Source organism: Pontimicrobium aquaticum (assembly GCF_005047595.1).
GTDB lineage: Bacteria > Bacteroidota > Bacteroidia > Flavobacteriales > Flavobacteriaceae > Pontimicrobium > Pontimicrobium aquaticum.
Map to the genome: position 1 here is coordinate 57,672 of NZ_SUPL01000004.1, position 115,343 is coordinate 173,014.

At 31.9% G+C, this 115,343-nt stretch carries 113 protein-coding genes, 2 tRNA genes and 1 pseudogene (2 of these 116 cut by a window edge); 66 read left to right on the forward strand and 50 right to left on the reverse strand.

Annotation, left to right across the window (positions count from 1 at the left end):
* Positions 1 to 1,272, forward strand: partial view of a M28 family peptidase gene (locus E5167_RS08040; RefSeq protein ID WP_136842892.1) — the 3' portion only. The gene continues 282 nt to the left of window position 1, outside the view; only the last 1,272 of its 1,554 coding nucleotides appear in the window; its start codon lies beyond the left edge, outside the window; it ends in the stop codon at positions 1,270 to 1,272.
* 152 nt (positions 1,273 to 1,424) lie between these two features.
* On the opposite strand, the gene E5167_RS08045 is transcribed toward E5167_RS08040, so the two are convergent.
* From E5167_RS08045 to E5167_RS08055, 3 genes are all read right to left on the reverse strand, one after another.
* Positions 1,425 to 1,500, reverse strand: a tRNA-His gene (locus E5167_RS08045).
* 72 nt (positions 1,501 to 1,572) lie between these two features.
* Positions 1,573 to 2,295 carry a bacillithiol biosynthesis deacetylase BshB1 gene (gene bshB1 / locus E5167_RS08050; RefSeq protein ID WP_136842894.1) on the reverse strand — a complete coding sequence of 241 codons (723 nt, stop codon included), beginning with the start codon at positions 2,293 to 2,295 and terminating at the stop codon, positions 1,573 to 1,575.
* Positions 2,296 to 2,389: 94 nt separating this feature from the next.
* On the reverse strand, positions 2,390 to 3,544 hold the full coding sequence (locus E5167_RS08055) for a trans-sulfuration enzyme family protein (protein WP_136842896.1): 1,155 nt from the start codon (positions 3,542 to 3,544) through the stop codon (positions 2,390 to 2,392).
* Positions 3,545 to 3,601: 57 nt separating this feature from the next.
* Here E5167_RS08055 and E5167_RS08060 point away from each other — a divergent pair, with 57 nt between their 5' ends.
* Positions 3,602 to 4,177, forward strand: coding sequence for a pseudouridine synthase (locus E5167_RS08060; RefSeq protein ID WP_136842898.1), 576 nt, complete (start codon positions 3,602 to 3,604; stop codon positions 4,175 to 4,177).
* Here the strand turns inward: E5167_RS08060 and E5167_RS15395 are convergent.
* From E5167_RS15395 to E5167_RS08085, 6 genes are all read right to left on the reverse strand, one after another.
* On the reverse strand, positions 4,172 to 4,318 hold the full coding sequence (locus E5167_RS15395) for a hypothetical protein (protein ID WP_169301401.1): 147 nt from the start codon (positions 4,316 to 4,318) through the stop codon (positions 4,172 to 4,174). The genes E5167_RS08060 and E5167_RS15395 overlap by 6 nt on opposite strands.
* A gap of 42 nt (positions 4,319 to 4,360) precedes the next feature.
* Positions 4,361 to 5,767 (reverse strand): MATE family efflux transporter, encoded by a 1,407-nt coding sequence (locus E5167_RS08065; protein ID WP_136842899.1) that lies wholly within the window; start codon positions 5,765 to 5,767, stop codon positions 4,361 to 4,363.
* A gap of 140 nt (positions 5,768 to 5,907) precedes the next feature.
* A complete protein-coding gene (locus tag E5167_RS08070) occupies positions 5,908 to 6,852 on the reverse strand; it encodes a tetratricopeptide repeat protein (protein ID WP_136842901.1) in 945 nt (314 codons plus the stop codon).
* 71 nt (positions 6,853 to 6,923) lie between these two features.
* The gene (locus E5167_RS08075) at positions 6,924 to 7,112 is read right to left on the reverse strand and encodes a hypothetical protein (RefSeq protein ID WP_136842903.1); all 189 of its coding nucleotides are present in this window, start codon (positions 7,110 to 7,112) and stop codon (positions 6,924 to 6,926) included.
* 67 nt (positions 7,113 to 7,179) lie between these two features.
* On the reverse strand, positions 7,180 to 10,374 hold the full coding sequence (gene ccsA / locus E5167_RS08080) for a cytochrome c biogenesis protein (protein WP_136842904.1): 3,195 nt from the start codon (positions 10,372 to 10,374) through the stop codon (positions 7,180 to 7,182).
* Between the two features lie 89 nt (positions 10,375 to 10,463).
* Positions 10,464 to 10,853 carry a group III truncated hemoglobin gene (locus E5167_RS08085; protein ID WP_136842906.1) on the reverse strand — a complete coding sequence of 130 codons (390 nt, stop codon included), beginning with the start codon at positions 10,851 to 10,853 and terminating at the stop codon, positions 10,464 to 10,466.
* A 60-nt stretch (positions 10,854 to 10,913) separates the two neighbouring features.
* Here E5167_RS08085 and E5167_RS08090 point away from each other — a divergent pair, with 60 nt between their 5' ends.
* From E5167_RS08090 to E5167_RS08130, 9 genes are all read left to right on the forward strand, one after another.
* Complete coding sequence (locus tag E5167_RS08090; RefSeq protein WP_136842907.1) at positions 10,914 to 11,678, forward strand: Rossmann-like and DUF2520 domain-containing protein; 765 nt, start codon at positions 10,914 to 10,916, stop codon at positions 11,676 to 11,678.
* Positions 11,662 to 12,189 (forward strand): KdsC family phosphatase, encoded by a 528-nt coding sequence (locus tag E5167_RS08095; RefSeq protein WP_136842909.1) that lies wholly within the window; start codon positions 11,662 to 11,664, stop codon positions 12,187 to 12,189. Before E5167_RS08090 ends, E5167_RS08095 begins: the two co-directional genes overlap by 17 nt.
* A gap of 38 nt (positions 12,190 to 12,227) precedes the next feature.
* Positions 12,228 to 13,142: a geranylgeranylglycerol-phosphate geranylgeranyltransferase gene (locus E5167_RS08100; RefSeq protein WP_136842911.1), complete on the forward strand. Its 915-nt coding sequence runs from the start codon at positions 12,228 to 12,230 to the stop codon at positions 13,140 to 13,142.
* 10 nt (positions 13,143 to 13,152) lie between these two features.
* The gene (locus E5167_RS08105) at positions 13,153 to 13,746 is read left to right on the forward strand and encodes a Maf-like protein (protein WP_136842913.1); all 594 of its coding nucleotides are present in this window, start codon (positions 13,153 to 13,155) and stop codon (positions 13,744 to 13,746) included.
* Positions 13,747 to 13,751: 5 nt separating this feature from the next.
* Positions 13,752 to 14,654: a septum formation inhibitor Maf gene (locus tag E5167_RS08110; protein ID WP_136842915.1), complete on the forward strand. Its 903-nt coding sequence runs from the start codon at positions 13,752 to 13,754 to the stop codon at positions 14,652 to 14,654.
* Positions 14,655 to 14,699: 45 nt separating this feature from the next.
* Positions 14,700 to 15,236: a mechanosensitive ion channel domain-containing protein gene (locus E5167_RS08115; RefSeq protein ID WP_136842917.1), complete on the forward strand. Its 537-nt coding sequence runs from the start codon at positions 14,700 to 14,702 to the stop codon at positions 15,234 to 15,236.
* Between the two features lie 2 nt (positions 15,237 to 15,238).
* A complete protein-coding gene (gene corA / locus E5167_RS08120; RefSeq protein WP_136842919.1) occupies positions 15,239 to 16,303 on the forward strand; it encodes a magnesium/cobalt transporter CorA in 1,065 nt (354 codons plus the stop codon).
* A gap of 76 nt (positions 16,304 to 16,379) precedes the next feature.
* Positions 16,380 to 18,908, forward strand: coding sequence for a PIG-L family deacetylase (locus E5167_RS08125; RefSeq protein ID WP_136842921.1), 2,529 nt, complete (start codon positions 16,380 to 16,382; stop codon positions 18,906 to 18,908).
* A 116-nt stretch (positions 18,909 to 19,024) separates the two neighbouring features.
* Complete coding sequence (locus E5167_RS08130; RefSeq protein ID WP_136842922.1) at positions 19,025 to 20,761, forward strand: sodium:solute symporter; 1,737 nt, start codon at positions 19,025 to 19,027, stop codon at positions 20,759 to 20,761.
* A gap of 168 nt (positions 20,762 to 20,929) precedes the next feature.
* Here the strand turns inward: E5167_RS08130 and E5167_RS08135 are convergent, their stop codons facing one another.
* On the reverse strand, positions 20,930 to 21,883 hold the full coding sequence (locus tag E5167_RS08135) for a hypothetical protein (RefSeq protein ID WP_136842924.1): 954 nt from the start codon (positions 21,881 to 21,883) through the stop codon (positions 20,930 to 20,932).
* A 184-nt stretch (positions 21,884 to 22,067) separates the two neighbouring features.
* Here E5167_RS08135 and E5167_RS08140 point away from each other — a divergent pair, with 184 nt between their 5' ends.
* A complete protein-coding gene (locus E5167_RS08140) occupies positions 22,068 to 22,619 on the forward strand; it encodes a hypothetical protein (protein ID WP_136842926.1) in 552 nt (183 codons plus the stop codon).
* Between the two features lie 55 nt (positions 22,620 to 22,674).
* Here the strand turns inward: E5167_RS08140 and E5167_RS08145 are convergent, their stop codons facing one another.
* The 4 genes from E5167_RS08145 to E5167_RS08160 form a co-directional block, all read right to left on the reverse strand.
* Positions 22,675 to 23,517 (reverse strand): DUF2911 domain-containing protein, encoded by an 843-nt coding sequence (locus tag E5167_RS08145; RefSeq protein WP_136842928.1) that lies wholly within the window; start codon positions 23,515 to 23,517, stop codon positions 22,675 to 22,677.
* An 84-nt stretch (positions 23,518 to 23,601) separates the two neighbouring features.
* Positions 23,602 to 24,645, reverse strand: a complete 1,044-nt coding sequence (gene arsB / locus E5167_RS08150; protein WP_136842929.1) for an ACR3 family arsenite efflux transporter — start codon at positions 24,643 to 24,645, stop codon at positions 23,602 to 23,604.
* Between the two features lie 5 nt (positions 24,646 to 24,650).
* Entirely contained in the window at positions 24,651 to 25,265 is a 615-nt protein-coding gene (locus E5167_RS08155; protein WP_136842931.1) for an arsenate-mycothiol transferase ArsC, read from the reverse strand.
* Between the two features lie 21 nt (positions 25,266 to 25,286).
* Positions 25,287 to 25,619, reverse strand: coding sequence for an ArsR/SmtB family transcription factor (locus E5167_RS08160; protein WP_136842933.1), 333 nt, complete (start codon positions 25,617 to 25,619; stop codon positions 25,287 to 25,289).
* Positions 25,620 to 25,762: 143 nt separating this feature from the next.
* Between E5167_RS08160 and E5167_RS08165 the strand changes: the two genes are divergently transcribed.
* The 14 genes and pseudogenes from E5167_RS08165 to E5167_RS08230 all read left to right on the forward strand — a co-directional run bounded on the left by E5167_RS08165 (position 25,763) and on the right by E5167_RS08230 (position 36,078).
* Positions 25,763 to 26,419 (forward strand): TetR family transcriptional regulator C-terminal domain-containing protein, encoded by a 657-nt coding sequence (locus E5167_RS08165; RefSeq protein ID WP_136842935.1) that lies wholly within the window; start codon positions 25,763 to 25,765, stop codon positions 26,417 to 26,419.
* Complete coding sequence (locus tag E5167_RS08170) at positions 26,420 to 27,730, forward strand: ABC1 kinase family protein (protein WP_136842937.1); 1,311 nt, start codon at positions 26,420 to 26,422, stop codon at positions 27,728 to 27,730.
* 137 nt (positions 27,731 to 27,867) lie between these two features.
* A complete protein-coding gene (locus tag E5167_RS08175; RefSeq protein ID WP_136842939.1) occupies positions 27,868 to 29,289 on the forward strand; it encodes an SDR family oxidoreductase in 1,422 nt (473 codons plus the stop codon).
* A gap of 109 nt (positions 29,290 to 29,398) precedes the next feature.
* A pseudogene (locus E5167_RS08180) lies at positions 29,399 to 29,670 on the forward strand (TIGR03643 family protein).
* Between the two features lie 54 nt (positions 29,671 to 29,724).
* Positions 29,725 to 30,423, forward strand: coding sequence for a GTP cyclohydrolase I FolE (gene folE, locus E5167_RS08185; protein WP_394347691.1), 699 nt, complete (start codon positions 29,725 to 29,727; stop codon positions 30,421 to 30,423).
* A gap of 3 nt (positions 30,424 to 30,426) precedes the next feature.
* Positions 30,427 to 30,657 carry a hypothetical protein gene (locus E5167_RS08190; protein WP_136842943.1) on the forward strand — a complete coding sequence of 77 codons (231 nt, stop codon included), beginning with the start codon at positions 30,427 to 30,429 and terminating at the stop codon, positions 30,655 to 30,657.
* Complete coding sequence (locus E5167_RS08195; protein WP_136842945.1) at positions 30,658 to 31,341, forward strand: SDR family NAD(P)-dependent oxidoreductase; 684 nt, start codon at positions 30,658 to 30,660, stop codon at positions 31,339 to 31,341. It begins immediately after the preceding gene.
* Between the two features lie 50 nt (positions 31,342 to 31,391).
* On the forward strand, positions 31,392 to 31,871 hold the full coding sequence (locus E5167_RS08200; protein WP_239021974.1) for a glutathione peroxidase: 480 nt from the start codon (positions 31,392 to 31,394) through the stop codon (positions 31,869 to 31,871).
* Between the two features lie 2 nt (positions 31,872 to 31,873).
* On the forward strand, positions 31,874 to 32,044 hold the full coding sequence (locus tag E5167_RS08205) for a Lacal_2735 family protein (RefSeq protein WP_136842949.1): 171 nt from the start codon (positions 31,874 to 31,876) through the stop codon (positions 32,042 to 32,044).
* Positions 32,045 to 32,509 (forward strand): TspO/MBR family protein, encoded by a 465-nt coding sequence (locus E5167_RS08210; RefSeq protein WP_136842950.1) that lies wholly within the window; start codon positions 32,045 to 32,047, stop codon positions 32,507 to 32,509.
* Positions 32,510 to 32,974, forward strand: a complete 465-nt coding sequence (locus E5167_RS08215) for an SRPBCC family protein (RefSeq protein ID WP_136842952.1) — start codon at positions 32,510 to 32,512, stop codon at positions 32,972 to 32,974.
* Positions 32,971 to 34,281: a cryptochrome/photolyase family protein gene (locus tag E5167_RS08220; protein WP_136842954.1), complete on the forward strand. Its 1,311-nt coding sequence runs from the start codon at positions 32,971 to 32,973 to the stop codon at positions 34,279 to 34,281. The genes E5167_RS08215 and E5167_RS08220 overlap by 4 nt, the downstream gene beginning before the upstream one ends.
* A gap of 67 nt (positions 34,282 to 34,348) precedes the next feature.
* Positions 34,349 to 34,708 (forward strand): nuclear transport factor 2 family protein, encoded by a 360-nt coding sequence (locus tag E5167_RS08225; protein ID WP_136842956.1) that lies wholly within the window; start codon positions 34,349 to 34,351, stop codon positions 34,706 to 34,708.
* Positions 34,709 to 34,833: 125 nt separating this feature from the next.
* Complete coding sequence (locus E5167_RS08230; RefSeq protein WP_136842958.1) at positions 34,834 to 36,078, forward strand: coiled-coil domain-containing protein; 1,245 nt, start codon at positions 34,834 to 34,836, stop codon at positions 36,076 to 36,078.
* A 5-nt stretch (positions 36,079 to 36,083) separates the two neighbouring features.
* Here the strand turns inward: E5167_RS08230 and murA are convergent, their stop codons facing one another.
* The 3 genes from murA to E5167_RS08245 all read right to left on the reverse strand — a co-directional run bounded on the left by murA (position 36,084) and on the right by E5167_RS08245 (position 38,439).
* Positions 36,084 to 37,391 (reverse strand): UDP-N-acetylglucosamine 1-carboxyvinyltransferase, encoded by a 1,308-nt coding sequence (murA, locus tag E5167_RS08235; protein ID WP_136842959.1) that lies wholly within the window; start codon positions 37,389 to 37,391, stop codon positions 36,084 to 36,086.
* Between the two features lie 6 nt (positions 37,392 to 37,397).
* On the reverse strand, positions 37,398 to 38,033 hold the full coding sequence (locus E5167_RS08240) for a DUF4290 domain-containing protein (RefSeq protein WP_136842962.1): 636 nt from the start codon (positions 38,031 to 38,033) through the stop codon (positions 37,398 to 37,400).
* A gap of 115 nt (positions 38,034 to 38,148) precedes the next feature.
* Positions 38,149 to 38,439, reverse strand: coding sequence for a DUF493 family protein (locus E5167_RS08245; RefSeq protein ID WP_136842964.1), 291 nt, complete (start codon positions 38,437 to 38,439; stop codon positions 38,149 to 38,151).
* A gap of 91 nt (positions 38,440 to 38,530) precedes the next feature.
* On the opposite strand from E5167_RS08245, the gene E5167_RS08250 reads away from it, so the two are divergent.
* The 5 genes from E5167_RS08250 (at position 38,531) to E5167_RS08270 (ending at position 43,069) form a co-directional block, all read left to right on the forward strand.
* Positions 38,531 to 39,073, forward strand: a complete 543-nt coding sequence (locus tag E5167_RS08250) for an AAA family ATPase (protein WP_136842966.1) — start codon at positions 38,531 to 38,533, stop codon at positions 39,071 to 39,073.
* Positions 39,073 to 40,971 carry a RecQ family ATP-dependent DNA helicase gene (locus tag E5167_RS08255; RefSeq protein WP_136842968.1) on the forward strand — a complete coding sequence of 633 codons (1,899 nt, stop codon included), beginning with the start codon at positions 39,073 to 39,075 and terminating at the stop codon, positions 40,969 to 40,971. The genes E5167_RS08250 and E5167_RS08255 overlap by 1 nt, the downstream gene beginning before the upstream one ends.
* 1 nt (position 40,972) lies before the next feature.
* Complete coding sequence (gene fmt / locus E5167_RS08260; protein WP_136842970.1) at positions 40,973 to 41,923, forward strand: methionyl-tRNA formyltransferase; 951 nt, start codon at positions 40,973 to 40,975, stop codon at positions 41,921 to 41,923.
* Positions 41,924 to 42,112: 189 nt separating this feature from the next.
* Complete coding sequence (locus tag E5167_RS08265; RefSeq protein ID WP_136842971.1) at positions 42,113 to 42,385, forward strand: HU family DNA-binding protein; 273 nt, start codon at positions 42,113 to 42,115, stop codon at positions 42,383 to 42,385.
* A gap of 123 nt (positions 42,386 to 42,508) precedes the next feature.
* Positions 42,509 to 43,069: a YqgE/AlgH family protein gene (locus E5167_RS08270; protein ID WP_136842973.1), complete on the forward strand. Its 561-nt coding sequence runs from the start codon at positions 42,509 to 42,511 to the stop codon at positions 43,067 to 43,069.
* On the opposite strand, the gene E5167_RS08275 is transcribed toward E5167_RS08270, so the two are convergent.
* Both E5167_RS08275 and E5167_RS08280 read right to left on the reverse strand, forming a co-directional pair.
* Positions 43,066 to 43,911 (reverse strand): aminotransferase class IV, encoded by an 846-nt coding sequence (locus E5167_RS08275; protein ID WP_136842974.1) that lies wholly within the window; start codon positions 43,909 to 43,911, stop codon positions 43,066 to 43,068. The two genes, E5167_RS08270 and E5167_RS08275, sit on opposite strands and share 4 nt — an antisense overlap.
* Positions 43,912 to 43,963: 52 nt before the next feature.
* Positions 43,964 to 44,350 (reverse strand): START-like domain-containing protein, encoded by a 387-nt coding sequence (locus E5167_RS08280; protein ID WP_136842976.1) that lies wholly within the window; start codon positions 44,348 to 44,350, stop codon positions 43,964 to 43,966.
* Between the two features lie 204 nt (positions 44,351 to 44,554).
* Here E5167_RS08280 and E5167_RS08285 point away from each other — a divergent pair, with 204 nt between their 5' ends.
* The 4 genes from E5167_RS08285 (at position 44,555) to E5167_RS08300 (ending at position 52,370) form a co-directional block, all read left to right on the forward strand.
* Positions 44,555 to 44,797, forward strand: a complete 243-nt coding sequence (locus E5167_RS08285; RefSeq protein ID WP_136843503.1) for a GIY-YIG nuclease family protein — start codon at positions 44,555 to 44,557, stop codon at positions 44,795 to 44,797.
* Positions 44,788 to 44,861 (forward strand) — tRNA-Met (locus E5167_RS08290). The genes E5167_RS08285 and E5167_RS08290 overlap by 10 nt, the downstream gene beginning before the upstream one ends.
* Before the next feature lie 435 nt (positions 44,862 to 45,296).
* Entirely contained in the window at positions 45,297 to 46,907 is a 1,611-nt protein-coding gene (locus E5167_RS08295; protein ID WP_136842977.1) for a PQQ-dependent sugar dehydrogenase, read from the forward strand.
* 138 nt (positions 46,908 to 47,045) lie between these two features.
* Positions 47,046 to 52,370, forward strand: a complete 5,325-nt coding sequence (locus E5167_RS08300) for a choice-of-anchor D domain-containing protein (RefSeq protein WP_136842979.1) — start codon at positions 47,046 to 47,048, stop codon at positions 52,368 to 52,370.
* 80 nt (positions 52,371 to 52,450) lie between these two features.
* Here E5167_RS08300 and hisS read toward each other — a convergent pair whose 3' ends face one another.
* The 6 genes from hisS to rpsF form a co-directional block, all read right to left on the reverse strand.
* The gene (gene hisS / locus E5167_RS08305; RefSeq protein ID WP_136842981.1) at positions 52,451 to 53,821 is read right to left on the reverse strand and encodes a histidine--tRNA ligase; all 1,371 of its coding nucleotides are present in this window, start codon (positions 53,819 to 53,821) and stop codon (positions 52,451 to 52,453) included.
* Positions 53,822 to 53,985: 164 nt separating this feature from the next.
* Positions 53,986 to 54,456, reverse strand: coding sequence for a DUF6495 family protein (locus E5167_RS08310; RefSeq protein WP_136842983.1), 471 nt, complete (start codon positions 54,454 to 54,456; stop codon positions 53,986 to 53,988).
* A 24-nt stretch (positions 54,457 to 54,480) separates the two neighbouring features.
* Positions 54,481 to 55,365, reverse strand: coding sequence for a glycerophosphodiester phosphodiesterase family protein (locus E5167_RS08315; RefSeq protein ID WP_169301402.1), 885 nt, complete (start codon positions 55,363 to 55,365; stop codon positions 54,481 to 54,483).
* A gap of 74 nt (positions 55,366 to 55,439) precedes the next feature.
* Positions 55,440 to 55,901, reverse strand: a complete 462-nt coding sequence (rplI, locus tag E5167_RS08320) for a 50S ribosomal protein L9 (RefSeq protein ID WP_136842985.1) — start codon at positions 55,899 to 55,901, stop codon at positions 55,440 to 55,442.
* 13 nt (positions 55,902 to 55,914) lie between these two features.
* Entirely contained in the window at positions 55,915 to 56,211 is a 297-nt protein-coding gene (gene rpsR, locus E5167_RS08325; RefSeq protein ID WP_136842987.1) for a 30S ribosomal protein S18, read from the reverse strand.
* A 2-nt stretch (positions 56,212 to 56,213) separates the two neighbouring features.
* Positions 56,214 to 56,552, reverse strand: a complete 339-nt coding sequence (gene rpsF / locus E5167_RS08330; RefSeq protein ID WP_136842989.1) for a 30S ribosomal protein S6 — start codon at positions 56,550 to 56,552, stop codon at positions 56,214 to 56,216.
* Positions 56,553 to 56,750: 198 nt separating this feature from the next.
* Here rpsF and E5167_RS08335 point away from each other — a divergent pair, with 198 nt between their 5' ends.
* Positions 56,751 to 57,446, forward strand: a complete 696-nt coding sequence (locus E5167_RS08335) for a LytR/AlgR family response regulator transcription factor (protein ID WP_136842991.1) — start codon at positions 56,751 to 56,753, stop codon at positions 57,444 to 57,446.
* Positions 57,447 to 57,449: 3 nt separating this feature from the next.
* On the opposite strand, the gene priA is transcribed toward E5167_RS08335, so the two are convergent.
* Genes priA through nadC form a run of 3 tightly spaced genes read right to left on the reverse strand, consistent with a single transcriptional unit; the run spans position 57,450 to position 61,722 of the window.
* A complete protein-coding gene (priA, locus tag E5167_RS08340; protein ID WP_136842993.1) occupies positions 57,450 to 59,921 on the reverse strand; it encodes a replication restart helicase PriA in 2,472 nt (823 codons plus the stop codon).
* Position 59,922: 1 nt separating this feature from the next.
* Entirely contained in the window at positions 59,923 to 60,864 is a 942-nt protein-coding gene (locus E5167_RS08345) for a YihY/virulence factor BrkB family protein (RefSeq protein WP_136842995.1), read from the reverse strand.
* On the reverse strand, positions 60,865 to 61,722 hold the full coding sequence (gene nadC, locus E5167_RS08350) for a carboxylating nicotinate-nucleotide diphosphorylase (protein WP_136843507.1): 858 nt from the start codon (positions 61,720 to 61,722) through the stop codon (positions 60,865 to 60,867). It lies immediately after the preceding gene.
* A 98-nt stretch (positions 61,723 to 61,820) separates the two neighbouring features.
* Between nadC and E5167_RS08355 the strand changes: the two genes are divergently transcribed.
* Together E5167_RS08355 and rlmH are read left to right on the forward strand one after the other, a co-directional pair.
* Positions 61,821 to 62,261, forward strand: a complete 441-nt coding sequence (locus E5167_RS08355) for a hypothetical protein (protein ID WP_136842997.1) — start codon at positions 61,821 to 61,823, stop codon at positions 62,259 to 62,261.
* A gap of 9 nt (positions 62,262 to 62,270) precedes the next feature.
* Positions 62,271 to 62,744 carry a 23S rRNA (pseudouridine(1915)-N(3))-methyltransferase RlmH gene (rlmH, locus tag E5167_RS08360; protein ID WP_136842999.1) on the forward strand — a complete coding sequence of 158 codons (474 nt, stop codon included), beginning with the start codon at positions 62,271 to 62,273 and terminating at the stop codon, positions 62,742 to 62,744.
* A gap of 37 nt (positions 62,745 to 62,781) precedes the next feature.
* Here rlmH and hpf read toward each other — a convergent pair whose 3' ends face one another.
* The 4 genes from hpf to E5167_RS08380 form a co-directional block, all read right to left on the reverse strand.
* Positions 62,782 to 63,081, reverse strand: a complete 300-nt coding sequence (gene hpf / locus E5167_RS08365) for a ribosome hibernation-promoting factor, HPF/YfiA family (protein WP_136843001.1) — start codon at positions 63,079 to 63,081, stop codon at positions 62,782 to 62,784.
* A gap of 98 nt (positions 63,082 to 63,179) precedes the next feature.
* Positions 63,180 to 64,823: an AMP-binding protein gene (locus E5167_RS08370; RefSeq protein ID WP_136843003.1), complete on the reverse strand. Its 1,644-nt coding sequence runs from the start codon at positions 64,821 to 64,823 to the stop codon at positions 63,180 to 63,182.
* A gap of 70 nt (positions 64,824 to 64,893) precedes the next feature.
* Positions 64,894 to 66,075 carry an NAD-dependent epimerase/dehydratase family protein gene (locus tag E5167_RS08375; protein ID WP_136843005.1) on the reverse strand — a complete coding sequence of 394 codons (1,182 nt, stop codon included), beginning with the start codon at positions 66,073 to 66,075 and terminating at the stop codon, positions 64,894 to 64,896.
* Between the two features lie 8 nt (positions 66,076 to 66,083).
* Positions 66,084 to 66,971 carry a dienelactone hydrolase family protein gene (locus E5167_RS08380; RefSeq protein WP_136843007.1) on the reverse strand — a complete coding sequence of 296 codons (888 nt, stop codon included), beginning with the start codon at positions 66,969 to 66,971 and terminating at the stop codon, positions 66,084 to 66,086.
* A gap of 82 nt (positions 66,972 to 67,053) precedes the next feature.
* On the opposite strand from E5167_RS08380, the gene E5167_RS08385 reads away from it, so the two are divergent.
* The 8 genes from E5167_RS08385 (at position 67,054) to E5167_RS08420 (ending at position 74,487) form a co-directional block, all read left to right on the forward strand.
* Positions 67,054 to 67,635 (forward strand): non-canonical purine NTP diphosphatase, encoded by a 582-nt coding sequence (locus E5167_RS08385; protein WP_136843008.1) that lies wholly within the window; start codon positions 67,054 to 67,056, stop codon positions 67,633 to 67,635.
* Positions 67,636 to 67,734: 99 nt separating this feature from the next.
* Entirely contained in the window at positions 67,735 to 68,931 is a 1,197-nt protein-coding gene (locus E5167_RS08390) for an alpha/beta fold hydrolase (RefSeq protein ID WP_136843010.1), read from the forward strand.
* 110 nt (positions 68,932 to 69,041) lie between these two features.
* Positions 69,042 to 69,527: a YybH family protein gene (locus E5167_RS08395; RefSeq protein WP_136843011.1), complete on the forward strand. Its 486-nt coding sequence runs from the start codon at positions 69,042 to 69,044 to the stop codon at positions 69,525 to 69,527.
* A gap of 176 nt (positions 69,528 to 69,703) precedes the next feature.
* The gene (locus tag E5167_RS08400; RefSeq protein ID WP_136843013.1) at positions 69,704 to 70,180 is read left to right on the forward strand and encodes a YybH family protein; all 477 of its coding nucleotides are present in this window, start codon (positions 69,704 to 69,706) and stop codon (positions 70,178 to 70,180) included.
* A 1-nt stretch (position 70,181) separates the two neighbouring features.
* Complete coding sequence (locus E5167_RS08405; protein WP_136843014.1) at positions 70,182 to 71,090, forward strand: alpha/beta hydrolase; 909 nt, start codon at positions 70,182 to 70,184, stop codon at positions 71,088 to 71,090.
* Positions 71,091 to 71,107: 17 nt separating this feature from the next.
* Positions 71,108 to 71,440 (forward strand): antibiotic biosynthesis monooxygenase, encoded by a 333-nt coding sequence (locus tag E5167_RS08410; RefSeq protein WP_136843016.1) that lies wholly within the window; start codon positions 71,108 to 71,110, stop codon positions 71,438 to 71,440.
* Positions 71,441 to 71,634: 194 nt separating this feature from the next.
* Complete coding sequence (locus tag E5167_RS08415) at positions 71,635 to 73,446, forward strand: DEAD/DEAH box helicase (RefSeq protein WP_136843017.1); 1,812 nt, start codon at positions 71,635 to 71,637, stop codon at positions 73,444 to 73,446.
* 264 nt (positions 73,447 to 73,710) lie between these two features.
* Positions 73,711 to 74,487, forward strand: a complete 777-nt coding sequence (locus tag E5167_RS08420) for a carboxypeptidase-like regulatory domain-containing protein (RefSeq protein WP_136843019.1) — start codon at positions 73,711 to 73,713, stop codon at positions 74,485 to 74,487.
* Here the strand turns inward: E5167_RS08420 and E5167_RS08425 are convergent.
* From E5167_RS08425 to E5167_RS08435, 3 genes are read right to left on the reverse strand one after another with little or no spacing between them, the layout of a single operon-like run.
* Complete coding sequence (locus tag E5167_RS08425) at positions 74,484 to 74,861, reverse strand: VOC family protein (RefSeq protein WP_136843021.1); 378 nt, start codon at positions 74,859 to 74,861, stop codon at positions 74,484 to 74,486. The genes E5167_RS08420 and E5167_RS08425 overlap by 4 nt on opposite strands.
* Positions 74,862 to 74,868: 7 nt before the next feature.
* Positions 74,869 to 75,399 (reverse strand): SRPBCC family protein, encoded by a 531-nt coding sequence (locus tag E5167_RS08430; RefSeq protein WP_136843022.1) that lies wholly within the window; start codon positions 75,397 to 75,399, stop codon positions 74,869 to 74,871.
* Between the two features lie 51 nt (positions 75,400 to 75,450).
* Positions 75,451 to 76,128, reverse strand: a complete 678-nt coding sequence (locus E5167_RS08435; protein WP_136843023.1) for a TrmH family RNA methyltransferase — start codon at positions 76,126 to 76,128, stop codon at positions 75,451 to 75,453.
* Positions 76,129 to 76,351: 223 nt separating this feature from the next.
* On the opposite strand from E5167_RS08435, the gene E5167_RS08440 reads away from it, so the two are divergent.
* The 3 genes from E5167_RS08440 to E5167_RS08450 all read left to right on the forward strand — a co-directional run bounded on the left by E5167_RS08440 (position 76,352) and on the right by E5167_RS08450 (position 82,088).
* A complete protein-coding gene (locus tag E5167_RS08440; protein WP_136843025.1) occupies positions 76,352 to 78,097 on the forward strand; it encodes a recombinase family protein in 1,746 nt (581 codons plus the stop codon).
* 60 nt (positions 78,098 to 78,157) lie between these two features.
* Entirely contained in the window at positions 78,158 to 81,553 is a 3,396-nt protein-coding gene (locus E5167_RS08445) for a UvrD-helicase domain-containing protein (RefSeq protein ID WP_136843028.1), read from the forward strand.
* Positions 81,554 to 81,638: 85 nt separating this feature from the next.
* Entirely contained in the window at positions 81,639 to 82,088 is a 450-nt protein-coding gene (locus E5167_RS08450) for a LexA family protein (protein WP_136843030.1), read from the forward strand.
* On the opposite strand, the gene E5167_RS08455 is transcribed toward E5167_RS08450, so the two are convergent.
* A complete protein-coding gene (locus tag E5167_RS08455) occupies positions 82,075 to 82,689 on the reverse strand; it encodes a hypothetical protein (RefSeq protein ID WP_136843032.1) in 615 nt (204 codons plus the stop codon). The genes E5167_RS08450 and E5167_RS08455 overlap by 14 nt on opposite strands.
* A gap of 42 nt (positions 82,690 to 82,731) precedes the next feature.
* Complete coding sequence (locus tag E5167_RS08460; protein WP_136843034.1) at positions 82,732 to 84,486, reverse strand: DUF262 domain-containing protein; 1,755 nt, start codon at positions 84,484 to 84,486, stop codon at positions 82,732 to 82,734.
* Positions 84,487 to 84,635: 149 nt separating this feature from the next.
* Here E5167_RS08460 and E5167_RS08465 point away from each other — a divergent pair, with 149 nt between their 5' ends.
* From E5167_RS08465 to E5167_RS08480, 4 genes are read left to right on the forward strand one after another with little or no spacing between them, the layout of a single operon-like run.
* Positions 84,636 to 85,895, forward strand: coding sequence for a Y-family DNA polymerase (locus tag E5167_RS08465; protein ID WP_136843036.1), 1,260 nt, complete (start codon positions 84,636 to 84,638; stop codon positions 85,893 to 85,895).
* A gap of 47 nt (positions 85,896 to 85,942) precedes the next feature.
* Positions 85,943 to 86,680, forward strand: a complete 738-nt coding sequence (locus tag E5167_RS08470) for a Cthe_2314 family HEPN domain-containing protein (protein WP_136843038.1) — start codon at positions 85,943 to 85,945, stop codon at positions 86,678 to 86,680.
* A 14-nt stretch (positions 86,681 to 86,694) separates the two neighbouring features.
* On the forward strand, positions 86,695 to 86,931 hold the full coding sequence (locus tag E5167_RS08475; protein WP_136843040.1) for a hypothetical protein: 237 nt from the start codon (positions 86,695 to 86,697) through the stop codon (positions 86,929 to 86,931).
* Between the two features lie 2 nt (positions 86,932 to 86,933).
* Positions 86,934 to 87,665, forward strand: coding sequence for an SOS response-associated peptidase (locus E5167_RS08480; protein WP_136843042.1), 732 nt, complete (start codon positions 86,934 to 86,936; stop codon positions 87,663 to 87,665).
* A gap of 67 nt (positions 87,666 to 87,732) precedes the next feature.
* Here the strand turns inward: E5167_RS08480 and E5167_RS08485 are convergent, their stop codons facing one another.
* Together E5167_RS08485 and E5167_RS08490 are read right to left on the reverse strand one after the other, a co-directional pair.
* On the reverse strand, positions 87,733 to 90,414 hold the full coding sequence (locus E5167_RS08485; protein ID WP_136843043.1) for a hypothetical protein: 2,682 nt from the start codon (positions 90,412 to 90,414) through the stop codon (positions 87,733 to 87,735).
* A gap of 80 nt (positions 90,415 to 90,494) precedes the next feature.
* Complete coding sequence (locus tag E5167_RS08490) at positions 90,495 to 90,737, reverse strand: helix-turn-helix domain-containing protein (RefSeq protein ID WP_169301403.1); 243 nt, start codon at positions 90,735 to 90,737, stop codon at positions 90,495 to 90,497.
* A gap of 144 nt (positions 90,738 to 90,881) precedes the next feature.
* Between E5167_RS08490 and E5167_RS08495 the strand changes: the two genes are divergently transcribed.
* From E5167_RS08495 to E5167_RS08510, 4 genes are all read left to right on the forward strand, one after another.
* The gene (locus tag E5167_RS08495) at positions 90,882 to 91,643 is read left to right on the forward strand and encodes a hypothetical protein (protein ID WP_136843047.1); all 762 of its coding nucleotides are present in this window, start codon (positions 90,882 to 90,884) and stop codon (positions 91,641 to 91,643) included.
* A 35-nt stretch (positions 91,644 to 91,678) separates the two neighbouring features.
* Positions 91,679 to 92,107 carry a hypothetical protein gene (locus E5167_RS08500; protein ID WP_136843049.1) on the forward strand — a complete coding sequence of 143 codons (429 nt, stop codon included), beginning with the start codon at positions 91,679 to 91,681 and terminating at the stop codon, positions 92,105 to 92,107.
* A 31-nt stretch (positions 92,108 to 92,138) separates the two neighbouring features.
* Entirely contained in the window at positions 92,139 to 92,522 is a 384-nt protein-coding gene (locus E5167_RS08505) for a nuclear transport factor 2-like protein (protein WP_136843051.1), read from the forward strand.
* 933 nt (positions 92,523 to 93,455) lie between these two features.
* Positions 93,456 to 94,052: a recombinase family protein gene (locus E5167_RS08510; RefSeq protein ID WP_136843053.1), complete on the forward strand. Its 597-nt coding sequence runs from the start codon at positions 93,456 to 93,458 to the stop codon at positions 94,050 to 94,052.
* A 5-nt stretch (positions 94,053 to 94,057) separates the two neighbouring features.
* Here the strand turns inward: E5167_RS08510 and E5167_RS08515 are convergent, their stop codons facing one another.
* Positions 94,058 to 94,795 (reverse strand): hypothetical protein, encoded by a 738-nt coding sequence (locus E5167_RS08515; protein WP_136843055.1) that lies wholly within the window; start codon positions 94,793 to 94,795, stop codon positions 94,058 to 94,060.
* 642 nt (positions 94,796 to 95,437) lie between these two features.
* On the opposite strand from E5167_RS08515, the gene E5167_RS08520 reads away from it, so the two are divergent.
* The gene (locus E5167_RS08520) at positions 95,438 to 96,079 is read left to right on the forward strand and encodes a Sir2 family NAD-dependent protein deacetylase (RefSeq protein ID WP_136843509.1); all 642 of its coding nucleotides are present in this window, start codon (positions 95,438 to 95,440) and stop codon (positions 96,077 to 96,079) included.
* A 203-nt stretch (positions 96,080 to 96,282) separates the two neighbouring features.
* Positions 96,283 to 97,458: a DUF4062 domain-containing protein gene (locus E5167_RS08525; RefSeq protein WP_136843058.1), complete on the forward strand. Its 1,176-nt coding sequence runs from the start codon at positions 96,283 to 96,285 to the stop codon at positions 97,456 to 97,458.
* A gap of 204 nt (positions 97,459 to 97,662) precedes the next feature.
* On the opposite strand, the gene E5167_RS08530 is transcribed toward E5167_RS08525, so the two are convergent.
* Together E5167_RS08530 and E5167_RS08535 are read right to left on the reverse strand one after the other, a co-directional pair.
* Complete coding sequence (locus tag E5167_RS08530; protein ID WP_136843059.1) at positions 97,663 to 98,616, reverse strand: phosphoribosylaminoimidazolesuccinocarboxamide synthase; 954 nt, start codon at positions 98,614 to 98,616, stop codon at positions 97,663 to 97,665.
* Between the two features lie 138 nt (positions 98,617 to 98,754).
* On the reverse strand, positions 98,755 to 99,708 hold the full coding sequence (locus tag E5167_RS08535) for a PhoH family protein (RefSeq protein ID WP_136843061.1): 954 nt from the start codon (positions 99,706 to 99,708) through the stop codon (positions 98,755 to 98,757).
* A gap of 111 nt (positions 99,709 to 99,819) precedes the next feature.
* Here E5167_RS08535 and E5167_RS08540 point away from each other — a divergent pair, with 111 nt between their 5' ends.
* From E5167_RS08540 to dnaN, 5 genes are all read left to right on the forward strand, one after another.
* Positions 99,820 to 100,656 (forward strand): SAM hydrolase/SAM-dependent halogenase family protein, encoded by an 837-nt coding sequence (locus E5167_RS08540; RefSeq protein ID WP_136843063.1) that lies wholly within the window; start codon positions 99,820 to 99,822, stop codon positions 100,654 to 100,656.
* A 1-nt stretch (position 100,657) separates the two neighbouring features.
* The gene (locus tag E5167_RS08545) at positions 100,658 to 100,954 is read left to right on the forward strand and encodes a putative quinol monooxygenase (RefSeq protein WP_136843065.1); all 297 of its coding nucleotides are present in this window, start codon (positions 100,658 to 100,660) and stop codon (positions 100,952 to 100,954) included.
* An 8-nt stretch (positions 100,955 to 100,962) separates the two neighbouring features.
* Positions 100,963 to 101,802, forward strand: a complete 840-nt coding sequence (locus E5167_RS08550; RefSeq protein WP_136843067.1) for a class I SAM-dependent methyltransferase — start codon at positions 100,963 to 100,965, stop codon at positions 101,800 to 101,802.
* Complete coding sequence (gene gldG, locus E5167_RS08555; protein WP_136843069.1) at positions 101,786 to 104,170, forward strand: gliding motility-associated ABC transporter substrate-binding protein GldG; 2,385 nt, start codon at positions 101,786 to 101,788, stop codon at positions 104,168 to 104,170. The genes E5167_RS08550 and gldG overlap by 17 nt, the downstream gene beginning before the upstream one ends.
* A 74-nt stretch (positions 104,171 to 104,244) precedes the next feature.
* Entirely contained in the window at positions 104,245 to 105,363 is a 1,119-nt protein-coding gene (gene dnaN / locus E5167_RS08560) for a DNA polymerase III subunit beta (RefSeq protein ID WP_136843071.1), read from the forward strand.
* A 115-nt stretch (positions 105,364 to 105,478) separates the two neighbouring features.
* Here the strand turns inward: dnaN and E5167_RS08565 are convergent, their stop codons facing one another.
* A complete protein-coding gene (locus tag E5167_RS08565) occupies positions 105,479 to 105,817 on the reverse strand; it encodes a DUF4870 domain-containing protein (RefSeq protein ID WP_136843511.1) in 339 nt (112 codons plus the stop codon).
* A 217-nt stretch (positions 105,818 to 106,034) separates the two neighbouring features.
* Here E5167_RS08565 and E5167_RS08570 point away from each other — a divergent pair, with 217 nt between their 5' ends.
* Positions 106,035 to 106,352: a hypothetical protein gene (locus E5167_RS08570; protein WP_136843073.1), complete on the forward strand. Its 318-nt coding sequence runs from the start codon at positions 106,035 to 106,037 to the stop codon at positions 106,350 to 106,352.
* Between the two features lie 69 nt (positions 106,353 to 106,421).
* Positions 106,422 to 108,518: a TonB-dependent receptor domain-containing protein gene (locus tag E5167_RS08575; protein WP_239021965.1), complete on the forward strand. Its 2,097-nt coding sequence runs from the start codon at positions 106,422 to 106,424 to the stop codon at positions 108,516 to 108,518.
* A gap of 55 nt (positions 108,519 to 108,573) precedes the next feature.
* Here E5167_RS08575 and E5167_RS15400 read toward each other — a convergent pair whose 3' ends face one another.
* From E5167_RS15400 to E5167_RS08605, 7 genes are all read right to left on the reverse strand, one after another.
* Complete coding sequence (locus E5167_RS15400; protein ID WP_169301398.1) at positions 108,574 to 108,726, reverse strand: hypothetical protein; 153 nt, start codon at positions 108,724 to 108,726, stop codon at positions 108,574 to 108,576.
* Between the two features lie 206 nt (positions 108,727 to 108,932).
* The gene (locus E5167_RS08580) at positions 108,933 to 110,243 is read right to left on the reverse strand and encodes an NAD(P)/FAD-dependent oxidoreductase (protein WP_136843075.1); all 1,311 of its coding nucleotides are present in this window, start codon (positions 110,241 to 110,243) and stop codon (positions 108,933 to 108,935) included.
* A 147-nt stretch (positions 110,244 to 110,390) separates the two neighbouring features.
* Positions 110,391 to 110,687 (reverse strand): thioredoxin, encoded by a 297-nt coding sequence (gene trxA / locus E5167_RS08585; protein WP_136843077.1) that lies wholly within the window; start codon positions 110,685 to 110,687, stop codon positions 110,391 to 110,393.
* Entirely contained in the window at positions 110,687 to 111,175 is a 489-nt protein-coding gene (locus tag E5167_RS08590; RefSeq protein WP_136843079.1) for a cytochrome c, read from the reverse strand. The genes trxA and E5167_RS08590 overlap by 1 nt, the downstream gene beginning before the upstream one ends.
* Before the next feature lie 148 nt (positions 111,176 to 111,323).
* On the reverse strand, positions 111,324 to 112,745 hold the full coding sequence (locus E5167_RS08595; RefSeq protein ID WP_136843081.1) for an MBL fold metallo-hydrolase: 1,422 nt from the start codon (positions 112,743 to 112,745) through the stop codon (positions 111,324 to 111,326).
* Between the two features lie 92 nt (positions 112,746 to 112,837).
* Complete coding sequence (locus E5167_RS08600; RefSeq protein WP_136843083.1) at positions 112,838 to 114,562, reverse strand: SulP family inorganic anion transporter; 1,725 nt, start codon at positions 114,560 to 114,562, stop codon at positions 112,838 to 112,840.
* A 74-nt stretch (positions 114,563 to 114,636) separates the two neighbouring features.
* Positions 114,637 to 115,343, reverse strand: partial view of a SulP family inorganic anion transporter gene (locus E5167_RS08605; protein WP_136843085.1) — the 3' end only. It continues 1,012 nt past the right edge of the window; the window shows 707 of its 1,719 coding nt (coding positions 1,013–1,719); its start codon lies beyond the right edge, outside the window; its stop codon occupies positions 114,637 to 114,639.

Here is a 115,343-nt window from a genome sequence, read left to right on the forward strand (position 1 = left end):
ACACCTAATGTAAGTATTTCTGTTAATGGCGAGTCTTTTAATTACTTTGAAGATTTTATTTCGCAAACTGCTGCCGCAACAGGAACGTTGTCTGCTTCAGAAATAGTATATGCAGGTTTTGGAATTGATGATGAAAAGTATAGTGATTACGAAAACCTTGATGTAAAAGGAAAAGTAGTAGTTGTTAAAGGTGGAGAGCCTAAAGATAAAGCAGGAAATAACATTCTTAGTGGTGGAAAAGAAGCTTCAAAATGGTCTAACGGTCGTCAAGCACTTTCATCTAAAAGAACGGCTGCTAAGGAGAATGGAGCAAAGGCTATTTTCTTTATGGATGCTGAATTATTTAACCGTTATTCAACTTTTTACAAAGAACGTGAAGCTAGTGGTGGAAGCAATAGATTGTCGTTACCTGTAAAAGAAGGTGCTGACCCAGAAATTTACGATTTCTTAATTAGTGAAAAAATGGGTAAAGCTTTAGTAAGTAATATAAACGAAACAACTGAAACAGCTTCAGTACCAACAAAACTAGATATCAACTACGAAAGCATTACTGAATCTCGTCCTTCAGAGAATGTAGCAGCAATGATTACAGGATCTGAAAAGCCAGACGAATATATTGTTATTTCATCTCACTTAGATCATATTGGTATAAACAGTAAAGGTGAAATAAATAATGGTGCTGATGATGACGGATCTGGTACCGTTTCATTATTAGAAATTGCTGAAGCATTTAAAACAGCAGCCGACAAAGGACATGGTCCAAAACGTTCGGTTATCTTTTTACACGTAACTGGTGAAGAAAAAGGATTATTAGGTTCTAGATATTATACTGATTACGAACCGTTAAAACCTCTTGCAAACACAGTTGCTAACTTAAATATTGATATGGTTGGTCGTATTGATCCAAAACGTGAAGGTGACAGAAACTACATCTACTTAATTGGAGCAGATAAGCTAAGTACTGAATTACACGAAATTTCAGAAGAAGTAAATAAAACTTTTACGAATATTGAGTTAGATTATACGTATAATGATGAGAACGACCCTAACCGTTTCTATTATCGTTCAGATCATTACAACTTTGCAAAAAATAACATTCCAATCATTTTTTATTTTAATGGTACTCATGATGACTATCACAGACATACAGATACGCCAGATAAAATTAATTATGACTTATTAGAAAATAGATCACGCTTGGTATTCCATACAGCATGGGAATTAGCAAATCGTGCAGAACGTATTGTAGTTGATAAAACTACTGAAGAATAAAAAAAGTATTCAAAATTATATAATAAGAAGCCTCCCAAAAAGGGAGGCTTTTTTGTTTGTTATGCTACCAACAACTATTGCTTTGTTAAATCAAAAAAAATAAATTAAAACCACAAAAAAAGCCCCTCATTTCTGAGAGACTTTGTCTTTCTGGGTGGAAGACGGGATTCGAACCCGCGACCCTTGGTACCACAAACCAATGCTCTAACCAGCTGAGCTACAACCACCATGTTAATAATGCCTTTAAAGGCGAGTGCAAATGTAAATTATTTCCTTTTTTTTACAAAGAGTTTTTTGCAATTATTTTAAATCGTATAAACTACCTACTGCAACATAGCGTTCTACTGTAAAACCTTCACCATGCTCCACTCCTATTAAACGCCCTAAATCTCTCGCTCTGTATTCTATACTGTCAGTGAAATTTTTGCTGGAAATTGGTGTTTCTGGCTCATTGCTTTTAGGATCGAAAAACTGTGTTTTATAAGCTAAAACAGCTTCCATTTTTTTATCTATAAACCCAGTAACATCTACTACAAAATCTGGTTCAATATTTTTCCACTGAATATAATGATATACATGCTTTGGTCGCCAAGGTTCTTGCCAACCATCTTCATCTGGACATTTGGTATCAATTTTTAACAAACCGCTTAAAAAACAGGCATCACTTACTAATTTACTTCCTTTACCATGATCTATATGTCTGTCGTCAATAGCGTTACATAACACAATCTCTGGACGATACTTTCGTATCATTTTAATAAGTTCTAGTTGATGGGTTTTATCATTAACAAAAAACCCATCAGCAAACTCCATATTTGTTCTTACGGAAACCCCTAAAATCTTAGCTGCTTGTAAAGATTCTTCGTCTCTTGTTTCTGCAGTACCTCGCGTACCTAATTCACCTCTGGTTAAATCAATGATACCTACTTTTTTTCCATTGGCAATCTCTTTTGCTAGCGTTGCACCACAACCTAATTCTACATCATCAGGATGTGCTCCTATAGCTAATATATCTAATTTCATCTTTTATATTTAATTATCGTTTATCTATCGTAATTCGTCATTGTATATTTTTATACTTTTAAAAAAAATACTATGGTTCACTTTTTATTACTTTTTAGCTAATTATTACTTTAAGGGCTTGTTTTATATCATTTATTAAATCATCAACTTCTTCTAACCCTACTGAAAAACGAATGAGTCCATCTTTAATACCTTGTACTGCTCTATCTTCTGGAGATAATAATGCATGCGAGGTTAACGCTGGTAAAATCATAGTACTCTCTACACCTGCTAAACTCATTGAGGGTTTAATAAGTTTTAGCGATTTTAAAAATAGCTCAGCATCTAAGCCTTCAGCTAAATCAAACGACAACATCGCTCCAAAACCTTTCATTTGCTTCTTTGCGAGTTTATAATCTGGATGACTTTTTAAACCAGGATAATATACCTTACTAATTGCTTCATTTTTATTTAAAATTTTTGCCATTTTTTTAGCATTTTTTTGTTGTGCCTTAACTCGAATGCTTAATGTTTTCATACTACGCTCAAGCATCCATACGGTAAAGTCACTTAAATTCCCTCCTAGATTTTTCGCTAAAGTCCAAATAGTATCTATATGCTCTTGTGTAGTTGCTACTGCTCCTGCACTAATATCACTATGACCTCCAAAATATTTAGTTGCACTATGCAGTACAATATCAATTCCTAAATCAATTGGCTTTTGAATAATTGGAGTGGCAAACGTATTATCTATAATAGAGATCATATTTTTTGATTTTGCTAACTTAGCAACTGCTTCAATATCCACTAATTTTAATAAAGGATTTGAAGGTGATTCTAAATAAATAAGCTTTGTGTTTGGTTTTATACATGCTTCAAAATCATCTACATGCAAACCATTAGTAAAGCTATACTCTATGTTATATCTATCAAAATGTGCCTCAATTAAATTACGAGTACCACCGTAAATATCATTTTGCAAAACTAAATGGTCGCCAGAATTTAAAAAAGCTAACAAGGTGGTGCTAATAACTGCCATCCCAGACGTAAAAATCATTGCTGCTTCGGCGTGTTCAAGTGCTGCAATTTTTTTTGCTAAATATTCTTGGTTTGGGGTATTAAAATAACGTGGATAACGACCAATTTCAACATCCATAAACTCATAAGAGGTTGACATGTATATTGGTGATACCGCACCTTTAAAAGTTTTATCCTCTAGTTCTCCTGTATGGGTACAAATGGTGTTTTCACCTAACTTATTTTTTGACATATTAGTAATTTTATAGTGAGATAAAGTTAGAAAAAAAGCAATACATTGCAGCTTAATATGCAACAAGAAATTCATAGCCATTACGTATTACATAAACCTTATGGTTATTTGAGTCAGTTTATAAATAATCAAAACAAACGTAAAAACAAAAAATTACTTGGTGAACTCTATAATTTTCACAAGAACACTATGGCTATTGGTCGTTTAGACGAAAAGTCTGAAGGCTTACTATTACTTACCACAAATGGAAAAGTTAGTACTAGAATTACTAGTCATAAATTTGAAAAAGAATATTATGTACAAGTAGATGGTGTTATTACAGATAATGCTATTAATAAATTGCAAAAAGGTGTAACAATTACTATACATGGTAAGCCTTACCATACAAAACCATGTGTCGTTTTTCGTGTTCATGACCTTTCTGATTATCCCATTAAACAACGACATGTTCGTGATGAACGCCATGGCCCAACGTCTTGGATTTCCATAACACTTACTGAAGGTAAATTTAGGCAAGTGCGAAAAATGACTGCTATAGTTGGCTTTCCAACTTTAAGATTAGTACGTGTTAGAATTGGTGATATTAAGCTAGATATAAATATAGGTATGGTTAGAGAGGTTAAGCAACTATAATCCTTTTGATTTAGCAATAATTGCCTTTAATCGCTCTTTACGTATTTCTTTTTCAGTTTTAAGCTTGTTCTTTTTACGAGTCATTAATTTGCTATGCTTTGCCTTATTCTTAGTGTTTTTCTCACGTCCCTGCTTTGCCATAGTGTCCTTTTAATAGCTCTAAATTAAAAATAAATATGTTTACTATACTTTTATTAACTTCCATTTCCCTTTTTTAAACCAAATAACACCAATAATGGCAATTAAAATTTCAGCTAAGGTAATGGCTGCAAATACGCCAACTGGTCCATAATCTAAAGTAATAGCCATAAGGTAGGCAAAAGGTAGTTGAAACAGCCAAAAGCATACAAAGTTAATGTATGTTGGTGTTTTAGTATCGCCCGAACCATTAAAAGCATTAATGATTACCATACCATAACCATAAAACACATAGCCAGCTGCAATCACTCTTAAACATAAACTTCCATATTTAATCACTTCGGCTTCAGCAGTAAATAAAGCGATTATTTGTGGTGAGAATACTAAATACACAATAGACACTAATAGCATAAAAATTGCACTATACTTTCCAGTAACCCAAACAGAGGTTTCGGCACGTTCTGGTTGTTTGGCTCCTAAATTTTGTCCAACTAAAGTTGCAGCAGCATTACTCATTCCCCAAGCTGGCATTAAAGTAAACATCATCACACGAATGGCAATGGTATAACCTGCTAGTACTTCGCTACCGAACTCACTCATAATGCGCATTAAGAACACCCAACTACTTGTACCAATTAAAAACTGACCAATGCCACCAAGCGATACTTTTATTAAATTAAACATGACACCTTCTTGAAGCACTAGATCTTTAACAGCGACTTTAATTTTGCTGTAACCAAAGAATAATATTCCTAATTGAAACACTACAGCACTACCGCGACCTATTGTAGTTGCAATGGCTGCACCTTCTACACCATAGGCTTCTACAGGCCCAAATCCAAAGATAAAAATTGGATCTAATATAATATTAAGTCCATTAGACAAAATAAGCGTCCACATAGCAATAGATGCATTGCCAGCACCTCTAAAAATTGCATTGATTAAAAACAGTAACATAATGGTAATGTTACCACCTAATAGTACTTGGGTATAACCGTAACCCTCTTCAATAAGATCGGTTTCAGCTCCCATAATGCTTAAAATTTCTTTAGGATACATAATACCAATAACACTAATACCAATAGCCACAGCTGTTCCTAAAAAAATAACTTGGACTGCAGCTTGTGATGCGCCTTTTAAATCGTTTTCTCCCACACGACGAGCCACAATAGCTGTAGCAGCCATACTTAAACCTATAGCAATAGCATAGACCAATGTAATGACCGATTCGGTTAATCCAATAGTTGCTACTGCATTAACACTTACTTGTGAGACATAAAAAATATCGACAATAGCGAAAATAGACTCCATAAGCATCTCTAAAATCATTGGAATAGAGAGCATGAAAATAGCACGACGAATACTACCTGTTGTAAAGCTTTCTTCTTTACCAGAGACAGCAATTTTAAAGTACTTAAAAAATTGTTTTATTGAAATATTTTTGGATGACATGTTGATATGATTAAATATAGACAAAGCAAAAAACTAAAGGTTTTTTGCAAAAAGGGTCGAACAAAATCGACAATACGGAAAGTGGGTTTATCCAATCATAATGCCGCAAATATTAGCATTTATTTTTAACCTGGCAAATTTTATTTCATTCTACTAACATCTGCTTCGGCTGCGATGTAGCCAAATCCAGACCAATTTCCGCTTTTAATAATGTCGTTAAACATCTTATTAGCCTTTTCTATATTGCCATTGTGGTAATGCCAATTAGCAATACCATATTGTGTTGCTTCGTTTGCTCCAATAGAGCCATTTTCTAGTTTTAGCAACTGGCTTTCTGTACGTTCTCCTTTATAAAAGAGTAATAAATCATGGTAGGCTACATTTTCGATAATAGTCATGTCATTAGAAATAGGTTCTAATATAGACGCAGCTTCGTCCTTCATATCCATTCGTTGTAAAATCATATACAACCAATGTCTGGTAGCCACTTGCATATCGTCATTTTTAGAAGTATCTAAACAGTCAGTAAATGCTATTAATGCATTTTTTAGGTCATTTTTCAAATAATATGCTAGTCCTAAATGATAGTAGATATTATTATGTAAAGTTGAAACAGGTTGGTTAAGTCTATTAGGAATACCATCTGGCTCAACTTGATCTTCAGTGTTTTTGATTAATGATTTAGCTTTTTCGAAGTCCTTAATAGCTTTGTCAAGTTGTCGTGTACTAATATACCTATGACCTCTGTGTCTTAAAAAACGAGCATCTTCGGGAAATTTATTGACACCTTCTGTAAATAGTTCAATAGCACGCTTATAATCTCCTAAATAAGCCATTCTTCTACCTAACCAAATAATGTTATCTGGCCAATCTTTATTGTTTTGGTAATTACTTAAAGCTTCCAGATATTTTACTATTTGTAAAGAATCTCGCTTAACATCTACCTGAGCTCTAATTAATGGCGTATTTAATAACGACATGCCTTGAGACGTATTAATTTTTATAGCTTCTAACTCGTGATTTTTGCAACCAAAAATTACTAAACAAACAATTAATAGAAAATTAATCTTTACCAATCTTATCATAAGCTCTAATTATTACAATTGCCCAAATAGCAACTAACACTGCTACAATTATTGAAAAATATAATACAATGTTATTTGCTTCCATTATTTACCATTTTAAATAAAATTAATAACCCAAGAAGCATTGGTGCCCACAAGCCAACAAAAATACCATGTAGCTCTTCACCGGAAAGAAATAAGTATTCGGCAACAATTATTATTACTAGACACAGTCCTAACATAAAAGCATTAGCAATGCCTAGTTTTTTAAAAAAATTCATACTCTATATTTTGATTTCTAAGTTACTAAAATTTAGTCACCAAATTATTTGTATGAATTAATAATTACTATTTTCTATAGTATTTAGCATATTTTTGGTAGGCAAAAATGGCAAGTAGTGCCACGATTCCTATTACAACCGCAATAGTACTTAAACTGTCTAATTGTTGTCCTGATTGATAAGAATGTAATCCTGCTAAATAAAAATTAACACCAAAATATGTAAAAATAATACTTGAAAATGCTATAATGGATGCTAAATTAAATCCAAAACGCCCTCTTAGTCCTGGTACTAACCGCATGTGAATTACAAACGCATACACCATAATACTAATAAGTGCCCAAGTTTCTTTTGGATCCCATCCCCAATAACGTCCCCAGCTTTCGTTTGCCCACATACCACCAAGAAAGTTTCCAATAGTTAGCATTACTAAACCAACTGTTAAAGCCATTTCATTAACAATGGTTAACTCTTTAATGTTTAGACTCATTTTTGCTTTATTCTCCTTATTAGTAAATATCATAAGTAATAATGATACAACTCCTAAAATCATACCTAATGTAAATGGTCCATAACTCCCTACAATTACAGCAACATGAATCATTAACCAATAGCTATTTAAAACTGGTTGTAAAGTACCTATGGATGGATCCATCCAATTCCAGTGTGCAATCATTAATATCATGGCTGTCACAAAAGCAGTTGAAGCCAATGTAATATCGCTTTTACGACCAAATAGCAAGCCAAACAACATAGTTGCCCAAGCTACATATATCATTGATTCGTAAGCATCGCTCCAAGGTGCATGACCAGATATATACCATCTTACTATAAGTCCAGCTGTATGCAACAAGAATAAACCTATAATAATAAATTTAAAAACAGTTACAGCAACATTAACACCTCTGCTTTTATCTTTAAATATTTGTACTATGAGCAGTACAAACATTAATGTTCCTGCATACATATACCAACTAAATAGGTTCTTGAAAATATCCCATTCATTATAAGTAATTTCAGCATTAATCTTTTTATCACTTATCATAACCTCAGCACCATAGTTTTTTTGCGTTTTTTTAATGGCAGCTAATAATTTATCGCTTTCAGCAAAATCGCCTGTTCTTTTACCTTCGTTTAGCATAAACAGATATGCTTTAAAACCAGTGTTTATAAAGTTTCCATACAGCGAATCTTTTAACTGAATCTTTTCATTTTGATATTCATAAGGTGAAATCCATCTATTATTATCATCTTCTGGAAGAGGGTAAATCTTTAATGTATTACCATTTAAAGTGCTATATAATAAATTAACCCGCTGATTAGCTTCTATAAACTCCTTTTGAATGGCCGTTGGTACTTGTGCAGTGGAAGCTTCATACATATAAGGGTCTAACTTATATTCACCTCTTTCAGTAAAAAAATGAGCAAAAGTTGCATACTTCTCTCCTTTTTCTAAACCAATAATACTTCTAATAGTATCGGCCTTTTTGAGCTTTAAATATATGATTGGCACGTTATACCATAAAAACGGACTTTCTTGCATGGATAGAAACACCTGATTAGCATCAAAGCCTTCATAAGTATCATGTTTAGTTAGTTTACGTAACAACTCCGAAGCATATGTGTTTATAGGCTTCATACGTCCATCAAAATCTTGAATTACCAATCGTCCTAACTTGTCTGCTTGCTCTTTAGGTGCAATATTCGCTCCTAAGATAGAGTCCACTTGAACCTTTGTTAGTGCTTGTTGCGTATGTTCATGACCATCATCTTCTGTATGCGTTTCTTGTGCGCTTGCTCCAAGTGTCGTCGCCAAAAATAAAGCTATAATTGTAGCTGCTTTTTTAGCTTTAATTTTTTGAAGGTTTCTACGTAAATCATCAAAACGCGTATGCTTAGCAAATAATATTGCCATCAATCCTAAATACAATAAAATATAGCCTAAATAGGTGATATTAGTTCCCCAAAAATCATGGTTTACAGATAAGATAGTTCCTTTTTCGTCAGGATCGAACGATGCTTGAAAAAACCTATATCCACGATGATTCAATATATTATTCATATAAATATGGAAATCGAAATCGCCTTCTTGCTCGTCCAACACTGTAATTTTACTTTCGTAGGCAGAATAACTATTGTCTGTTCCTGGAAATCGTTTTGCAATAAAATCGTTTAACTTAATACTAAATGGTAATTCAATAACTTTTGAACCATACTTAAAAGCAAAATCTAAACCACCTATAGTTACTTGTTTAAAAGCACTGTTAGTACCTTTTCCTCCTAGCAGTTTTACGGTTTTTGTTTCGTCGTTGGCTGTTACTTTTAACACTAAACCATCTTCGTCATTTCTTAGTATTTCTGACTTTTTCACAACATCAAACACCCCTTTTATTACAGGTTTAGGAAATACTAATGTTTGATTGCCTATAATATATCTAGAACGTAAAGCCAAAGGTTGAATACTATCCTTAACCAATTTTCCTTGTGCTTGTGTTGCCATAGTTAAGTATTCGCCCTCGTATGGAGATTGGATCGTTAAGGTACTATCTGTATAGGTAATATTTACTGCACCATCAGTTGGCTTATTTAGTGTATATAATACATTGTGTATGCTTTGAACTTGACCTTCTTTTAAAAAGTGGTTATGAGAGCCTCCCATACCAGCTTCCACTATTTTTAAATAATTTTCTCCAGATTCATCTGGAATAATATCTTCTTCTGCGCTTTGAATAAACTCTTCAAGTTCAACAGTAACTGGTTGACCGTTATAACTTTCTTTCTTAATAAAGGAATTATTAAGCCTATGTGAAAAATCCGTTTCATATTCTCCAGGCAAACGCATTTGTTGTCCATTAACCACATAATCACCATCAATGTACATGGTTAAATATGTTTTTTGAGAAAGAAACGTATTTTCGGTGGCACCTTCTCGAATGGCCATCATTCCTTCAAAACTGATATATCTAGTGATAAACGCACCAATAAAAATAAAGATAAAGGCTAAGTGTAATACTAAAGTTGCCCATTTTTCTTTTCTTAAAAGACGATACCTAAAAATATTTCCAATAAAATTTATGGTAAATAACACCATAATGGTTTCGAACCACCAAGCATTATAAATAAGCGTTCTGGAATATGGTGTTGGCGAGGTTTCTTGTCCTGCATCCATAAAAGTTCCAATAATCATTGCAACTGCAAAAGCTATAAATAAAAAGGCTGTAAGTCTTGTAGAAAACAGAATGTTGGAGAGTTTTTTTAACATAACGAAAGTCGTCTATTTTGAGTGGTGCAAATTTAGTGTTTTTCTTTATAAAGCATAAAGAATAGCTAATATTTAACAAGGATAAAATTTTAGCTGTTTTGCCTAGCTTGAAAAATTTGTAAGTATAGAAATGTTCCCATTTTTCTGGCACGTCTTTTGGCGTTCTCAGCTGTTTCTCCAGCAAACAATTCATCTATAGTTTGAAACCATAAATTTAGCCATACACCAAAATGAAATTCAGATATTTTATTACCATGTTCATTATCTGCCTTTACATGAGCCTCTAAAGGATTTCCGTAATATTTTGTTTGCAAAAACAGACTTGATTCCCAAAAGGTTGTTAACCTATCTAAGTGTTCATCCCAATCGTTTATTCTATCAAAAAAAGGATCTAAAGTATCATCTTTTCTAACTTTTTTATAAAACGATGACACTAAGAGATAAACGTCGTCTCTAGTTTTTATATCTTTTTTTCCCATTGTTTACAAAGATAGTTCATCAAACTTTCAAATCATATTTTACTTGTCTATTTTAGCAACATGATTTCAGTAACACTCATTGGCGCTGGAAATGTGGCAACACATTTATACAAAGCTTTAAAAAGAGCTAAGGATACAACCGTTATACAATGGTATAGCAGAAATATGTCTTCAATATCGTCTTTTAAAAACGAAGTAGAAATTACTAATGATATTAACAGCCTAAAAACTGCTGATGTATATATTATTGCAGTTTCCGATAGTGCCATAAGTACGCTATCCTCTCAATTACCTTTTTCTAATGAATTGGTAGTACACACTTCTGGAAGTGTGAGTTTACACGATTTAGATAAAAAACATCATCGTGGTGTATTTTACCCTTTGCAAACATTTACTAAAGGTGCAGATTTAAACTTTACAGAAGTACCTATTTGCATAGAAGTTGAAAATAAGGTGCATTTACAAACTCTTAAAAATTTATCGGAAGCTTTAGGCTGCAAGCATTACAGAGTAAATTCAGACCAGCGTGCTGCATTACATTTAGCTGCGGTGTTTGTAAATAATTTTACCAATCAGTTGTATCGTGTTGCACATGAAATTACCGAATCTAAAAGTGTTGATTTTAATATTTTAAAGCCATTAATAAAGGAAACTGCTAGTAAAATAGACACCTTATCGCCTTACATGGCACAGACAGGTCCAGCTGTTCGCAACGATAATAAAACCATAAAAAAACACTTAAAATCTCTAGATAAAGACATTCATAAACAGATTTATGAATTACTAACAAAATCAATTAAACTAACCCATGGGAAAAAGCTATAAAGAATATTTAAACAATATAACTACTTTTATTTTTGATGTTGATGGCGTACTTACTGATGGTACCGTCACCATTACTACCAATGGTGACATGTTAAGAAATATGAATATTAAAGATGGTTACGCCATTAAAACTGCGGTTGATAGAGGTTATAATATATGTGTTATTTCTGGTGGCTCTAACGAAGGAGTTCGTTTGCGATTACAAGGGCTAGGTGTAACAAATATTTATTTAGGTGCAAACAACAAAATTGACCAAATGAGTAAATTCTTGCACATATATAATATAGACTTAAAAAATGTATTATATATGGGAGACGATATTCCAGATTTACCAGCGATGAAATTAGCTGGTTTACCGTGTTGTCCTCAAGATGCTGCACCAGAAATTAAAGATATTTCAAGTTATATATCACATAAAAATGGTGGCAAAGGTGCTGTTCGAGATGTGATTGAACAAGTACTAAAAGTTCAAGGAAAATGGGCAGCCAATTTTGATGCGAAATACGACTAGTTTGCAGTTTTCAGCATGCAAACTTGATAACGCACTATATGACTAATATTCTAAACCTCATCCGTTGGAACAACCTTGTACTCATTACTTTAGTACAAGTATTGGTTAAATATGCATTGTTCGAGTCTTTTAATATTCAGCTTACTTTAAATACCGCTCAGTTTATCATGCTTATTTTATCAACAATAAGTATTGCTGCTGCAGGTAATGTTATTAATGATATCTATGATATAGAAACCGATTTGGTGAACAAACCCCAAAAAGTGATTATAGGCAAAAGTATTTCAGAAAAAAAAGCCTTATACCTGTTTATTATCTTGAATGTAATGGGTGTTGGTTTGGGGTTTTATGTATCAAACATTATAGACAGAAGTGGTTTTGCAGTCATTTTCATAATAATTTCAGCATTGCTTTACATATATGCTTCCTACTTAAAGCAAACATTGTTAATAGGAAATATAGTCATTTCAATATTGGTTGGTTTAAGCATTTTAATCGTTCCTGTGTTTGATTTAATTCCTTCTATTACAAACTCCAATAGAGAATTATATGTAGATATTTTTAAAATCACTTTCAACTATGCTGTATTTGCTTTTATGATTAATCTTCTTCGTGAAATCATTAAGGATATTGAAGATATTAATGGCGACTATAAGGCACAAATGAAAACACTCCCAATACTAATTGGCAGAGATAGAACGACCTTGTTTGTATTTGCGCTGTCGTTTGTTCCTTTAATAGCTATTGTGCACTACATTATATCGTATTTATACAATTACCTGTTTGCGACTGTTTATTTTCTGTTGCTTATTGTTGGTCCAATGCTGTATTTTACGATTAAAATGTTTTCTGCGGAACAAAAAAAAGACTATCAGCATTTATCTAAGGTATTAAAACTTATTATGTTGTTTGGTGTGTTATCTTTGTTATTATATCCATTAATACTCAAATAATGCTCAATCAATGCTCAACGAAAAACTAAAAGATTATCGTATTATTTTAGCGTCAGGTTCGCCTAGGCGTAAGCAGTTTTTTAAAGATCTTGGTTTAGAGTTCGATATCATTTTAAAGCCTATAAAAGAAGAATATCCTAACCGCTTACGCCATTTTGAAATTAGTAACTATTTAGCACAGCTAAAATCGTTACCTTTTGAAAAAGACCTAAAACCAAACGATATTTTAATAACCAGCGATACCATTGTTTGGCATAATGAAACTGCACTTGGTAAACCAAGACATAATGAAGAGGCTTTTAGCATGTTACAATCACTAAGTGGCAAAACACATGAGGTCATTACCTCTGTTTGTATAAAAACCACTAAAACCGAAAAAACCATCCATAGTATAACCAAAGTAACTTTTAAAGTACTAACTGATGACGAAATTTGGTATTATATTCATAATTTTTCGCCATTAGATAAAGCTGGTGCGTATGGCATACAAGAATGGATTGGACAAATAGGTGTTACCAAGCTAGAAGGATCTTACTTTAACGTTATGGGATTACCTGTACATATGGTATATCAAACACTAAATGAAATTGTAGAACGCAAATAATAAATATGAACAGATTTAAGTATTACAGTGTATTATTGCTAACCTTACTTTTAACAAACACTTCCTGCAAAAACAACAACACAAAACAGGGAAGTACAATTACAACCGAAAATATAACATACCGTAATCTTAGTCAAGAATTTAAAGAGTATTGGTATGTAGGCGAAGCCGAAATAACTTCATATACATTACAGCAAGCTCGTTATGGTGAAATTAGAAACGGACATGCTGCTTTAATTTATGTCACTGAAGATTTTCTACCCGAAGAACAAGTAAAAGCAAATGCTCAAGATTCAGATAACATCTCTGTATTAAAACTCAATGCTACTAAAAAATTTAATACAGGAATTTATCCGTATTCCATTATGCAAAGCACCTTCTACCCTCTCTCAACTGTAGAGCATGCTACTAAAATATCTTGTTCAGTGCAGGAATGGTGTGGACAAACCTACACACAACTTAATACTAGAAAAGCGTTTGAAATTAACTCACACTCTTATTTTCAGGGTGAAGCTGATAAAAGCTATACGATAGAAAAGGCTATTTTAGAAAACGAACTTTGGACACAACTACGCGTTAATCCTAAAGAGCTTCCAGTGGGAGATGTAGAAATAATTCCTTCTTTTGAGTTTCTTAGCTTAAAGCATATTGAACTTAAACCATATCAAGCAAATACAAGTTTAACAGCAACATCCTACACTATTGAATATCCTGAGTTAGATAGAACCTTAACTATTAATTTCAATAAAAACACCCCTTTTGAAGTGTTGGGCTGGACAGAAACATTTAAAAGTGGAACAGAAATACTTACAACAAAAGCTACCAAACTAAACACTATTAAGTCGCCTTACTGGAATAAGAACAGCAACAGGGATAGTATTTTAAGAGAAACTCTCAAACTTAAATAGTTGTTTGTAAACCTAACTCTTTATCTTTGTGTAAATACTTAATCAATGACTCAGTTTTTTGCAACATACAAAGACGAGCTAATACAAACCTTAATTGTTTTAGCCATACTTCTTTTACTCAGGTTTATTGTTCAAACCCTTGTTAGAAAAATAGGACGAAAAAGCAATATTAACGATGCGCGTATCAACCTTATAAATAGGTATGTAACGGTTACTTTATTGTTTGTAGTTCTACTCATAGAAGCTTTTATATTTGGAGCAGAACCTGATGAATTATCATTAGTGTTTTCATCTGTTTTCGCTGTTATAGGTATTGCACTTTTTGCTATTTGGTCTATACTTAGTAACATCACTTCTGGCGTTATTATGTTTTTTTCGTTCCCATATAAAGTTGGCGATAAAATTGAAATACATGATAAAGATTATCCCATTAAAGCTATTATTGAAGATATTGGAGCATTTCAATTACATTTACGGCAGGATAATGGCGATTTAGTTACGTATCCTAATAATCTAATTTTACAAAGAGCTGTAACTTTAGTCAAGAAAGATGCCATCGATGATGATAGTGAAGCATTATAAATATGGGCAAAAAAAGAACTTCAAAATATAAAAAACACGTAGGACAAATCCCTGGAGCCCTTGTATATACAGGTGATAAGTCTTCGAAGCTTTTTATTGAATCTTTCGATTATACTGCCGATAGTATTGAAGAAAAGGAACTCACAAATATTGATGACGTACTTCATTACAAAACTACAGATTCGATTACCTGGATAAATATTAATGGGCTTAACAATATTAATGAGATTGAAAAAATTGGTATTAATTATAATATTCACCCATTAACGCTTGAAGACATTGTAAACACTTCTCAACGACCAAAAATAGATGAATATGAAAACTATTTGTTTGTGGTTGTAAAAATGTTGTATTACGATAAAGATGAACGTGTGGTTTCAGAACAAGTAAGTTTCATTCTAGGCTCCAATTATGTACTCTCATTTCAAGAAGCCGAAGGCGATGTATTTGATTCAGTTAGAGATAGAATTAGAGCGAAAAAAGGACGCATTCGTAATTTAGGAGCCGATTATTTACTCTACGCACTTATAGATTCAGTAGTAGATCACTATTTCGAAATTATCGAAACTATGGGAAATAAAATTGAAGAGCTTGAAGATCATCTCTTTAGTGGCAACCCAAAAGAAGAAATAACAACCCAAATCCAGTCGCTAAAACGAGAGGTATTAAAAGTGAGACGTGCTATTTTTCCTTTAAGAGAAATTATTAATCGGATTGAAAAAGTAGAACATAAACTCATTCAAAAAAAAACCATTCATTTTTTCCGTGACATCTACGATCATATCATACAAGTATCTGAAAACATTGATATTTACAGAGAAATGATTTGGGGATTAATGGACATGTACATGACTACCATTAGCAATAAAATGAATGAAGTCATGAAAGTACTAACCATTATTGCTACTATTTTTATCCCATTAACCTTTATCGCTGGTATCTATGGAATGAATTTCGAAAATATTCCAGAACTCAGTTATAAATATGGTTATTTTGTTTTATGGGGAATTATGATTATGTTGTTTATAGGTATGCTTTTTTACTTTAAACGAAAAAAGTGGTTATAACCGTTAAAGAAAGATTAAAACCAAGCTTCACACATGCTTTCTTTTATATATTTGGTTTCAGCAAACCACTATAACCATGCAAAGATTTAAATTAGCAACACTTCTTGCTCTTTTTTCAATACTAATTTCTTACAGTCAGCAACCGCAAAAACCTAATGCTACAGAAATTTATGAAGCTGTACAAAAGTTAAATGTTTTAGGCTCTGTTTTGTATGTAGCTGCACATCCTGACGATGAAAACACACGACTAATATCATATATGTCAAACCACGTAAAAGCTAGAACTGCTTATCTTTCTATTACTCGTGGTGATGGTGGACAAAATTTAATTGGCCCAGAAATTAGAGCATTGTTAGGGGTCATTCGTACGCAAGAATTACTAGCTGCGCGACGTGTAGATGGTGGTGAGCAACGCTTTACAAGAGCAAACGATTTTGGCTATTCTAAACATCCAGATGAAACCTTTGCCATTTGGGATAAAGAAAAAGTATTAGGCGATGTTATTTGGGCCATTAGACAGTTTAAACCTGACGTTATTATAAATCGTTTTGACCACAGAACTCCAGGAACTACACATGGTCACCATACAGGATCTGCCATGTTAAGTATGGAAGCTTTTGATTTGGTTAACGATAAAAACAGCTATCCAAACCAATTAGAATATGTAGATACGTGGCAACCTAAACGCTTGTTTTATAACACATCTTGGTGGCGTTATGGTTCTCAAGAAAATTTTGATAAAATAGATAAAAGCAACATGTTAGGCTTTGATGTTGGTGTGTATTATCCGTTAAAAGGAATGTCTAACAATGAAATAGCATCCTTAGCTAGCAGCCAACATCTGTGTCAAGGATTTGGTAGGTTAAGTACTCGTGGCTCACAAGAAGAATACATAGAATTTTTAAAAGGCGAGTCTCCAGAAAACAAAGATGATGTCTTTTCTGGAATTGATATCTCCTGGAATCGTATTAAAGGTGGAAAAGCCATTGGAGATATTCTATACAAGGTAGAACAAAACTTTAATTTTAGAAATCCTTCAGCGCATTTAAACGATTTAATGAAAGCGTATGCTCTTCTACAAAACATTGAAGACAAGCATTGGAGAACCATAAAAACCAAAGAGTTACAAAATATTATTAAAGCATGTTTAGGGTTGTATTTAGAAGTTTCGGCTAATACACCTACTACAAGTGCTGGAAGTGATATTACATTAAACTTTGAAACCTTAAACCGTAGTAATACTAGTGTTAATTTAGTATCATATAAAGTATCTTCCGAAAATAATTCAGTTGAAAAAAATCAAGTGTTGGTATCAAATAAAAAAGAAACTTTTAAACAAGATATTACACTTCCAAAAAACATTAAAACCACAACACCTTATTGGCTAGAAGAAAAAGGTTCATTAGGAATGTATAAAGTGGATGACCAAACCTTAATTGGAAATCCAGAAACACCTAGAGAGTTAAGTGTGGATTTTAATCTTTCAATAAATAACAGACCAATCACAATTACAAAAAATGTGGTGTATCGTTACTCTAAACCAGACAAAGGTGAGCTTTACAGACCTTTCGAAATTATTCCAGAGGTATCTGTAAGCATAAGCGATAAAGTATTCATTTTCGAAAATGACAAGCAAAAAGATATTGAAGTAACTGTGAAAGCTGGAAGAGATAATATTGAAGGTGCTATTTCACTTGAACATCCAAAAGATTGGAATGTATATCCTGCGCAGCAAAAAATAACTTTAGCTAACAAAGGAGAAACACAAACCTTAGTATTTACGGTTATTCCACCCAAATTTCAAAGTGAAGGAACGTTGGTACCAAAAGTATCAGTGAATGGAAACACCTACTCCAAAGAACTAATAGAAATAGACTATAGCCATATTCCGTTTCAAACCGTATTATTACCAAGTGAAAATAAAATTGTGCGCTTAGATATTCAAAAACGAGGCGAAAACATTGGCTATATAGAAGGTGCTGGCGATGTCGTTCCTGAAAGTTTACAACAAATAGGTTATAACGTTATAAAAGTAAAACCAGAAGATATTACCGCTGAAAATCTGGCACGCTTTGATGCTGTAGTAGTTGGCATTAGAGCTTATAACATTGTAGATGAATTAAAGTTTAAGCAAGATATTCTATTTGATTTTGTGGAGAAAGGTGGTAATATGATTGTGCAATACAACACTAGCAGAGGTGTTAAAGTCGATAACATTGCGCCTTACCCTTTAAATCTATCAAGAGATAGAGTGACTGATGAATACGCAGACGTAAGAATACTAAATCCAGAGCACGAGCTTTTAAATTTTCCTAACAAAATCACCTCAAAAGATTTTGATGGTTGGACACAAGAACGTGGCTTGTATTTTCCTAACGAATGGAGTAAAGAATTTACACCACTTATCTCTATGAATGATAAAGGCGAATCGCCAAAAGAAGGTAGTTTATTGGTGGCAAAGCATGGTAAAGGCCATTACATCTATACAGGATTGAGCTTTTTTAGGGAGTTCCCTGCTGGTGTTTCTGGAGCGTACAGACTTTTTTCCAACATGCTTTCTATTGGAAAAGAAAATATTAATTTAAAGAAAAAACTAACCGATTAACATGGAAGGACATACATACCAAAAAGCAAAATGGAAACACTGGTACACTTTAGTATTGGTTGCTAATGCCATTTATATCATCATTTTCTATTTTATAACAGTATCACTTTCATAGTATGAATCATTTTACAAAATTAGCCACACTAGATTGGACTATCCTTATATTCACACTCGTTTCTATTGTAGCGTATGGTACCTGGATAACTAGAAAAAATAGAGACGTAAAAGACTACTTAAAAGGCGGAAGCACCTCAAAATGGTGGACCATTGGTTTATCAGTCATGGCAACACAAGCCAGTGCTATTACCTTCCTTTCTACGCCTGGGCAAGCATTTAACGATGGTATGGGCTTTGTGCAATTTTATTTTGGATTGCCAATAGCTATGGTCGTGATTTGTATGGTGTTTATTCCATTATACCATCGCTTAAATGTCTATACAGCCTACGAATTTTTAGAAAAACGCTTCGATTTAAAAACAAGAACCTTAACTGCTATCTTGTTTTTAATACAACGCGGATTGGCAGCAGGAATCACCATTTTTGCGCCTGCCATTATTTTATCAGTCGTATTAGGCTGGAACTTGTTATTGCTTAATATCATCATTGGAATTCTCGTGATTATCTACACGGTTTCTGGAGGTACCAAAGCGGTAAGTGTCACTCAAAAACACCAAATGATTGTAATTTTTACTGGAATGGTGGTCGCGTTTATCATTATAGTCAATAAGCTACCAGCAGACATCACTTTCTCTAAAGCTTTGGAAATTGCTGGTGCTAGTGGTAAAATGGAAGTGCTCGATTTTTCATTCGATTTAAATAATCGCTACACCTTTTGGAGCGGCATTATAGGTGGTACCTTTTTAATGCTCTCCTATTTTGGGACCGACCAAAGTCAGGTACAACGCTATCTCTCAGGAAAATCGGTTAAAGAAATGCAATTAGGCTTGTTATTTAATGGCCTATTTAAAGTACCAATGCAGTTCTTTATTTTGTTGGTTGGTGTGATGGTATTCGTGTTTTATCAATTTAACGAAGCACCTTTAAACTTTAATCCCGATGCAACTAAAACGGTTTTAAACTCACAATATGCTGAGGAATACAAAGCCTTACAGGAACAACAAGCGGCAATTTTTAATGATAAGCAAACTTATATTGTTGACTTTATCAATGATAATAATGAAACCACAAAAACCAAAATTGCTGAAGCGAATAAGGCTTACGAAGCCCTTAGGGAAGAAGGTAGAACATTAATTGAAAAAGCAGCTGATGCACAGCAACTAAAAGTAGAGAAAAACGATAAAGATTATGTGTTTATCAACTTTATATTAAACAATTTACCAAGAGGCTTAATAGGCTTATTATTAGCGGTAATTTTAAGTGCAGCTATGTCGAGTACCTCTAGTGAATTAAATGCCTTAGCCTCTACCACCACAATCGATTTATACAAACGAAATACTGGAAAACACACAGAAGAAGACATGGTAAAAGCCTCAAAATTGTTTACCCTTGGTTGGGGAATTTTAGCCATTGGTATTGCCTGTGTCGCTAACCTCGCTGAAAATTTAATACAACTGGTAAATATTATTGGCTCTATTTTTTACGGAAACGTGTTAGGTATCTTTTTACTCGCCTTTTTTATAAAATGGGTAAAAGGAAATGCCGTGTTTACTGCTGCCCTCATTACACAAGTGATTGTGATTGGACTGTTTTTACTAAACGAATACGAGTTTATAAACCTCCCATTTTTATGGTTGAATTTTGTAGGCTGTGTGATTGTGATGGTGATTGCCATGTTATTACAATCTATGAGTAAAAATACACCTAGTGAAGGTTTAGAAGCTGTTGGTGAGTAAAAAAAGTAACCACAATTTGTATTGTGCTTATCGGTATTGACTATGGCTTCGTTACGAAATGGTACGTGAGTATCATTCCATCGTAACCATAAATTTAGCAAAAACACTTGAAATAAATTCCTAATAGAAATTTCAGCCGTAATGAACTATAGCAGTTGTTATACGCAGTTATTTTATTCTCAATTCGTGAATTTTTTTCTTTACTCGGTCAGAGACTGGTATTGCAAATAGTTTCATAGATTTATCCATATTTGAAGTTGAAAGACAGAAAAAATTTCCACTTGAAAACTGCATTATTGCAGCTCCTATATCAAAGCTGTCATCATCTATTTTAGATAGTACTTTAAATTCAACATCACTCTTTAGAATCTCGTATTTAGCCTTAAAAATTATTTGCGCTCCATTTACTTTTAATAGCTCTTCACCTAATTTTATTGCAACACTATCTGTAAAATTTATATTCATGTTTAAGTCAACCTCTTGACCATTTGCTGCATCTAATTTCTCATTTGCATTATCACTATTAAAAACATTCGTTATCACATTATTGGTTAAATGATTAACAGTTAGCGTATTGGGGATTAATTCTAAATTTTCTCTGTAGACTTCACTTTTATGATTTAATAGTAATTCTAGTTCTGTAGTCAGATTTTTATCAAACAAATATGTGATGCTTGGCTTCGTAGTCAGAATAGGCTTTTTTTCTTCAAATACAAATTCTTTTGGAAATTGCATATGTTCAAGAACTGACGAATGACGATTCCATACTTTAATCTCGTACAAGTCAATTCCGTGATATTTAGCTTTCCTAATGCCAGGTTTTGTATATCCACTTGCTGAAATTATTCCACCTTTTTGAATTGAAGGTGTGTCTTTAAAATGTAGGCATAGTTGTTCAACTTCTGGGGAACCTAATGGTCTTGTATGGTCTTTAACATGAAGTCCTACGAATGTAATTTCTTCATCGTGTTCATTTATATATTTTACAGATATATCAATATCTCTTTTACGTTCAGAAGCTTCATCATACATCATATTACCTAAAACTATTTCAACACTTTCTGGTGATGTAAGTTTGGTAAGAATTCCTGCTAGTAAATGTGTGTCAGTAGGTGTGAGCATAATTGTGTACAACTTTATTGATATGAGTCTGTTTTAATGACTTATACCTGTTAATCATTTGCTAAGTTACTACCTAATAGTAATTTACTAAAACAAACTTATAAAGAGTTCTAAACAATATTTATACAATATTTTAACCATATGACTATATTTTATAAATTGTGTGCTTATAAACTTTTTACCAATGGCTAAGAAAAAATTTCAATGGAACAGTGATAAACTATTAGGCATCTCTGCAATGAGTATCAGCTTTATTACGTTGGTTATTTTTATTTACCAGACCAACTTAATGAGCAAACAAAACTATTTGTCCATACTGCCTTACTTATCTATTTCCACGTCTGATAATTCTGCAAATAATACTTTTGCAATCTCTTTAGATAATTATGGTGTTGGTCCAGCGATTATTGAAAGTACAATCTTAAGTTACCAAGGTAAAAACGAAGATTTAATCGATTACGACAATGAGTTTTTAAAGTACTTAAAAGCAAAAGCTCCTATTTTAGATAGTATTACAGCTATTTCATACTCTACTTTAGATAAAGGTTTGGCAATTCCAGCTGGCACCAAGTACAACATACTTACTGTTTTTTCTGAAAAAGATTATAAGCTTTATAAAACCACTTTGAAAGAGTTGGTAGATAAAGGACTGTATTTTGAAATAAATTATAAGTCCATACAAGATGAACACTGGAAAATAAATAACTTAACTAAAGGGCCAGAAAAGCTGGATTAATTAAAAAAGCGAGCCAGTGGGCTCGCTTTTTTTAATACATAGTTTTTATAAAAAGTTACTTTTGCCACTCTGCAAGAGATTCTTTGTTCATTTTAACATAATCGGCATTTCCAGCTTTTTCGGCTGCTGCCAATGATTGTTTTGCCAATGCTATGGCACCTTTTTTGTCACCAGTGGCTGCATAGATCAATGATTGCTGACGTAATTGCCAGAATTGAGGTGAATCGGTCATGCTCATAGCTTTATCAATCCATTTTTTAGCGGTGTCTAAGTTTTTTCCTTCACTGTAGTAATATGAAGCTGCACCATAATAATCGTTAAACCCTGGTCCGCTCATAACGCTTTCAATACCTGCTGATACTTTAGCATCTGTTGGGACTGTAAAAGGGATGGCAACATATGTTTTTTCCCAAATCATATCTATTGTTGCGCTACTATTTGAAAGGTTATTGATATCAAAAGAAAATGTTTGCACATCAAAAGGAATAGCGTGCACATCAACCGTAGTTCTGGCTGCTATTTTACTTTCATCTAATGTTTGTGGTGCACCAGCTCCTTGATGTTCTGTATAGAATATAACATCCCATGTGTCAGCATTTGGAATTGTAAAAATAGCATATGAACCAGCTTTTACAGTTGTTCCTGCAATGGTAACATCGTCACTAAAAGAAATTTTGGTTCTTGCATTGGCGCCTGTTCTCCATATTTTACCAAAAGGAACAAGATCGCCAAAAATAACACGCCCTTTCATTGATGGTCTGGAGTACTCAATAGTCACATCGGTCAAGCCTACCTTCTGCTCTATTTTAGATGCTGGACTTGGTGCAGGTGTTTGTATTTGTGCATTTACAGCATAAGACGTAGTAAACGCAAGCATTATTAATAGTAATTTTTTCATGTGTGTTTCATTTAATGTTAAATTGTTAGACACACAAATTTACAAAATCTAACTAAGAATGGTAGCTTCTTATATAAAGCATCATTACTTCTTTAAATAATACTTTTTTCTTAACCAGAACGCTACTCTAACAAGCAAAATCAAAGCAGGAACTTCAACCAAAGGCCCAATGACACCTGCAAATGCTTGTCCTGAATTTAACCCAAAAACAGCTATAGATACAGCTATAGCCAATTCAAAATTATTTCCGGCAGCAGTAAAGGAAATAGCTGCATTTTTATCATACGATGCTCCTAGTGCCTTTGACACAAAAAAGCCAATAAGAAACATAATCGCAAAATAAATAAGTAACGGAATGGCTATGGTCACCACATCCATTGGAATTTCAACAATGAGCTCTCCCTTTAATGAAAACATCACTACGATGGTAAACAACAATGCTATTAAGGTGATTGGGGAAATGGTTGGTATATATTTTTGAGTGTACCACGCCTCGCCTTTTAATTTCACCAAAATAAGTCTGCTCAACAATCCTGCTAAAAATGGAATTCCCAAATATATGGACACGCTTTCAGCTATAGTAACAATTGAAATATCAACAATAGCACCTTCAAAACCGAAAAGTGGCGGAAGCTTGGTAATGAACAACCATGCATAAAAACTATAACCAAACACTTGGAAAATACTGTTTAAAGCTACCAAACCAGCACCATATTCACTACTCCCTTCAGCTAAATCATTCCAAACCAATACCATAGCAATACAACGTGCTAAGCCTATTAAAATCAATCCAACCATATAATCTGGGTGCTCTTGCAAAAATATTAAGGCCAAAGCAAACATTAAAATTGGGCCTACAATCCAATTTAAAAACAAAGAGATAGATAACACCTTAACATTCTTAAAAACTTTTGGCAGCAAGCTATAATCAACTTTTGCCAAAGGTGGATACATCATTAATATTAAGCCAATAGCTATTGGAATATTAGTGGTGCCACTACTGTATGAATCTATATATGTTGTAATAGAAGGGAAAAAATAACCTAAAGCGACACCTAAACCCATGGCTATAAAAATCCATAAGGTAAGATAGCTATCTAGAAAACTTAATTTTTTGTGAGTTGCCATATTAATTATTTTATTTGAGAGAATACATAAAACATTTCAGTAGCAATTTGTATACTGCGTTCGTTATATTTTTCTTCCTGTTGAGGCGTATTATCAAATACCTTAGGATCTTCATATGTTACAGGAATTCGTTTTTCTGCACCAGCAATAAATGGACAACCTGCATCAGCTTGTGAACATGTTAATACTGCTGCGAAATTTGACACTGGATTAAAACTATCATCAAATGTCTTAGAAAAAGCAATTATTGGGCTACAATTATCTTCATACTTGATTAAGTAAATAGGATTATTACCTTGAGAAATAGTATTTACCTTAAAGCCAGTGTTTTGTAATGTTTTTACTACTACTGGAAAAAGTGCAGTTGCTTCTGTACCTCCAGAATAACATACTACTTTACCAACTTGAAAATAAGCAGCCATGGTTTGTGCCCAAATTTGTGAAAGGTGACTACGACGTGAATTGTGGGTGCAAATAAAATTTATATTTGCAGCCTCATTTTTATCACGCTTATCTTGTATAAAATCTACAAGAGGTTGTAACACCGCTTTTCGTTCAATAGGAACACTATTTACATCAAGTGTTGAAATTAATTTTTCAATAGTAGAAAAAGCACTCATTTTAATATGAAATTTTAATGTTTAACAGCAAGTGTCTTGGTTTTTAATATCATGGTCTAAAAAAGTGTTGAGTAACGTTTTCATATGCTTCCAAACCGCTTCGTCAATACAATAACAAACACTTGTACCTTCAACTTTACCTTTAATCAATCCCAAGAGCTTAAGTTCTTTAAGGTGTTGTGAAATGGTTGCTTGTGCCAACCCTATTTCTTTTACTAAATCACCGCAAACACAAGTATCTTTCTCAAATAAATTTTGAAGAATAGAAATTCGTGCTGGATGTGAAAATGCTTTCATAAACACTGCTATTTCATTTTGTTGCTTAGTAAATATTTCAGTTTTTGATACACCCATAATTCAACTTAATTGTTTCATTGCAATAATACGATAAATATAAATAACAAAACAACAAAAATATCTATAGTGTTAATTATTGTTTAATCTTTACTTTAATATGTTAAACATTTTGTATTTTTGAGCTATCAATAAATTATATGATGAGAAAAAAGAAATCAAAATCAAGTTCAGACATAATTGATAACTATATGGATTATGTACTAGAACATAACACACAACCAAAATCTGTTTACAGTTTTGCTAAAGCAAATAATTTTGAAGAAACAGAGTTTTACAAGTACTTTGGAAACTTTGAAGCATTAGAACAATCAGTATTTAAAGCTTTTTTTGATAATGCTCTTACTGTTTTAGATAAAAGCGAAGAGTATAAGCTGTTTGATACAAGAAACAAATTACTAAGTTTTTATTATACCTTTTTTGAAATATTAACCGCAAACAGAAGTTATGTGGTTAATGTATTAAGCAATAAAACAGATAAGCTTAAAACATTACGCACACTTATAAAACTCAAGCAAAGTTTTACAGCTTATATTGAAACTTTAGAAATTTCTCGTCTTGAAGTCAAGCAAGAAACATTAGAGAAAGTACAAGATAAGACGCTTAAGGAATCTGCATGGATACAATTAATGATTACCATGAAATTTTGGATAGAAGATACTTCGCCTTCATTTGAAAAAACTGACATATTTATTGAAAAAGCTGTTAATACAAGTTTTGATTTAATTGATATTAAACCTCTAAAAAGCATAATTGACCTTGGCAAGTTTTTATACAAGGAAAAAATGCACATAAACTAAATGAAAACCATAGACAAAATACCTACTACAAAAATTCAACGTGCATCAAAGTTAGTTCAAACTGGTGCTAAAGTTGGTGTAAATTATATTAAGTATTATGGTGATAAATTGGTAAACTCTAATGAAGAAGCTAAAGAGCGCCTTAACCAAAATAACGCTGAAGATATTTACGATGGTTTAAAAAGCTTAAAAGGCAGTGCTCTAAAAGTAGCTCAAATGTTAAGTATGGAGAAAAGCATTTTACCACAAGCCTATGTTGAAAAATTTTCTCTTGCGCAATTTTCAGTACCACCTTTATCTCCTCCTCTAGTACTTAAAACATTTAAAAAGTATTTTGGAATGCTACCAAATGAATTATATGATACATTCAACGCAACTTCTGTAAATGCTGCTAGTATTGGTCAAGTACATAAAGCATTTAAAGATGGGAAAAAACTTGCTGTGAAAATTCAATATCCAGGAGTTGCAGAAAGTATCAGTTCAGATTTAGCTTTAGTAAAACCCATGGCTATTAAAATGTTTAATATCAAAGGCAAAGATTCTGATAAATATTTCAAAGAAGTTGAAGACAAATTAATTGAAGAAACAAATTACATTTTAGAAGTTTCACAGAGCAAAGCAATAGCAGAAGCTTGTAAACATATTCCAAACTTAGAGTTTCCTCAGTATTACGAAGACCAATCCTCAGAGCGCATTATTACAATGGATTGGATGCATGGTGAACATTTATCTGAATTTGTAGCACACAACACAAATCAAGAGTTATCAAACAAAATCGGACAAGCGCTATGGGATTTTTACATGTTTCAAATGCATAACTTAAGAAAAGTACATGCCGATCCTCATCCAGGAAATTTTCTAGTATCAAAACAAGGCAATTTAATTGCTCTTGATTTTGGCTGTATGAAAGCAGTCCCAGAAGAATTCTACATTCCATATTTCGAATTAGCCAAAAAAGAGAACATAAATAATCCAAAAGTATTCAGAGACAAAATGTTTGAACTTGAAATTTTACGTCCTGATGATTCAAATGAAGAGCTAGAGTTTTTCTCTAACATGTTTCATGAAATGTTGAGTTTATTTACACAACCTTTCCATGTGGATACGTTTGATTTCTCAGATGCAGAATTCTTTGGAAAAATTGCTGAATTGGGGGAAAAATATAGTAAGAATACTGAATTACGTAAAATGAATGGCAATAGAGGTTCAAAGCATTTTATTTATATCAACAGAACCTTTTTTGGATTGTATAATTTAATGTTTGATTTAAAAGCGAAAGATATTGAAATCAACAATTTCAAAACTTTATAAAACCTACATTAGTTATTAAGTACATATAAATCAATTATACTATTCTAGTAATTGGAAATATTATTAGAATTAGATAATTATCCTATACCATATTTAAATAAACGCATTAACTATCAAAGGCCTAAATAATAAACGAAATGAAAATTCTTGTAACAGGAGCAACAGGTTATATTGGCAAACGGCTAATTCCACTATTAATCAATGATGATCATAATGTTGTTTGTGCAGTTAGAGACAAGTTGCGAGCAGATAAAAGTTATGTAGAAGAGGACTTAATTGATATTGTTGAAGCCGATTTTTTAAAACCTGAAACACTTAATAACATTCCTAAAGACATTGATGTTGCTTTCTACCTAATACACTCCATGTCTAATTCTTCTAAAGACTTTGAATCTCTTGAAGAAAAGTGTGCTATCAATTTTAAAAATCAAATAGAAAAAACTAACGCAAAACAAGTTATATACCTTAGTGGAATTACCAACGAAGATAATTTATCTAAACATTTACAATCTCGTAAAAATGTAGAAGACCTACTCGAATCAAACGGCTATGGATTAACTATTTTCAAGGCTGGAATTATTGTGGGTTCAGGAAGCTCATCTTTTGAGATTATAAGAGATTTGGTTGAAAAATTACCATTTATGATTGCTCCAAAGTGGCTAAATACAAAAACACAACCACTTGCCGTTAGAGATGTATTGACCTTTCTACATCGAAGTGTTGGGCGCAAAGAATTATATAACAAATCATTTGATGTTTTCGGTCCTGAAGTTTTAACCTATAAGCAAATGTTATTACAGTTTGCAAAAGTTAGAGGCTTAAAACGATATATTCTAACCGTTCCAGTGATGACGCCAAAGTTATCATCTTATTGGCTGTACTTTGTAACCTCTACATCATACAAACTAGCCACAACTTTAGTAGATAGTATGGGAGTTCAAATTATTGGCAAACCAAGTGATATAAACCAATTATTAAATGTAAAACCAAAATCCTACAAAGAAGCAGTTGCCTTAGCATTCGAGAAAATCGAACAAAACAGTATTATCTCTAGCTGGAAAGACTCAATGATTAGTAGCGGACGATTGAGAAAAAATTTACACAAGTATATCAATGTACCAACTTTTGGTTGCTTTACAGACTATAAAGAGAGACAGGTTCATGATACAAAAAAAACACTAGACAAAATCTGGAGTATTGGAGGAGCAACTGGTTGGTATTATGGCAATTTTCTTTGGAAAATAAGAGGTTATATTGATAAACTTTTTGGAGGTATTGGTCTACGTCGCGGAAGAACAAGTCCTACAGATCTAGATGCAGGAGATGCTCTCGATTTTTGGAGAGTCATTTATGCCGACAAAGCACAACAAAAGCTTCTTCTCTATGCTGAAATGCGTCTTCCTGGAGAAGCTTGGTTAGAATTTAAAATTGAAGATGGTTTACTTAAGCAAACTGCAACATTTAGACCTCGTGGTCTTTGGGGAAGACTCTATTGGTATAGTGTTTTGCCGTTTCATGGGTTTATTTTTAAAGGAATGATTAAAAATCTAGCCAACTAACCTCCTTTTTCATTATTAAAATTATTAAATAGGATTTAATTAAAATCTTATATGTTAAATTTTGTTTAATCTTAATATTAAATTATTAAACATTTTTTATATTTGAATAATGAAGATTAAAATCATAGATATAGACAGAATAATAGAAATGGCTTGGGAAGATCGTACCACTTTGAAGCTATAAAATTACAATTTGGTCTTAATGAGCAAGACGTGATCAACTTAATGAGACGAGAAATGAAACCTAGCAGTTTCAAAATGTGGAGAGCAAAAGTACAAGGAAGAAAAACAAAGCATCAAAAACTGCGTGAATTTGAGAAAGGACGATTCAAATGTTCACGACAGAGACAAATATCAAATAACTCTATTTCAAAACGCTAACGTGCTTTGTTTTAAGTTTAGAGTACTTAAAAACAGCACACTAAAAAGATGAATATGAATACAACAGATGTAACTAAAAATAAAAGAATTGGCCATAAACTAAATGGTTTTACTATTGATGACATTGGTAATGATCATTTATATACTGGACTTGAAACTCCAATGAAATCAAACGCTTTCAAAATATCTGATGAAGAAAAAAAGCAAAAAATAGCCATTTTGTTCGAAGAAATTATGGATGTAATGGGTTTAGATCTCACTGATGATTCATTAAGAGGCACTCCTGAACGTGTTGCTAAAATGTACATTGATGAAATATTTTCAGGGTTAAATCCAAAAAACAAACCAAAAGTCGCCTTATTTGATAATAAGTATCAATACAATCAGATGTTGGTTGAAAAGAATATCACTTTGTATTCCAATTGCGAACATCATTTTGTACCAATTATTGGAAAAGCACACGTGGCTTACATATCTTCAGGAAAAGTCATAGGACTATCAAAATTAAACAGAATTGTTCAGTATTATGCTAAACGCCCACAAGTACAGGAGCGTTTAACAAATCAAATAGCAAATGAGCTAAAAACCATTCTAGAAACCGAAGATGTGGCTGTAATTATTGATGCTAAACATTTATGCGTGTCTTCAAGAGGCATTAAAGATGATACATCAGCAACAGTAACTACATATTATGGTGGACACTTTAATACTGTCGAAAAAATAAACGAATTACATAACTATATAAACAATTAAATTATGGACTTAATAAACAAAGCCCTAGAATTTGAAAAGCAAAAAAGGCGTAGCTTATCTACAAGCGATAGAGTTAAAATTTCAAGAGAAGCCAAATCATTAATATTAGGTTTAAACGAAATTTATAAAGAGAAAAAAGATGCAAAAATCATGGATATCATGAAGCGTTTAACTGTTATTAAAAGAAAGATAGAAAAGCGCCTTAAAGGACGTCTACTTACTGAGGCTTACTAAATGAAAACGATTATTGTTGTAGGAGGAAGTAAAGGTATTGGTAATGCACTAGTTAAGATACTATTACATGAACATAAAGTGATTAATATTAGTAGAACTAAACCAGAAATAACATATGAAAATTTAGAACATTTTTCTTGTGATGTTATTGCTGATGATTTACCTAACATTGAAAAAGCAGATGGCTTGGTATATTGCCCTGGGAGTATTAATTTAAAACCAATATCAAGACTTAGCATTGATGATTTTAAGAACGATTTTGAAATCAATGTTCTAGGTGCTGTGAAGGTAATTCAAAAATACCTTAACACACTAAAACAAGGTGATAAACCATCTATTGTTTTGTTTAGTACAGTTGCTTCAAAACTTGGTATGCCATTTCATGCAAGTGTTGCTACAGCAAAATCAGGTGTTGAAGGCTTAGTAAAATCGTTAGGAGCAGAATTAGCGCCAACAATTAGAATTAATGCTATTGCACCAACAGTAACAGATACTGAATTGGCTTCAAAACTGTTACGTAACGATAGAATGATTGAAAACATAACCGAGCGACACCCTTTGAAAAAATATTTAAACCCAGAAGAAGTAGCCGAAATGGTTAGCTTCTTATTATCTGACAAAACAGCATCAATTTCTGGTCAAGTATTTGAAATGGACTGTGGTATTGTAAGTTTTAAACTATAAATTTTATGAGTATATTAAACGTATTTAATAACAAAGATTCTAAAACTTATATGAATCCAGAATATCCTATTTATGATATAAAAATAAATAGTTTACAAGGTAAACCAGTACATTTTTCTGATTTTAAAGGCAAATACATTTTATTTGTTAATGTAGCTTCAAAATGTGGCTTTACACCTCAATATAAAGAGCTTCAAAAACTTCATGATACTTATAAAAATAAGCTTTTGGTTATTGGTGTACCCTGTAACCAGTTTGGAAGTCAAGAACCTGGAAGCGCTTTTGAAATTCAAGAATTTTGTGAAGTGAATTATGGTGTTAATTTCTTAATTACAGAAAAAATTGATGTAAAAGGGAGCGCACAGCATCCACTATATAAATGGCTAACCGATAAAAGTTTAAATGGTTTTAAAAGTTCATCTGTTAAATGGAATTTTCAAAAATACCTTGTGAATCCTAAAGGTAATCTGGTTGACTATTTTTACTCAACAACAAAACCTTTAAGCAAAAAAATAACGAAATATCTATAATTATGTTTGGACTTTTTAGATCGAAATCAAAACTGGACACTTTACAAAAACAGTATGAAAAACTAATGAGCGAATGGCATAAGCTATCTTCTATTGATAGAGCTAAGAGTGATGAAAAATATGCTGAAGCTCAGAAAATACTGGACCAAATAGACGTTTTAAAACAAAAATAGATGAAATTTTACCAGCTTATAATTTTATTTTTAATCATAAACTTTGGAGGTTTATACATTGGTAATTTACTAATGAACAATGGTCCAACCTCTAGTTGGTACATGAGTCAAAATCTAGCGCCTTGGACACCTCCAGGTTGGGTGTTTGGTGTTGCATGGGCAACCACTATGGTGTGTTTTTCCATCTACTTAGCATATCTCTTCAATTGGCAAAATTCGAAATTTTTATGGTTGCTATTCGCGTTTCAAGTCGTGTTAAATGTGAGTTGGAATTACATATTTTTCAATCAGCATATGACCCTTTTTGCATTAATAATTATTGTTTTATTGCTAATTGTAATTCTGTATTACTTCTTAACATTTAGAGCAGAGTCTTTACAAACAATAAGATTTCTATTACTGCCTTACATTCTCTGGCTTTGTATTGCCATATCTTTAAACTTATACGTTGTTATTCATAACTAGATGAAACTTTATCAATTACATAAAAAACAAAATCTTCCAATCTCAATAGATGAAGCTTGGGAGTTTTTATCGAGTCCTGCTAATTTAAAAACCATAACACCAGATTATATGAGTTTTGATATTCTTTCAGGAGCAGAAAGGCCAATGTATCCAGGACAGATCATTCAATACATTGTCACACCAGTTTTAGGGATTAAAACTAAATGGGTAACCGAAATTACTCATGTCATGGACAAGCAATATTTTGTTGACGAACAACGCTTTGGACCATATGCATTATGGCATCATAAACATTTTATAAAAGAAATTGAAGGTGGTGTTGAAATGGAGGATATTATAGATTATAAAGTACCTTTCGGGTTTTTAGGGCAATTAGTACAACCCATATTAGTGAAGCCAAAATTGGAAGAAATTTTTGCATACCGAACCAAAAAACTAGAAGAACTTTTTGGTACATATAAATGAAAGACACTATAAACATATTCTGGTTTAGGCGCGATTTGCGCTTAGAAGATAATGTTGGACTTTTCCATGCATTAAATACTAAACACAATGTTTTGCCAATATTCATCTTTGATAAAAATATTCTAGAATCACTTCCTAAGGATGATGCACGTGTCACTTTTATACACAAAACTTTAAGTGATATTAATGACACATTAAAAGAGAAATTTGAAAGTTCCTTAGCTATTTTTCATAATAAACCTTTAGAAGTTTTCAAACAGTTAGCTACCAACTACGTTATTGACACCGTATTTACCAATCACGATTATGAGCCTTATGCAATAAGGCGAGATAACGATGTGAAAGCTTTTTTAGAAACAAAAAATATAGATTTTAAAAGCTATAAAGACCAAGTCATTTTTGAAACCAATGACGTTGTTAAAGATGATGGCACACCTTACAAAGTATATACACCATATTCCAAAAAGTGGCTTGAGACTCTTAAAAATAATTCGATTAAAAATTTTAATTCTGATGAACTTTTATCAAATCTAGTAAGTGATACAAATCTTCCCTTTTTATCATTAGATGCTATAGGTTTTAAAACCTCAAAACAAACCATTGAACCTTATCATGTATCCGAAGCAATTATTAATCATTACGAAGCCACGAGAAACTTTCCATCGAAAAAAGGCACCTCAAAATTGGGTCCTCATCTGCGCTTTGGAACGGTTAGCGTTAGAGAAATGGTACAAAAAGCTTTAAAGAGTCATAATAACACTTTTTTGAAAGAACTCATTTGGCGTGAGTTTTTTATGCAAATATTATGGCATTTTCCGCATACCATTACTAAAAGCTTCAAACCACAATACGATGCTATACAATGGCGAAATAATAAAGAAGAATTTAAAGCTTGGTGCGAAGGAAAAACAGGTTATCCGTTAGTGGATGCTGGAATGCGTGAGCTGAACGAAACAGGTTTTATGCACAATCGTGTACGCATGCTAGTTAGTAGTTTTTTATGCAAACATTTATTGATTGATTGGCGCTTAGGTGAAGCTTATTTTGCTGAAAAATTACACGATTACGAAATGTCTAGCAATATTGGTAATTGGCAATGGATCGCAGGTTGTGGAGTTGATGCAGCACCTTATTTTAGGATTTTTAATCCTACTACTCAAATTCAGAAATTTGATAAAGACCATACTTACATTAAACAATGGGTGCCAGAATATCAAGAACTTACATATACCCAACCCATTGTTGAACATAAATTTGCTAGAGAACGCTGCTTAAAGACTTATAAAGAAGCTTTAGATCAATTCTAAGACACTATTTGTAAATAGTATCCTAACTTTTTGCTAAATTTAAGTCTAACATAAAACTATTGTAAACATGACAACACAAGAAGTAGCAAACAAATGGGCAGAAATGTGCAGAAAAGGTGAGAATTTAGAATGCATAGAACAACTCTATGCAGATGATGTTACAAGTAAAGAGATGCCTGGATTTCCTGAAGCAATAGTTACTGGAAAGAACAATGTAATGAACAAAAGCAAAATATGGCTAGATAATGTAGAAGAGTTTCATAAAGGAGGGATTAGCAATCCTGTTGTTGCTGGTAATCATTTTACTGCTAAAATGGATTATGATGTCACTTTTAAAGAAAAAGGACGAATGCAAATGGAAGAAGTTGGTGTCTTTGAAGTTAAAGACGGAAAAATTATAAACGAGCAATTTTTCTATGATATGTAATACCTATTAATAAAAAAGCTCCTAATTATAGGAGTTTTTTTTCGTTTATAACATGTTGAAAAATAAACACTTAATTATCGTCTCTCAGAGTTTTTATTTTTGTATTATTGAGTATAATTAAGAACATGGCTAAACAAAAAACCCTAAAACAAAGTAGGCAAGAAGCCGAATTATTGGTTTCGGAATTAGAAAAAGAAATTGCTAAAGTAAAAAAAGCTATCAAAATCGGTCTAACAGATTTAAATAGTGCAAAAGAAGTAAAAAGAGACTTTAACAAACTAATCCCACAAATAAATAATATTTCTACTAAAGTTGAAAATTCACTTTCTAGTTTTAAAACTGATAGAGATAGACTCAAAAGACTGCTTAGAACTGTAGATAAATTTTATGAAAACAAATACCTTCCTTTACATAATAAAATAAATAATAAAGAAACTGGTTTAAGTAAGACTATAGTAAAAGGAAGACAAATAGAAAGACAGTTTAATAATTTAAAACTTAGCCACCAGAAGCAGGTTACGGAAATTAAAAAATTAGTCACAGAATCAAGACAAAAAAACAATGAATTAAAAAGAATTGAAGCTAAGCTACGTACAATAAATAGTAGTATTCTTGATACTGAAAAAACAGTAAATGAAAAAAGAAAAATTATTACTGAAGCAGACGTTGTTATTGAAGCTTCAAAAAATAAGATACTAAAGTATGAGAAAGATATTCAAGAAAAAGCAAATCTAATAAATCAAGTTCATAAAAAATCTGAAGAAGCATTTGAAGATATAACAAGTTGGCATGAAGAAGCTAGTACTACTCTTAAAAAAATAAAAAATATTTACCAAATAGCTGGTAATACTGGGTTAGGCGGAGAATTTGATAAAAAACGAACAGTTTTAAGAAGTGAATTACAAAAGTGGGAAAAGCACATATTCTATTCTACATTATTACTACTCCTAATTATATTAGGCTTATTTCTACTTCAACTAATGATTGTAGAATGGGAAATGAGTAACTTAAAATTTGACGCAAACTTTTTTGTTAGGTTTTTAATTACATCACCTTTAATTTTTTATATCATTTTTGCCGCAAAAGAATATAATAAAACTAAGTCTCTACTTGAAAAATACTCTTTTAAAACGGCAATAGCACTATCTATTGATGCACACATAAACTTATTAACTGGAATTGAAGAATTCAAAACCAATGAAAATAGTGTAGATAGAATTATGGACTTTGTTATGAGTGGGTTTAATAAACTATACAATGAACCATATACTGATGAAAGTTATCGTATGAAGTTAAAAATGGCTAAAACTGAGCTCGAATTAGATAAAAAGATTTTAACTTATATAGACAAAATAAAAAATGAAAGATAGTTAGTTTATATCCTTTCAATTTTAGCGCCAATAGCTCTTAAGCGTTCATCAATGCGTTCATAACCACGGTCTATTTGCTCAATATTATGTATTGTAGATGTTCCTTTTGCTGATAAAGCAGCAATTAACAATGAAATACCTGCTCTAATATCAGGTGAGGTCATAGTTGTTGCTTTTAAACTAGACTTGAAGTCATGACCAATAACATTTGCCCTATGAGGATCACATAAAATAATTTTTGCTCCCATATCGATTAGCTTATCTACAAAGAACAAACGACTTTCAAACATTTTTTGATGTATTAGAACACTTCCTCTTGCTTGTGTAGCAACCACTAAAACAATGCTTAATAAATCTGGCGTAAATCCAGGCCAAGGCGCATCACTTACGGTTAAAATAGAACCGTCAATATAACTTTGTATTTCGTAACCATCAGTATGCGCAGGAATATGAATATCGTCTCCTTGTCGCTCTACAATAATTCCTAATTTTCTAAATACATTAGGTATCAACCCTAAATCATCCCAGCTTACATTTTTAATAGTAAGTTCGCTTTTGGTCATTGCTGCTAAGCCAATCCAACTACCAATTTCAATCATATCTGGAAGCATGGTGTGTTCTGTACCTCCTAAACTATCAACACCTTCAATAATCAACATATTAGAACCAACACCAGAGATTTTAGCTCCCATTCTATTTAGCATCTTACAAAGCTGTTGCAAGTAAGGTTCACAGGCTGCGTTATAAATAGTAGTCGTACCTTCCGCCAAAACCGCAGCCATGACAATATTTGCAGTTCCAGTTACAGAGGCTTCATCTAAAAGCATATAAGTCCCTTTTAATTTATCTGCTTCTACACCATAAAAATGTTCTTCACGATTATATCTAAAATTAGCTCCAAGATTAATAAATCCTTGAAAATGGGTATCTAATCTACGTCTGCCAATTTTATCTCCTCCAGGTTTAGGTATAAATCCTTGGCCAAATCGTGCTAATAATGGTCCAACAATCATGATAGAGCCTCGTAAACCGCGACCATCAATTTTAAATTGCTCTGTTTTTAAATATGGTAAATTAATCTCATCAGCTTGAAAAGTGTATGAACCATGAGCTAATTTATTGACTTTAACACCTAATTTCTCTAAAAGCTTAATAAGTTTGTTAACATCAACAATATCTGGAATATTATGAATGGTTACTTTTTCTGGAGTTAAAAGAACTGCACATAAAATTTGAAGTGCTTCATTTTTTGCGCCTTGTGGTTGTATTTCTCCTTTTAACTGGTGACCACCTTCAATTTTAAATGTACTCATTTAGTATTAATAGCGTTTACGACCTCGGTTGTGTTTTTTATTTGATGGTTTCTTGTTGGAATACTTCTTTTTAGAACGCATTAAACTTGTAGAATCGCTTAAATCTTCTTCGCTTCTTCGTAAGTCAATTTCCCCATTAGATAACTCAAAAAGGTGATCGAAAATCACGACATCCTCAACCGTGTCTTTATTCCAATTCAAGAAACATTTTTTCATGTGGTTGGCAATTGTATATAGCAGTGCTTCTTTCATTTCTCCTTCTTCCCATGTATTAGCAACATCAATCATTGTTTTAATATTATTTCCGTAGAAACGATATTTTGGATGGTTTTGAGGGTATTTTAAAGGTTCAGGTCGTGCTTCTAGTACTTCTCGTGAAGGCTTTTCGAAAGGAGAATCGGCATCTAATTCAAAATCAGCCATAATAAATAATTGATCCCAAAGTTTATGCTGAAAATCGGGAACATCACGTAAATGAGGCTGTAAATTTCCCATTACCGCAATAATAGCATTTGCTAGTTTGTTACGCTCTTCTTTAGTTTCTCTTGATTTAGCATAATTTACCATTTTTTGAATATGGCGTCCATACTCTGGTATTATTAAATGCTCGCGTTCTGTGTTGTACTCTAATTGATCTATCAAAATTATTGTTATATGTATGTAGAATTAATAAGTTACTACGAAGTTTACTATGGTGCCAAAATACAAAAAAAATAAGCAATAGCTTAAGCTATTAAGTAATTTTCGAAGTAAAAATTTATAACGAAATTACTCCTTCAACATTGTGTGTTACTTCTATATACTTAGAAATAACCGCATCTGGATCTTTCATTACCACATTAATTGAAATACTTGTATATTTTCCGTTTTTAGATTCTATGGTATGTATTACTGCTCCTGTATTATCAAAAATGGCTTCTACTTCAGCTATTTTTTCTATTTCAGACTTCACAATAAACTTATATAAATACTCCGAAGGCCATTCAGTTGTTTCTAAAAGCTGAGTCTTTAATTTTTTATAAAATTCTTCTGGATTTGGTACACTCATATCCTTTTTTTTAAGCGTGACAAATATACACTTTTAAATATTTTTTATTTCTGTATTTAATTCCGATTTTTACTGAGAAAATCAAAAGACTTTGGGTATAAAAAAAATTGTCATAACTGGTGGTCCTGGTACTGGTAAAACGTCTATTATTAAGGAATTATTACGTAGAGATTTTGTGTGTCTTGAAGAGATTTCGAGACAAGTTATTTTAGATGCTCAAAAACAAGGTATTGAGCAATTGTTTTTAACGAAGCCTTTATTGTTTAGTGATATGCTTTTAGAGGGAAGAAAAAAACAGTTTTTTGAAGCCGATGCATATACCTGCAAACTCACCTTTTTAGACAGAGGCATACCTGATGTAGTTGCATATATGGACTATTTAGGAACAAATTATCCTGAACGTTTTGTTGAAGCTTGCAAAAATTATTCTTACGATCATGTGTTTATCTTAGCGCCTTGGCAACAAATTTATGTAAGTGATAATGAGCGTTATGAAAATTTTGACCAAGCAGTAAAGATTCACGACCATTTAGTAAATGCTTATACTGAATATGGTTACGACCTTCACGATGTACCATTTGGCTCTGTTGAGAGTCGTGCAGATTTTATTTTAAATATTGTGGATAATTTATAGTGTCGCATCCTATAAACATATTAGAAAAGTATTGGAGCCACACAAGTTTCCGACCTTTACAAGAAGATATTATTAATGCTGTACTTAATGGTGAAGATACGTTTGCTTTATTACCAACAGGAGGCGGAAAATCTATTTGCTTTCAAATTCCATCGCTCATAAAAGAAGGTATTTGCATTGTTATTTCTCCTTTAATTGCTTTAATGAAAGACCAAGTAAGAGCTTTAAAAGAAAAGGATATTAAAGCCATGGCATTAACAAGCGAATATAACTATGAAGAGCTAAACACTATGCTTGATAATTGTATTTATGGTAATTATAAATTTTTATACTTATCTCCTGAACGCTTACAACAAGATATTGTAAAAGACAGAATAAGGCAGATGAATGTTAATCTTATAGCTGTAGATGAAGCACATTGTATTAGCCAATGGGGAAACAATTTTAGACCAGCTTATAAAAATATTATTACACTTAGAGAGTTACAACCTACGGTAAATATTATAGCCTTAACAGCCACTGCACGTGCAAAAGTCGTTGATGATATTATAGACAATCTAGATTTTATCGATCCAAAAATATTTAAGCAAAGTTTTAAAAGAGAACACTTAGCTTTTATGGTATTTGAAGTTGAAGATAAACTTTATAAAATAGAACAAATTTTAAAAAAGAACCCTCAGTCTTCCATTATATATGTTAGAAGTAGAAAACACACTTTTGAGATTAATTCTTTTTTAGAAAAAAAAGGATTTTCTAGTACCTATTATCATGGTGGATTAACTAATAATGAAAAGGAACAACATCTTAACCAATGGTTTAACAACCAAAAACAAGTAATGGTAGCTACAAATGCTTTTGGAATGGGTATAGACAAACCAGATGTAAAAACAGTAATTCATGTAAATCTTCCAGAAAGTTTAGAGAGCTATTTTCAAGAAGCAGGACGTGCTGGCCGTAATGAAAAAAAGGCTTTTGCAATAATTTTAAAAGATAAGGGAGATGAGCAACATGTTAAAAATCAGTTTTTATCTGTTTTACCTACTATAGATTTTATAAAGCAAGTATATAGAAAGCTATGTAATTACTTTCAAATATCTTATGGTGAAGGAGCCTTTACTACCTATGATTTTAATTTTAACGCCTTTTGTAAAACCTACAACTTTAATACACATACTACCTATAATGCATTACAAGCATTAGATAGAACAAGCATAATTAATATGTCGCAACAGTACAGAAACAGCTCTCGAATAATGTTTCATGTAAGCAGTAATTATGTGTTCAAATATCTAGAGAAGCATCAGGATATTAGTATGATTATAAAATCTATTTTAAGAACCTATGGAGGTATTTTTGATCAAGAAGTTAAAATTAACACTGCTATTATTGCGAAGAAGCTATCCCTAAAAGAAGATACTGTTGTTGAAGCTTTAATACAGTTACATAAAGACGAAGTCATTTCTCTTAAACTGCAAAAAACGGATGCAGAAATTACCTTTTTAGAGCCAAGAGAAGATGACAAAACCATAAATAGAATAGCAAGAACAATAAAACAACAAAACCAACTAAAACAAGAACAGGTAAATGCAGTAATAAACTATATTAACAATGATACTATCTGTAAGAGCTCACAGCTACTCTCCTATTTTGGTGAAAAAGATATGACTGATTGTGGTATCTGTTCGGTTTGTATAGAAAAAAACAACAACAGCTCTAAGGCAACTCAAGCATTAGATATTAAAACCGTTATTTCGGTTTTAAAAGAAAAACCCTTATCATCTAGAGAGATTGTACAATTAACAAACATTAAAGAACATCATATCTCTAAACTATTAAGACATATGTTAGAATGTAACCTAATTGAGCTAACCAATACAAATACTTATAAAATAAAGTAGCATGACAAAAGATTTAAGAATTGTATTTATGGGAACGCCAGATTTTGCAGTAACCATATTAAAAACACTAGTCGAAAATGATTATAATATAGTTGGTGTTATTACTGCACCAGACAAGCCAGCCGGAAGAGGTAGAAAATTACATGAAAGTGCTGTAAAAGTATATGCAAAATCTGTTGGTTTAAACATTCTACAGCCAACAAATCTTAAAAACGATGATTTTGTAACAGAATTAGAGAATTTAAAAGCCAATCTACAAATTGTAGTAGCCTTTAGAATGTTACCTAAAGTAGTCTGGCAAATGCCTGAATATGGTACTTTTAACCTTCATGCCTCCTTACTACCAAATTATAGAGGAGCAGCACCAATTAATTGGGCTATTATTAATGGCGAAACAAAAACTGGCGTGTCAACATTTTTTATAGACGAACATATAGACACTGGTGAAATGATTTTACAGCAAGAAGTAGATATATTACCAAACGAAACAGCAGGTGAATTACATGACAAATTAATGTACTTAGGAAGCGAATTGGTTTTAAAAACAGTAGAGTTAATTAAAAAAGGACCTATAAAAACCATTCCACAACCAACAAATATTGAAATAAAAACGGCTTACAAATTAAATAAAGACAATTGTAAAATAGATTGGTTAGATTCTATTGAAAACATTTATAATAAAGTAAGAGGACTTAATCCTTATCCAGCAGCATGGAGTATCCTAATAAATGGGAATGAACAGTTAAATGTAAAAATTTATAAAGTTGACATGCTAAAAGAAAAACACAACTTATGTATTGGGACAATTATAAGCACCAAAAAAACTATAATGGTAGCTGTAAAACAAGGCTATATAAATCTAAAGGAAATTAAGCTTCCTGGAAAGCGAAAAATGGATGCAGTTTCATTACTTAATGGCTTTACATTTCATGATGATGCTAAACTGCTCTAAACCCTTGTCATCATTGATATTACAATAATTAGCTAAAAAACAGTTCTCTTTATTAACAATTAAGTTAAGTTATCAACAAAAACAGGTATTTCCCTTGCTATTACTTGCGTGAATGGATTATACGTATAATTTTGTGTAGGATTTAACAAAAACGTTAACCCAAATAATAACAATTTAAAACTTAATTTTATGAACAAAACAGATTTAATCAATGGAATGGCAGAAAACGCTGGAATTACTAAAGCTGCTGCTAAAAAAGCATTAGATGGTCTATTAATTGACATTGAAGGAGCATTACAAAAAGGAAACAGAGTTTCTTTAGTAGGTTTTGGATCATGGTCAGTTACAAGAAGAGCTGCTAGAGAAGGAAGAAATCCACAAACTGGAAAAACTATAAAGATTAAAGCAAAAAATGTAGTAAAGTTTAAAGCTGGATCTGATTTAAGTGACGCTGTAAACTAAAAATAAACTTACGTTTTATATTAAAAGGCTCGCTAATAGCGAGTCTTTTTTTGTTTCATACATATTAAAAATGTTGTTTTTTAAATAAATATGTCTTAGATTGTAGTTATAAACTAACCAATTATGGTCAACCAAAACCCAAAAAAAGGCCATTTGCTCATTGCAGAGCCATCCATATTAGGAGATGTATCTTTTAATAGGTCAGTAATTTTATTAGCCGATCATAATGAGGAAGGTTCTATTGGCTTTATTCTAAACAAACCTCTTGACTATACCATTAATGACTTAATCCCTGAAATTGAAGGCTCCTTTAAAATATACAATGGAGGACCAGTAGAACAAGACAACCTTTACTTTATTCATAAAATACCAGAGTTAATCCCAAATAGTATCGAGATATCGCATGGTATTTATTGGGGAGGGGATTTTAAAAAAGTAACACAGCTCATAAACGACAAGGCACTAAACAATAATGATATTAGGTTTTTTCTTGGCTATACAGGTTGGGAAAATAAACAGTTAGCCAATGAGTTATTATCAAATGCTTGGATAGTAGCAGCAAATATTTACAAAAAGTCTATTATTGAAAAAAACGACGTAAGTTTTTGGAAAGAAAAAATGTTAGAACTTGGTGGCGAATACAGTATTTGGTCTAACGCTCCTGAAGATCCAAGTTACAACTAAGACAACCTTACCTTTACATTTAATTTTGCTAAAATATTCTTTGAAAAAGTAGCTGAAAATTTCTTCTTTCTATAATTACTAATAGGTTGAATTCCTGTAATGACATTTGTTAAAAACAACTCGTCGGCTTTTTGAAGTTCGAATGGAGAAATTGAAGATTCTTCAATTGTATATTCAGGCATTAGTTTAATTATTTCAATAATTTGCTTGCGCATAATTCCTTTAACACAACCATCACTAAGCGGTGGTGTTTTTATGGTATTATCCTTTACTAAAAAAACATTTGAGTTAAGTGCTTCAACTACATTTTTATTAGTGTTTAGCAACAAACAATTATTTAAGTTATTCTCCTTAGCATAAATACCACCTACAATATTTATAAGTCTGTTATTACTCTTCAATGTAGATAATAAACTTGGGGATATGTAATGATCTTTGTAAAGGTCAACTATATAAGTAGTATCATTAGTTTCATAAAAATCATTGTTCAACTCTCGTGATGTTATAAGAAAAGAAACATCGTTAGTTTTAGGTGTATAAAGTCCTTCGCTATCTCTAAATACTACTAACTTAATTCTTACAGACTTTTCTGTTTGGTTGTTGTTTTTAACCAGTTTTAAAATTTCTTCTTTAAGGAACTCTAAAGTAAAAGTCATTGGAATCTCCATTCTAATAATTCGCATGGAGGCCATTAACCTAAAGTAGTGATCTTCCCAAAATAAAATTTTAGAATGTGATACTTTAATCGTTTCAAATACAGCATCACCATAGTTAAAACCTCTATTATTTAAGGTTAATGATGCGTTTATGTCTTGTAGAATTTTACCGTTGCTATTTACCATAAAAAAAATCCCGAATAAATCGGGACAAATATAGGGTATTTAATACGAATATTTAAGCTGAACCAAGTACTTGCTTTAAATCGGAAATTTGATTTTCCCAAAGCATTTTTACTTCATCAACTTCATCTTCGTCTGCAAAATCGGTTACCATTAAAGATACATCTTTTGTAATATCATCAACTTGAATTCTTATTTCAAAATAAGAGGCATCATCTTCGCCATTTTGCCATTTAAATTTTACGCGTTCTCCACTTTTTTTGCTTAATAGTTTAGCTTGTTCTTCACTATCGTCCCATATAAAAGTAAAAAGCTCTCCACGAGAATTTACGTTATCTGCAAACCACTCGGATAAACCTGAAGGTGTTGATATATATTGATATAGAAGTTGAGGAGAAGCGTGTATTGGAAATTCTAAATCTACCTTTATTTTATCGTCCATAAATCTTAAAAAAATTTTGAATGTCAATATATACATTAATTATTTAGTTTTAAAACTAAAATTAGAATTATTTTATTTAGTTAATGTTTGCACCCAATTAATTTGTTTTTATATTTGCAGCCGCAATGATATGGCGAGATAGCCCCGCCTGAACGAATTCATTCGGGCAGGTCAGTTGGTTTGCCTTATGAAAGCGGAAAATATATGTTCTTTGTCTATATTCTTTACAGCTCTAAGTTTGAGAGGTTTTATGTTGGTATGACCATTAATCTGGATAAAAGGTTGAAAAATCATAATTCTGGCAGTGTAAAATCAACAAAGGCGTATCTTCCTTGGATAATTATCCATGCTGAATCCTATAACACAAGGAAAGAAGCTAGGCAAAGAGAAAAATATTTAAAGTCTGCTGCTGGAAGGCGGTGGCGCAAACATAATTTGGCGAGATAGCTCAGTTGGTTAGAGCGTCGGATTCATAACCCGGAGGTCCCGAGTTCAAATCTCGGTCTCGCTACAGCAGTAAAACCAGATACGGAATGTATCTGGTTTTTTTATTCTCAGAACGGAAAGCTAGTTTTCTGGTGAATGAGAATAAAAAAAGCCGTAAAACACAAAGTGTTTTGGTTTTAACTATTGTAAAGCTTCCTTAAAAAGATTCTGTAAATCTCGGTCTCGCTACAGCAGTAAAACCAGATACGGAATGTATCTGGTTTTTTTTATGCGTTTCGTTAAAGTTTACTTCTAGCGCACAAACATAAAGAAGCACTTTATATAGTCAATTTAACCTTATAATATAGATTTAAAAAGAGGTTTTTTTTGTAAGAATAATATGAGTTAATATATATTCTATAATTCAATATTTGTATTTTATCGATTTTATTTGCATTTCATGGATTTTTTATTTAAAATTGTACCGTCAATTAAAAAATATTAATGCCTACAAAATACCATGAAACAAAAGCTCCTTTTATTATTGATATGTATTGGTCAATCTATTAATTCCCAAACCCCAGTCACTTCAGGCCCTGATTGGACAGTGACCAACCTGACAAGTAATCAAGAACTAAATTATCCAAACACCATAGTATATATGCCAGACAATACATTATGGATAACGGAACGTATAGGCAAAAAAGTAGTAAAAGTAAGTACAGCTGGTGGGTCTAAAACAGAAATGTTAGACTTAACAGGTCAAGTGCATCAATCGGTATCTCAAGATGGTTTATTGGGTATGACAGTCCATCCTGATTTGTATGCTGACATGAATACCTCAACAAACAATTACGTATATCTGGTCTATACCTATGATGACGATCCAGGTCCAGGTCTTTCAAGAAAATTTAGAGTGGCTCGCTATACGTATAATTCGGGTACTGGCACCTTAAACAGTGGAAGTGCTACAACTATTATTGATGATATTGCTGCGGGTAATGACCATAATTCCGGGAAAATTAAAATTGGTCCAGACCTAAAGCTGTATTGGACTATTGGTGAGCATGGAAATAACAGAAGTGGTAATGCTTGTGAAGAAATTAGATCACAATATTTACCCACTAGTGATACTGATCATTCAGATTATCAGGGAAAGATTTTAAGATTAAATTTAGACGGCAGTATTCCTGCAGACAACCCAACATTAGATGGTGTAAAAAGCCATGTTTATACCTATGGTCATCGTAATGCTCAAGGCATCGTTTTTGGATCTAATGGTATATTATATTCTTCTGAACATGGTGATAAAACAGACGATGAATTAAACATTATTACAGCTGGAAAAAATTATGGATGGCCTTTAATTGCTGGTTATAACGATGACTCTGCTTACGCATATTGCAATTGGTCAAGCTATCCAGCAAATTGTGGTTCATACGATGCAAACAGCTGTCCTGGTGCATATATTGACGAATCTACATCAGCAGCTACAATGACCGATTTTCAACCTCCAATAGGCACTTATAACAGTACGGTTGCAACAGAACCAACTGGTGGTTGGCTAACATGGCCAACGGTAGCTCCTTCTAGTATTAATATTTACGAAGGTGGTAAAATACCTGGTTGGGGAACATCATTGTTTATACCAACACTTAAAGCTGGAATGATTTTAAGAACAAAATTAAACGCTGCTGGAACCGCGTTAGAAGATGGTACGTACGAAGAATTTCATTCAGGAAGTGAAAGATTTAGGGATGTAATCATGGATCCTGATGGTGTTACACTATATGCAATTACCGATAATAACAAAGGAACAAGTCGAGGTGTAATTATGAAATTTACATATAGTGGAACCGTTTTAAGCAATCCTAAGCAGAATTTAAACACATTTTCATTAACTCCCAATCCTGCAAGCTCCCATATCAAGCTAACATTTGGTACTAATGCAGCTTATAATTCAGTAACTGTTCAAATCATTGATTTGCAAGGAAAAGTTTTAATGAAGAACACACATTTAACACATAATAGTACCCTCAATATCTCAAACCTCTCAAATGGTTTGTACTTTGTGAAAGTACTGGATAATAATGATAAAGAATTGAAAACTAAAAAGTTAATAGTTAAGTAAAGGCAAAAAACACGCATTGTAGTTCGTCGAGTTTTTTTGTCTTTCATGCAATTAACCCATAGTTTTGTTAGAAAGAATAAAAATATAACTGTTATATAAAAAATAAGATAGCTCCCAAATCTATCGAAACAACTTAATATGAAAAAAACTACTTATAGTTTATATCATTGGATGTGTATCCTGCTGCTATTGGTTTCTGGAAGCCTATACTCGCAAACCGTCATTGACTCGGAAGATTTTGAATCAGGATGGGGAATTTGGAATGATGGAGGCAGTGACTGCTTTTTAAATACAGGTTCTATTTTATCTGGTGCCAATAGTGTCAACTTACAAGACAATAACAATCAAGATTCTTCTATGTACACTAATGATATTGACCTAACAACTTTTGGTTCTGTAACTATTGTTTTTGATTTTAGAACTAGTGGATTTAATAATGGTCATGACTTCTTTATTGAATTCTCTAACAATGGTGGTGCTAGCTGGAATGCAACACCTATAACTACTTATGTTAGAGGTTCTAACTTCAATAATGACACAACATACACTGGAGAAACAGCAACTATAACAGCAGGAGGAACTTATACATTTACAGCTAACTCTAGATTTAGGTTTAGAGCTGATGCTTCCCAAAGTTCAGATGACTTATATATAGACAATGTTGTTATGACAGGGTACCCAAAAACTCCAGAGATAAATATCACTGGGCTAGGAAATACCATCAATGATGGAGACACTACCCCCTCGGTTACTGATGATACCGATTTTGGAACTGTAAATGTTGCAGGTGGTACCAATCCTAACACCTTTACCATTCAAAATACAGGTACGGCAGCACTAAGTTTAACAGGAGCATCACCTTATGTAACTATTTCTGGAACCAATGCCGCAGACTTTGCAGTAACGACCGCCCCTGCAAACACTATTGCTTCAAGTGGCAGTACAACATTTGTAATAACATTTGATCCCAGCGCAGCAGGAATAAGAACAGCAACAGTCAGTATTGCAAATGATGATTCTAACGAAAATCCGTATAATTTTGACATAGAAGGTAATGGTTATGTTCCAGTACCAGAAATAAATGTACAAGGAAACAGTGTTGATATTGTTGATGGAGATAACACGCCATCATTAACTGATGCCACCGACTATGGCACCGTAAATGTTGAATCTTTGGTATCAAGAACTTTTACCATACAAAATACAGGAACAGCCGATCTAACCATCAGTTCTATTACATTATCCAACACGACAGATTTTTCCATTATAGGCACACCTTATGCCTCTCCTGTGGCTAGTAGTGGCAGTACTACATTTACCGTTCAGTTTAATTCGTTAACCATAGGCACGAAAACCACGACAGTGACCATCAACAATAATGATAGTGACGAATCTACTTATCAATTCGATATTGAAGCAAGAGCTGAACAAAACTTCTTTGATAGTGATGGAGATGGTATATACGATAACATAGATATAGATGATGATAACGATGGTATTTTAGATTCAGAAGAAGAATTGGCATGCCAAGTATCAAGTACTTCTACAGTCATGAACTATAAGTTTTTAAACGAGACCTTTGGAGAAGGTACCAATAGAACAACCATAAACACCACTTACGATGCTACCACAACCTATTGCTATGAAGATGGTACTGCAAGTTGCCCTTCTCTTGGTGGTATAGATTTAAATGATGGTGAATACGCTGTTTACTACACAGCAGGAACAAATGATGGTACCAATAACACGCCTAATGGAGAGGTAGCGTCTTGGGTAGATGGACTATGGTATACTGGTGAAGACCACACCTCTGGAGACACCAATGGTAGAATGGCGATGTTTAACGCCTCTTACGACCCTGGAACATTTTATACAGCTACAATTACAGGTGCCCTTCCAAATGTCCCTGTTACTTATAGTTTTTGGGTATTAAACCTCGACATTAGTACAGCTAACAATATAAATACTCGAATACGCCCAAATATTTTAGTAGAATTCCGTGATGCAGGTGGTAATGTATTACAATCAATTACTACCGGAGATATTCCACCTTCTATTGAAGGTGATCCTGCAAATAGTTGGCATCAATTTACAGCCGACCTAACATTAAATGTAAGTGAATTTTACGTGTACTTTATAAACAATAACCCTGGTGGACTTGGTAATGACTTGGCTATTGATGATATTGTTATTTCTCAAACCCTTTGTGATACCGATAATGATGGCATTGCTGATGTGTTTGACCTAGACTCTGATAACGATGGGATTCCAGATGTGGTTGAAGCTGGTTTAGGTGACCTAAGTGAAGGGACTGCCACATTAACTGGAATAGCATCTTGGGTAGATGCTAATGGTAATGGCATGCACGATCTAGCAGAAGGCAATAGTGTTCTGGACACAGATGGTGACGGTGTTCCTAACTATTTAGACTTAGATAGTGACAATGACACTATCTTTGATGTAGATGAATCTGGAGCTGGCAATACTGCTGATCCATCCTATCAAAATGGTGATGGCGACATCACTGGTGATGGTGTTGGAGATGGTCCTGATACGGATGCTATAAGAGAAACAGATATAGATTCTGATGGTACTTCTGAATATTTTACAGATGGTATTCTTGATATATACGATTATTATAATGGTGGCACCTTTGGTACTGCCTATGGCAACTCAAATCAAGGGTTAGGGAATACTTACTATGTTCTGGATAGCGATAGTGATGGTATTCCTGACTATATGGACATTACCTCTGACGGAGTAACTTTTGATATTTCACATACACTATATGCTAATTTAGATGCTAATAACGATGGCGTTATAGATGATACCAACGATAGTGAAGGCGACGGCATATTAGACTTATTTGACACAGATGACGCTGCCTTTGGGTCTCCTAGAGATTTAGATCGTAAACTACATTTATACTTCGATGGTAGAAATGATTATATAGAAGATGCCTCAGTCATTGGAACCTGGTCTGAAGCAACTCAAATGGGTTGGATAAAAATTGATCCTACCATTACAGGTGGAAGTAAGACCATCATGGGGCAAGATAATTTTTATATAACTTTAAATGCCGATTTAAGTATTTCGGCTACTGCCAATGGCACAACAATAACAAATGGTGGTGCTTTAGCTACTGATAGATGGGTTCATATTGGAGCTACATACAGCAATATTGACAATATATTTAAGCTTTATATTAACGGTCTTGAAGTTTCAAGCTCCGCAATTTCAGGGAGTCTTCCTAGCGATACCTCCTCTTATACTTTAGGAAGAAATCCAGATACAGATTCAGGATATTTTATGGGTTATATTGATGAAGCCAAAGTGTTTGACAAAGCACTGACTGCCGACGAATATCAGAAAAATGTCTATCAAGAAATAGAAGACAACACTTTAGTAAGAGGTGCTATAATACCCAAAAACATCACCACGCTTTCGTGGAGCAACGTACAAAGATACTTTAGATTTGATGTCTATAAAGATGATATTACTGATGATTTAACAACTGGAACTATTGATACAGGAACTGGTGCGAAAATGTACAACTTTAAAATCATCGACTATCAATCTGCACCCTTACCTTTTGTGACACAACAAAGTGGTTCGTTACCAACAGCTGTAGACATCGCTTCAGATGGTGTAAATGGCGCTGATGCCATTACTTATGACTGGTCTATTGTAAGAGTAGAACATGATGATATCACATACAATGACCGCCAAAAGCATCTTGGTCTATTTGTAAATGAACTAGATGCAGGATTGAACCCTATAGAATTTAGTGTTCAAAACGATTCTGAACTCAATGTGAGTTGGTACTTAAAACTCGATGGACTTATAGACCTTGAAGGTGAATCACAATTAGTTCAAGGTTCTGATAGTACACTCGATATTAATAGTAAAGGTACTATTGAGCGTGACCAACAAGGAACTGCCGATTTATATACCTATAACTATTGGGCTGCACCTGTGGGTGTAACCAGTACTATAAGTAATAATAACAACTATACACTCCCTGATGTATTAAATGATGGTACTACACCTGCCATTCCTTCATCTATTAATTGGTTAACCTCTGGGTACGATGGAACTTCTGGTTCACCTGTTGGTATTGCCGATTATTGGATCTGGAAATATGCCAATCGAGTAAGTGATAACTATCCTTCTTGGCAACATGTACGTAGTACTGGATCATTACAACCTGGTGAAGGATATACCATGAAAGGCACAACAAACACAAGTGGTGCTATCTTTACTGAACAAAACTACGTGTTTAATGGAAAACCTCACAATGGAGATATTACCTTAACGCTATCGGCTGGAAATGACTATTTAATTGGTAATCCATATGCCTCAGCCATTGATGCCAACGAGTTCATTCTTGACAATATTAGTGATGGTGCTGGTAGAGCTGGGTCTAACATTATTAATGGTACGTTGTATTTTTGGGAACACTTTGCTAGTTCTACACATATTCTTTCCGAATACCAAGGTGGGTATGGAGCTTATACCTTAATAACTGGAACTGCTGCTATCAATAACGATGTACGAATTAATCATACTGGAGGCTTAACCAGCTCTAAAGGTGCTCCAGAACGTTACATCCCTGTAGCACAAGGATTTTTTGTGACTGCCGATACTGGTGGATCTATTACCTTTAAAAATAGTCAACGTACGTTTAAAACTGAAGCAGCTGACCCTTCAGTATTCATGAGAGTTAATGATGGTAAAAGCAAACAAAAAAAATCATCAGTTACAACTTCTAAAACTACTAATGATACTCGTGAAGTTATTAAACTCTACTTTGATTCACCTAAAGGTTATCATAGGCAAATTGCTGTAGGTATTGATAGTAACACTACCGATGGACATGATATTGGATATGATGCGCCACTTATTGAAGATAATGTCGAGGATATGTTCTGGACCTTTGACAACAATAAGTTTGTGATTCAAGGTGTGAGTGATTTTAACATCAACAGGACTTTACCGCTTGGTGTAAAAATAGATCAAGAAGGTACAGCAACTATTAGAGTGGATTATCTTGAAAATATACCTATTGATACTAATATCTATCTACTAGATAAGGAGCTAGAAATATACCATGACCTTAGAGAATCCAATTACGAAGTGTTCTTAACCATTGGTGAACATTATGATAGATTTGAGATTACTTTTTCTAACGGTGAAGAAGAAGTAGATCCTATTGAAGGGTTAACTAAAACTAATTTGCATTTCTCGAATGACAAAGAAAGCATCATCGTTATAAACCCTGATAACTTAATCATTAATAGCGTAAAAATGGTTAATATCTTAGGTCAATCTGTATTTAAAATGGATACGGCTTTTGAAGACAGATATAAAGAAATTACAGTAAAACACTTAAATACTGGTGCCTATATCATAAATATGATCACCAATAAAGGTTTAATCACTAAAAAAGTGGTTGTTGAATAAGAAAATTGTTGTGAAACTGAAATATTTAATTTTATTAGTTAGTTACACTAAACTTAAAAAGCTCCTAAAAAGGAGCTTTTTTATTTTACTTTATCTATTAGTACATCTAAAGAGCATTTTTCCTGCTCACCAGATTCCATGTTTTTAAGAGTGTATTGGTTGTTTTTAAGTTCCTCCTCTCCTACTAAAACCACGTAAGGAATTGCTCTTCGGTTGGCATAGGTCATTTGTTTTTTCATCTTAGCAGTATCAGGATACAACTCAGCATTAACACCATATCCCCGCAATGCTTTTATAGCCTTTAATCCAAATAAAGCTTCGGTTTCACCAAAGTTTATAAATAATACATCAACCTTGTTGGACACTGTTTCTGGGAATAAATTCAGTTCTTCTAAAACCAAATAAATTCTATCTAAACCAAAACTAATACCAACGCCACTGACTTCTTTTAATCCAAAAATTCCTGTAAGGTCATCATAACGACCGCCTCCACCAATAGAGCCCATTTGTACACCTTGAGGTGCAGATACTTCAAAAATAGCACCTGTATAATAGTTTAAACCTCTAGCAAGCGTGACATCTAATTGTAAATTAGCCGATTTAAGCCCTAAAGTAGTAATAGTGTTATCAATAAATTCTAGTTCTTCAATGCCTTTTTTTCCTATTTCAGAAGAGCTTAATATGGTTTTTAAGTTTTCAACTTGATTACCAAAATTGCCTTTTAAAGTGAATAGAGGTTGTAGTTTTGTAATGCCATCTTCAGAAATACCTTTGCTACGCATTTCTTCTTTTACTTTCTCCTCGCCTATCTTATCTAGCTTATCTAGTGCGACTGTAAAATCGATTAACTTGTCTTGAGCACCAATCACTTCGGCTATTCCTGATAAAATTTTGCGGTTGTTGATTTTTATAGTGGTGCCTTTTAACCCTAAATTGGTAAACACCTCGTCATACAGCTGTACAAACTCAACTTCTTGCCATAAAGATTGCGACCCAACCACATCGGCATCACATTGGTAAAACTCTCTAAAACGTCCTTTTTGTGGTCTATCGGCTCTCCAAACAGGTTGTATTTGGTAGCGTTTAAACGGAAATACTATGTCGTTTTGGTGTTGTACGACATAGCGTGCAAAGGGTACTGTAAGGTCGTAACGAAGGGCTTTTTCTGAGATGCTTGAGATTAGCTTATTAGAATCTTTTTCATTATAAGCGCTTTCATTAGCTTTAGACAAATAATCTCCTGAATTCAAAATTTTAAAAATCAATCGGTCTCCTTCGTCACCATATTTACCCATCAGCGTATCCGAATTCTCAAAACTTGGTGTTTCTATAGGTTGAAATCCAAAACGTTCAAAACAAGATTTTATAGTATTAACTATGTAATTGCGTTTTGCAACTTGCTCAGGATTAAAATCTCTTGTGCCTTTTGGAATGCTTGGTTTTTGTGCCATATCAACTACCTGCGAAGACAGGTATCTCTTTTTAAAATTCTAAAATTATCAATAAAATAAGTGGATTCCGCATCACACTTCGACATGCTCAGTGGAACAGTACGGAATGACAAAAATAACAGTTTAATTTGAAATAGATTCCTGCCTTCAAAGGAATGACAAAATTAATGCACTAATTTTTCAAAATACTTAAATAAATCACCTTTAGTGATAACGGATCCTTGCTGTATTAAGGCAAACTTATCTAGTTGCTTATCCTCAGAATACTCTTTTTTAGCTTGGAAAAGCTCCACGGCATCGTCCATTAAATTCTCCCGCAACCAAGAAAAACCTTCTCTTGTGGTTAAGTCTATGGCTGTATTTGTTATTTTTAAACCTATAAGCTCAATTCTTTCTTTAGCTAAATAAAACAAATACATGTGTTGTGGAGAAATGTTTTCAAGATACTCCGCTTTAGTCAGCACTCCTTCCCATACTAAGTCGCTAAACACATCTAATTCTTGTTCAGCAACCTTTGGTTTATTGGCTTTAATATCTTGCCACTCGTCCGCTGTTATAGACTGTGTTGCCAAAAAATTTATGAATTCTTGGTGTAGTTCTTCAAATTGTTCTTTGGTTAATCTCGTGTACTTCATCGTTACTATACTATTTTATAATTTTTACTTTACAATATTTAATGCAGCAGCAGCTTGAAATGGTCTGTCGGTTGCAAATACATCTATTCCCAATTTACGCCATGTCATGTATAAGTTATCACCTCTAGCTTCGGCTTGTTTATCAAGGTTGCCAAGCGTTCCTAAAATAGTTTGTATTCCTAAATCGTGTAAGTTTTGGTAAAGTTGAACTTCTGATAATCGTGTCCCAGTAAATGCTAACATATTTTGGGTAGGTATGCTGGTTTTAAGTAATCTGTCCAGTTCTTCTTGATTTCTAGCTGAAACAGATAGTAATAAATCAGGCGCTAATTGATGTGCACGAACAGCTTGCTCTACATCATACGTTATTATTACTGAAATATCTTCAGCTTCATATTTTCTAATCTCGTTAATAACTTCCAACACATCTACACTACGTTTAATATCTACTGTAAGAATCGCATTATTAGCCTTTGCCCAAGTTAATACATCGGCAAATTTTGGTATTTTAAATTTGGTTCCATTACCAAAATCGTCCACCAAATTAAATGTTAGTAGTTCTTGATAGGTATATTTATCGAGTTTATCTGTTCCTGTAGTGGTTCGGTCTAAGGTGTTATCGTGCATTAACACTAAAACATCATCTTTAGTTTTGGCTACATCTATTTCAAATACTGCTGAAATATTTTCGTTTACATATTGTATGGTCTCCAAGCAATTTTCAGGATAGTTTGCTAACCCAACTCCTCCACGATGTACACTTATAATAGGTTCACTATCTTTTGCATACTTGAAGGTTTTTATTAAAGCTGATGCTTTTTTGCTAACTTCAACCTTATTAGAATCTTTAAGATTTCCTTTGCATGAAAAAAACACTAAAAAGGCTAATATAAAAGTAATACGCAACATGGTGTAATGTTTAAAAATTAAAAAACCGTCTAGAAAAGTATCTAAACGGTTAATTTTATATTGTAAAAAGCTAATTAAGCTTGAGCTACAACCTCAAAAGCTAAATCTACAGATACTTCTCTATGCAAACGTATAACAGCATTGTATTGTCCTAAACGCTTAATATTTCCACCTGTAATATTAATGAATTTTTTATCGATTGAGTGTCCAGCTTTTTCAAAAGCTTCGGCTAAATCTATTTTGGTAATTGAACCAAATAATTTATCACCAGCAGATGCTCCTTCAGTTGCTTTTGCAGTTAACTTTATTTCTAAAGCTTTAATTGCTTCGGCAGTTTTCTTAGCATCGTCAATAATTTTTTGTTCTTTAAAAGCACGTTGCTTTAAATTTTCAGCTAATACTTTCTTTGCAGAAGTTGTTGCTAAAATTGCTTGTCCTTGTGGAATTAAAAAATTTCTACCATAACCGTTCTTAACTGTTACAACATCGTCTTTAAATCCTAAATTTTCAACGTCTTGTTTTAATATAAGTTCCATTGTTATCGGTATTTTATTTTAATAAATCGGCTACATAAGGCATCAACGCTAAGTGACGTGATCTTTTTACAGCAACAGCCACTTTTCTTTGATACTTCAAAGAAGTACCTGTAAGACGTCTTGGTAACAATTTACCTTGTTCGTTTATAAATCTCATTAAAAAGTCTGGATCTTTATAATCTACATATTTGATTCCAGATTTTTGAAACATACAATACTTCTTTTTCTTACTAGTATCTATGTTTAAAGGAGTTAAATATCTAATTTCTCCTTCTTTTTTTCCTTTAGATTGTTGTTCTATAGATGACATACTTACGCTTTTTCTTTAAGTTTAACTCTTCTTCTTTCTGCCCAAGCCACAGCGTGCTTGTCTAATTTTACAGTTAAGTAACGCATAAAACGCTCGTCACGTCTAAACTCTACTTCTAAAGGATCGATTGCACTACCATCTACTTGGTATTCAAATAAGTGATAAAATCCACTTTTTTTGTTTTGAATTGGGTAAGCTAACTTTTTAAGTCCCCAATCTTCTTTCGCTATCATCTTTGCACCTTTAGAAACAAGAAAATCTTCGTATTTCTTTACTGTTTCCTTTATCTGAGTTTCAGATAAAACGGGATTCAAGATGAAAACAGTTTCGTAATGATTCATATTAAATTATGTATTTATGTTTAAAATGGCTGCAAAAATAGGTATTTATTCTTGTTTAGACAACATTTTTACATCTATTTTTTATGTCTTAAAGAAATGTTAAAATTGTGTTAATCAAAACACTTTATCGACGTTTTTTGGTTTTTAACCGAATTTTTTGTACTATTGTCGATATCTTAACCTAAAACAAGAAATGTTATGACTTTAAACTGTGTTGTTGTAGATGACTCCGCAATCCAACGCTTATCTATTGTCAAGCTTATAGAGAACCACCCTTCTCTTAACTTGATTGCAGAATATAGCAGTGCCCTGGAAACTAAAAATGGACTCAATACTCACAAAGTAGATCTAATCTTTCTGGATATCGAAATGCCTGTTTTAAATGGCTTTGAATTACTAGACGTATTAAATAATAAACCTCAAATTATTTTCGTCACAGGTAAAACAGAGTATGCATTTAAAGCTTTTAATTACGATGCCACAGATTATCTACAAAAACCCATTACCAGAGAACGCTTTAATACTGCCGTAGATAAGGCTTTAGAGCAGCATAAATTAACGCTGGACTTTAAAGAAACGGATGGTGAGCACATCTTTGTAAAGAGTAATTTAAAAAAGCGAAAGGTTTATATTAAAGATATAAAATGGATTGAAGCACTTGGAGACTATGTAAAACTAGTAACTGAGGAAAATAGTTTAGTGGTATTATCTACCATGAAAGCTTTTGAAGCCGAACTACCTGAAGGGAAGTTTTTAAGAATTCATAAATCTTATATCGTTAATTTAGATAAAATTGATCGCTTTAATAGTAAGAATGTTGAAGTTGGAGCTTACGAAATTCCTTTAAGTAGAAATAAGAAGACCCAATTAGTAGATGCTTTAAATAATATTTAAACACTAATAATTATCGACATTTAAAATTACTTTAATCGGACGAAAATCTTTGATACTCAAGAAGCTGTTCTTTATTTTAAGAATAGCTTCTTTTGTTTTTGATAAGGATTGATTTTGCGGAATTTTAATCAAGATATTTTTATGATACTGATTTCTAATTCTTGAAACTGGAGGGAATTCAGGACCTAATACTTGTTGCCTAAATATTTGCCTTAAGGATTTTGCCAACCAATCTGCTCCAGTATTTACCTTGTTATAATCCCTATGCCTTAAGGTTACTTTAATTAATCTATAAATTGGTGGATATTTATAATTATAGCGTTCATCTAATTGTTCATAAAACATCGACAAATAATCATTGGTAGAAACTTGTTGTAAAATTTTATGATAAGGATTATAGGTTTGTATAAGCACTTTCCCTCTTACATCGGTTCTTCCAGCTCTTCCTGCAACTTGTTGCATCAATTGAAAACTACGTTCATGCGCTCTAAAATCAGGAAAATTTAATAAACTATCGGCATTCATAACACCAACCAATTTTACATTTCTAAAGTCTAAACCTTTGGTCACCATTTGTGTGCCTACTAACACATCTACTTCATGCTGTTCAAAAGCATTAATAATACGCTCGTAACTATGCTTTCCTCTAGTAGTATCTAAATCCATTCTAGCCACTTTTGCTTTTGGGAATAATGCTTTAACCTCCTCCTCTATCTGTTCTGTACCAAAACCTTTATTATCTAATTCACTACTACCACAAGCTACACAATTTTTAGGCATCGCCATGGCATAACCACAGTAATGGCAACGCAATTGATTTTTATATTGGTGGTAGGTTAAGCTTACATCACAATTAGGGCATTGTGGCGAATGTCCGCAAGTATTACACTCAATAATAGGAGAAAATCCTCTACGATTTTGGAATAAAATAATTTGATTATCGTCATTTAAAGCTTCCGTCATTTCTTCAATAAGGCGATCGCTAAAATGCCCTTGCATGCGCTTACGCTTGTGCTTGTCTTTAATGTCAACTAACTCAATTTCGGGCATTAGCACATCATTATAGCGTGTTTTTAGCTCTGCAAATCCATATTTCTTTTCTTTTTTTACAGCATTAAAATAACTCTCTATACTTGGTGTAGCTGAGCCTAATAGTGTTTTAGCTTTAAATAAGTTAGCTAGTACAACCGCAGTATCACGAGCATGATATCGTGGTGCTGGATCGAATTGCTTATAAGATTGTTCATGCTCCTCATCAACAATAATTAATCCTAAATTATTAAATGGTAAAAGCACTGAAGAACGTGCTCCTAAAACTACTTTGGCTTTGTCGGAATTATTTAGCACATGATACCAAACCTCAACACGTTCGTTTAATGAGTATCGAGAATGATACACCGAAATTTGATTTCCAAAATACACACTAAGACGGTTTACCAGTTGAGATGTTAAAGCAATTTCAGGTACTAAATACAATACTTGTTTTCCTTGTTTTAAAACATCTTCAATTAGCTTCACATAGATTTCTGTTTTTCCAGATGATGTTACACCATACAATAATGTAACATTTTGATTTTTAAATGCTTTAGATATTTTATTTAAAGTATTTTCTTGATCACTATTTAAATCTTTAGAGTTAATAATTTCATCATTATCAAACGACACTCTATCTGTTTTAAGATAATATTCTTCTAAAATTTCTTTATCGATTAGCGCTTTAATTTGAGCTGAAGATGCTTCACTTTTTTTTAATACATCTGATACTTTTATTGGTTTTTTAGTAGCAGATTTTAGCATAAATAATGACAGGAGAATTTGTCTTTGTTTTGGAGCACGATTCAATGTGTTCATTAATTCATTAAAGGATGCTTCATTGTTATAAATGGCATTCAGTTTAACATATCTAATTAGTTTTGGTTTGTATTTTTCAAACAATTCTTCTTCTACATGTATTGCTTGTTTTTCTATAAGTGCTTTTATGACAGGAAGCACCTTTTTTTTATCGAGAATATTGGTTACATCTTCTATTTTTAAACTAGATTGATGCTGCAATGCTTCATATATTAAAAACTCATCGTCTTTTAAGTCTAAATCATTAATAGTTTCCTCTTTATTTAAAACTACATTTGTTTCGCTTTCTAACAAAAAGGCACTAGGTAATGCTGCTCTAAGTATATCTCCTAAAGTGCACATGTAGTAGTTTGCCATCCATTGCCATAGCTTTATTTGAAATTCATTTACTATAGGTTGCTCATCTAAAATTTGATGAATCTCTTTTGCTTCGTAAGTTATAGGTGCATTTTGATGGATATTTAAAACTAATGCTGTATAAATTTTACGTTTTCCAAAAGGTACCGCTACACGCATGCCTATTTTTAGAAACTCCGATTCTGCTTTAGTTATAGCATATGTAAATTGCTTTTCTAATGGTATTGGAAGGATAACATCTATAAAAAAAATGGATTCATTATACATATTACACCTTGCGTTTTAGTTGTTGCAACGAGGCATTAAGCTCATAACCAAGTAAAATAATATTTGAGTTTAGCCACAAATAAAATAACAAGATTAATAAAGCTCCAATAGAGCCGTAAAGCTCATTATACTGAGAAAAGTTTTCAATATAAACACCAAATAAATATGAAGTTAAAAGTATTAGCAACGTAGTAAATAGCGCTCCAATTGAAAAGAATTTTGAGTGTCGTCCCTCTTTAGTTCCAAAATAATAAAGCGTAGCAGTAGCGACGTATATCATAATTGTAAAGAAAGCATATTTTGCAAATTGCACCCATAACAATCCTGAACTAGTACTGTCTATTTCTTGACCACTAATACTTTCGTACAAAGGTGTAATGATATAAATTTGAAAATAGCCAAACACACCAATTGTAAAAATTAGCAAGAAAGCCAAAATTAAGGCAACTCCTAATGCATACAAATATTGCTTAAAAACACTTCTGTTTAATTGTTGATGGTATGAATACTCAAATCCCGAAAAGACAGCATTTACGCCATTTGCCATTAAAATTATTGATAATAAGAAAATTGGAGACAGCAAGCTACCTTGATTGGTTGTACTTATATTTTCGAATATATTTTCTTGAAAAAACTCTGATGTTTGTGGCGGTAAAAAGGAATCCAGAAACAATAAAAATTCTGCTTGAAACCCATCAAAAGGAATAAATGGTATAATGATAATAATAAACAGCAAAAAAGGAAAAATAGCTGTAAAAAAATTAAACGCAATGGCACTTGCACGAGTCGTTAAAGCACCTTGTACAATACCTATAACATACATTTCCAGAAGATCATAAATAGATAATCCTTCAAAACCTGGTAGCTTAATATTTTTTAATAATCTGACTATCCAATTTATTACAGGAATTTTATCTAGTCGTTCTTCAATGTGCTTGGTCATTTAAACAGCTTTTAAACTTAAATCCATATTATAGACTGAGTGTGTTAAAGCACCACTAGAAATATAATCCACGCCACACTCTGCATATTTTCTAACTGTACTTTCGGTAATGCCTCCTGAAGATTCTGTTAAGCACTTTCCTCCTATTAGTTTTACTGCTTTGCGAGTATCCTCATAATTAAAATTATCTATTAAAATACGATACACACCGTCACTTTCTAAAATTTCTTCTATCTCCTTAAGACTTCTAGCTTCTACTATAATTTTTAAATCTCTGTTAGTGTCTTTAAGATACGCCTTAGTTTTATTAATAGCATTAGTTATTCCTCCAGCAAAATCTATATGGTTATCTTTAAGCATAATCATATCATACAAAGCAAATCTGTGGTTTTCGCCTCCTCCAATTTTTACAGCCCATTTTTCTAGTGCTCTAATACCTGGTGTCGTCTTACGTGTATCTAAAATTTTGGTACTTGTACCTTCTAGCAAATCAACAAATTTCTTAGTTTTAGTAGCAATAGCACTCATACGCTGCATTGCATTAAGTACTAATCGTTCAGCTTTTAAAATAGATTGTGAAGCACCTTCAACATAAAATACAATATCTCCATATTTCACTTTAGTTCCATCTTCAATAAGCACTTCAACTTTCATAGTATCATCAACATGAGCAAACACTTGTTTAGCAAACTCTACTCCTGCAATAATGCCTTCGTCTTTAACAAGCAATTTAGCTTTTCCTTTTGCAGAACTTGGAATACACGACAATGAGCTATGATCGCCATCACCAACATCTTCCCTAATGGCATTGGCTATTATTAAGTCTATTTCTTTTTGAAATTGTGCTTTAGATATCATATTTACTTCTTTAGTGCTAAAATAATAATTGATTTTCATAATTTACTCTCAAAGCGTAACAACAATTGTTATTATTCGTCATAAAATAAATGATTACTATGACCAACATAGAAAAACTACATAATCATATATACACTAAAAAGGTTTTTATACTCTTTACTTGGGGAACTAGAATACTATTATTCTTAGCTTTTTTACCTTCTGGTCTAAAAAAAGTGTTAGGAGAACGTTTTACCATATTAGGAATTGACACTCAAGTTGGTTTCTTTTTTGAAGCTCTCTATCGAGCTGGCTTTTATTGGAATTTCTTAGGTTTAATGCAACTATTGGTAGGTGTATTATTATTAATACCCAGAACAGCTTTTTTAGGAGCCATACTATACATGCCAATAATCATCAACATTTTTGTTATTGTAGTAGCAATGAATTTTAAAGGTACACCTATAATTGCAGGCTTAATGTTATTAGCTAACATCTACTTGCTTTTTTGGGATTACAAAAAGCTAAAACAAATTGTTTCTGTTATATTTGGCAAATAACATTAGTACATGCAAATTACGCTTTTAACCATAGGTAAAACTGATAATAAACAACTACAATACCTTATTGATGAATATACAAAACGCTTAGGGTTTTATATAAAATTTAATCTTGAGATAATTCCTGATATAAAAAACTCAAAAAACCTTAGTGAGGCTCAACAAAAACAAAAAGAAGGCGAACTCATTTTAAATAAAGTTAATACTTCGGATGCATTGATATTACTGGATGAAAAAGGAAAACAACTAGGCTCGGTTGGGTTTTCTAATTACCTACAAAAACACATGAATTCCGGAATAAAACGATTAGTATTTGTAATTGGAGGACCTTATGGATTTTCGGAAGATGTTTATCAAAAGGGACAAGGAAAAATTAGCTTATCAAAAATGACATTTTCACATCAAATGGTGCGCTTGTTTTTTATTGAGCAGTTATATAGAGGCTTTACAATTTTAAGAAACGAACCTTACCATCACAGATAAAAAAAGGGAGCTAAATTAGCTCCCTTTTATTTAAGTATTAATGTGTTTTAAATGTTTCTTTACGTTTTTTAAGTTGTTTTTCTAAATCACTTATAGTGTGTTTTACTGCATCTTCATAATTATCTTCATTAGATGCTGCAAAAATTCTAGGACCAGGTAAACTCAATTCCATTTTACATATTTTTCCTTTTTCTTTATCGTTATGTTCAACACCAAAATTAACTTCGGCTCCTATAATCCAATCGTATTTTTTACCTAATTTGTTTAATTTTTTTGTCACATATTCGTTCATAGCTTCACTTGTCGCCATATGCACATATTGAATATTAATTGTCATAGTGTTTTGTATTTTAATTATTATTCAAATTTAACAATAGCAGTTTATGTTTTTAATGATTTTTATCATAAAAAAAGTATAAATTTTAGCAGCAATGCTCATTCGAAAATTACCTTGTCATCCATTTCAAACCATGATTTGTAAAACTGCTGATGAATTTTCTCAATACTATTTCGCTTTACTTTTAAAGTAGGTGTAGTTAAACCATTATCTACATTCCAATCTTCTTTCATAATCACCACTTTTTCTATTTTTTCGTGCTTTTCTAAACTAGGGTTTAATTGATTTACAGTTTCAGTTAATCCTTTGGATAAATCTTCTTTTGATTTTGCTCTACCTAACTCTGAAAGAGTAATTAACGCAATAGGTTGCGGAATTCCAGTTCCAACTACACAAATTTGTTCAATATCTGTGTTCTTCGACAATTCCAATTCAATTGGCGATGGTGAAATATATTTACCCTTATCGGTTTTAAATTCATCTTTAGCACGTCCAGTAATAGTTAAAAATCCGTCATGGTCATATTCTCCTTTATCACCTGTTTTAAAATAACCTTCATCATCAAAAACGTTAGCCGTAATATCAGGAGCTTTATAATATCCTTTAAACATACAAGGGTTTTTAATTCGTATCTCTCCTTCTTCAGATAATTTAATTTTAGTGTTTGGCCAAGTTTTACCAACCGTTCCAATTTTATTTGCTCCTGGCAAATTACAATGTGAAAGAATGCAATCCTCAGTCATTCCATAAGCTTGATAAATTGTGATTCCAATAGTTTTATACCATTCCATTAAACTACTAGCCAAAGGAGCTGCTCCAGAAAAACAATATTGAGCTCTAGCAAGTCCTAATTTTTGTTTTAACTTTTTCTTTATTAGGGAGTTTAAAATTGGAATATTTAATAAGAAACTTAACTTTTTTTGTGGAAATTTTTCTAATATTTTTTCTTGAAATTTCGTCCAAATTCTCGGTACTGCAAAAAATGAATGTGGCTGACAACGCTCTAAATCTTTAGCAAATGTTTCTAAACTTTCAGGAAATGAAAACTCAGCTCCTTTATAAAAGCCCATAGTTCCAATTGCCATTCGTTCTGCTACATGAGCTAATGGTAAATACGAAAAAAAACTTGGGTTATCTTGTATTTTAACAGCTCCATTAAATACGCTTATACTTTCTGAAAAATTCCTAATCGTATGCATAACACCTTTGGGACTTCCTGTTGTACCTGAAGTATAAATAATAGTATGTAAGTCATCAATATTGATTGTTTGAATTTCTGTGAGAGCCTCTCCTTTGTTTATAATATCTTCCCACAGCTTTCCTTCGTTCACTCCATAAAGGTCAATACTAATTTTTTGAATGTTCGGGATTCCTTCTTTTTGAGATTTAAAATTATCTAACTTACCAATAATAATAGCCTTAGATTCACTATGCTCTAAAATTTGCTTTATTGAAGCATCATTAAGTGTTGGATAAATTGGTATAGACACATGATTTGCCATCATAATTGCTAAATCAGACATTAACCAATGCGCACAGTTTTTGGACAACAATGCTATATGACTTCGTTTTGGCAAATTCAACGACACTAAATAGGAAGCAATTTTCCGAGCTTCAATTCCAGCTTCCAGAAAAGTATAAGTAATTTGTTTTCCTTTAACGGGTTGTTTTAAAAATATCTTATTAGGGGTTTCTCTTTCCCATTTAAGAAAAGCATCTAAAGGTGTTTGTATTTCAGACATAAATTAATGTGTTAGTTAGTCTGTTAAGTTATATCTGGGAATCATTTATTAATAAAAAATATTTTTAAAATCAACTATGATGTTTTTTCCAAGCTGCAATAAGCTCTGCTTCTCGATTAAATACATTTTTGGAATCACCTTCAAATTTTTGACGCATGTCTTCTGGAACACTATTGGAGTGCCACCAATCATACGTTTCCTTAATAGACGCTTTTAAATCTCTATAAATTAATCCTGCTGCTATGGCTTTATCACTATTAGCTCTAGCTGACCCATAGTTATTCCCTTCTGGCATTATCCAAGGCACTAAATATGGTGCCTCATTAGCTTTTAAAAACTCGTAATCGTCAATCTTTACAAACGTATGCTCTACAGTAAATGCCTTACTTGCTTCTGTAACAAAATTGTACATGTCCTGGGTGTTCTTAGGTCCAACGGCATTAAAAGCGCCAGAACGTTTTTCTTCAATCAATCTAATCATAAATTCAGCTACATCACGTACGTCAATATACTGTACAGGATCATTTGGTTTTCCAGGAACCAACACCTCTCCTCCTTTTGATAATCGCAAAGGCCAATGTATAAACCTGTTGGTTTTATCGGCAGGTCCAAACATATAGGTTGGTCGCACCACAATGGTTCTATCTTTTCCATAGGCATTAATAGCAGCTAATTCAGAGTTTGCTTTCATGACGCCATACCAATATTCTAACTTCATATCTTCATCTTCAATAGTTTCTGGTTCTTCTAAAAGTACTTCGGTGTCTTCTTTAATATTATCGCCTAAATAAGGATAATACACACCTGTTGATGAGGTAAAAACATACATATTAGTTCTATCTTTTAGTAATTCGGCTGAATTTTTAGTCCACTCTACATCACGACCAGAATTATCAATTACTACATCCCAAGTACCTTCTTCTAAAGCCGATAAATCGTTATTTCTATCGCCAATTAATTGCGTTACATTTTTAAACAAATCTTGATGAACTGTTGGCAATGTTTTTCCTCGAGTAAAAGTTGTTACAGAATGACCACGCTCTAAGGCATATGCTATTTGGTGTGGCCCTAAAAAACTTGTGCCTCCTAAAATTAGGATGCTTAACTTTTTTGAAGATGCATCTTTTACTTCTTTCTTTTTTTCTTCGTTAAAATTACACCCTAATAAACCTGAACCTATTAATGGAATTGCTATTCCGAGTTTTGCACCTTTTTTAATAAACTGTCTTCTTGTGGTTTGTTTTTTTGTCATGTTAAATATTATTTGAGATGTTTTTTGAAAAATTCAATGGTTCTTGACCAAGCTAATTTTGCCGCAGCTTTGTCATATCGTGGCGTCGTATTATTATGGAATCCATGATTAACATCAGAGTAAAAATGAGCAGTATGCTTAATATTATTAACTTTTAAAGCTTTTTCATATTCTGGCCATCCAGCATTTACACGTTTATCCAATCCTGCAAACTGCAGCAATAATGGTGCTTTAATATTTGCAGCTTCCTCAACTGATGGTTGCCCTCCATAAAAAGGTACTGCTGCTTTTAAATCTGGCAATCGAACAGCCATCATGTTTGATATCCATCCACCAAAACAAAAGCCAACAACCCCAACATTGCCATCACAATTCTTATGACTTCTTAAATACTCAAAGGCTGCGATAAAATCTTCCAGCATTTCATTTCTATCACGTTTTCGTTGTAATGTTCGCCCTTCGTCATCATTTCCTGGATAACCTCCAAGTGGTGTTAACGCGTCTGGTGCAATAGAAATAAATCCTTCTAAAGCAGCTCTTCTACCTACATCTTCAATGTAAGGGTTTAAACCTCTATTTTCGTGTACAACTACAATTCCAGGTAATTTCTTTTGAGCTTTAGCAGGTTTAGACAATAAGCCTTTTATACTACCTCCTCCTTTTGGAGAGTCGTAATTTACATATTTTGAGTCTAGTCTTGGATCGTCTTGTTTTACTATAAGTGTATCAATATAATTGGGCATTACAAAGCTTAAAAGAGACGATACTGTAATGCCGCCTATAGCATATAAAGAAAGCTTCTCTATAAATTGTCGTCTATCAAGTTTGTTATGGGCATAGTCATCATAAAGATCAAACACTTCTTGCTTGATATCTTCTTTTTTAAGTGAACTCATGAAAGAAAAATTTTGTTTGCTTCAAGATACTAAAATTTTAGTTTCGTATAAATAATTAGTTTTGTGCCTTAATCAGTAATATATGAAACTCGTTTTTGCAACAAACAACCTCAATAAGCTTAAAGAAGTACAAGCTTTGTTACCTTCTACCATCACATTACTTAGTTTAAAAGACATTGGTTGTTTAGAAGACATTCCAGAAACCCAGGCAACTATAGAAGGCAATGCCATACAAAAGGCAGAATATATTAAGAACCATTATGGTTATGATTGCTTTGCAGATGATACAGGATTAGAAGTAGAGGCACTTAATAACGAACCAGGTGTTTTTTCAGCTCGTTATGCTGGCGAACAACGTGATGCCAATGATAATATGGATAAATTGCTAAGCGAACTACAAACCAAAAACGACCGAACTGCCCAATTTAAAACCGTTATTGCTTTGCATTTAAATGACGAATTACAAACCTTTACAGGCATTTGCAAAGGTAAAATTACCAAAGAAAGACATGGAGAAAAGGGTTTTGGCTATGACCCTATTTTCCAACCGAAAGGCTATACAAAAACCTTTGCTGAAATGGATTTAGAATTGAAAAACAACATAGGACATAGAGGGAAAGCTGTAAACAAATTAATTGCTTTTTTATTATTAGTTAACAGCTAATTCCTTACTTATTTGTCAAAAGACTAGTAGAGTGAATTAATTTTAAAATATAAAAGATTAACTTACATCAAACTAAATACTTATGCATTTATAAGTTTTATGAAACCTCAAACTAGATATACTAAAAGTGGTGATTTTAATATAGCGTATCAAGTTATAGGCAAAGGATCTGTAGATATTATTTATATTCCAGGTTGGGTTTCAAACATTGACATGATGTGGGCTGAACCTAGATTAGCAGCTTTCTTAACAAGGCTTTCCCTGTTTTCGAGACTCATTATTTTTGATAAAAGAGGCACAGGGCTTTCCGATCGTTCTGATGAATATTCTACCATGGAAGAACGAATGAATGATATTAACGCTGTTATGGATGCCACAAATTCTGAAAAAGTCTTTTTATTTAGCCACTCAGAAGGAGGTTCTGTAAGTTTACTATTCTCTTTAAATTACCCTGAAAGAACGTTAGGTGTAATGGGTTTCGGAATTTTTGCTAAACGAAGATATTCTGAAGATTATCCTTGGGCTCCTACCGATGAAGAACGCGAGATTTCAAATAAACTAATTGAAGATAATTGGGCACATGGCGATTTAGACGAACTTAAATCTCTTGTTCCTTCTCTAGCCCATGATAACAGATTTATGGATTGGTTGGCTAGCTATTTGCGTTCTGGCGCTAGTCCTAAAGCTGCATTAATTTTACATAAGCAGTGTACTCACATTGATGTGACTGATATTTTGGAACAAATTAAAGTCCCTACATTATTACTTTTTAGAGAAGGTGATATTGAAATATTAGTAGAAGAAGGCAGATATATTGCTGAACGTATCCCTAATTCAAAATTGGTTGAATTTAAAGGAAGAGATCATCTTTTTTGGACAGGTGACACCTACCCTATTTTAGCTGAAATGGAAGAGTTTGTTACAGGCATTCGCCCAAATAGATTAGAGTTTCAGAAATCAAATTCTAAAACTAAAAAAAATGAAATTGATATTGAAAAAGTAATGTCCGAAAAATTCTTATACAATTTAAAAGTTGAAGAATTTGCTAAATTATGCGGCAAAAGCTTATCTGCTTTTAAACGAGATTTTAAACGTATCTACAAAACATCACCATCTAGATGGATAAAATCTAAACGCCTTGAGTATGCAAAAAAACTACTTATTGAAACAAACTTAAATATCAATCAAATTTGTTACGATTGCGGTTTTATTAACTCTTCTCATTTTATAAAATCTTTTAAAGAAAAATATAATCTACCTCCTCATCAATACAGATTTGATAAAACTAAAACTTAACCTTTAATTTATAAATTGGACGTTTTAGAATATTTTTTGAGCTTTTTTGAAAGTCTTATATCTTCATTTTAAGTGAATTTTACATCACTCAATTAAACAAATATTACATTATGAAAACAAGACTGACATTTACATTAATTTTAGCTTTAGGATTATCTCTTTGGAGTTGTCAAGCACAAGTTGATCTTATTAACGACGAATTCCCTGAAGCAAAACAAGAAGTAATGGAAACCTTTGGAGCTATTGCACAAAGTATTAAAGATGGCGATATGGATAAGTTAATTTCATTTCATGCTTATGGACCAAAATTTACCGAATTTAAAAACGGGGAACCAAGAAATGGATATAAAGCCAACGAAACTCACGAACGCAATGTATTTGGTTCTGTAACAGAAGTTGTAAAATTCGATGCTAAAGATTTACAAATAGCTGTATATGGCGATGTCGCAAATTTAACTTTTCACTCCGATTTTCATTTAAAATTTGGAGAAGACTTAGTTATTGTAAATGACCAAATTACTTTACTTTTTGTTAAAACCAAAGATGGTTGGAAAATGGTTCACGAGCATCATTCTCCTTTAAAGAAATCAGAATAATTTAAGCTAATTGACATTTTAATAAAGGCTAGGAATATCAATTTAAGTTTCTAGTCTTTTCTCTATAACTTAATAAATTCAACTAATGAAAAACATGTTTCCTCATCTTATAGTTGTTTTGTGCTTAACAAAAAGATGCACTAATTCGAGAATACAATTATTATAATAATACCACTATGAAAAAATTGATCTATTTAATTTTAATCATATTTTTTGCTTGTAACAACAAAAAGAATAATACTGCTTTAGCCACAACAAATTCAGATAAAGATGCAGTAAGAAAAGCAATTATAAATAATTATGATTTTATCAATAACAACAATCTTTCAGATAGTCTCACATTTAATCGTTTCAAGACTTTTTATTCTGATTCTTTTGTTTTAGGACCAAGTGAAGGAAACCCTTTGTCTAACAAAGAAACAATTTTAGAAGAATGGCGAGAATTATTTAAGGAAAATAAAGCAACTTTCGACCTTAAAATTAATAGAGTTGAAGTTTCTGGCAATCTGGCCTACGTTCTCTATCATTACAATGAAAAATTAACCAATATTGAAACTGGAGATCTTTATTTTGAAGTAATACAATCTGCAATTGCTATTTTAAAAAAAGATTCTTTCGGTAATTGGAAGTTTGAAGTTTTAAGATGGAATTAAGATGTATAAAAATATAGAATTCATATCACAAGGTGCCACGCTTAAAGGCCGATTGTACTTACCAAAATACGTTTCAAATAATAGATTCCCTGTTATAGTGATGGCTCATGGATTTACAACAACCATTAATGGAATGACTGCCGATAAATATGCCGAAAGATTTAGAGATGCTGGATATTCAGTAGCATTATACGACCATAGAAACCTTGGCATTAGCGATGGTGAGCCTCGACAGGAAATAAATTTTTGGGTACAAGCCAGAGGTTACATTGATGCCATTGATTTCGTTTCATCTCAACCCGAAATCGACACTAATAAAATTGCTGTTTGGGGAGCAAGTATGAGTGCACGAGAAGCATTTTTGGTAGGCACTATTGATGAAAGAGTTGATGCTATTATTACAATGGTTCCTGCTTTTGGCGAGGAATATCCAACTGATGATAAAAAAGGTAATGCATATGCCTTCGCTAAAGAAACAGTATTAAATGATAATATAATGAGCCTACCACATACCGTATCCAAGCAAATCCCTATTGTATCTTATGACCAAATAAGCACACCATCAAAACCAAAAGAGTTAACTGCATATAAATGGTTTATAGAATATGGTGGTCGTTTTGGAACAAATTGGAGAAATGTAGTCATCATATCAAATTTAAAAACACCTGAGCATTTTCATGTAGGGCAATGCGCTTCTTATTTAAAAGCACCAATACTCATGGTTGTTGCAAAAAATGACGAAATGGAAGGTGCTAATACTAAAGTAACTAGTAGAGTGTTTAAAATGATAAAACAACCTAAAGAATGGGTTGATATAAGTGGAGGGCATTTTGGATTATTATATTATCCTAGTAACTTATTCGAAAAATCAAGTAAAGCACAAATAAACTTTTTGGAGCGATATTTCTAATTGCAATAAAATACAAAATGAATAACACATCAAAAATTATAAGAACCTGGAAAGGTTGGACAACTAAAAAAAATGCACCTATCTATGAAAACATGTTGGTAAATGAAGTGTTTCCAGAGGTTAAAAGAAAAGGGGTCGATGGTCTAGAAAAAGTTAGTATTTCAACAAAACATCAAAAAAATGAAGTAGAATTCTTTCTAGTTCTTCAATTCGAATGCCTAGATTCGGTAAAAAAATTTGCTGGTGAAAGTTATGAAACAGCCTATATACCTGAAAACGCAAAACGTGTATTATTGAGATATGAAACAACGGCACAGCATTATACATTAAGAGAAGAACTAATACTTTAGGCTTCAATAAGTTTACTTAATAAATGATAAGAATGTTAAATAAATAACTATCTTTGCACGCTGAAACTCAGAACAAATAGAGTTTCTAATTCCTCAGCGTGAGGAGTGTGTTACCAGAAGTTTAGGTTTTAAGTATGTCGATTCGCTTCTTATGTAACACTTACATAACATAATCGGAATACTTAATACAACAAATGAACACATTTCAACAACTTGGACTTGAGGAAAACATCCTACAAGCCATTAATGACCTTGGGTTTGAAACACCAAGTGAAGTACAAGACAAAGCCATTCCAATTTTATTAGAAAAAGAAAGCGACCTTGTTGCTTTAGCACAAACTGGTACAGGAAAAACAGCTGCATTTGGTTTTCCAATGCTTCAAAAAATTGATGTAAACAGTCGTACCACCCAAGGCCTAATCCTATCGCCTACACGTGAGCTTTGTTTACAAATTACAAACGAATTAAAACTCTACGGTAAATACTATAACGGTTTAAATGTCACGGCTATTTACGGTGGTGCTAGTATTACAGACCAAGCTAAACAGGTAAAACGTGGCGCACAAATTATAGTGGCTACTCCTGGACGAATGAAAGACATGATTAGCAGAGGGTTAGTTGATATTTCAAAAATTGAATATGCTGTTTTAGATGAAGCCGATGAAATGCTAAACATGGGATTTTATGAAGACATCACTTCTATTTTATCGCATACACCACAAGACAAAAGTACATGGTTATTTTCGGCAACAATGCCAAAAGAAGTAGCGACTATTGCAAAAAAATTCATGCATAATCCTATAGAAATTACTGTAGGAAACAGAAATGAAAGCACCAATCAAGTATCACATGAGTATTATTTAGTAAACGCAAGAGATAGATATGCTGCCTTAAAACGCTTAGCTGATGCTAATCCAGATATTTTTTCAGTAATTTTTTGTCGTACAAAACGTGACACTCAAAAAGTAGCCGAAAAACTGATTGACGATGGTTATAGTGCTGGAGCTTTACATGGGGATTTAAGTCAAAATCAACGTGATTTGGTAATGAAATCCTTTAGAAACAAACAAATACAAATGTTAGTCGCTACAGATGTTGCTGCTCGTGGTATTGATGTTGATGACATTACACACGTAATTAATTATCAACTTCCTGATGAAACCGAAACTTACACACATCGCTCTGGCAGAACAGGTCGTGCTGGTAAAACAGGAGTGTCTATGGTAATTGTGTCTAAAAGTGAATTACGCAAAATAAAAAGTATAGAGCGTATTATTAAAAAGCAGTTTGATAAAAAAGAAATTCCTAGTGGTATGGAAATTTGTCAAGTGCAATTAATGTCGCTTGCCAATAAAGTACACGACACCGAAATAAACCATGATATTGATCCTTATTTAGACGACATCAATACGCTTTTTGAAGACGCAACCAAAGACGAGCTTATTAAAAAATTCTTTTCTGTAGAATTTACACGTTTCCATAATTATTACCAAAAGGCACAAGATTTAAATGCCGAAGCACAAAATAGCAGTGCTAGAGATACAAGTGACGAAAAATCGACGCGCTATTTTATCAACGTAGGTAAAAAAGATGGTTACGATTGGATGAGTCTAAAAGACTTTTTAAAAGAATTATTAGAACTTGGAAAGGATGACGTATTTAAGGTTGACGTAAAAGATAGCTTTTCGTTTTTTAATACCGAAACCAAAGAACAGGAAAAAGTATTATCCTTTTTTACCGATTTTAAGCATAATGGTCGCTTTGTAAATGTAGAAGTTAGCGAAGACAAAGGAAGAAGTCGAAATAGAGGTCGTGGTAGTAAACGTCGTAGTGATAGACGTAGTGGTGGTAATCGTAACGATAGACGTTCAGATTCTAGAGGAATTGGTAACAGAAGCGATAGACGAAAAAAAGATAGTAGTTCGAGCTCTAAAAGGCGTTCGGATTCTGGTAATAAATCAGGTGATTTTGCTGCTTCAAGACCAAGACGGAGCCGAAGAAAATAAACTCTCTAGTTGCAAGCATACAAGGTGTTTTTAGGAACTAGTTTTTGATTTTGAGGTAAGCTTCAGAGCATTAAATCTCGATTGTCGAGTAATCTTTCTTGTTAATTTTAAGTCAAAATCATAAGCAAATCTAATAATCTACGTTTTGTTTAGTACTTTTATACTTTAAAGTAATTGTATGAAATGAGCTTGACAAATCATAAATTAATAAAAGGATTTAATTGCGAATTACATCTGGCCTTAAAAAAGAATAAAAAATAGCAAATGAAAAAGCTTTTTCTAATTTGTAGTCTAATAGTAACTTCGGCATTTGTATATGCTCAAGACACCTCTGTAAAAGGTAAAGTAATACGTGCTGAAAATGGAGAACCACTCGAAAGTGTTAACATTGTTAACCTTAATCAAGTTTTAGGTACTTCTACCGATAGCAATGGTGATTTTGAAATTAAAGCTAATGTTAATGACACCTTACACCTATCATATTTAGGTTATAAATCGATAAAAGTACGTGTTACTAACGACTGGATTGTATTTGGTGCTTCTACGTCTATTGAAATGACTGAGCTTGCTTTAGCTCTGGAAAAAGTAGTTATAAATCAACTGAGATTAACTGGCTATTTAGAAGTCGATATACAACAAGTACCTCTACGTCAAGATACACGATACAGTATTTCTGGTTTACCAACTACTGGATATGAAGGACAAACTAATTCACCTAGTATGGTAAGTAAAGTACTAGGTGCAATTTTTAATCCTGCAGATTTCTTACATAAAATGTTTGGAAAGAAACCTCGGGAAATGCGTAAGTTACGCCAAATGAAAGCTGATGATGAAATACGCAATATTTTAGCATCACGTTTTGATCGCGAAATGCTTACTGCACTCTTAAATGTCGATAAAGTGGATCTCGATTTATTAATTAGGGAATGTAACTACTCAAAAGACTTTATACGAACCGCTAACGATCTTCAAATATTAGATGCTATTAGCGAATGTTACGAAGAGTATAAAGTACTAAGTAAAAGTCGATCTAGGCTCTAGTTTTGAGAGTGTAACGCTACTCTATTTCCTTCTGTATCAATAAAAACTCCCATGTAACCATACTCCTCAGATATTTGCGTTTTAGACTGATAAATTGTTCCGCCTGCTGCTTCAATTCTATCTAATTCGTTTTGTACATCATCACTCATAAAATATACCATTGTGCCTTCTTGACTTGGAATGTACGATTCTTGCTTAATAAGTGAACCAGAAGCTCCATGAGCATTCATATCGCTAGTTGGAAACCATCCCATTAAAATACCTCCAAAGTCCATTACCTTAATCTCTATTTGAAAAACCGCTTCGTAAAATGCTTTTGCACGATCCATATCATTTACAGGTATTTCAAACCAGCCTATCATATTTTTTGTCATAATTCTGTTATTTGTGTTCTAGTATTTTTTTTAAACTCTCTAGCCCTTCTTCAAAATCTTTACCTACTGCTTTTTCAAAATTGAAAAATAGCATGAATATATTAAACGGAAACGGATTTCTTCCTGAAAACCCCCAAGTGACCATGGTTTGATTATCATCTACTTTATCAACAAATAAATGTCCTATAGACTGTGATTTCCAAGGTTTAAAAAAGCGTAATTCCGTATCAATTGATTCGTTTTCAATAATAGATATAATTTCTTGTTCGCCTTCACCAACATCTTTATTACCTTTCCATTTTGAAACAAATCCTATTTCGCCATCTGTTCCTTCAAAACTCTGTGTAATGGTTGGATCTTTCTTTTTCCAAGGTGACCAATTATCTTGATTTTTAATCGACTTTAAGTACTGAAATGTATCAGGAAGTGTTCTTTCAATAATTATACTTCTTCTCACCTCATAATTGTTGGGTGCTATTAACCCAAGTACTACAATGAGTATGACTATTGCAGCAAGTATGTATAAAAACGTTGTCATGGTTGGTTAGTTGAATTAATGTAAATATTTGACTGACTTAAATTTACAATATTAAGTTTGATTTTTATAACGTTCTAAAATTTGATTGATACTCTTTATAGTTTTAGTACACCAATCAAAACGTTTTTCAAGCATTTCACTATCAGAAAGTTGCCATTGTACATCACTTTGCCTAAGTTTATTTGTTACATGCTGTAAAGTAATGGCTGCAGACACCGAAATATTTAAGCTTTCGGTAAAACCAACCATTGGAATTTTTAAAAACACATCAGCTTGACTCATAACATCGTCTGAGAGTCCTTCGGTTTCTCTACCAAAAAAGAAACATGACTTTTTGCTAATATCAAAATCTTGCAATAAACCATCATTAGTATGAGGTGTTGTGGCTACTATTTGATAGCCTTGAGTTTTTAATGATTTAATACAGTTTTTAGCTGAATTATAACGTTTTAAATCCACCCACTTTTGCGCTCCCATTGCAATTTCTCTATCAATATGTTTTACGTTTTGCTCTTCAATAACATGTAATTCTTGAATGCCAAACACATCGCAACTGCGCATGACAGCACTTGTATTGTGAAGCTGATACACATCTTCCATAGCCACAGTAAAATGCTTGGTGCGCTGCGATAATACTTGTTTAAATCGTGCTTTACGATTATCTGTTAAATAGGATTCTAAATACGTGACTAGTGTTTCGTCAATGTGACTAGTTTTTTCATCAATCATAAATCAAAAATAAGAAATGTCATTACGAGGAACAAAGTGACGTGGTAATCTTTATAATTTATAAGCGGATTGCCACATGACACTAAAAGTGTGATGAGCAATGACGTAATAATTTATATTTTTGATATATGAAACACATTGTTGTACTTACAGGTGCAGTAAACTTATTTGTGTAAAACAAAAATTTTAATTCTTATCTTTAACCATATTTAAGTTTAGAATTATGGAGCAATTAGCGATATACTGTCGTAAATCTCAGGATAATAAAGATAGGGATTCCACCTCAATTAATGAGCAAGAGAATCAAGGTAAATTAAAGGCTGTTGAACTTGATTTAGAACCAGTATTATTTATTGAAGATACCAGTTCAGGAAAGCTTGATTTAAAAGATAGACCTATTATGATGGATATGCTTCAAAAAATAAGTGTAAAAGATTCAAAAATCAAAGCTGTCTTTGCTTATGATACGAGTAGATTATATAGAAATGATGAAACTAAGCACAAGTTTTTAGCTATTATCAAAAGAAAAGATGTTGAATTATATTTTAAATCAGGTAGGTTTGATTGGAATGACCCTCATCATAAATTATTACATAATATTTTATCTGCAACTGATGAATTTTTTGTTGACTTAACTTCTGTTAAAATTAAAGATACATTAAGGTCAAAAGCAAGAGATGGAAAGGTTAACGGTGCTGTTTTACCCTATGGATATACTAAAGATGAAAATAGTTATCTAAAGCCTGACGAAAGTGAATCTAAAATTGTTAAAAAGATATTTGATGACTTCATACAAGGCAAAACATCTTCAGAGATAAGAAATTGGTTAATAGACAATAATGTGCAAACAAGATACAATAAAATAGGCGGTACTAATAAAGTAATTCATAAAGGTAGAAACGAAACAAGAGTTTATAAAAAATCTGATTCAACTTGGACAACTGGCACAATCTTACAAATAATTAGAAATCCAATTTACAAAGGGAAAAGACGTTGGGGGGATGAGTTTTTCGATGCTCCTATAATAGTTGACCCAGTAAAATGGGAAAAAGCAAATAATAGTTATATAAACAGAAATAAAGGCTCGCTAAGGGGTAAAAACACAGACCATAAATATTTACTTACTCCATTACTTCAATGTGGTTGTGGACTATCGCTTAATGGACGTTCAAATAAACTTGAAAACTATTACGGTTGTGCAGGAAAAAGGTATAAAGAAAAGAAATGTACTTCTAAGTACATTCCTGTTAAAGTACTTGATTCAATTATCATACAATTAATTTATGGAAACCTTTTTGATACAATCAAAGTATCTTTTTCCAGTAATAATTCTGAAAAGACAAAGGAATTGAAAGCAAGAATACAAAGTCTCGAAGCTGAATTAGAAAAAATTAATAAAAGCAAGTTAAGAATAGAAAATTATTCAGCAGACGGAACATATACTAAAAAGCAATATTTAAGACAATTAAAAAGATTAGATGATAAGACTAACGAGATTATTATTAGTAAATCAAATATTGAAGAAAATTTAATATTAATAAAAGGAGACAATAATATTTTAAAGGAAATAGAAAATTTAACAAGTATAGCACATTCATACATAAAGGAATACCCATTTGAAGATACTCATCCTGGTTTTATGAAAAATTATGTTGATAGCGTATTTAAAGGATATTTGGCTTTAAACTTGCCTTTTTTGGAAAAACAAAAAGTTATTAGGAGGTTTATAAAGAATATATTGGTTAAATGGATTCCTGAAAACAATCTGTTTGAAATTACAGTTAGTTATAAGTTGCCTATAGATGATGAAGTTTACTATATGGATAATTTAACACTAATGCTATTAGATGCGAACATTGGGCAAACTATATGGGTAAATACTGAAAGAGCTAAGAAACAAAGGAAAATTACTGTAGATTCTAAGTATGATTTTTTAAGAGATTACATTACTAATAAGAAAAATGAATAACTTCAAAGTCTTAATTAAACCAGAATTTTTAACAGGAGAAAAAAATCTCTATTTTAATATATGATAGCTTATTTTGTTATAGGAGGTATTGCTTTAACAGCTATTTCGGTTTCAGCATATTCAAATGCTAAAAAGAAAAAGAGGCTTGAAGAAGAAGCACGTCAGCGTAGAATGGAATACTTGTTAAAATGCGAAAAACTAAAAAAAAGCCTTCAAAAAAAATTAACCGAAATCAAACAATTCAATCTTGATTTTGATACATTCCGAAATAAAAGAAAGTACCTATCAAATTACGATGCGTTTAATTTTAAATCCAATTACACAGCTTTATTTAATAAGTTAAAGATTACTGATTATAAGGACTTACCAGACTTTCAAGAAGAAATAAGACTTATTGATACATTCATTTCTGAATACTCAAATTTTGATGATTTATTAAAGGTTAGAAATAACATTTTTGTTACCAATGAACTTGTAAAGGTTGATGATTTATTAAGTGATGTTGAAGGTAAATCATTAGATACACAACAAAGAAATGCAGTAATAGTAAACGAAGATAATAATTTGATTATCGCAGGTGCAGGTTCTGGTAAAACCTTAACAATAGCAGGTAAGGTTCAATATTTAACCAAAAGATTAAGAGTAAATCCTAAAGAAATATTGCTTATTTCTTTTACTCGAAAATCTGCTGATGAAATGGCTGAAAGAATCCAAAAGAAAATGGATATTTCACTACCAGTAAAAACATTTCATAAATTAGGTTTAGATATTATTGCTGAATCAACTAATGAGAAACCATCAATTTTTGGGTTATCTCAAAAGGAAATTTTACAACTAATATCTTCTTTTATTTCTGATGCTAAATCAAATGACTCATATTTCAATAACTTAATAGACTTTTTGGCATATTACTTAAAACCATATAAAGACATTCACGATTTTAAATCTGATGCTGAACACCAAAACTATCTTAAAGAACAAAAGCTTGAAGGGTATAAGATTGTAGAAAAACAAACTAAGGATGGGGTAGATATAAAGTATCGTGAAAGGTTTAAAAGTCAAGAAGAAGTATTAATAGCAAACTTTTTATTCAGAAACAATATTGAATATAAGTACGAAGAAAGTTATCAATATAAAACAGCAAGTAAAAAGTTTGGTCAATACAAACCTGATTTTTATCTGCCTGAATACAACATTTACATAGAACATTTTGGTATTGATGAGAACAACAATGTTCCTAATTGGTTTAAGGGCAAAGATGGTATGTCTGCAAAACAAGTTTATAATGATGGAATTGCTTGGAAAAGAAATGAACATCAATTTAATGGGACTGCACTTGTTGAAACTTATTCTTGGGAACAAAGTAAAGGTATTCTATTGTCAAGTCTAAAGAATAAATTGGAAGAAAAAGGTGTAGATTTTAACCCAATGTCAGATGATGAACTCTGGAATTACATTCAAGGAAACACTCCTGAAGATATTGATACATTTACACAATTACTCAATACCTTTTTAGTATTGTTTAAATCTAATAATGAATCTATTAATAATCTTTCATTTAGAGCTAAACAAGAGGATAATCAAAGAGCAACATTGTTTTTAAAGTTATTTGAACCTATACTAAAGAATTACGAAAACTACTTAAAAGAACATAATGAAATTGATTTTAGTGATATGATTAATATGGCTACAACTCTAATTTCAAACACTAAATTTTCATCCCCTTACAAATACATTATCATTGATGAATTTCAAGATATATCTCAATCGAGATACCATTTAGTTAAAGCTTTATTAGACCAAAAAACTAATGCAAAATTATTCTGTGTTGGTGATGATTGGCAGTCTATTTATAGATTTGCAGGTAGCGATATTGGAGTTTTTACTGGCTTTGCTGAATATTTTGAAACCTCTACTATTTCAGGATTTAAAAGAAAAACAAATAAGTCTTATATAGAACATACATATAGGTTTGATAATAAACTTATTGAACTTTCAAGCAACTTTATTTTAAAGAACCCAAATCAAATTGAAAAATCTCTAAAAAGTAATAAGCAATCAAAATTAAATCCATTATCAATACATAAATACAATGATGCAGAGAGAAATGGAAATGAAGTATATAAGGCTTTAAATGAAGCACTTGATGAAATTAATAAAAAAGAAAAAGATAATAACGTTTCAATATTACTTTTAGGACGTTATGATTTTGAAAAGCGAATTATTGATAATTCTAAGCTTATTTCAAAACAGTACAACAAGCAATTTAATAGATATGATTATATATATAAAGAGAATCATAATCATCAAATAAACTTTCTAACTGTTCATACTTCAAAAGGATTAGAAGCTGATTATATCATTATCTTAAACGGAAATTCGGGTACTTATGGTTTCCCCTCTGAAATATCTGATGACCCTCTATTAAACTTCCTGCTATCAAAAGCTGACCAATTTCCAAATGGTGAAGAACGACGTTTATTTTATGTTGCAATGACAAGAGCAAAAAAGCACGTTCACATATTATCCAGTTATGAATATCCTTCAAAATTTGTAACTGAAATTGAAGCAAACGAACCAATCACTACTTTAAAATGTGGATGGTGCGACAATGGCAAGTTGATTGAAAGAAAAGGTCCTTATGGATATTTTTATGCGTGTAACAACCATCACTATTGTAACTACACCAAAAAGATCAATGCTGAAGATTTATCAAAAGTTGCCGATGAATTAACCGATAAAAAAGATTTTGAAAGTGCAATTAAATACTATTCTAAATCATTAGAGATTGAAAATGATAATGCTAAAGTCCAATATAATTTAGCGAGGGCGTATGAACAGAACAACCAATTAAGTGAAGCAATAAAATATTACAGTAAATCACTTGAATCAGATGGTTCTAATATTTATGCTTTTTATTGGCGTGGTAGTGCCTATTATGATATAAATTACTATGAGAAAGCATTTAATGATTGGTTAAAATTTGATGAATTTAAACCTGGTAGCAATAATGTTTACTTTTGGATGGCAAAAGCAAAATATCAACAAGAACAATATGATGCAGCGATAAAGTATTTGAACAAAAATCTTGAATTAAATAAAGATGACAATGACAGTATAGAATTAAAAAAGAAATGTTTAGATAAATTTAAAGAGGCTCTTCAAAAAAAAGAGACACATCTCAATTCTAATGGTTTAGGAGATATTAAAAACTTAATACAATTAGGTATTGCTTATAATCTCAATTTAAAATTTAATTACCATAAATCAATTCAGTTTGATGGTGGTATTCAGAGTTTGAGAACAATTAGACCGTCAGAATTTAAAACAGTTGGTAACTCTTTATGTGTTGAAGGTTATTGTTATATGAGAGAAGAAAATAGGACATTCAATATAGAAAGAATGTCCAAATTGGTTTTAAACCCAAATAGAATTGAATATTGGTCAAAAGAGTAATTTATTTTATTATTGTTTAATTAATTTTGTAAACATTATTACATCATTGAAGTAATTTTTAAACATCAAGTATTTATAAAATAAAATGCAAGTTAGAAAACTATACGATACAATAACCTTAGAATTTTTCGAAGCAGATGTAACTTCTGAACTTGCACTTCCTTTTGTTGTAAATGGTATAAGCGCAGGGTTTCCGTCCCCTGCTGATGACTTTCTTGATATTAACATTGACCTTAATAAACACCTAATAAAAAACCCAAGTACAACATTCTATGGTAGAGTTAGAGGTGATTCAATGATAAATGCAGGTTTAAGCGATGGCGATTTATTGATAATTGATAAAAGCCTTGAACCTCGAGATGGAAAAATAGCTGTATGTTTTATAGATGGAGAATATACAGTTAAGCGAATAAGTATTGAAAAAGACTGCGTTTGGCTTATAGCTGAAAACCAAAATTACAAACCTATTAAGGTTACTAAAGATAATGACTTCATTATTTGGGGCATTGTTACTAATGTCATTAAGAATCTTTAATTTTTTCCCAATTAATAATTTCTTTGATTCGTTCAACGAACTTTTGAAATGTAGGTTTATGTAATTTTCTAAAATCTGTAGTTAATTCATAGAGTTTATGAAGGTCTGCTACATATCCCGAATCCGTTTTATTAATACAATCTTCATAGTTAATCCGAAAAACTGAATTAAACTCAGATTCTCTTTTAGTTAATTCGTCAAAATATTCTTCATTTAGATAAGGATAAAGTATAATTCTTTCTCTATTAATACGAAACTGCATTAATGCACCTACTAAACATTTAGCATCAATATATCCTTTAGATTGGTCGTTATGGAAATCAAAGCAACTTTTAAAAGGTAGTTTTGTGTAGAGGGTTTGAAAATAACAACCATAAACTAATTCAGCTATTTTTTCGGGTAGATTTGTTAGTTCTTTATCTCTATTATCACCATCACTAACCAACGGTATTGTTTTACCTTGATATTGCAAACCATTTGGGAGTTGATATTCTATAAAATCTATCGATTCAACTTTACCTATACCGTATAGTTCATAATTTAGTTCGTGTGCAATGTAATGTCCTAATTCGTGAAAAAAAACTATTTCTAAATCATTCATTATCAAAATTTAATATCAATTGTTGTTTAATTTTTATTGCTTTTAAGCTTCCTCAATTAATAGTATTTTACTAAACTCTGCTTTTAATAACTTTTCTCTTTCTTCAAAAAATTCAATAAAATTCCCAAAGTCCAATTCAACATTAGGAATGTAATGAACCTCCTTAAATTGGTTTTGATTCCTTTGGTCTGGGTAAATGTTATTTAACCAAATTTTAAATTCAGTATCCTTTTTTTCAATATTAGGAATAGCACCTATTAATTGTAAATTACCAATATAGTTGAACCAATCATAAAATGTTTCAATATCATCCTCTGAAATACCACGTTTCCGCAATTTTGACTTAGTAAAAAGGCTTTTAGGAAATATATGGTCAATATGAAATTGATTGCTGTAATCCAATTGCGGATAGAGTAATGATAAAATTGAAAAAGTAAATCCTTGTCCATACTTGTAATGCGTTAGATTCTCAATATCTTCAGTCGAGAATAGTAATGATTTAGTCGTTCCTTTAAATTTATCAATTATTAATCCTATTGGAAAACTATCGTGGTTTTCAAGTATGATTTTTCTAATTGGTCTTAAAACATTGTCTGGTTGCCCACTAAATGCTCTTTTTACAAGTGAAAGAATTAACCACTTTTTTATTTTCTCTTTATCTGCTAAATTTCTTGTTGAAGTTGGAAAACTGTCAGTTGCGCTAATTTTATACAAATAATATGCAATCGGAATAATAGCGTTGTTGGATGTCAATGTATCACGATTGTAGCCAAAACTTGAAACAAGTTTAACAGCTATTCTAATTGCACTCGTAAGTGCATCCCAATTCTGCTCTATTTTAAGCATATTGGCTTTATTGAAGTTATCTACTTTAAATGCAAAATCAGAAAATTCATTTATTACAAGGCTTGACTTTAACACAAAGTCTTTATTAAAGTTAAAGCCACTACCAATGTCATTTATTTCATCTACAAATTTTATTATTTCTTCTCTTGCATCTTTTTCTTCCCATTGAGCCGTTGCAATAGAAAGTAATAAGTCTGAATAGCTTAAAATAGTTCCACCGCTGTTAATTCTTATAAAGATATTAAGCACTTTATCTAATGATTGACTTTGTTCCTTATAGTAACTTATCAATGGTGTTATGTGAATGACGTTATGTAGCTTGAATAAGGCATTATTTGCAAATTCTGCTTGGTCAGGTTTGTAGTTTTGAAATATTTGATTCTTTATTAGATAAGAATTTACTTCTCCTGGTTCTTTTAAATTTAAAATGTCGCCTACTCTAAACCAATAATCATTTTCATTATTTTCTAATGCTTCTTCGTCAGTTAAAAACATAAAATCATATTCAAGTTCAGGATCTTCAGATTTCCTAACTAAATTTAGATAGAGTTTTTTCTTTGGGTAAGCTAAATCATTGTCCCATCTTTTACGAGGTAGTTTCTCAGCAAAACTTCCTTTTAACGCAATATAAATTGAAGTTAACCTTTGTTGTCCATCCAATATAGCTGTTATACCTTCTTCTCCACTTATATCCGCTTTAAGATTGTGTCGTCTATCTCTCTCGTGAAACTCTCTTAGAAACTCGTAAAATTCATAATCGTTAACACTTTCTTTATCAACTTGCCAAAACAGAAATGAACTTATAGGATAATTTCTCATTATACTATCAAATAGCCTTTCAATTTGAAATGTATTCCAAACAAATTCTCGTTGAATTGCTGGTAGTAAATACTTCTTTTTATGTATGTTATCTACAACATCAGAAATTTTTAAAGCTGTCTCGTATGACATATCGAATAAAATTAGTTTGTTAAATTATTAATTAAATATTTTTGGATGTCTAATGTACTATTTTTATAGTTTAAATTAATACAAGAAAATTAAACCTGATTTATTTCTTTATGGCTATTACTGACTAATGGAACCTAAACCTTTATAGAATGTTTGCACTTATTGACTGTAATAATTTTTACGCTTCTTGTGAACGTGTTTTTAATCCGTCATTAAACGGTAAACCAGTAGTGGTTTTATCTAATAACGATGGTTGTGTTATTGCACGTTCCAATGAAGCAAAGGCATTGGGTATTCCTATGGGCGCACCTGCGTTTGAATATGCCAAAGTATTTGAAGAAAATAATGTACCTGTGTTTTCTTCTAACTATGCCTTATATGGTGATATGAGTAGCAGGGTAATGAACTTATTATCTGAATTTACTCCTGAATTAGAAATTTACAGCATTGATGAAGCCTTTCTAAAATTTGAAGGATTCCAACTTTTTAATTTACAAGAAATAGGAGACAAAATGAGGTACAGAGTAACCAAAGGAACGGGCATTCCAATTAGTGTAGGGTTTGCACCTTCAAAGGCTCTTTCTAAGGTAGCAAATAAGATAGCTAAGAAGTTCCCTGAGCGCACTAATAACGTTTATGTGATAGATTGCGAAGAAAAGCGTATAAACACCTTAAAATGGCTTAAAATAGAGGATGTCTGGGGTATTGGTCGGCAACATACAAAAAGGCTAAAAAATCTCAATGTTCATAATGCTTTTCAGTTTACACAACTTTCTGATGATTGGGTTAGAAAAAATATGTCGGTTGTCGGTTTACGTTTAAAACACGATTTGGAAGGAAAACCTTCTCTTGACTTAGAAGCCAAAGCAAATAAAAAGATGATTGCTACAACACGCTCATTTGAGGGAATGCTAACCTCTTATCAGGATATTAAAGAACGAGTATCTACTTTTGCTATCTCTTGTGCTGAAAAGCTTAGACGACAGGACTCACATTGTAATCTGTTAATGGTCTTTCTGCATACAAACGGATTCCGTAAAGATTTGCCCCAGTACAGTAGAAACATTGTAATTAAAACACAATTTCCAACAAGTTCAAGTATTGATTTAGTTAAGTATGCGGAAGTCGGTTTAAAGGCTATATTCAGAGATGGGTTTCATTATAAGAAGGCAGGTGTTATTGTTATGGGGCTAACGCCAAGTAATCAAAAGCAATTTACCTTATTTACTTCTGAAAATCCAAAGCACCAACCAATAATGAATATTGTTGACAGGCTAAACAAAGCATACGGTAACAACAAAGTCAAATTTGGAAGCCAGTCTTTGGGTCGTCAATGGAAAATGAAACAGGAACGGCTATCTCCACGTTATTCTACCAATATCAACGAAATAATAGATATTAGAGTTTAATTAGTATTTTTATTTTCTATACATAACTAAAATCAATAATCAATTAAATGGGGCATATAGAAAATCATTATTCTGAAGTATCAAAATTCTTTAGCCGAGAAAATTTAATTAGTCTTTCGGATAATGAACATAATTATAATGGGTTGAATACAATGCAAATTTTACATTTAGAAAAAGTCAATCCTAACTTTGAAAAATTCAATAAGTTCAAAAATTTGTCTGATTTAAAAAACTGTAATAATGATTTAAAATTACTGACTGCAAATTTGTACTTATATCATCCACATATTAATAACCCTTTAAAAGAATTTAAAATAATAAGAGAGGAGAAAATATTTACTTATTTCCAAAACGGATATGATTGGATTTATTCAACATTTGTTAGTTGTTGCTATGAAAAATTATATAATTATTGGGATAGAATAGGCGACACTTTAGCATACTATTTGGAGTTAGATATTCCTGAATTTAGAGTTGGATTCGCTTCTGCAATTGATAAAATGATAAGTATGGAAATTTATAATTCTAATGAAAATTTTGAATTTTTAAGAAACTTTAAATCAAATGAATTTAGAGAGTTTAATAAGCATCGAAAAGATGTAGTCCACTATTATCAATTTGAGACAACGTATAAACACGAAATTGAAGAAAACTTTAACAATGAAGAAGAAATTGAAAAGCTTTGGAACTGGAAAAATAATATGCCAAACTATTTTAAAAACCATTTAAATTTATCCTGTATAGGATTTGTAAAAACTTATGAATTGATTAAAAAGTTTTCTTAAAACATAGATAGATAATGCTTATAAAAGAGTTTAATAATTTAGAGTACGAAGAAAAGTTGTTTTGTGTTGTTGACAATGGAACATTTGTAGATAACTATATTACAAATGAGGTTAGGATAAACTGTTATTCTCTTTTCAACTTTTTTGTTGAACTTGAATATGACCCGATAGAAAATAAAATTGTAAATGTTAAAAGTTTCAATTCTGGTGCAGAATTAGATAAGTATGTACCAAAAAGTAATATATTTTAAAAATGTGCTTCCATACTTCACAGACCAAAAAAACAATTGAGTTAGAAAATAGGTTTGATGTTTCACTTGTTGATGATGCGCTAAGGGATTATTTTGATACTCCAAGATACCATTTAAACGGTTTTTCTCACCCCAATATGTTAGTAATTCCACAGGAAAAATCCAATGTACTTGCTCCTGGTGTTTGGGGTATAGTGCCAAGTAATAAAACTAAAGAACAAATTAAACCATATTATAAAGAAGCAGTTAAATATGGAAGTGGGTTAAATGCACGTTCTGAAAAGGTGTTTAATCATTTTGTTTACAGAGGTTCAATAATGGAGAATAGATGTATAATACCAGTATCAGGTTTTTTTGAACCACACGACCACAAAGGTAAAAAGTACCCTTTCCATTTTAAAGATAAAGAAGATAAACCTTTAGCATTGGCAGGTCTTTATACAGTTATAGATACCTTTATAACTTTTACAATCTTAACCAAAGATGCTTCGCCATTATTTGCTAAAATCCATAACAAAAAAAATAGACAACCTGTTTTATTAAATATGGAATATGCTCATAATTGGCTATCTACAGATTTAAACGAATCTGATATAAAAGAGGTCTTAAACTATACTTATAAAGAAGAAGCATTAGATGCTTATCCCGTTAGTAAGAATTTATTCAGTCCAAAGGAAAATAGTGATGTTCCATCTATATTAGAAAAAGTTGAATATGAAGGTTTAGAAATATAGGGTTCAAGGCTTAAAAGAAGTAATAAAGAATATAATGAAAATTTTAAAATTTAATTAATAACATTCTTTAGGATTTACTCTTTAAATAAAGATAAGCCTCGTAGTACCTATCATTATTTGATTCTAATATTTGATTTATAATTTTTCGGTTAATCTCATCATTTGATTTGATTATGTTTTTAATAGTTACAAATGAACTTTTATAAGCTATATAAAACCAATGTATGTCGAACTTTGTCAAATCAAATTCATTGGGGTTAATTAAAAAATCATAATAATCAGATCGACCTAAAAAATCTTGAAGGTAGGTAAGAATTTCATCATCGTAGAATTGATATATATGATCTATAAAATAATTTAGACTTTCAATTTTATTTATTTCTCTATCATTTCTATTGGAAAAGTGATGATGTGTTTTTTCTTGGCTAAAATCATTTTCAACAGTTTTTTTAAACTTGCTCAAATATTTATCGTTACAAGCAATAATATCTTCAGATGTGAAAAAGTTATATAATATGTAATCAAAAGTAGTTTCATTGCTAAGTATATTATGAACTTTATTTAAAACCTTCTGTTTCTGTTCTTTTGAGCCATACTTATATAATCTAAATAGTATGTACCCTCTATAAAATCCAGTTTTGTTTTCTATATCTTCATTAAGTAGAAAATCAAAAACACTTAGCATAATAGAAATGTCTTTAAACTTGTCTAACAATTCAAATGCTTCTGTTACGGCTGAATTATTTGACATTTCTATATTCAAAGTTAGTTTTATGTATTCTTCCGCATTTCTTTTACTAAAACAATCAATTTTATTGTGGGCTAAAGGCTTTAAAGCTGGCAATAGTTTCTCAAATAGAAAATCATTTGACTTAATGAGATTGATAATTTTTGATATTATGATATTATCTTGCTTTTTTGAGAAACTCAAATGAGATTGTAAATAAAGAATTTTTTCTATTTCCTTTATGTGGTCGTCAATATAAGAGTGTTTTACGCCAAATTTAATTGTATGGGTTAAACTATTTATTTTATCATTGAATAATTCAAACAGTTGTTTGTTGTCCTTATGGTTATAATTAAGTTTTTTAATTTTTAAACTCCTAAAGCAATCTTTATAATCCTTTAAAGGTATATAAGGAATGGTTGTTTTGAGTATATAAAAATGCGCATTTAACTCAACACCTCTATCAATAGAAGCAAGTAGAGTAATTTTTAAAGTGTACTTGGCGAAACTCTGAATGTTTGTATATCTATCAAACATTATCCCATTTGAATAAATAAATTGATACAATTCAGACCATCTTAAAATATTGTTCCAATCTATATTTGACATAAAGGAGCTACCTATGCCGTTATGGGCATCATACCTTTCCTTGACTTTTTTGTAGTCGGCCATCAGCTCAAAAAAATCATAATCGAAGAATTTAGAATATTTTATATATCCTATTATTGAAGAAATACCTTCTTTTAATATTTTGTTTTCATTTAGTTGTTTTATTTTTTTTCTTTCCTCTTCAAACTCTTTACCTCCTGCTAACCACATTCCACGCATAATATTTTTGTTATACCCTGCAATGAAATAAACAATTGGGTAATTTTTCTTGTTAACGGTTTCGAGAATTTGATTGTTAATTTTTAGAGCTTCTGCGAAATGACCGATTTTGTAATAATAATAAGCTTTTTTAAGCAAATCTTTTGGTTCAGTAGAGTTATCATTTAAACATTTATCCTTTATAAGATGAGCTTCATTCCTGTTTAGTGTACAGTTGTAACAGTCACATTTTTTAGATGCCTTAGAATTTTTTATTTCGATATTTAGTGTTTTTCTCTGAAAACTGATACCAAAAATTAAGTTGTCATTTAAGGTTTTTAAAACCTTTTGGTATTTTTCAATTTCTTCATCGCTACCGAAATAAGATTTTTTAATTCTGCTTTTTCTATTTTTATACTGTATTAAGGATTTTTCAAAAAAATCAAATAGGCTTTTATTATTTGTAATCAGAGTAGTACCGTTAAAATATGTGTGGGCATCGTTACCAGAATTAAAAGGATATATATTGCTTAGATAAGAAAGAGGAATGAAATTTAACTCTTTGTAATAATAATTAGTTGCCTCAATAAGTTGCTGAAGAACATCTTTATTTTTAACTTTTAACTTAAAAGCTCTCCAACTATACAATTCATTTGAATTTTGAGAAATTGGTTTAGGTTTTAAATTTGCCTCTGCAAAGAATCTTGGATAGTCTGTATGATAGATTACTTCAATCGATTTTTCATTAAACTTTTTAACTATATCAGGATGTAAATCATAAGTGTTTTTGTCAACTCTGTAATCTGAATCATTAGCTACAAGATAAAAGCAAGTATTCTCAGGTAGCCCTAAAAGGGTGTTTAAAATGTATGTGTCTTGATGATTGTCTTTGTTATTGTGATTGGGTGCTTTTTTACTTAAAACCCAATCATTAACACCAGTTTCAATCGTTTTTAATTTTTCTGCTGAATTAAAAAGCGTTGATATACTATCAATTATTGAGTTGACTTCCTCAATAGAATTTGAATGAAGTTTATATGTGTTTTCTCTTACTTTTTCTAATTTCTTTTGATACTCTTTTTCTATGTTTTCAGGTAGAATTATTTTAATTTCTTCATTTTTTGTTTTGCTAAGAAGAATATCCAAATAATCAATCTCAACTTTTTCTATAAAGTTTAACCAAATATTAGTATCAAAAACTATTTTCTTAATCATATATCTTTACCAAAAATCTTTATTAAGACATAAAGTAAAGAAATACAATTTTAAGATGATAATGTTGTGAAGAATTTATCTTAACAATTCTCAAAGTTTAAAAGCTCATCAAAAGATACATTGAAAACTTTTGCAAATTTTATTACAGTAGATAACTTGGGTTCTTGAAGTCCTCTCTCATATTTCCTTACATTCTCTCTATCTATATTTAGAGCTGCACCAACATCCATTTGAGACATTTTACGCTCCAACCTTAATTTCTTTATCCTCTTACCAAATTTTACCACTTCTTTTGGTACAGGTGTTTTTCTTGTTCTTGGCATACAACAAAGTTGATTATTAACCCTTGTAAGTAAGGGATTGAATACAAGGGGTTGTATGCACGGCATATTTTATTATATTTGAATTGAGATAAACCGTAATGTTCCTCTATTCTGAAATCATAAATTTAACCTCAAAAAATACTAATGAAGAAAGTACTTATTATATTTATTATCACTATTTCTACATTCTACGGCTGTTCAACTTCAGATGATAACACGACCCAAAACATCAATTCGACTATTAACCCTCCTGAATGGATAAGGGGTGTATGGTTGGCAGGGACTTGGATAGATGCAGGCTATGAAATAACATCAGATGACTTTTGTTTTATTGAATTATGTGAAAAATCCTGTGTCGGAGATGAAATAGGAAGCATTAATATCACTTATGAAGAAGAAATTACTGATAATTATTACTCGATTGCAATAATTAGGTCAAATGCGGATAATACTTCGGCATCAAGGACAGAATATGAATTTGAAAAGGTTTCTGACACAGAAATCAAAAGGATAAACCAAAACACTATTTATACGAAGCAACAGGATGATTGGGAAAACTGTAATCTTTTTGATGAAAATGCTATTTATCCTCTCAATGGGGAAGATGCTTGGTTTGTTATTAGTGTTGGCAATGCACCTACCCAAGCTGTTGTTAAATTAGAAATACATTTTGAAGATGGTACAATAGAAACAGATGAATCAGATCCAAACTCATATATCCAAAGGGCAATTAGGATAGACAAAGAAGCAACAAAAGCTGTATTAACTGTTGAAGATTTAGACAGTTTGAGCGGTATTGATTATACCGTAATAGGTAGGTTATACAATTCTGATTACAGCGACCAGTACTTTGTCATTTATGAAGAAGATATAAGAGGTGTGATCAAAACCATATTTTTTGAGTAATAATTTAATAAGTCTGTTAATTTAAAAGTGTAATCATGGCATTTATGTATATCGGAATAGCAGTAGTTGTATTCATAATCATATTCAATATTTCTGACAAGGCAGTTAACAAAACTAAGCCAAAACGAGATGTTAACCGAGTAACAATGGATAGTATTGAAAAGGTAATGAACAAGCAACAAAAGGCTATGGATGATTTACAAAAAGTTGCAGAGGATAGGTTATTTAGAGCATTAACTTTAGGGTTAGAAAAAGCTTCTGTAGAAATCAGAGAGAATCCAGATTATCTTAAAAGATTTATGGATGTATTAATAGAGAATCAAAAAAAGGAAATAACTAAAACTGTTTATGAAACTTCCAACCCAAATATTCTTTTAAGTGATGAACAAATCAAATTTTCTATCGAACAAGCAGCTATAAAGGTTTCTAATCATGCCGAAAGATTAAACAATGAAAGAAAATAATTTTATAACTACATAAGCTTTAATTTACCCTATGACAAATAAAGATTTGGCAACCGAATATGCAAAGGCATTTAATAATTTAGATATTGCATACATAGAAGAACATTTAGCAGAAGATTTTAAATATACCTCTCAAAAGGTTTTTAGCCAAATGGAGTCCAAAGCTGAGTATTTGGATTATTTAAAAGGCAAATTTTCAACCTTAAAAAAATCCCAAACAAAATTAATTGCACGAATGGGTTTGTTTCGAGGTGAAAGCTGTTTCGCACTTTATCAAATAGATTTGAGTAAAAAAAGTAAAACAGAAACAGCTACTCTTTTAATGGAGTATGAAAATGGTAAAATAAAAAGTGCTTGTATGTGTATGATACCAAGTATTAGTGAAATTGAATTACTGGATGAATTGCCTTGTTAGTTTTAGAAAGGATTTATCAAATTAAAGGTGTGTTTTTCAAAATAATCTTCACAATATTTTAGTCATTAGAATTTTAATTAAAAAAAACTAATATTAAGAAAAGGACAATTCATTTTATTCAAAATATAGGCATCTAAAGGGATAATTAAGCCCTTTACTGAGGATGCACCCAAAAAGCCGTCATTTAGCTTCTTTTTATCACTAAATTTCTTACTGATATTGAATAACTTTAAATTTTATAAATTCTAAAAACCTACTATAAAACGGCTTGAATCTCTTGATATAGTTGAAGTTTCTTGAATTTTACATATTTGTTTACAAAATCACTTTGTATGCTTTTTTGTAGGTTTTTAAGAATCATCAAAAAAACGCCTTTTTATGCAAAAACACCTTAATAACCCCCTTTTTACCCAAAATGCCATTTTTTGCCCAAAATCCACATTCAGAAAAAAATAACTTTAATTTTTAATATCGGATAATTTTTAAATATTCAATTCTTTGAATCCCTTACTATATATAAGATACAAGATGTTTCATTGATTTTATTTATTGATATTTTCAAAAATACTTTGTATGTTTTTTTGTAGGTTTTAGAAGGTCTATAAAAAATTGCAAAAGAGACCCTGTTTCTACCGATAACCCCCCATATCTAAATCTTGTATTAAATCTTTTGGAATACCCCCTGCATATTCAAATTCAACTACTTAAAACAGCCTGAAATTTGGAATGGTTTTCCATAATGAAAAACTTAATAAATAAGAATATTATCATAAAATAATTAACGTGTTATATTTAGACTATACTCTTTTCGTGGCACATATTAAATTTCAAATTCAACATATTCATTAACAACAAACTGTATCAATAATACCTACCCTAATATTAGTATATGTTATACTAAAAACGTATATTTAATAATAAAACTTATTATTTATGAATGCACGTTATAATCGTATTTCAACGATAACGCAAAACATTGAAAGACAAGTAGCCAAAACACAACCTAATGAGCAACTTTACAATGATGTAATTAGTGGCTCAGTACCATTTGCTGACCGTCCGCAAGGCTTAAAGTTAATTCAGGATATAAAAGAGGACAAGATAAAATATGTTACAGTAAGTAGCATTGATAGACTGGGACGGAATACCTTAGATATTCTACAAACTATTGAATTGTTTAATGAAAGTGGGGTTAACTTACGTGTTGATAATTTAGGTATTGAGAGTATGACTAAAGGGAAGCCAAATCAAGTATTTAAGTTGATTATAAGTGTAATGAGTAATGTAAGTGAAATGGAGCGAGAAGCTATTTTAGAAAGGCAAAGGGAAGGAATCTCTCTTGCTAAACTAAAAGGAGTTTACAAAGGTAGAGTTAAAGGCTCGAAGGAATCGAAGAAAGAATTTTTAGTAAAATACAAAAATGTAAGCAGGCAATTAAAAAAAGGAAAGTCTTTACGAGATATTGCTAAACTATGTGATGTTAGTTTGGGTACAGTCCAAAAAGTTAAAGCTTATCAAGATGTTAGTTAAATTTATTATGCAGCGCATAGATATTTGTTATTTTTTTTGTTGTGTTCCATAATGGTAGTCCACCGTCTCTTTACCGTACTTAAACTTATTTTTGATGCATCAGATAATTGTATCTGGGTCATTCCGTCTTTATATGCTTCTAAAAGAATTTGAAGGTTTTTATTAAGTTTTTTCTTTCCGCTGTCTTTATTACATAAATCAGTTTTTTCTTGTGGCGATAATTCATAATCTGGATTCCAAACGATATTAAGATACTTTTTTCGACCATCAAAAGGAAAAGGTTCAGAAACTACCTTATTAACTATATCTTCAATCTTTTTAAATGATTTGGTTCTTTCTTCTGTTTGTTTAAAAACGTGATTAATTGGTGCATAGAAATGGTAAATTTGATTAGCCAAAGAAATTAAACTTTCCTTTTTAGCTTTTGTACAATAATAATAACCATTAATAATTGCAGTCAAAATTGGATAAAAGAGAAATAAAGAATTTGTTCTACTTTCAGGAAGTAAAACTTGCATATACTCAAATTTACCTTTTAAGAATGGCTCTCCGTTAAAATTCAATTTGCCCTTAACAATATGCTTGTTTGAAGTAAGAACATTACCAAAGGGTTTAGCATAAATACTTTTACCCTTTTTTTCTACAGGGCTAATTTTAAGTCCAGGTAAAGGTTTACCTAAATTAAATAAGTCTAATAGCTCTTCCTTTGTATTAGATGTAGTTGCGATTATTTTATATTCCATAATTCATAGCTTGTATTCGCAAAATTATAGCTATAGTTAGGAGCATCCAATTATGTCATAAAAAGTGAAGAAAACCCTACTAAACCAGTAGGGGTTAGGGTCGGTTTTTCTTTATATTATTATTATATACTGTATGACACCTAATTTTTTTAAAAAAGTAAGGTTGGAAACATAAAATACTAACAGTTAAAAACTTTTACTCAAATTTAGATTTTGATTAAAAGATAGACTTAAAAGAATCGAGTTAAAAAAAAAGATTATCAGGTGGTAAATTAAAGTGCTTCGCACACAAGAAATGCACCTGTAAAATTAAGTTTTTTGGTTAAAACCGACGTGCCGTCTGGTGTGCTATTTTTAGGAGTATCTATATAAATAGAAGTTAATTGGCACGTATAGCTATTTTACCTTTATTAGATTATTTAATCAAAGGTATAACCAGCTTTATGATAGAGTTAGTTAAAGGGCGGTAGAAGCTGTTTTTATATTAAAAATTAGAAAATTCAAATCTGATCCGCCCATAAACTTATTCTATCATATTTTAATTACTTAATTTAGATTTCTAAAATTCAATCTAAAAACTTTCTTATAGGTTCAATTTAAAGCTTTTAATTTATATTGCCTACAAATTGTTTTACAGCTGGTATGAGTGCCGAAAGCGACATTAAAACCTTTAGAGATGCCAACGGTTTATGGGAAGGTCATGATGTTATGAAGGTTGCGTCTCCTCAAGGCTTTGCAAAAAATCCTGAATTGGTTTTAGATTTTTACAATCAGCGTAGAAGACAGTTATTTAAAGTACAACCAAATACTGCTCATGTGGCGTTAGCTAATCTAGAAAAAGATTTTAACGTAACCATTGTCACACAAAATGTAGATGATTTACACGAGCGTGCTGGAAGTAGCAACGTGTTACATTTACATGGCGAATTGCTAAAAGTCCGTAGTACTTATGACGAATTTGATATTAAAACGTGGAACACCGATTTAGTTTTGGGTGACGTTTGCGAAAAAGGCTACCAATTACGACCACATATTGTATGGTTTGGTGAAGCAGTACCAATGATAGAAAAAGCCATAGATATATGTGAAACAGCCGACGTATTACTAATTATTGGCACCTCAATGCAAGTATATCCTGCAGCTAGTTTAATGCACTATGTAAATCCTGATACCAACATATTTTATATCGATCCAAAACCAGCAATGCATAGTAATTCGCAAGTCACAGTAATTGCTGAAAAGGCTACTGTTGGTGTTAAAGAAGTAATTAGGTTATTAAAGTAATTATTTTTAAAATAAAATTTATCATTTAACTATAAGCTAGGAAACAAAAAGTAGTATTATATACGTAGTTCTACGTATTGAATTTCTTACTAAAAATAACTACCTTTGTTTAACAGTTGATATAAAACACCTGTATTAAGTTTATCGAAGTATTGAAACGTTAGATATCATCATATTGGCAATAATTAAACACACATAACTGAATGGCAAAAACCGTTACCAAATACTCCATTTTTATCGCTTCCCCATCTGATTTACAAGAGGAAAGAATAGCAATTGAAGAAGTAACTAAAGAACTGAATTTAACTTTTGGAATTAAACAGAACATTGTAATTGAATTGTTAAAATGGGAAACCCATTCAGCGCCTGGAATATCAGAAATTCATCCACAAGAAATAATTAATGAAGATATAGGTAATGAATACGACATTTTCATAGGTTTATTATGGAAAAAATTTGGAACACCTACAGAAAAAACAGGTTCTGGCACGGAGGAAGAGTTTTTAAATGCATTTGATAGATTTAATAAAAAAGAAAATATTCAAGTGCTATTTTATTTTAAGGACGCGGTTCCTAAATCTTTAAAAGAAATAAACGCTTCTGAATTAATAAAAATAGAAAACTTTAAAACTGACCTATGCGAAAAAAAAGCTCTGTATTGGGAATTTGATACTTGCGAAAATTTAAAAAATTTTTTAAGAATACATATTCCAAAAAGAATAACTAATCTAATTGAGAATTCTGATAAAAAGACAGAAAGAAAATTAGTTGAAACTATTATAGAAGAAGAGGAATATGGTTTATTAGACTACAGTGAAATGTTTGAGGATTTTATACATAACTCAACTAATTCATTAACACAAATTTCCGAATCAACACAATGGATAGGAGCTGAAATTACCAAAAAAGCTGAAGAAATTACGAGGTTATCAAAACTACCAAATGTAAATAATTCAGTTGTCAGAGAAACTTTTAAACGAACAGCTAAATTACTGGAAAATTATATTAATAGATTAAAAACCGAAACTCCAATATATTATACAAATTTTGAGGATGCTATTAAAGCCGGAAGCAATCTAGTAAATCTTTCTGACGATTTTAAAAATGATGATACAATTCACGAATTAGAAGAGTTAAAAGAATCTTTAATTATACTCAGAACTTCACTACCTGACTCATTGGAATCTATGCTTTCTTTTTATGAAAGTGTGGAAAGCTTACCTAGAATTCAAAAAGACTTAAACATTGCAAAAAAGAAATTATTAATACAACTAGAAGATTTGATAGATAAATTGAGAAAGTCAATAAGTTTAACAACTGAGTTTTCTAACGAAATAGGAAATAAAATAGATAAATTATCAATTGAAAACAAAAAATAATTTTTACTAACAATGCGCATAAAAAACTGCTTAATTCTAACTATATATGATATTTAAAACAAATAAAAAGCATATTTTTAATCAGCCTAAAATTGCGCTTTCAAAATCCGTACTTTTCATGCTCTAAACCGTTAATCAAAATAAAAAAATAAATCCTTCGCTTTTACTTCGACTTCGTTCAGTGTAACACTTAGAATGATACTGTTACTTTTCACTTAAATACCCCAACACATTCTCCTCAATACGCTTTTGTATATTACTTACATTGGCTTTTACAAAAGGCTCTCCTGTAATATTTTCATACAATTCAATATAACGCTCGGAAACAGAAGCAATATAATCGTCACTCATTTCTGGAAGGATTTGTCCCTCAAGCCCTTGAAATCCGCTACTTATCAACCATTGGCGCACAAACTCTTTAGAGAGTTGCTTTTGTGCTTCTCCTCTATCCTGGCGTTCTTGATAACCGTCAGCATAAAAATAACGTGAGGAATCTGGAGTGTGGATTTCGTCAATCAAAACAATCTTTCCATCCTTGGTTTTACCGAATTCATATTTGGTATCTACCAAAATTAAACCTCTGGAGGCAGCAATCTCACTTCCTCTTTTAAATAGCTTTCTAGTATAATCTTCTAAAATCAAGTAATCGTCCTCACTAACAATCCCTTTAGCAAGGATATCTTCACGCGAAATATCTTCATCATGGTCACCTTGTTCTGCTTTGGTTGCTGGTGTAATAATAGGTTCTGGAAATTTATCGTTCTCTTGCATCCCTTCAGGCATTGGCACACCACAAAGCAAACGTTTTCCAGCCTTATACTCACGAGCCGCATGACCAGACATATAACCACGAATTACCATCTCCACTTTAAAAGGCTCACATAAATGCCCTACAGCCACATTAGGGTCTGGTGTGGCAAGCAACCAGTTTGGTACTAAATCTTCCGTAGCCTTCATCATTTTAGTGGCTATCTGGTTTAGTATTTGTCCTTTATACGGAATACCTTTTGGCATGACTACATCAAATGCAGAGAGTCTGTCTGTAGCAATCATGACCAACACATCGTCATTAATATTATAAACTTCACGTACTTTTCCTTTATAAACACTTTTCTGACTTGGAAAATTGAAATTGGTATCTGTGATGGTATTGTTCATTTATTTATTTTTTGTCGTCTTTGCGAGAAGAGCAATGACGAAGTAATCTGATTGTTTAATATGTTATTTAAAAAGATTGCCACTACTGACTGTAAACGTCAGTATCACAATGACAATTCTTTTTACTGCCAACTAATTTTATTCTCTGTTCTCAATATTTTTATAGGCTGCAATAACTTTCTTTACTAATTTATGGCGAATGACATCTTTATCATCTAAAAAGATAATCCCTACACCATCAATATCCTTTAAAATAAGCAAGGCTTCTTTTAACCCAGAAATGGTACGTCTTGGTAAATCTATTTGCCCAGGATCTCCAGTTAAAAGAAACTTTGCGTTTTTACCCATTCTGGTTAAAAACATTTTCATTTGTGCATGGGTAGTATTTTGTCCTTCATCTAAAATTACAAAAGCATTATCAAGTGTTCTACCTCGCATAAAAGCCAAAGGTGCTATTTGTATAATGCCTTTTTCTATATAGCCATCTAATTTCTCGTGAGGAATCATATCGCGTAATGCATCATACAACGGTTGCATGTAAGGGTCTAGTTTTTCTTTTAAATCACCTGGAAGAAATCCTAGGTTCTCACCAGCTTCTACTGCAGGACGCGTTAAAATAATGCGCTTTACTTCTTTATTTTTTAAAGCTTTTACAGCTAAAGCCACACCTGTATAGGTCTTACCTGTTCCAGCAGGACCAATAGCAAACACCATATCGTTTTTACGCATGCTCTCAACTAGCTTTCGTTGATTAGCTGTTTGCGCCTTAATGAGTCTTCCTGCTACACCATGCACCAATACTTCTCCACTAGCCTCAGTAGTAGCATAATCATCACTTGACAGGCTAGTAAGCACACGTTCAATAACATTTTCGTCCAGTTTATTATACTTTCCAAAATGCGTCATAAGCATGGTTAAACGTCTGTCAAATTCTTCTAGTAATTCTTCATCACCAAAAGCTTTTAATTTATTTCCTCTGGCGACTATTTTTAATTTTGGAAAGTACTTTTTAAGAAGTTCTATATTGGCGTTTTGCGCGCCAAAAAATTCTTTTGGGCTTATCTCTTCAAGCTCGATAATTAATTCGTTCAAATGCTGAAAAATTTTATAAAATAAATCACTTTGGATTTATTAGTTTTGTATGTCTCAAAAGTACAAAAATTAATAGCAAATAACTTTAAGAAAATATCAACAAATTTGCCAATGGCAATCATAACTTTAACAACAGATTTTGGAGAGAAGGATCACTTTGCTGGCGCAATTAAAGGTGCTATTTACAGTGAACAACCAGAAGTAAAAATTGTTGATATCTCACACTCTGTGTCACCTTTTAGTATTTCAGAAGCCGCTTATATTATTCAAAATGCATATAGTAGCTTCCCAAAAGGTACCATTCATGTTATAGGTATTGATTCTGAACTAAATCAAGAAAACAAACACATTGCTGTAAAACTTGATGACCACTACTTTATTTGTGCCAATAATGGTATTATGAGTATGATTTGCTCAGTGATTGCACCTGAAAAAATAGTAGAAATCAATATTCATGATAAAATTGAAACAAGTTTTCCTGTACTAGATGTGTTTGTAAAAGTGGCTTGCCATATAGCTAGAGGTGGAACACTTGAAGTTGTTGGTAAAACTATTGATACTATAAAACCAATAAAAAATTTGATTCCGTTTGTTAATGACGAAAAGAATCAAATTATTGGAAATGTTATTTATATTGATAATTATGGTAACGTAGTCACCAATATAAGAAAGAAATTTTTTGAGGACATACAAAAAGGAAGAGCTTTTGAAATTTCGGCGAGGAATTATAAGTTTAAAACCATTTATTCAAAATATAGTGATGTTGTTAACTTTGATATAGAAGAAGATAAGCGTAATGATGAAGGAAAGGCACTGGTAGTTTTTAACTCTTCAAAATTTTTAGAAATTGCTATCTACAAGAGCAACACCACAACTGTTGGTAGTGCTTCAACACTCATGGGTTTGTCTATGAGAGATACTGTAACTATTAACTTTTTAAATGATTAATATGTTTGTACGAATTGTAAAAATGAGTTTTGACGACGCTAATATAAAACACTTTAAAAGTGTGTTTGAAACTCATAAAACATCAATACGACATTTTCCAGGTTGTCTTTTTTTAGAATTGTACCAAGATAAAAACCAACCAAATATATTTTTCACCTATAGTTACTGGAATGATGAAACCGATTTAGAAAATTATAGAACCTCAGAATTGTTTAAAAACGTTTGGTCTAAAACCAAAACACTATTTAATGATAAACCGCAAGCTTGGAGTGTAGATAAAGTTGTAAGTTTACCGTAAAAAATTTAATGTCATTAATTAGAAACATATATTATAAGCTTCCAGTCTCATTACGATATGTTGTAAGGCGTTTGGTTTATCTCCCATCTGATCTTTTTAGTAAGCGTGATGAATTAGTGCCACCTAAAGGAATGATATATACTGGAACTGGGGATTATTTAAAGGTTGGTGATATGTTCTTTAAACATTTTCAAACCTATGGAAATTTCACACCGGAAAGTACCATATTAGACATAGGCTCAGGAATTGGACGCATGTCTATTCCATTTACAAAATTTTTAAATAGTAAAGGGTCGTATAGAGGATTTGATGTTGTAAAAAAAGGGGTTAATTGGTGCACTAAACACATTACGTCAAAGTTTCCTAACTTCCAATTTACTTATATACCTTTAAAAAATGATCTTTATAATTTATCAACAACTGATAAAGCAAGTAACTATAAGTTTCCCTATAAAGACAATGAATTCGATTTTGTATTTCTAACTTCTGTATTTACGCATATGCTACCAGATGATGTTGACAACTATTTAAATGAAATTGGTCGTGTATTAAAATCTAACAAAAGATGCTTGGCGACTTTTTTTATTTTAGATGATGTTTCTAGAGCATTAATGGTAAATTCTGATAAACATTTTAAATATCCAAGGAAGAATTATGCACTGATGAGTGAAAGAGTTAAAGAAGCCAACGTTGCTTATGATAAAGAATATTTATTTAAACTAATTCAGGATAAAGGATTTAGAATAGAAAAATACCTTGAAGGGTCTTGGTCAGGAAAAACAGATAACGTATTATCATATCAAGACATCCTTATTTTAAAAAAAAACTTAAATGCTAGCGATACTTAAAAAAGAAATTCAGTCGTTTTTTACCTCACCAATTGGTTATTTAGTCATTGCTATATTTTTATTGACCAATGGATTATTTCTATGGGTTTTTAAAAGTGAATTCAATGTCTTAGACTATGGGTTTGCAGATTTATCGTCCTTTTTCTTTTTAGCTCCTTGGATATTACTTTTTTTAATACCAGCAGTATGTATGCGAAGTTTTAGTGATGAGAAAAAACAAGGGACTCTAGAACTATTACTGACTAAGCCCATTTCGCATACCAATGTTGTACTAGGGAAATACTTAGGTGCCTTTGTACTCATTCTTATAGCTTTACTCCCAACCTTAATTTACGTTTACACGGTTTATCAATTAGGAAATCCCATTGGTAATTTAGATACTGGAAGTACCATTGGCTCCTATTTTGGCTTGCTGTTTCTAATTGCAGCATATACATCTATTGGTATTTTTGCCTCTATACTAACCGACAATCAAATAGTCGCTTTTATAACAGCCATTGCTATCTGTTTCTTCTTTTATTATGGATTTGATGCCATTGCTGATGTTTCTACTAGTACATTTATAGAGCAGTTAGGAATGAATTACCACTTTAAAAGCATTGGGCGAGGTGTTATTGACACTAGAGACGTGCTTTATTTTGTAAGTGTAACGATATTTTTTCTTGCGCTAACCATTGTAAAAGTTGGTAATAAAAGTATCAATAAAAAGAAATGGGTTACGCTATCTGTATTGTTGCTAGGACTTTTTGTAGTGAATATCTTTTCAAACTCGATGTTTAAACGTTTCGACTTAACATCAGATAAACGCTATACACTAAGTGAGGCTTCAAAACAATTAGTAAAAGATGTAAGTTCTCCTATAATTATAGATGTGTTTTTAGAAGGTAAAGGTTTCCCATCAGAATTTAGACGGTTAAAAACCGAAACACAACAATTGCTAGAAGAGTTTACCAATACAAACCAGAATATCAATTTTGCATTTATAAACCCTATTGCAGATGAAGCCAGTAGAAATATAAACATCCAGCAGTTATCTGAAAGAGGGTTAACGCCAATGCAATTAAGTGTTCAGGAAAATGGCAGGACCACACAAGAGGTGATTTTTCCTTGGGCTTTGGCAAGCTACAACGACCAAACCGTAAAAATTCCGTTACTAAAAAACAATATTGGTGCGACCAATGAAGAGAAAGTAGCCAATTCAATCCAACATCTAGAATATGCTTTTGCAGATGGATTTAAAAAATTGATTCACCAAAAAAGTAAAAAGGTGGCTGTACTAAAAGGCAATGAACAGTTAGACAATCGTTATATAGCCGATTTTGTAAAAACCATTGGCCAATACTATTTAACTGCACCTTTTACCTTAGATAGTGTTGCTAGCAACCCTCAAAAAACACTGGATCAATTAAAAGATTTTGACCTTATAGTATCCGCAAAGCCTACTGAAGCCTTTACTGAAGAAGAAAAATATGTGTTAGACCAATACACCATGAATGGTGGCAAAAGTTTATGGTTAGTTGATAAAGTGGCTATGGATAAAGACAGCCTCTACAACGAATCTGGAGTGAGTTTCGCTACAGTTAGGGATTTAAATTTAACCGATTTCTTTTTTAAATATGGTGTAAGAATCAACCCTGTTTTGGTAAACGACATGTACTCTGCTCCTATTGCGTTAGCTATTGGTGAAGGTAGTGAGGCGCAATTTCAACCTGTACAATGGCAATATTCGCCTTTAGCTTCAGGTAATAGCGAACACCCAATTGGCAACAACTTAAACTTAGTAAAGTTTGATTTTGCTAATCAAATAGACACTTTAAAAAATTCAGTTAAGAAAACCATTCTATTAAAAAGTTCACCACTTTCAAAACTAATTGGTGTTCCAAAAGAAATAAGTCTAGAAAGCATTACACAAGAGCCAGATAGAAGTACTTATAATAACGGAAACCAAACCCTTGCAGTACTGTTAGAAGGTGAGTTTACTTCGGTTTATAACAATCGTGTAAAACCGTTACAGTTAGCTAACGACAAATCAACTAGCGTATCCACAAAAATGATAGTGGTTGCTGATGGCGATGTTATTAAAAACGAATTAAGGCGAAGTGGTCCATTGGAGTTAGGCTTTGATGCGTGGACAGGACGTATGTATGGTAACAAAGAATTCTTATTAAATGCCATTAACTATTTATTAGATGACAACGGACTTATAAACATTCGTTCCAAGGAAATAGCCATTGCATTTATGGATCCTGAAAAAATTAGTACCCAAAAACGTAAATGGCAAATTGTAAATATCGCATTACCACTAGTTTTGCTTGGTGTTTTTGGCTTTGCTTTTAACTTTATAAGAAAGAAAAAATACGCTACCTAGTTGTTAATAAGTTTGTTTCTTATTTAGGTAGCTATAAGATATATTTGTAATAACTAATTATACGAAAGATATTCATGAAATTTATAGTATCAAGTACTTATTTACTTAAACAATTACAAGTTTTAGGAGGCGTTATAAATAACTCTAACACCCTACCGATTTTAGATAATTTTTTGTTTGAACTCAACAATTCCGAATTAACAATTTCTGCAAGTGATTTAGAGACAACCATGTCGTCAACCATCAATGTTGAAAGTGATAGCACAGGAAGTGTTGCTATTCCAGCAAAATTATTACTAGATACTTTAAAAACATTTCCTGAGCAACCATTAACTTTTATTGTTGAAGACAACAATACTATTGAGATTAGCTCAAATCATGGTAAATATGCGTTAGCTTATGCCAATGGCGAAGAGTTTCCAAAAGCAGTAGCTCTTGAAAACCCTAGTGCTACAACACTATCTGGTGATGTATTATCAACTGCAATTTCTAAAACTATTTTTGCAGCTGGAAATGACGATTTACGACCTGTAATGAGTGGTGTGTTCTTTCAATTTTCAACAGATAGTCTAACCTTTGTAGCTACTGATGCTCATAAATTGGTTAAGTATTCACGTAGTGATGTATCTGCAAACGAAACAGCTGAATTTATTATGCCTAAAAAGCCTTTAAATCTTTTAAAGGGAATTTTAGCTGGGACTGACGAAGATGTGTTGATTGAATATAACGATTCTAACGCAAAGTTTACTTTTGATAGCTCTGTACTGATTTGTCGCTTAATTGATGGAAAATACCCTAATTACGAAGCAGTAATTCCTAAGGAAAATCCTAATAAGTTAACTATAGACAGAACACAGTTTTTAAACTCTGTAAAACGTGTGTCTATTTTCTCAAATAAAACCACACATCAAATACGTTTAAAAATTGCAGGTGCCGAATTAAATATTTCTGCTGAAGATATTGACTACAGTAACAAGGCTGAAGAACGTCTAACTTGCGATTATCAAGGCGATGATATGCAAATAGGGTTTAACTCACGTTTCTTAACCGAAATGCTTAGTAATCTTAGCGCTAGTGAGGTACAACTAGAAATGAGTTTACCAAACAGAGCAGGAATTTTAACACCAATTGATGGGTTAGATGAAGGTGAAAATGTAACGATGCTAGTGATGCCTGTGATGTTAAACAATTAAGGTTTTAAGAAGAATAAATAAAACATAAACAAAAGCTCACCAAATGGTGAGCTTTTTTATTATCTCGAAAATAAACTAACTAACTAATAAAACTAAGAGATAATGAGCTTTTATATTATTTAATAAACTGAATAGACATTGGATAACTTGGGGTTTCGCCATTACTAGCTTTAATAGCATTAATAATTGGAAACACTACAGAAATAATGCCTAATATTATTAAGCCTAAAATCCCTAATCCTAACAACAATATTAATGGAATACAAATAAGGGAATATACTAAAATACTTAATTGAAAGTTAATAATGTTTTTGCCGTGGCCATCCATATCATACACACGCTCTTTATTAACAAGCCATAAAATTAATGGCAATAACAAACTTCCAAACCCTACAGCTAAGGTAATTAACTGACTTAAATGTGTTAGCACTATAAGCTGTTTGTCTTCTCTCATTGTTATATATTCGTCTGTTTTCATGATTAATATTTTTGATTGATTACCTGTTTGACGCAGACATGTAACAAATGTTACAAAACAACACCTATAATTTAAAAAAGTGACAAAAATCAGTTACAATTAAGAATATCTAAAATATCTTTGCCATGTGAAATATGGCCTTATTATATTATCGTATATTTTATCCACACTAATACTTTTTAACAGTATGAAAGTGTCTTTGACATTTGCATACTATGAGTTGGATCCTATAGGCTTTATTGAAAATTTATGTGAAAATATTGACAAACCCGAATTACAATGTAACGGTAAATGTCAATTAATGAAAGCTGCTAAATCCAGTTCAAGTGAAAATAAAAACGCTCCAAACATTATTAATTTTAAGGACATACTACTTTATAAAGAAAACATAATTACATATGTATTTACAAAAGATTTAGTAGTTGTATTTCAAAATTATAATTATCAAAATTTTTACAGCTATCAAAATCTATCAGACTGTTTTCATCCTCCTCAAATAGTCTTCTCATAACACAAGTCTTTAGGTAAATTAATTACCAAACATCACTATTAAATTTAAAAAAATTTAAACATTTAAATTATGAGAAAAATATATGGTATGCTCTTGTGCGTACTAATCTCAACTGTATCTTTTGCTCAAAACAAGAAAGAAAAAGATACCACAACTCAAAAAACAGTTAAGTTAAATGAAGTTATTATTGTCGGAAATGTTAAAACAGATCCAACACACTCTAAAGTCTCCAATAAATATGAAGAGAATGTTGTGCAACCAAAAAATGTTGCCGACTTATTTAAAAATATAACTGGGTTTTCAACAATTAAAAGAGGTAATTATGCTATTGACCCTTCTTTTAGAGCCTCAAATTATGAGCAGTTAAATGTTCAGTATGATGGAGGTACAAAAGCAATGCATGCATGTCCTAATAGAATGGATCCTATAACCACACATATTATTCCAGAAGAAATTGCCAAAATTGAAATAATTAAAGGCCCTTACACAGTAAGGTATGGTACTACTTTTGGTGGTGTCATTAACATAGTTACTAAAAAACCAGGAGTAGATGATTATGGTTTTCATGGAAATGCCTCTGTAGGTTATGAAGACAATGGAAGCTCTTTTTCTAATATGGTTGCCTTAAAATATGCCACTAAAACATACGATCTTACTGCAAATGCAGGCTATAAAGATTTTGGGAGCTATGAAGATGGCTCCGATAAAGAAATTCCGTCATCATTTAGAAGTACCGATTATGGTATAAAATTTGGCTATAATTTTTCAGAAAGAGAACGTATTCAAGCGCATTGGCGCCAATCTTTTGGTAGAGATGTTTTACATGCTGCGTTGCCTATGGATACTGATTATGACAATAGCAGCATCCTATCGTTAGATTATAAAAAGGAATTTGAAAACAGCAAATTAAAAAGCTTAAGTACCAAAGTCTATTATAGTTATGTAGATCACTTAATGACCAATGCTAATAGACCTAACTTCATGATGGTTGAGGCAGCATCTGCGGTAGAGGCCACTACTATTGGTGGTAAATTAGAACTAAAAGTTGTGCCTAATGAAAACTGGCAATTTTATAGTGGCTTAGATGCCACTTATATTGGTAGGGATGGTAATAGAGAACGCTTAGTAAAAATGATGAACGGTATGCCAATGCCTATGCCTATGTCTTTTACAGATAAGGTTTGGCAAGACTCCAACATAGCTGATTTAGGTGTATTTACCGAAGCTAAATGGTTTGCGAGCAATTCAACCATTTTTAATTTTGGGCTTCGTTATAATATGGTAATAAGTAATATTAAAGATCCTGCCGACAATTTTGAAACAATGTACGATTTAGGCAGACGTACCGAAGGCAATATTAGTGGAACCGTATCTGTTAAAAAAGTAATTTCCCCGGATTTTACATTAGAAGCTGCTTATGGTAGAGGTGTAAGATCGGCAAATATGATAGAGCGTTTTATAAACCACTTTACCGTTGGACAAGATCCTTATGAGTATGTGGGAAATCCTAACTTAAAAGCTGAAGTAAACAATCAATTTGAAGTTGGATTTAAAGGAAAAAAAGATTTAACTAATAGCTTTAATAAGTTTGCTTATTCAGCTTCATTTTATTATGCTTTTTATGAAAACTACATTGTTGGTGTTGTAGATGAATCACTTAACAGACTCTATATGCCAATGCAAGAACCAAGACATCCAAAGGTGTTTAGAAATATGGATAAAGCCTATAAAACAGGATTTGAAGCCGAAATGAAAATTGATTTTTTAGACAACTTCTATTTTAAAACCGACATTTCTTATGTATATGCAAAAAACAAAGACTTAAACGAGTCATTACCTCTTACTCCACCTCTTACAACTAAACTTGGTTTAGGTTTTGAGAAGAAAACATATTGGGCTAATGCAACATTTAATTTAGTATCTAAGCAAGATAACATTGCTGAAACCTTTGGAGAAACATATACAAAAGGGTATGAAACATTAGATATTCGCTTGGGACTAAAGCCTACTAAAAATATTACTATAGGTTTAGCTGCTACTAATGTTTTTGATCAAACATACAACGATCATTTGAGCTTTTCATTTACAAATCAAACAGGGTTTAACAGAGTTCCTATTAACGAACCTGGAAGAAACTTAACCGCGTTTTTACAGTATAAGTTTTAATAAAAAAAGAGGGCAAATTAATTGTCCTCTTTTTTTTTACTAATTTAATTTATTTCTAATCTTTATTCTTTTTTCCACTGCTCATAAAAGAAATTAGTGCAACAATTAAAATTAAACAGGCTAATCCAAAAACAGCCATCATAATAACACCGTTGTTCCAATCGTATAAAGCGATACTACTATTTATCATATTTAAAAGTATTTTCATTGTTTATCAAAAATATAGTTAATGAATTAAATATTTTATGACTTTTATCACAAAAAAAAGCCCAAGAAACCTTGGGCTTGCTATTAATCAACACTAAAATTAGACGAAGTCTTATTTAAGCTGATCTGGTGCAAAAAAGCTAACTTCTTGCTTTGTAAAAGTACTTAAATAAGTAAGAAACACTCGTAACATTGGTTACATAGTATCTAAACCTCTATTCCCTTCATCATTTTATTCCAATATAAGTATGGCAATCCATATTTTTTAAGCATCCATAATCTCCAATGTTCTTTTGAAGAATCGTTAATCATCATAGGGAACTTTTTAAGTTTAGGATCTGGTTCAAAATTCTTTTCGTAGTCAAACTCGGCTAATACCATTTTTCCGTAACCTGTAACCAAAGGACAAGATGTATAACCATTGTATTCTTTTGATGATATTGCATTAGCTTCAATCATTTTTAAAATATTTGCTACTGTTACTGGCACTTGTTTTCTAATAGCTGCTCCAGTTTTAGAAGTTGGTAAATTTGAGACGTCTCCTAGACTAAAAATATTTAGATACTTAGTATGCTGTGTTGTTTTTGGGTTTACCGAAACCCAACCTGTCTCAGCAGCTAATGGTGAGTTTTTTATAAAATCAGGCGCACATTGAGGTGGTGCTAAATGCATCATATCAAAATGAATTCCAAATCGGTCTCCTTCTCTAGTTACTTTTACATCTTTATAGTTATATTGAATATCTCTATCTAACGAAGCCACATCACCATCAGCAATGGTTACACAACCTCCAGCTGTTAGGTCTTTATCTATTTCGTACCATGCAATTTTTTTATCTGCATCTACCTTTACCAACTTATGAAAGAATCGTACATTAATATCTTTTCTGTCAACCACATTCATGAGTGTATCAGCAATAACTTTTACTCCAAAAATAGAGCCGCTAGGTAAAGCAAACACAATATCTGTGTTTTTTCTAACTCCCTTTTTTCTAAAATAATCATCTGCTAAGTACATTATTTTTTGAGGTGCTCCACCACACTTAATAGGTGTAGTTGGCTGAGTAAACAACGCTGTTCCTCCGTTAAAATTCTTTAAAGTCTCCCAAGTATGATTTGGATCTGTATAATTACTACAAACTACTCCTTTATCTATTGCTTCGGGAAGCCCTTCTACTAACTCAGGTGCTATTTTTAACCCTGGTACTACAACTAAATAATCGTAAGTAAACTCATTACTTTTTTTGGTAACTACAGTATTACTTTCTGGTTTAAAAACATCAGCAAACTCCTTTATCCATTCTACTCCTTTTGGGATTAACGAAGCCATTGGTTTAACAGTGTCGCTAAATTTATACGTATTGGCTCCAACTAATGTCCAAGCTGGTTGGTAATAATGTTTATCGGAGGGCTCAATTAAACCAATTTCTAAACTTGAGTTCTTTCGCTTTAATTGAGAGGCAACCATAATTCCTGCTGTTCCTCCTCCAATTATTAATACTTGATAATGAGTTTTCATGAATTTTAATATTAGTTAGTACTTTGATTATTAAGACACTAAAGTTAGCTTCAATTTTCTACAACATCTGTAACCTTAGTTACAAAAAAAGGCAACTTTACAGCTGCCCTTTAAATTAATAAACAAGTAGAACATTAAAAATTTATACTAACTAAACTTATAAATTATGTTTATTAACTCATTTTTATCGATTATTCCAGATTGCCGCCATAATTGCTTACCATTTTTAAATAAAATAAATGTTGGAACACCTCTTACTTGATATTTTGCTGCCAATTGAGAATTAGTATCTACATTAATTTTAATAATTGAGATAGCTTCTTTAAGCTCGCCTTTTACCTCTTTTAGTTTTGATTCCATTACCTTGCATGGACCACACCATTCAGCGTAAAAATCGACTAATACAGGAATATCTTTGCTTATTATTTCTTTAAAAGAACTCATTAATTTTTATTTTTTCCTTTTCCCATACCCTTTCCATGCTCTTGCTGGTAATGCTCTTGAAACCATTCTGGTTGTTCAATATCATTATCAAATATATAATCTGCTATAAGCTCTATATCTTCAGCTTTATATGGAGCATATGGCATGATTCCAAACTTTCTAACAGCTCCAGGCATTTTTGATAATTTTTCACTTGGTGCTTCAACCCATTTTTTTAATGCGCTTACAAATTCTTCTTTACTAGTGTTAACACTTTTGTAATGCTTTTTCACAGCAACCATTGGAGGTGCTAGTCTATTTTCGTGAGAAGTAGTTGGGTTATGACAAGCATAGCAATGGGTTTCCATTAATTTTTTTCCTAGATGCTCATTGTTTTCAATTATTGCAACAGCAGTATAATTAGATTTTGATTTTATCATACTGAAAAAAAGTGTCGCTAGAATCAATAATACTATTGTAACTATTAGGATTTTTATAATACTTTTCATGTGTAGTCTTTTTATTCTATAATCTTATAAGAATCAACCTCTAAGGTAATACTAAAAAGCAAATTATGAGGTAACATTAGTTACACATAGCTATAAAAAAAGAAGCAGCTAAAAAGCTGCTCCTTCTATTAAAATAACTTATTAAATCTTAAAGTAATGTTGTTGGACAAACATAATCTGTCATTGGAGCATCTGTTTCTTTTAAATCTTTAAACCCTCCTCTTACATCAGTAACTTTATCAACACCATTTGCTTTAAAAATAGAGGCTGCTACTAACGAACGGTATCCACTTGCACAATGCAAGAAATATTCCTTATCTGTATCTATTTCAGCAAAGTTTTGATGTATAAAATCTAATGGAAAGTTTTCTACACCTTTTACATGCTCTGATAGATATTCAGACTCTTTACGAACGTCAACTGGTTTTTCCATTTCTCCTTTTGCCAATTTTTCTGCAAACACGTGTGCAGAAATAGAACCAATTTTATCTACTTCATACCCTTGAGCTTTCCAATCTTGGATTCCTCCATTTAAATATCCTAAAGTATTGTCGTAACCTACTCTAGAAAAACGTGTTACTATTTCGTTTACACGTAACTCATCGTCTGCAATAAAGATTATTTTCTGATTAATATCTTTTATTAATGCGCCTACCCAAGGTGCAAAACTACCATCAATACCAATATACCAAGCTCCTGGAACTGTACCATCTTCGGTATAAGATTCTTTAGAGCGCGTGTCTATTACAAGCACATCTTTTTGTTCGCTCATTTCTTTAAAAGTCGCAGAATCAAGTGGTGTAGTACCTCTATGTAATACTTCGTCTATACTAGTATTAACAGATTTGTTCATGCGTACATTATTTGGAAAATATTGTGGTGGTGGTTTTAAACCTGTTGTCACTTCTTCAATAAATTCTTCTTTTGTCATATCGGCTCTAAGCGCATAGTTTGTTTTCTTTTGGTTACCAAGAGTATCAAAAGTTTCACTACTCATGTTTTTACCACAAGCCGATCCAGCACCGTGATTTGGATATACAATAATATCGTCTGGCAACGTCATTATTTTGTTTCTTAAAGAATCGTATAAATGTCCTGCCAAATCTTTTTCAGTTAATGTGCCTTGTTTAACAGCTAAATCTGGACGGCCTACGTCTCCAATAAACAAGCAGTCTCCAGTACAAACGTAAGGTGTATTTCCTTCTTCATCTGTAATTAAATATGAAGATGACTCCATAGTATGCCCTGGTGTATGTAATAATGTTATTTTACCTCCACCTAAAGGAAATTCTTCTCCATCTTTACCATTATATATCTCGTATTCAGCAGTTGCATTTGGTCCAAAAATAATTTTTGCACCAGTTTTTTGAGCTAAATCATACTGTCCAGACACGAAATCGGCGTGAAAGTGAGTTAGAAAAATGTACTTTATTTTAGCATCATCAGCTTCTGCCATTCTAATATAAGGTTCCGTTTCTCTTAAAGGATCAATAATAGCTGCCTCTCCATTAGACTCAATGTAATAAGCCATTTCAGCTAGGCATCCAGTAAACAGTTGTTCTACTTTCATGTTTTTATATTTTATTGATTCATAATTATTTAGTGCAATTTAGCTAAAATTAGTCCTTTAAATGTAACTAGGGTTACAAAAGTAATTTTAAGCTATTCATTTGCTTGATTGGTATATTTGTAAAACTTAGTATCTTCTTTTAAGCCTGTTTCATAGTAATCTACAGCATCTTGAACACTCATAAAAAAGTACTCTTCTCCAATTTTTTTCATTAAGCCAGATTTCACCATTTTATCCCTAACAGGACCTTTTAAACCTGTAAAAGCTAGCTGTACTTGTCTATCCTTAAAATACGTATAAATTTCGTTTAAAGCAAATAAAGCACTACTATCTAAACTATTAAAGCTTTCACCATCAATGATTAAAAACTTAAGCTTACTACCTTTATATCTACAAAACTCTTGCAATTTATTTTTAAAATAGGATGTGTTTGCAAAATGTAATTGTGCATCAAAACGCACTATTAGAATGTTTTCATGAATAATAACATCTTTAAATCGCTTTCTGTTTCTATAAAAGTGAGTATTAGGTACGTTTCCTAAAATGGCAATATGTGGTTTAGTGCTTTTATAAATTAACATTCCTAAAGATAATAGCACACCACTAATAATACCTTCGGTAATACCAACCATTGCAGTAATAATCAACGTTATGTTTAAAATTACTAGGTCTCTTTTAGCATAGGTTAATAATTGTTTTGGTACTCTAAAATCCAACAATCCAAATACTGCTACAATAATTATTGCTGCTAAAACAGCTTTAGGCAAATAATAAAATACTGGTGTTAAAAAAAGTAGTGTTAAACCTATTACAGAAGCCGAAATCAATGATGCCAAATGTGTTTTAGCGTTAGCTTGGTCGTTGACTGCTGTTCTGGAAAAACCTCCTGTAGCAGGATATGATTGAAAAAAAGAGCCTATCATATTAGAAAGTCCAAGAGCCACTAACTCTTGGTTAGGCACTACTTTATATTCTGTATGCTTTGTTTCAATAGCTCTGGCTACAGATACAGCTTCTAAAAAACCTACAAAAGATAAAGTAAGTGCTACAGGAGCTAAGTTTATAATAATCTCTTTACTAAATGACGGCATTTTAAAGCTAGGTAAACCCTCTGGTACACTTCCTACAATTTGTACTCCAAATTGATCTAAATTAAAAAGCTTTACTGCTAGCAAACCTAGAACCACAACAACTAGAGCTGCTGGTGTTTTTTTAAACTTTTTCTTAAGATACACCAAAATAATAATAGATATAATCCCTATTGTTGTAGTAATTAAGTTGCTGTCTTGAATCTGACTGAATGTGTCTTTTAACAACACTTGTATTTTATTGCTTCTGCCAATATCTATACCAAATAGATGCTTAAATTGGTTTATACCTATTATTAGTGCAGCAGCTGATGTAAAACCACTAATAACTGGTCTAGATAAAAAGTTAACCAAAAAACCTAATCTAAAAACACCAAAGGCCACTTGCAAAACACCCATCATAAAGGCTAACAATATGGCAAACTCAATAAAATTTTGTGTTCCAATTTCAGCTAAAGCCGCAACTCCCGAAGCTACAATTAAAGAATCCATAGCTACTGGACCAACAGATAATTGCCTTGAAGTTCCAAAAATGGCGTAAATAATTTGAGGAATCAATGCAGTATATAAACCATAAATAGGTGGTAAACCAGCTATCATAGCATAGGCTATACCTTGAGGTACTAACATTACGCCTACAGTTATTCCAGCACTAATATCTCCTTTTAACCAGTCTTTTTTATAGTTAGGTAGCCAATCTAAAATTGGTAGAATAGATTTTAAATTCATACACGTATTTTGCCAAAACAAAGATAGTATAAGTTAGAGGAAAATATGTAACTAGAATTACAATGATTGTGCTACTATTTGGTTTTACATTCATCAAAAACCTTTTCTAGACAAGGTTTATTTATTTTTTTGTGAATTTCATGAATAGCTTTTTTCTTTTCATCAAAGAAAATATTGTTGCCTATTTTATCTACAAAACCTCCTTTTTGTAAAATATCCTGACTGACTAACTTTAAGCCTGCAAAATAAATTCCTCCTCTATTTTTTTGCCATTTTTTTATTTCGTTTGTTAACCATTCGGCAGCAGCTAGATCAATAAAATTAATACCATCAGCAGCTATTAAAATATACTGGATTTTATTGTCATCATATAGTTTAGAAAAATAGTTGGATATCTTTTCAATTGATCCAAAATACAATGATCCATCTATACGAACAATCTTTAAGTTAGAACACTCTTTAGTTTCGTCATCTCTAATTATGTTAACAAGTCGCTTGTTTTTATCTGCTCCCAAAACTGCAATATTAGGTTTTGAAGTTCTTTCCATGTAAAAGAAAAACGAAGTTAAAATACCTGCCAACAACGCAAATTCTAAATCGAAAAACAAGGTGCCAAATAAAGTGATAAATAATACAATTAACTCTCTTCCGCTTGCTTTATACACTTGTTTTATATGATGAAAGTCTATTAGATTGTAACCTACTAGTAAAATTATTCCACCCATGGCTGCCTTTGGTAAAAAGGATGCATACTTAGCAAACAATAACAGAACAACCATTA

Excerpts from the sequence above, each read along its gene's own strand:
- E5167_RS08220 (WP_136842954.1), top strand. The coding sequence starts at position 32,971 with ATGAAAGACACTATAAACATATTCTGGTTTAGGCGCGATTTGCGCTTA.
- E5167_RS08225 (WP_136842956.1), top strand. The coding sequence starts at position 34,349 with ATGACAACACAAGAAGTAGCAAACAAATGGGCAGAAATGTGCAGAAAA.
- E5167_RS08315 (WP_169301402.1), bottom strand. The coding sequence starts at position 55,365 with ATGTTGCGTATTACTTTTATATTAGCCTTTTTAGTGTTTTTTTCATGC.
- E5167_RS08550 (WP_136843067.1), top strand. The coding sequence starts at position 100,963 with ATGTCATTAATTAGAAACATATATTATAAGCTTCCAGTCTCATTACGA.
- E5167_RS08300 (WP_136842979.1), top strand. The coding sequence starts at position 47,046 with ATGAAAAAAACTACTTATAGTTTATATCATTGGATGTGTATCCTGCTG.
- E5167_RS08575 (WP_239021965.1), top strand. The coding sequence starts at position 106,422 with ATGAGAAAAATATATGGTATGCTCTTGTGCGTACTAATCTCAACTGTA.
- E5167_RS08275 (WP_136842974.1), bottom strand. The coding sequence starts at position 43,911 with ATGGTAAATAGCAACGGTAAAATTCTACAAGACATAAACGCATCATTA.
- E5167_RS08395 (WP_136843011.1), top strand. The coding sequence starts at position 69,042 with ATGAAAACAAGACTGACATTTACATTAATTTTAGCTTTAGGATTATCT.
- E5167_RS08450 (WP_136843030.1), top strand. The coding sequence starts at position 81,639 with ATGCAAGTTAGAAAACTATACGATACAATAACCTTAGAATTTTTCGAA.
- E5167_RS08440 (WP_136843025.1), top strand. The coding sequence starts at position 76,352 with ATGGAGCAATTAGCGATATACTGTCGTAAATCTCAGGATAATAAAGAT.
- E5167_RS08520 (WP_136843509.1), top strand. The coding sequence starts at position 95,438 with ATGAGTGCCGAAAGCGACATTAAAACCTTTAGAGATGCCAACGGTTTA.
- E5167_RS08345 (WP_136842995.1), bottom strand. The coding sequence starts at position 60,864 with ATGACCAAGCACATTGAAGAACGACTAGATAAAATTCCTGTAATAAAT.
- E5167_RS08495 (WP_136843047.1), top strand. The coding sequence starts at position 90,882 with ATGAAGAAAGTACTTATTATATTTATTATCACTATTTCTACATTCTAC.
- E5167_RS08540 (WP_136843063.1), top strand. The coding sequence starts at position 99,820 with ATGGCAATCATAACTTTAACAACAGATTTTGGAGAGAAGGATCACTTT.
- dnaN (WP_136843071.1), top strand. The coding sequence starts at position 104,245 with ATGAAATTTATAGTATCAAGTACTTATTTACTTAAACAATTACAAGTT.
- E5167_RS08245 (WP_136842964.1), bottom strand. The coding sequence starts at position 38,439 with ATGAGTGTACCAAATCCAGAAGAATTTTATAAAAAATTAAAGACTCAG.
- E5167_RS08125 (WP_136842921.1), top strand. The coding sequence starts at position 16,380 with ATGCAAAGATTTAAATTAGCAACACTTCTTGCTCTTTTTTCAATACTA.
- E5167_RS08590 (WP_136843079.1), bottom strand. The coding sequence starts at position 111,175 with ATGAAAAGTATTATAAAAATCCTAATAGTTACAATAGTATTATTGATT.
- E5167_RS08480 (WP_136843042.1), top strand. The coding sequence starts at position 86,934 with ATGTGCTTCCATACTTCACAGACCAAAAAAACAATTGAGTTAGAAAAT.
- E5167_RS08205 (WP_136842949.1), top strand. The coding sequence starts at position 31,874 with ATGTTTGGACTTTTTAGATCGAAATCAAAACTGGACACTTTACAAAAA.
- E5167_RS08335 (WP_136842991.1), top strand. The coding sequence starts at position 56,751 with ATGACTTTAAACTGTGTTGTTGTAGATGACTCCGCAATCCAACGCTTA.
- E5167_RS08140 (WP_136842926.1), top strand. The coding sequence starts at position 22,068 with ATGGCTAAGAAAAAATTTCAATGGAACAGTGATAAACTATTAGGCATC.
- ccsA (WP_136842904.1), bottom strand. The coding sequence starts at position 10,374 with ATGTTAAAAAAACTCTCCAACATTCTGTTTTCTACAAGACTTACAGCC.
- E5167_RS08545 (WP_136843065.1), top strand. The coding sequence starts at position 100,658 with ATGTTTGTACGAATTGTAAAAATGAGTTTTGACGACGCTAATATAAAA.
- E5167_RS15395 (WP_169301401.1), bottom strand. The coding sequence starts at position 4,318 with ATGGCAAAGCAGGGACGTGAGAAAAACACTAAGAATAAGGCAAAGCAT.
- rpsR (WP_136842987.1), bottom strand. The coding sequence starts at position 56,211 with ATGTCATCTATAGAACAACAATCTAAAGGAAAAAAAGAAGGAGAAATT.
- E5167_RS08400 (WP_136843013.1), top strand. The coding sequence starts at position 69,704 with ATGAAAAAATTGATCTATTTAATTTTAATCATATTTTTTGCTTGTAAC.
- E5167_RS08380 (WP_136843007.1), bottom strand. The coding sequence starts at position 66,971 with ATGAGTTCACTTAAAAAAGAAGATATCAAGCAAGAAGTGTTTGATCTT.
- E5167_RS08405 (WP_136843014.1), top strand. The coding sequence starts at position 70,182 with ATGTATAAAAATATAGAATTCATATCACAAGGTGCCACGCTTAAAGGC.
- E5167_RS08465 (WP_136843036.1), top strand. The coding sequence starts at position 84,636 with ATGTTTGCACTTATTGACTGTAATAATTTTTACGCTTCTTGTGAACGT.
- E5167_RS08155 (WP_136842931.1), bottom strand. The coding sequence starts at position 25,265 with ATGAGTGCTTTTTCTACTATTGAAAAATTAATTTCAACACTTGATGTA.
- E5167_RS08525 (WP_136843058.1), top strand. The coding sequence starts at position 96,283 with ATGGCAAAAACCGTTACCAAATACTCCATTTTTATCGCTTCCCCATCT.
- E5167_RS08435 (WP_136843023.1), bottom strand. The coding sequence starts at position 76,128 with ATGATTGATGAAAAAACTAGTCACATTGACGAAACACTAGTCACGTAT.
- E5167_RS08085 (WP_136842906.1), bottom strand. The coding sequence starts at position 10,853 with ATGGGAAAAAAAGATATAAAAACTAGAGACGACGTTTATCTCTTAGTG.
- E5167_RS08055 (WP_136842896.1), bottom strand. The coding sequence starts at position 3,544 with ATGTCAAAAAATAAGTTAGGTGAAAACACCATTTGTACCCATACAGGA.
- E5167_RS08165 (WP_136842935.1), top strand. The coding sequence starts at position 25,763 with ATGAGAAAAAAGAAATCAAAATCAAGTTCAGACATAATTGATAACTAT.
- fmt (WP_136842970.1), top strand. The coding sequence starts at position 40,973 with ATGACAAAAGATTTAAGAATTGTATTTATGGGAACGCCAGATTTTGCA.
- E5167_RS08410 (WP_136843016.1), top strand. The coding sequence starts at position 71,108 with ATGAATAACACATCAAAAATTATAAGAACCTGGAAAGGTTGGACAACT.
- folE (WP_394347691.1), top strand. The coding sequence starts at position 29,725 with ATGAATACAACAGATGTAACTAAAAATAAAAGAATTGGCCATAAACTA.
- E5167_RS08095 (WP_136842909.1), top strand. The coding sequence starts at position 11,662 with ATGGGAAAAAGCTATAAAGAATATTTAAACAATATAACTACTTTTATT.
- E5167_RS08090 (WP_136842907.1), top strand. The coding sequence starts at position 10,914 with ATGATTTCAGTAACACTCATTGGCGCTGGAAATGTGGCAACACATTTA.
- E5167_RS08115 (WP_136842917.1), top strand. The coding sequence starts at position 14,700 with ATGACTCAGTTTTTTGCAACATACAAAGACGAGCTAATACAAACCTTA.
- E5167_RS08130 (WP_136842922.1), top strand. The coding sequence starts at position 19,025 with ATGAATCATTTTACAAAATTAGCCACACTAGATTGGACTATCCTTATA.
- gldG (WP_136843069.1), top strand. The coding sequence starts at position 101,786 with ATGCTAGCGATACTTAAAAAAGAAATTCAGTCGTTTTTTACCTCACCA.
- E5167_RS08530 (WP_136843059.1), bottom strand. The coding sequence starts at position 98,616 with ATGAACAATACCATCACAGATACCAATTTCAATTTTCCAAGTCAGAAA.
- rpsF (WP_136842989.1), bottom strand. The coding sequence starts at position 56,552 with ATGAATCATTACGAAACTGTTTTCATCTTGAATCCCGTTTTATCTGAA.
- E5167_RS08200 (WP_239021974.1), top strand. The coding sequence starts at position 31,392 with ATGAATCCAGAATATCCTATTTATGATATAAAAATAAATAGTTTACAA.
- E5167_RS08215 (WP_136842952.1), top strand. The coding sequence starts at position 32,510 with ATGAAACTTTATCAATTACATAAAAAACAAAATCTTCCAATCTCAATA.
- E5167_RS08385 (WP_136843008.1), top strand. The coding sequence starts at position 67,054 with ATGAAACTCGTTTTTGCAACAAACAACCTCAATAAGCTTAAAGAAGTA.
- E5167_RS08510 (WP_136843053.1), top strand. The coding sequence starts at position 93,456 with ATGAATGCACGTTATAATCGTATTTCAACGATAACGCAAAACATTGAA.
- E5167_RS08485 (WP_136843043.1), bottom strand. The coding sequence starts at position 90,414 with ATGATTAAGAAAATAGTTTTTGATACTAATATTTGGTTAAACTTTATA.
- E5167_RS08070 (WP_136842901.1), bottom strand. The coding sequence starts at position 6,852 with ATGATAAGATTGGTAAAGATTAATTTTCTATTAATTGTTTGTTTAGTA.
- E5167_RS08470 (WP_136843038.1), top strand. The coding sequence starts at position 85,943 with ATGGGGCATATAGAAAATCATTATTCTGAAGTATCAAAATTCTTTAGC.
- bshB1 (WP_136842894.1), bottom strand. The coding sequence starts at position 2,295 with ATGAAATTAGATATATTAGCTATAGGAGCACATCCTGATGATGTAGAA.
- E5167_RS08370 (WP_136843003.1), bottom strand. The coding sequence starts at position 64,823 with ATGTCTGAAATACAAACACCTTTAGATGCTTTTCTTAAATGGGAAAGA.
- hpf (WP_136843001.1), bottom strand. The coding sequence starts at position 63,081 with ATGACAATTAATATTCAATATGTGCATATGGCGACAAGTGAAGCTATG.
- E5167_RS08310 (WP_136842983.1), bottom strand. The coding sequence starts at position 54,456 with ATGAAGTACACGAGATTAACCAAAGAACAATTTGAAGAACTACACCAA.
- trxA (WP_136843077.1), bottom strand. The coding sequence starts at position 110,687 with ATGAGTTCTTTTAAAGAAATAATAAGCAAAGATATTCCTGTATTAGTC.
- E5167_RS08285 (WP_136843503.1), top strand. The coding sequence starts at position 44,555 with ATGTTCTTTGTCTATATTCTTTACAGCTCTAAGTTTGAGAGGTTTTAT.
- E5167_RS08595 (WP_136843081.1), bottom strand. The coding sequence starts at position 112,745 with ATGAAAGTAGAACAACTGTTTACTGGATGCCTAGCTGAAATGGCTTAT.
- E5167_RS08425 (WP_136843021.1), bottom strand. The coding sequence starts at position 74,861 with ATGACAAAAAATATGATAGGCTGGTTTGAAATACCTGTAAATGATATG.
- E5167_RS08210 (WP_136842950.1), top strand. The coding sequence starts at position 32,045 with ATGAAATTTTACCAGCTTATAATTTTATTTTTAATCATAAACTTTGGA.
- E5167_RS08195 (WP_136842945.1), top strand. The coding sequence starts at position 30,658 with ATGAAAACGATTATTGTTGTAGGAGGAAGTAAAGGTATTGGTAATGCA.
- E5167_RS08500 (WP_136843049.1), top strand. The coding sequence starts at position 91,679 with ATGGCATTTATGTATATCGGAATAGCAGTAGTTGTATTCATAATCATA.
- E5167_RS08420 (WP_136843019.1), top strand. The coding sequence starts at position 73,711 with ATGAAAAAGCTTTTTCTAATTTGTAGTCTAATAGTAACTTCGGCATTT.
- arsB (WP_136842929.1), bottom strand. The coding sequence starts at position 24,645 with ATGGCAACTCACAAAAAATTAAGTTTTCTAGATAGCTATCTTACCTTA.
- E5167_RS08170 (WP_136842937.1), top strand. The coding sequence starts at position 26,420 with ATGAAAACCATAGACAAAATACCTACTACAAAAATTCAACGTGCATCA.
- E5167_RS08565 (WP_136843511.1), bottom strand. The coding sequence starts at position 105,817 with ATGAGAGAAGACAAACAGCTTATAGTGCTAACACATTTAAGTCAGTTA.
- E5167_RS08145 (WP_136842928.1), bottom strand. The coding sequence starts at position 23,517 with ATGAAAAAATTACTATTAATAATGCTTGCGTTTACTACGTCTTATGCT.
- E5167_RS08415 (WP_136843017.1), top strand. The coding sequence starts at position 71,635 with ATGAACACATTTCAACAACTTGGACTTGAGGAAAACATCCTACAAGCC.
- E5167_RS08355 (WP_136842997.1), top strand. The coding sequence starts at position 61,821 with ATGACCAACATAGAAAAACTACATAATCATATATACACTAAAAAGGTT.
- E5167_RS08580 (WP_136843075.1), bottom strand. The coding sequence starts at position 110,243 with ATGAAAACTCATTATCAAGTATTAATAATTGGAGGAGGAACAGCAGGA.
- E5167_RS08475 (WP_136843040.1), top strand. The coding sequence starts at position 86,695 with ATGCTTATAAAAGAGTTTAATAATTTAGAGTACGAAGAAAAGTTGTTT.
- E5167_RS08100 (WP_136842911.1), top strand. The coding sequence starts at position 12,228 with ATGACTAATATTCTAAACCTCATCCGTTGGAACAACCTTGTACTCATT.
- E5167_RS08110 (WP_136842915.1), top strand. The coding sequence starts at position 13,752 with ATGAACAGATTTAAGTATTACAGTGTATTATTGCTAACCTTACTTTTA.
- E5167_RS08135 (WP_136842924.1), bottom strand. The coding sequence starts at position 21,883 with ATGCTCACACCTACTGACACACATTTACTAGCAGGAATTCTTACCAAA.
- E5167_RS08295 (WP_136842977.1), top strand. The coding sequence starts at position 45,297 with ATGAAACAAAAGCTCCTTTTATTATTGATATGTATTGGTCAATCTATT.
- E5167_RS08175 (WP_136842939.1), top strand. The coding sequence starts at position 27,868 with ATGAAAATTCTTGTAACAGGAGCAACAGGTTATATTGGCAAACGGCTA.
- E5167_RS08505 (WP_136843051.1), top strand. The coding sequence starts at position 92,139 with ATGACAAATAAAGATTTGGCAACCGAATATGCAAAGGCATTTAATAAT.
- rplI (WP_136842985.1), bottom strand. The coding sequence starts at position 55,901 with ATGGAACTTATATTAAAACAAGACGTTGAAAATTTAGGATTTAAAGAC.
- rlmH (WP_136842999.1), top strand. The coding sequence starts at position 62,271 with ATGCAAATTACGCTTTTAACCATAGGTAAAACTGATAATAAACAACTA.
- E5167_RS08230 (WP_136842958.1), top strand. The coding sequence starts at position 34,834 with ATGGCTAAACAAAAAACCCTAAAACAAAGTAGGCAAGAAGCCGAATTA.
- hisS (WP_136842981.1), bottom strand. The coding sequence starts at position 53,821 with ATGGCACAAAAACCAAGCATTCCAAAAGGCACAAGAGATTTTAATCCT.
- E5167_RS08515 (WP_136843055.1), bottom strand. The coding sequence starts at position 94,795 with ATGGAATATAAAATAATCGCAACTACATCTAATACAAAGGAAGAGCTA.
- E5167_RS08445 (WP_136843028.1), top strand. The coding sequence starts at position 78,158 with ATGATAGCTTATTTTGTTATAGGAGGTATTGCTTTAACAGCTATTTCG.
- E5167_RS08430 (WP_136843022.1), bottom strand. The coding sequence starts at position 75,399 with ATGACAACGTTTTTATACATACTTGCTGCAATAGTCATACTCATTGTA.
- E5167_RS08105 (WP_136842913.1), top strand. The coding sequence starts at position 13,153 with ATGCTCAACGAAAAACTAAAAGATTATCGTATTATTTTAGCGTCAGGT.
- E5167_RS08600 (WP_136843083.1), bottom strand. The coding sequence starts at position 114,562 with ATGAATTTAAAATCTATTCTACCAATTTTAGATTGGCTACCTAACTAT.
- corA (WP_136842919.1), top strand. The coding sequence starts at position 15,239 with ATGGGCAAAAAAAGAACTTCAAAATATAAAAAACACGTAGGACAAATC.
- priA (WP_136842993.1), bottom strand. The coding sequence starts at position 59,921 with ATGTATAATGAATCCATTTTTTTTATAGATGTTATCCTTCCAATACCA.
- E5167_RS15400 (WP_169301398.1), bottom strand. The coding sequence starts at position 108,726 with ATGAAAATACTTTTAAATATGATAAATAGTAGTATCGCTTTATACGAT.
- E5167_RS08065 (WP_136842899.1), bottom strand. The coding sequence starts at position 5,767 with ATGTCATCCAAAAATATTTCAATAAAACAATTTTTTAAGTACTTTAAA.
- E5167_RS08375 (WP_136843005.1), bottom strand. The coding sequence starts at position 66,075 with ATGACAAAAAAACAAACCACAAGAAGACAGTTTATTAAAAAAGGTGCA.
- E5167_RS08455 (WP_136843032.1), bottom strand. The coding sequence starts at position 82,689 with ATGAATGATTTAGAAATAGTTTTTTTTCACGAATTAGGACATTACATT.
- E5167_RS08160 (WP_136842933.1), bottom strand. The coding sequence starts at position 25,619 with ATGGGTGTATCAAAAACTGAAATATTTACTAAGCAACAAAATGAAATA.
- murA (WP_136842959.1), bottom strand. The coding sequence starts at position 37,391 with ATGAGTACATTTAAAATTGAAGGTGGTCACCAGTTAAAAGGAGAAATA.
- E5167_RS08075 (WP_136842903.1), bottom strand. The coding sequence starts at position 7,112 with ATGAATTTTTTTAAAAAACTAGGCATTGCTAATGCTTTTATGTTAGGA.
- E5167_RS08490 (WP_169301403.1), bottom strand. The coding sequence starts at position 90,737 with ATGCCAAGAACAAGAAAAACACCTGTACCAAAAGAAGTGGTAAAATTT.
- nadC (WP_136843507.1), bottom strand. The coding sequence starts at position 61,722 with ATGATATCTAAAGCACAATTTCAAAAAGAAATAGACTTAATAATAGCC.
- E5167_RS08460 (WP_136843034.1), bottom strand. The coding sequence starts at position 84,486 with ATGTCATACGAGACAGCTTTAAAAATTTCTGATGTTGTAGATAACATA.
- E5167_RS08270 (WP_136842973.1), top strand. The coding sequence starts at position 42,509 with ATGGTCAACCAAAACCCAAAAAAAGGCCATTTGCTCATTGCAGAGCCA.
- E5167_RS08280 (WP_136842976.1), bottom strand. The coding sequence starts at position 44,350 with ATGGACGATAAAATAAAGGTAGATTTAGAATTTCCAATACACGCTTCT.
- E5167_RS08265 (WP_136842971.1), top strand. The coding sequence starts at position 42,113 with ATGAACAAAACAGATTTAATCAATGGAATGGCAGAAAACGCTGGAATT.
- E5167_RS08190 (WP_136842943.1), top strand. The coding sequence starts at position 30,427 with ATGGACTTAATAAACAAAGCCCTAGAATTTGAAAAGCAAAAAAGGCGT.
- E5167_RS08390 (WP_136843010.1), top strand. The coding sequence starts at position 67,735 with ATGAAACCTCAAACTAGATATACTAAAAGTGGTGATTTTAATATAGCG.
- E5167_RS08060 (WP_136842898.1), top strand. The coding sequence starts at position 3,602 with ATGCAACAAGAAATTCATAGCCATTACGTATTACATAAACCTTATGGT.